The following is a 111,216-nucleotide window of genomic DNA, read 5'->3' on the forward strand; positions in this document are numbered from 1 at the left end:
ATTGCAACCGCATGCCCTTGGCCAGCCGGTTGAGGAAGACGGCAGCCACGCGCGAGCGCTCGTCACCCCTGCCCGTCTCCTTCTCGACGATCGAAGCCAGCGTCACGAAGTCCTCGACGTTGGCGAGCGGCAGGTCGGGCGCGCGCCGCTGCCAGACGTCGTCGACCAGCTTCTTCTGGTCGGCCAGAAGCTTGTCGACCATCTGCTGGCGCGTGGCGCCACGGGTGAAGCGCAACGTGTCGGTAGCGAGGCTGCCCTCCAGCGGCATGGCCGCCGGCATGTCGCCGGTCAACGCTACCTGATCGGCGATGCGCTGCATCGCCTGCTCGACGGTCAGCCCTTCGGGAATGGTCAGCGAATACATCACCGACTTGCCGCTCTTCAAGAGTTCCATGATCTCGCGCATCGAGGCCTTGGGCTTGATCTCGTATTCGCCGGCCTTCAGCGCGGAATCGTTGCCGTAGGCGCGCACGCCAAGGCGGAAGATGCGGGCGTCGCTGATCAGTCCGCGCCGCTCGAGCTGGTCGGCGATATCCTGGACGCCCGAGTTCGACTTGACCAGGAACGTGTCACCATTGGCCGAAGGGCCCGCCTCGTTGAATGCCTGCTTGCCAAAATAAAGCGTGATGCCGGCCGCCAGAACCATCAGCATCACAGAGGAGATGACGAAGTTCATGAACACGACGACCTGGCTGCGCGAGGCGCGCGAACGCCGCGGCGGTGGTGTGCCGGCTTCAGGCCGCAATGCCTCGCTGGCCGTCTTCGGCACGATCGGACCGGGAGCAGCCTGTCGCTGCCCGAATTCTCCGTTGCCTGCCGGATTTGTGTTCATTGTGCCCTGCCGTTTGATCTCTCAACGAATCCCCTCGGGCAGAGTAGGGGCGAATATGGCAAAATTGACGACAGCGTGTTGACGGGCCGGTCAGCCATTGTAGCGCTGGAAGACGAGCGAGGCATTGGTGCCGCCAAAGCCGAAGGAATTGGACAGCGCCACATCGATCTGGCGAGCCCGCGGCGTGTTCGCCACTAGGTCGATCGCCGTCTCGCGCTCCGGGTTGTCGAGATTGATGGTCGCCGGCGCGATGTTGTTGCGAATGGCAAGGATCGAGAAGATCGCCTCGGCCGCACCCGCCGCCCCCAGAAGATGGCCGATCGACGACTTGGTCGACGACATCGAAATCTTCGACGCGGCATTGCCGACCAGCCGCTCGACGGCGCCGAGCTCGATGGTGTCGGCCATGGTCGAGGTGCCGTGGGCGTTGATGTAGTCCAGATCGGACGGGGTGAGCTTGGCCCGGTTCAACGCCGCGGTCATGCAGCGGAAAGCGCCGTCGCCGTCTTCGGCAGGCGCGGTGATATGATAGGCGTCGCCGGTCAGGCCGTAGCCAGTGACCTCGGCATAGATTTTTGCGCCACGCGCCTTGGCGTGTTCGAGTTCTTCCAGCACGACAACGCCGGCGCCCTCACCCATGACGAAGCCGTCGCGGTCGCGGTCATAGGGACGCGAGGCTTTTTCCGGCGTGTCGTTGCGCTCGGTGGACAGCGCCCGGCAAGCGGCGAAGCCGGCAAGCGAAAGCCGCGTCACCGGCGATTCGGCACCGCCGGCCAGCATCACGTCGGCGTCGCCGAAGATGATCAGCCGGGCGGCATCGCCAATGGCGTGCGCGCCGGTCGAACAAGCGGTGACGACGGCGTGGTTGGGGCCTTTCAGCCCGTGCCGGATCGACACTTGCCCGGACACCAGGTTGATGATGTTGCCAGGAATGAAGAATGGGCTGATGCGGCGCGGGCCGCGTTCCTTCAGGATGATGGCGTTTTCGGCGATGCCTTCTAGGCCGCCAATGCCGGAGCCGATCATGACGCCGGTGGCGCAGCGCTCCTGCTCGTTCGCAGGCTCCCAGCCGGAATCCTTCAGCGCTTCGTCGGCGGCCGCGATCCCGTAAAGGATGAAGTCGCCGATCTTGCGCAGTTCCTTGGGCTCGAGCACGGCTTCGGGATTGAGCGTACCGTTGGAGCCGTCACCGCGAGGAATGACGTGGGCGATCTTGCAGGCAAGATCTTCCACTTCAAACTCGGTGACGCGCTTCGCCGCACTGCGGCCGGTCAGAAGTTCCTTCCAGCTGTGCTCGAAGCCCATGCCGAAAGGCGAAACCAGGCCAAGGCCCGTGACGACGACACGCCTCATCGCAGGTCCTCCCCGGTGATGCCTGCGAAAAGCCTCAGGCCGAGGCCTTGTCGATGTACTTCACAGCGTCGCCGACGGTGAGGATGGTCTCGGCCGCATCGTCCGGAATCTCGACGCCGAACTCTTCTTCGAACGCCATGACGAGTTCGACCGTGTCGAGGCTGTCTGCGCCCAGATCATCGATGAAGCTCGCCTGCTCCGTCACCTTGTCGGCTTCGACGCCAAGGTGTTCGATGACGATCTTCTTGACGCGCTCTGCGGTGTCACTCATTTGGGGCATCCTCGTCTTTTGTTTGTCTGTCTTCGTTAGCGGGCAGAATGCCGCTAATCAAGCTGAAAGATGGTCCTGCCGGAAACGCAACGGCGACGGACCGGTTTTTGCCCGAACCGCCGGGTTGCGGGCCGCATTACACGAAAAATAGCGCGCGTCCAAGCCGAAATGGGGTGTTTTCCCGCAACTGTTAGATCATTGCCATGCCGCCATTCACATGAATGGTCTGGCCGGTAACATAGGCCGCCTCGTTGGAAGCGAGATAGGCGACGGCGGAGGCGACTTCGGCGCTGGTGCCCATGCGCCGGGTCGGGATCGCTGCCATGATCGCCTCTTTCTGCTTGTCGTTGAGCTTGTCGGTCATTGCCGATTCGATGAAGCCCGGAGCGACGCAGTTGACGGTGATGTTGCGGGTGGCGATCTCCTGCGCCAACGACTTGGAAAAGCCGATCATGCCGGCCTTGGTGGCGCAATAGTTGGTCTGGCCGGGATTGCCGGTGACACCGACCACTGAGGTGATGTTGATGATGCGGCCGTGCCGGCGCCGCATCATTGGATGGGTGAGTTCGCGGGTCAGCCGGAACACGGCGGTAAGATTGACCTCCATCACACTGTCCCAGTCGGCGTCCGCCATGCGCACGAACAGCCCGTCCTTGGTGATGCCGGCATTGTTGACCAGAATGTCGACGCCTTCGAGATCGGCCTCCGCCTTCTGGCCGAGCGCCTTGACCTCGTCGCGGTTCGACAGGTTGGCCGGAAACAGCTTGACCCGGTCTCCGAGCTCGGCGGCCAGCGTCTCCAGTTTCTCGACGCGCGTGCCATGCAGGCCGACGATGGCGCCTTGCGCATGCAGCACCCGTGCGATCGCCTCGCCAATGCCCCCCGATGCGCCGGTGACGAGCGCCTTGCGGCCGGTCAATTCGAACATTTTTGTCTCCTGATCCAAGCGAGCCCCCTTCACAGGGGTAGGGTCAATCACAGTCAATCACAGTTGATTATGCAAGCCCCGCCAGCGCCGCCTCGACATCGGCCGCCGTGCCGATGGCGCCGGTGGCGATGTCGCGGTTGATGCGCCGCGCCAGCCCCGACAGCACCTTGCCGGCGCCCACTTCGTAGAGTGTGGTAACACCGTTTTGGCCAAACCACTCCACCGTTTCGCGCCAGCGCACGCGGCCAGTCACCTGTTCGACCAGGCGGCTGGCGATGGCGTCCTGATCGCTGGTCGGGGTCACCGACACGTTGGAGACGACAGGCACGACCGGTGCGTTCTTCGTCACGCCGGCCAGCGCCTCGCGCATAACATTGGCCGCGGGCGCCATCAGCGCCGAATGGAAGGGGGCGGAGACCTGCAGCATCAAGGCCCGCTTGGCGCCCTTTTCGGTGCACAGCTTCGCCGCCAGCTCGACCGCGGCTTTGGCGCCGGAAATCACCAGCTGGCCGCCGCCATTGTCGTTGGCAACCTGGCAGACGGAGCCTTGGGCGGCTTCCGCGCAGGCGGCTTCAACATCGGCCTGCTCCAGCCCGATGATCGCCGCCATGGCGCCCTCGCCGGCCGGCACCGCCGCCTGCATGGCGTTGCCGCGAATGCGCAACAGCCGGGCGGCATCGGCGACGGACACAAAACCGGCGGCGGCAAGTGCCGAATATTCGCCGAGCGAATGGCCGGCGACATAGGCGACCTTGTCCTTCAGCGAAAAGCCGCGCGCTTCCAGTGCCCGGATCGCCGCCAGCGACACCGCCATCAGCGCCGGCTGGGCATTGGCGGTCAGCGTCAGCGTCTCCTCCGGCCCTTCCCAGATCAGCTTCGACAGGTTTTCGCCGAGCGCTTCGTCGACCTCCTCGAAGATCCGGCGCGCTTCTGGAAAGGCGTCGGCAAGGTCCTTGCCCATGCCGACAGCCTGGCTGCCCTGTCCCGGAAAGGTGAATGCGACGGCCATGTGAGGCTCCAGAGGCTGGTTTTTCCCTGCCTGTGACGCAAGGCGGGCGGCCAAGTCAAGTCCACCGGGGGCCAATCGCGACCGGTTTCGGCACGGCTTCACTGGGCGAGTGTCTGATCCAAAAGGCTTTTTGGCGATCACTCATGATGAAAACCGAACACGATTCGTTTGCTGGCTCTTCTCATTTTCGCCACAGGCGCTAGCTTTGCGTGACAGTTCGATGACAATTCGATGACGCATTTGTTGCGGGCCGGGGATTTTAAGGTGGCAAACCGTTTGAAGCGCGCTGGCAAGGCCGCGCCGCAGTTTCTGGAAGGCGATCCGTCCACCGGCTATCTGCCGGGCCGGAAATGGCCTGTTATCCGCTATGGCCTGCTCAGCCTGCTCGCGTCCGCGATCCTGGTTTTCGCAATCGAACTGATCGTGCGCGGCGACTTCATGGGCACTGTCGGCTTCTTCCTGCAGCCGTTCAAGCCGGGCTGGACCACCATCATTATCTTCGCGCTGATCCTGATCGGCCTCGATGCCGTGCTCGGCCGCAGCCACCAGAGCCTGATGATCGTCGCGCCGCTGACCCTGGCGCTGGCGTTTGTCGGCCACCAGAAGTCACTCTATCTCGGCGACCCGCTCTATCCCACCGACTTCCTCTACTCCCGCCAGATCGTGGCGCTGATGCCGCTTCTGGTGCGCGATCGCCCGGGAACCGCCATCATGATGGCGGTTGGCATCGTCGGCGGGCTGTCGCTGCTCGTCTATGGCTGGCGCCTATGGCGCCGCCGGGTGCCGGCGCTCAGCCACAAAGGCCGGCTCGCCCGGCTGACGCTGACCGTGCCGCTGCTCGCCTTCGTCGTCTCGATCATGGACTATGCCACCTTCTCGTGGACCCGGGATCGGCTGCAGATCATCCCGATCATGTGGGACCAGAAGGAAAACTACGCCTCAAACGGCTTTGCGCTCGCCTTCGCGCTCAACGTGCCGATGGCCCATGTCTCGGCGCCGGCGGGCTACTCCGAAAAGGCGATCGCGGCGATCGACAGGTCCGATGTGACGGCCTCGGTGCCGGCAGAGAAGCCCGACATCATCATCGTTATGAGCGAATCCTTCTGGGATGCGACCAAACTGCCGGGCGTCACCATCACGCCCGACCCGATCCCCAATGTGCGGGCGCTGCGCTCAGGCTATATGTTTTCGCCCGAATTCGGCGGCATGACCGCCAACATCGAATTCGAGGCGCTGACCGGCTTTTCCAATGCCTTCCTGCCGGCCGGCAGCATCCCTTACCAGCAGTATGTGCGCACGCCGACGCCTTCGCTGGCGACGTTCCTGAAAAGCGAGGGCTACAGGGCGCGCGCCATCCATCCCGGCACCAACTGGTTCTGGAACCGCGGCGCGGTCTATGCCGATTTTGGCTTCAACGACTTCAAGTCGGAAGAAAACCTGCCCTATCTGGAAAAGCGCGGACCCCTGGCCTCGGACGCGGCGATGACCGACGAGATCATCCGCGAGGCCGACGCCAGCGACGATCCGGTGTTCTTCTTCGCCGTCAGCCTGCAGAACCATGGCCCCTACGAGCCGCATCGCTATTACAATCCGACCCACAAGGTCGACGCGCGGATCAGCCCGTGGGCGCGTGAATCGCTGTTGAGCTATGCCGAAGGCTCCGCCGATGCCGACCGCGGCCTCGAGCGGCTGATCGAATGGGCGAAGAAGCGCGACCGGCCGACGGTCATCGCCTTTTTCGGCGACCATCTGCCGCCGCTCGGACCGGTCTATGTCGAGACCGGTTTCCTGAAGGATAATGTCGCGCCGCGCAAGGAACCGTCGGCCGAGGCGGCGCTCGAGCATCACCAGACGCCGCTGATCCTGTGGTCGAACCGGACGGGTCCGGCCGAGGACATGGGCGCGGTCAGCCCGGCCTTCCTGCCCTATCATATCCTGACCATGGCCGGCATCAGCCACCCCTATTACACCGGCTTCCTGGGCGCCTTGCGCGAACACTACCGTGTCGTCGACCGCAATCTGCTTTTGACGCCGGCGGGCGACGCCACGCCCGACTGGGCACGGCAGAAGACGATCGATCCGGCGATCAACGATTTCCGCCTGCTGCAATACGACATGATGTTCGGCAAGCGCCACGCAGCGCCCGACTTCTTCCCCGAAACGGTCGACAAGCTCGTCGCCCATACGAGTTGAACGCCGGCATTTCGGCCCTGCGACGCCAAGGACGCTGTCCGGGATGCGGCTTGCGCTTGCCTTCCAGCCGGATTGCTGTATAGACGCCCGCAATCTGCCGGTCCTTGCTGGGGGCTGAACGGAGGGCCGGCGGTTTTATCCAAAACCTTCGTGTGAAGCCAGAAGCGCTTCCGCCTCCCGTGTCTCCGCTCTCGACCGTCTCGAAATGCTCCTTTCTTCCCCGCCCCCTCAAGGGATCAGCGGGTCAGAGAAGTTGCAGAGGCTTTTGCCGCGAGAACCGGGAGAGAAACGAAGAAAGGCACTGAACCACTATGGCTCTATACGAACATGTGTTTCTTGCCCGGCAGGACCTCTCGCAGCAGCAGGTCGATGCGCTTGTCGAACAGTACAAGGGTGTCATCTCCGCGAATGGCGGGTCCGTCGGCCGGGTCGAGAACTGGGGATTGAAGTCCCTCACCTACCGGGTCAACAAGAACCGGAAGGCATACTACACGCTTATGGACCTCACCTGCCCGCCGGCAGCGCTCAACGAGATGGAGCGCCAGATGGGTCTGTCCGAGGACGTGCTGCGTTTCCTGACCGTCAAGGTCGAGGCGCATGAGGAAGGCCCGTCGGCCATGATGCAGAAGCGCGAAGAGCGCTCGGAACGCGGCGGCTTCGGCGACCGCGACCGTGGCGATCGTGGCCCGCGCTCGTTCGGCGACCGTGATCGCGGCGACCGTGGCGATCGTCCGCCGCGCTCGTTTGGCGACGCTGGTGCCGATCGTGGTCCGCGCCGTCCGCGCGAAGGCTTTGAAGGGGGTGCAGAATAATGGTCGACATCAATCAGATCCCGACCCGGCGCCCGTTCCACCGCCGCCGCAAGACCTGCCCGTTCTCCGGCGCAAACGCGCCCAAGATCGATTACAAGGACGTGCGTCTGCTGCAGCGCTACATTTCCGAGCGCGGCAAGATCGTGCCGTCGCGCATCACCGCCGTCAGCCAGAAGAAGCAGCGCGAGCTCGCCAAGGCGATCAAGCGCGCCCGCTTCCTCGGCCTGCTGCCCTACGTGGTTCGCTAAGACTTTCGAGCGGGCGGTTCGCCGCCCGCTTTTTTCTCCCCACGGCGACGGGCGCCGCAGGGTTTGCTTCAAATCCCGGGTTGAGGTGAAAACCTCTAACTGCCGCGACAGGCAGGACAGCGACACCAGCGCCCAGGGCGCTCAAGCTTCCTGACCTGTTCCAGATAATTCGGAGCCGATCCCATGGATTGGCACCCAAACCAAAGGAACAAAACCATGGAAGTCATTCTTCTCGAACGCGTTTCCCGCCTCGGCCAGATGGGCGACACCGTCAAGGTCAAGGACGGGTTCGCCCGCAATTTCCTGCTGCCGCAGGGCAAGGCGCTGCGCGCCAATGAAGCCAACAAGAAGAAGTTCGAGGGACAGCGCGCCCAGCTCGAAGCCCGCAACCTCGAGCGCAAGTCGGAAGCCTCAGAGGTTGCCGAAAAGCTCGACGGCAAGAGCTTCATCGCCGTGCGTTCGGCTGGTGAAACCGGCCAGCTCTACGGTTCGGTGTCGACCCGCGACATCGCCGATCTGCTGACGGCCGGTGGTTTCTCGGTCAACCGCAACCAGATCCTGCTCAATCAGCCGATCAAGACCATCGGCCTGACCAATGTGGCGATCGCGCTGCATCCGGAAGTCGAGGTCACCATCACCCTCAACATCGCTCGCACGGCCGACGAAGCCGAGCGTCAGGCCAAGGGCGAGACGCTGACCACCGCCGAAGCCATCTATGGCGACGACATCAACGACAACGCTCGCCCGGAAAACTTCTTCGACCCGAACACCGAGTTCGAAGGCGGCGAAGAGAACGCCTGATCAAGCATGAGGGAGCGCCAGAGCGGCGTTCTCATCACTTTGTCAGCATCCAGCCTTTGTGGACCAATGCCCGGGCCTCTTGCCCGGGCATTTTTGTGCCAAGCGGAACTTTTCGAAACCCTATATATTGTTGCAGAATTGGACAGGCTGTCTGACCGAAAGGGGACAATTGGTCATGAATATTCTGCTCAAACGGGTTCTCGACCGCCTAGTGCGCACGGGCAGTCTCAAGGTTACCGGACCCAAGGGCGCGACAGTGGTGTTCGGCGACGGAAGCGGCGAGATGGTGCACATGCACATCAAGACCGCGCATGCCGAGCGCGCCATCACCTTCGACCCGATGCTGGCGGTGCCGGAAGCCTACATGGACGGCGAACTTGACATAATCGAGGGCGGCGCGCTGGGCGTGATGCGCATCGCCTTCCAGAACATGGGCAGCGGCGGCATCGACGCCACCTGGGCGAAGGCGATCGAGGGCCTGCGCCACGCCTTCCGCCGCCTGCAGCAGATCAACACCGCAACGCGTGCGCGCCGCAACGTGCAGCGCCACTATGATCTGTCGGGGGATCTCTACCGGCTCTTCCTCGACGAGGACATGCAGTATTCCTGCGCCTATTTCGAACAGCCTGATATGACGCTGGACGAGGCGCAGGCGGCCAAGAAGCGCCACATCGCCGCCAAGCTGAGACTGAAGGCCGGCCAGACGGTGCTCGACATCGGCTCCGGCTGGGGCGGGCTTGGTCTGTTTCTGGCAAAATCCTTCGACGTCGACGTGCAAGGTGTGACGCTGTCGACCGAGCAGCATGGCGTCGCCACCGACCGTGCGCACGCGCAGGGCCTGGAAAACCGTGTGCATTTCGAACTGAAGGACTACCGCGAGCTCAACGAGCGCTTTGACCGCATCGTTTCGGTCGGCATGTTCGAACATGTCGGCGTCAACCACTACCGCACCTTCTTCGACAAGTCGGCGACGCTCTTGAAGCCGGACGGCGTCATGCTGCTGCACACGATCGGCCGCTCCGGCGTGCCGTGGGCAACCAGTGCCTTCATCCGCAAATACATTTTCCCGGGCGGCTACATCCCCTCGCTCTCCGAAGTGATGCCGGCGATTGAGAAGTCGGGCCTCGTCGTCACCGATGTCGAGATTCTGCGGCTGCACTATGCCGATACGCTGAAGCACTGGAGCCAGCGCTTTGCCGCCAACCGCGACAAGGCCAAGGCGATCTATGACGAGCGCTTCTGCCGCATGTGGGAGTTTTATCTGGCCGCCTCGGAAGCCGCCTTCCGCTGGCAGGATCTGGTGATCTTCCAGATCCAGATCGCGAAGAAGAACGATACGCTGCCGGTGGCCCGCGACTACATCGCCAAATGCGAGAAGGCGCTGGAAATGCGCGAGATCGGGCATCGCCACGAGCAGCCGGCGGCCAAGCCGGCTCGACGCCGCAAGGTGGCGGATTAGGAATAGACCGCCGAAGCTACCAATCGGCCATTGTTCTTGCCATTGCCTGCCCAACCATGAAAAAGGTCTCGTTATCGCGAGACCTTTTTCATGAGTGCCTGAACGATGGAACTGCCTGCCCCACTGCGACAGGGCGTCGAGCGTATCCTCGAAACGGTGCCGCTGCCGGTGCTCAAGCAAGCGGCGAAAACGCTTTCGGACCGCTACCGCGCCGAATTGCGGGACGGCCGCCTGCACATGGCCGAAGATATGGCGGTCAAAGCCTATCTGGCGACGCGGCTGCCGGCGACCTATGCCGCCGTCCGCGCCAGCCTCGACCAACTGAATGCGGCCCGGCCGGACTATGTGCCAAAGACCTTGCTCGACGTCGGCGCCGGCCCCGGCACGGTGCTTTGGGCCACGACCGACCTCTGGCCAGACCTCGAACAGGCGGTGCTGCTGGAAGCCAGTGCCGCAGTGCGCAAGATCGGCCAGTCGCTCGCTGTTGATGCCATCTCCGCCACGACAGACTGGCGCGCCGGCGACGTCACCATCGATCTTGGCGATCTCAAACCGGCCGATCTCGTCACCTGCGCCTATGTGCTTGACGAGATCGCGCCGGCATCGCTGCCAAAACTGGTCGACCGGCTGTGGCAATTGACCGGCGATACGCTGCTGATCGTCGAACCCGGCACGCCAGCCGGCTGGCAGCGCATCCTCGCCGTGCGCCGGCAGTTGATCGAGGCCGGCGCGCATGTGCTTGCCCCATGCCCGCATGACGCGCCTTGCCCTGTCAGCCCGCCCGACTGGTGCCATTTCGCCCGCCGTGTCGCCCGCTCGCGCCTGCACCGGCTGGCCAAGGACGCCGACGTGCCGTGGGAGGACGAGAAGTTCATCTACGTCGCCGCCTCGCGGCAGGCCGCGTCCTCACACCCCGCGCGGGTAATCGCGCCGCCGAAATCGGGTTCCGGCAAGGTGTTGCTGAAACTTTGCGAACCGGACGGCAGCGCCGGCGAGAAGCTGTTCACCAAGCGTGACGGCGAGCTGTTCAAGGCTGCGCGGCGGCTGGACTGGGGCAACACACTCGGCGCTGACGGCTGATCCGGCGGAGAAATCGTGAGCGTGCTGGCAGGGAAACACCGGGCCGGCTATTCTCACGATATGGAACAGGGTCACCCACCGGTTTTGCACCTCCTTTGCGGAAAGATCGCCGCAGGGAAGTCGACGCTTGCGAGACGCATTGCAGCGCGACCGGCGACCTTGCTGATCAGCGAAGATCACTGGACCTCACATCTGTTCTCCGATGAGTTGAAGACAATCGACGATTACGACCGTCTTTCGGCGCGGCTGCGTGCTGCCATGGCACCGCACATTGTCGATATCTTGCAGCAAGGCCTTTCGGTGGTTCTGGACTTTCCGGCGAACACTGTCAGCCATCGCGACTGGATGCGTTCGCTGATCGCCCAGGCCGGTGTGGCCCACGAACTGCATCTGCTCGAGCTGCCCGATACGGTCTGCAAGCAAAGGCTCCTGGAGCGAAACAGACGTGGCGAACATCCGTTCCAGGTCAGTGAAGCGGACTACGATCTGTTCACAAGCTACTTTGTCCGTCCGCAGCCCGACGAAGGCTTCAACATCGTTATCCACACATCCTCAGCGGACAATCGAGCGCGGTCGGATTCACCTATGTGATGAAGCGAACGGCAGGTCACCTTAACCCACGAGGTTCCGTCGATTGTTCTTGCTTCGTTCCTGACGCTCCCTTAGAATCACCAACTGGCGAGTCAACCGGAATCGGAGCACGGGGATTTTGTCCTGTGGACGGCGAGTCGGTCCTGTGAACAGTGGGCATCAAAGCTGGTTGGACAGACACTGTTGCAGATAAGTCAGCACCGGCTTTTGCTCGTTCTGATATCGAGAAGCCGGGATCGAAATCGGGGACATCATGGCTGAGGCAGCGCGCAAATTCGGCGTGGCGGAAACACCGCTCTATCGCGAGGCACCAAACAACATCGAGGCCGAGCAGGCGCTGCTCGGCGCCATCCTCGTCAACAATGATGCCTTCTACCGCGTCTCCGACTTTCTGAAGTCCGGCCATTTCTACGAGCCGCTGCATCGCAAGATCTTCGAGGTCGCGGCCGAGCTCATCCGCATGGGCAAGGTGGCGACGCCGATCACGCTGAAAACCTTCCTGCCGGCCGATGAGAAGGTCGGCGACATGACGGTGGCGCAATATGTCGTGCGGCTGGCGGTCGAAGCCGTCACCGTCGTCAACGCCACCGACTATGGCCGCGCCATCTACGATCTGGCGACGCGGCGCGCGCTGATCACCGTCGGCGAGGACATGGTCAACATCGCCTATGACGCGCCGGTCGACATGTCGCCGTCCGAGCAGATCGAGGATGCCGAGCGGCGCCTGTTCGAACTGGCCGAGACCGGGCGCTACGATGGCGGCTTCGAAAGCTTTACCGATGCGGTCAAGACCGCCGTCGACATGGCCAATGCCGCCTATATGCGCGACGGCCATCTGTCGGGCCTTGCCACCGGCATGCGGGACCTCGACCGCCGCATGGGTGGCCTGCAGTCATCCGATCTGATCATCATCGCCGGACGCCCGGGCATGGGCAAGACATCTTTGGCCACCAACATCGCCTTCAACATTGCCGAGATGTATGAGCCGGCGCAGCAGGCGGATGGCTCGTTCAAGGCGGCCAATGGCGGCGTCGTCGGCTTCTTCTCGCTGGAAATGTCGTCCGAACAGCTCGCCACCCGCATCATTTCCGAACAGACGGAAATCTCGTCCTCGAAAATCCGCCGCGGCGAGATTTCCGAGATGGATTTCGAAAAGCTGGTCGCCTGCTCGCAGACCATGCAGAAGATCCCGCTGTTCATCGACCAGACCGGCGGCATTTCGATCGCCCAGCTGTCGGCCCGCGCGCGCCGCCTGAAGCGCCAGCGCGGCCTCGACCTCATCGTCATCGACTATATCCAGCTGATGCAGGGTTCGTCCGCCAAGTCCTCGCAGAACCGCGTGCAGGAAATCACCGAGATCACCACTGGCCTCAAGGCGTTGGCCAAGGAACTGGCCGTGCCGATCATCGCGCTGTCGCAGCTGTCGCGTCAGGTCGAAAGCCGCGAAGACAAGCGTCCACAGCTCTCCGACCTTCGTGAATCCGGCTCAATCGAGCAGGACGCCGACGTGGTGATGTTCGTCTATCGCGAGGAATACTATCTGAAGAACCGCGAGCCGAAGCCCGGCACCGACGAATACATGAAGTGGCAGAACGAGATGGAAGAGATGCGCGGGAAGGCCGAGGTCATCGTCGCCAAGCAACGCCACGGCCCGACCGGCTCGGTCAGCCTCGCCTTCCACGGCGAGTTCACGCGATTCTCTGACCTGGCCGAAGAGCATCATTTGCCAGATCGGTTTGAGTAGCTTGTCCGAAATCGAAGCAAAGATGGGGGATCTTGGCGCTCTACGGCGCCCCCCTCTGTCCTGCCGGACATCTCCCCCACAAGTGGGGAGATTGGCTGTCGCCCACTGCGGCGCTCTTCGTTGCAACGTTGAAAATTGGCGAAACCTTTCGCGCAATCCGATCTCCCCCCTGGTGGGGGAGATGTCGGGCAGGACAGAGGGGGGCGCGAAGGATCACCACGCTCGCCAATTGGCGGGAAGGTAACAGCGTGGCCAAATCCCGCGTCCAGTTCATCTGCCAGAATTGCGGATCGGTGCATCAGCGCTGGGCCGGCAAATGCGATGCCTGTGGCGAGTGGAACACGCTGGTCGAGGAAGGCACGTCGGGCGGCATCGGTTCGGGTCCGGCCAACACGCGCAACGCCCGCAAGGGCCGCGCCGTGGTGCTGACCACGCTGTCGGGCGACATCGAGGATGCGCCGCGCATCATCTCCGGCATCGGCGAACTCGACCGCGCCACAGGCGGCGGGTTCGTGCGCGGCTCCGCACTTCTGGTCGGCGGCGATCCCGGTATCGGCAAATCGACGCTTTTGACCCAGGCTGCGGCAGCGCTCGCGGCCAAAGGCCACCGCATCGTCTATGTCTCGGGCGAAGAAGCGGTCGCCCAGATCAGGCTGCGCGCGCAGCGGCTTGGCGTCGCCGACACGCCGGTCGAACTTGCGGCCGAGACCAATGTCGAGGACATCCTGGCGACAATCGCCGATGGCAAGCGGCCTGACCTGGTGATCCTCGATTCGATCCAGACGCTGTGGACCGACATGGCCGATTCGGCACCCGGCACCGTCACCCAGGTGCGCGCCTCCGCCCAGGCGATGATCCGCTATGCGAAATCCACAGGGGCGGCGATCGTGCTGGTCGGCCATGTCACCAAGGAAGGCCAGATCGCCGGCCCGCGCGTCGTCGAGCACATGGTCGACGCGGTGCTCTATTTCGAGGGCGAAGGCGGCCACCACTACCGCATCCTGCGCACGGTGAAGAATCGGTTCGGGCCGACCGACGAGATCGGCGTCTTCGAAATGTCGGACAAGGGCCTGCGCGAGGTCGCCAACCCGTCCGAGCTTTTCCTCGGCGAACGCCACGCGAAATCGCCGGGGGCCGCGGTTTTTGCCGGCATGGAAGGCACCAGGCCTGTGCTGGTCGAGATCCAGGCGCTGGTGGCGCCGTCGTCGCTCGGCACGCCGCGCCGCGCCGTCGTCGGCTGGGACGGCGCCCGGCTGTCGATGATCCTGGCGGTGCTCGAGGCCCATTGCGGGGTGCGTTTTGGCACCCATGACGTCTATCTCAACGTCGCCGGCGGCTACCGGATTAGCGAGCCCGCCGCAGATCTCGCGGTCGCGGCAGCGCTGGTTTCCTCGCTCACCGGTCTTGCCCTTCCCGCCGATTGCGTCTATTTCGGCGAAATCAGCCTTTCGGGGGCCGTGAGACCGGTGGCGCATGCGCTGCAGCGCCTCAAGGAAGCCGAAAAGCTGGGTTTTGCAAGTGCGGTTCTGCCCTTGGGCAGCGAGGAACTTGCCGGGGGGATAGGGGCCGGCGCTTTCCAGCCCACCGAGCTTGCCGACCTCGTGGCGCGCATAGCCGGCTCACGGCGCAGTCGCGCCGACGAGGAAGAGTGACGCGGCTCGCCGAGCCGTGAAAAGAAAATCGGAGTGGGGCGAAAAACATGCCGATTACGCTGCTTGACGGAATTCTTGTCGGCTTCACCCTGGTTTCGGCGATGCTCGCCATGGTTCGCGGCTTTTCACGCGAGATCCTGTCCGTCGTCTCCTGGGCAGCGGCGGCAGCGGCGGCGTTCTTCTTCTACAAGCCGGTGCTGCCCTACATCCAGCCCTATGTCGAAAACGACAAGATCGCCATGGCGGCTGCCGCCGGCGTCGTCTTCATCATCGCGCTGATCGTCGTTTCCGTCATCACCATGAAGCTCGCCGACTGGATCATCGATTCCAGGATCGGCGCGCTCGACCGCACGCTCGGCTTCCTTTACGGCGCGGCGCGCGGCATCCTGGTGGTTGCAGTGGCGCTGTTGTTTTTCAATTGGCTGGCTGGCGCCAAGGCACCGGCGTGGATCGCCAACGCCAAGTCGAAGCCGCTTCTGGAATCGATCGGCGCCAAGCTCGAAAGCCTGCTGCCCGAGGATCCGGAAAACGCCATCCTCAAGAAGCTCAATCCGAATCAGCCGGCCGCGCCCGAGGCGCCCCCGGCAGCCGACGCGCCGGCCGCGGATGCGCCTGCAACCGGCGACGATGCCGATGCGCCGGCGCCCGACGACAGCGAGACCGACGCGCCGCCGGCCGACAATGCGCCGGCCACTCCGGCCCCGGCTGCGCCGGCAAACTGACTTTTGGCAGGATGGCGCCCGCCAGACGGCGCCATCTTCGAACTGACGATGATGTGAACGCCGCGCGGCATGCGTTGCTTTCGACGCGCTATCACCTTATATGGCGATTTTAGCGGAGCTTGAGCCCCACATGGCAGACGCAGACGACGTGCTTTCCGCCGAGGCCGACGATCATTTCCACGACGAATGCGGTGTGTTCGGCATTTTTGGCCGGCAGGATGCAGCGGCAATCGTCACGCTCGGCCTGCATGCACTGCAGCATCGCGGCCAGGAAGCCGCCGGCATCGTGTCCTATGACGGCACCCAGTTCCATGTTGAACGCCATGTCGGCCTGATCGGCGACACCTTTACCAAGCAGCGTGTGATCGACAGCCTGCAAGGCAACCGCGCCATCGGCCACACCCGCTACGCCACCACCGGCGGCGCCGGCGTTCGCAACATCCAGCCGTTCTTCGCCGAGCTTGCCGATGGCGGTTTCGCCGTCGCCCATAACGGCAATCTCACCAACGCCATGACCGTGCAGCGTGCGCTGCAGAAACAGGGCGCGATCTTCTCGTCGACCTCCGACACCGAGACGCTGCTGCATCTGGTCGCCACCAGCAAGGAGCGCGATCTGAATTCGCGCTTCATCGATGCGGTGCGGCAGGTCGAAGGCGCCTTCTCGCTGGTGGCGATGACGTCCAAGAAGATGATCGGCTGCCGCGATCCGCTCGGCATCCGCCCGCTGGTGCTCGGCGATCTCGACGGCGCCTGGATCCTGGCCTCCGAAACCTGCGCGCTCGACATCATCGGCGCGCGCTTCGTGCGCGACCTGAAGCCCGGCGAAATGGTCGTCGTCACCAGCAAGGGCATCGAGAGCCTGTTCCCGTTTGAGCCGCAGAAGACCCGCTTCTGCGTCTTCGAATATGTCTATTTCGCCCGACCCGATTCATCGGTCGAAGGCCGCAATGTCTATGAGGTGCGCAAGCGCATCGGCGCCGAACTGGCGCAGGAAAGCCCTGTGGAGGCCGACATCGTCGTGCCGGTGCCGGATTCGGGCACGCCGGCGGCGATCGGTTTTTCCCAGGCCGCGGGCATTCCCTTCGAACTCGGCATCATCCGCAACCACTATGTCGGCCGCACCTTCATCCAGCCGGGCGATTCGATCCGCCATATGGGCGTCAAGCTCAAGCACAACGCCAACCGGCGCATGATCGAGGGCAAGCGCGTGGTGCTGGTCGACGATTCCATCGTGCGCGGCACCACAAGCCAGAAGATCGTGCAGATGGTGCGCGATGCCGGCGCCAAGGAAGTGCATATGCGCATTGCCTCGCCGCCGACACGCGCTTCCTGCTTCTATGGCGTCGACACGCCGGAGAAGTCGAAGCTTCTGGCCTCGCGCATGTCGGTTGAGGAGATGGCCGAGTTCATCCGCGTCGATTCGCTCGGTTTCCTCTCGATCGACGGGCTCTATCGCGCCGTCGGCGAGACGGGCCGCGACAATGAGCAGCCGCAATTCTGCGACGCCTGCTTCACCGGCCAGTACCCGACCCGCCTGCTCGACTTCGAAGGCCACGACAATGTGCGCACGCTGTCGCTGCTGGCGACGAGCGGGGCATAGGGTTTTGCAGTCACCGTGAGTTTCGACGGGTTGCAAATTTCAGAGCGATCGCTTTGTCGCGCCCCCCTCTGTCCTGCCGGACATCTCCCCCACTTGGGGGGAGATCGGCTTTCATTTCCGCTTTCGCCAATCTCCAGCCTTGCAGGTCGAGCGCCATCGGCGCGGCAGGCCAATCTCCCCCCTTGTGGGGGAGATGTCCGGCAGGACAGAGGGGGGCGACATAGAGCGCTAACCTTTGGAGTTGCCCGGTGACCTCTACCCTCGACCTTTCCGGCCGCGTTGCGGTCGTCACCGGCGCCTCGCGCGGCATCGGCTACTTCATCGCCAAGGAGCTTGCCGCTGCCGGTGCGCATGTCATCGCCGTTGCCCGCACGGTTGGCGGGCTGGAGGAGCTCGACGACCAGATCAAGGCCGAACACGCCAAAACCGGCAAGGGCGAAGCGACGCTGGTGCCGCTCGACCTCGCCGACATGGCCGGCATCGACCGGCTGGGCGGCGCCATCCATGAGCGCTGGGGCAAGCTCGACATCCTCGTTGCCAACGCCAGCGTGCTTGGCGTCATTTCACCAATCGGTCACATCGAAGCCAAAACCTTCGAGAAGGTGATGACCATCAACGTCACCTCGACCTGGCGGCTGATCCGCTCGGTCGACCCGCTGCTCAGGCTTTCCGATGCCGGCCGCGCCATCTTGCTGTCCTCCAGCGTCGCGCATTCGGCGCGCGCCTTCTGGGGGCCTTATGCGGCCTCGAAAGCGGCGGTCGAGACCATGATGCGCTCGTGGGCGCATGAGACGCAAAGCCTGCCGCTGAGGATCAATGCCGCCGACCCTGGCGCCACGCGCACCGCCATGCGGGCGCAGGCCCTGCCCGGCGAAGATCCGGAGACGTTGCCGCATCCGTCCGAAATCGCCAAACGCATCGTGCCGCTGGCAAGCCCGGACCTGAAAGAGACCGGGCTGATCTTCCAGGCCAAGCACAACCGTTTCGTCGCCTACCGGCAGCCGGAATAGGCCTGCCTTGGGGAGCCAGACATCACGGGGCTGTGATGTCATCGTGGAAGGCTGCGCGACGGCCACGCTTTCGCCATCGGTGCGAAGTTGATAGGATCACCCGACTCCCACAACAAGCAGAACGAGGAATTCCCATGGCTGCTCCGAGCGTAGCGTTGGTCTGGTATCTGGTGATCGCCGGGCCGCAAGGCGGCATGGTGGTGCTACCCAGCACCTTCGACACCCGCGAACAATGCACCAACGCCGTCACCGAATATCAGAAACAGCCGTCGCCGGCCGGCTGGGCGGTGAACTGTGTTCCGAGCGCCTCGCCGTTCACCGACGAGGGCGATGCGGAAGAGCCGGCGGCGCAATAGAGAGCGTAATCTCCCCACCCGTGGGGGAGATGGCCGGCAGGCCAGAGGGGGGCGCGAAGGATCGCCGACCTTAGCCACTTTGCCTATCCGCTGATTTGAAAGTCACAGAGTTTGATTTGAGAGGACGGCGGGACAGCGCCCCCCTCTGCCCTGCCGGGCATCTCCCCCACGAGGGGGGAGATTGGCAGTTTCAACGCCGTGCAATCACCGTCAGTTCCGGCTTGCTACTGATCGTCTGGAACACTACGCAGTAGCGTTCGGTCAGCTTGATGAGCGCGTCGATGCGCTCCTGCGGCTCGTCGGTGTCGAGGCTGAAACTCAGCCGGATGGCGCGAAAGCCGACCGACGCATCCCTTGCCACGCCCAGCGTGCCGCGAAAGTCGAGATCGCCTTCGGCCTCGACCGTGGCAGCGCCCAGCTTGAATTCCAGCGCCGTCGCCACCGCCTTCAGCGTCACTCCGGCGCAAGCCACGAGCGCCTCCAGCAGCATGTCGCCCGAGCACAGTTCGAGCCCGGAGCCGCCGGTTGCCGGATGCAGGCCGGCCACCGCCAGCGCTCTGCCCGTCTCCACCTTGCAGGCGATCGACTGGTCGTCGATCGAGCCCTTGGCGCGAAGCGTGATCAGCGCCCGCGAGGCATCGTCGCGATAGGCCTCCTTAAGCGGTGCCTGCATGGCCTTCAGTGCGGTGGCGTCCATTTCCGATCCTTTTCGATAGTCCTTTGGCGCCATGGCGCCCGCCAGGGTTTGGAACGAAGTGATTGCGCGCGGTTGCGTCCATGTCTGCCGTTCATGGCGACCACATGCTGATGCAGGTTCGGCCGGCCAAGACCAACGGCCAGGTTCGGGAACAACTACATGCCAGATTTCGCGAGCCTGAGCCGAACGGACCTTCCCCCTTCAAGGCCCAAATACCCCTTGGGCGCATAGCCCAGCGAAGCTGTCTCCGCCGCGGCGCGGTGATGAGTTCAGGAACCGGTTCCACTGCTGGCTGTTGGCGGACGGCGCCCGGAGAGGGCTTCAACCGCCTCTTCGATGCCGACAACCTGCCGCTCGACGTCCTCCAGATACAGGCGCCCGGCCACAATCTGACCCTCGATGATTTCGAACAGCGTGACCCCGCGCACCTCGAAGGTTTGCCCGTCGCTGCGAGTGCCTGACCAATGCCATTCGCTCCACGTCGTGTCACCGTCTTGGACCGAGCGCGTGACCGCCGCATGGAAGTCAGGTATTCCAGAGAACATGGCCTCCCAGTTGGCGCGCATCTGGTCCCGCCCGACGAAGGCCCTGCTCGGGTGCGCCGGCTGAACGCTCCTATAGTTCTCGTGGATGAGAGCCGTGACGGCATCGAGGTGATGCGCGTTCATCGCCATCACCAGTCGATCGATCACCTCGGTCATCGAAACTCCCGGACTTATACAGCGCACGCGCCGGCCAGCCCTCTCCGTGGTCCGGGACGCGCCATGCCATTCGTGGCCTCGAAATTACCTGATTAAGCTGTAGCCGTCCAGCATTGCAACACGCCGAGAACGCGCGTCCGCCGCCTCGCATAACAGCATCAGCGATCACTGCGGAGTGGTTTTGTCAGCGCAAGCATCGGCCGAATGAAAGGCCGCCAGTCCCTGCCCCAACACAAGCCCGAAGTTGGCTTAGCTGCATCAGCCCTTGCCATGGGATCGTAGCTGCTGCTGACAGCAAGGTGTCAGGACAGGAAGCGTAGTCTGGTGACATGGCTGACTCTCTCGATCGACCTGAGACGCAGGTGCAAGGCGCGCCCGACCTCGCCGCCGAGCGCACCCTTGGCATTATCCTGGTTTCGTCGTCGGCGGCCGTCTTTGGCCTGACCGGCGTCTTGACCAAGTCGATCCATACCGACCCGCTGACCATCATCTGCTGGCGCGGCTTTGTCGGCTCGATCCTGGTCGCACTCTACGTGCTGTGGCGACGACACCGTTCCGGCGGCCGCGAAAGCCTGCGGCTGGGATGGCGGGGCTGGCTGCTGGCGGTGGAAGGGGCGCTGGCCAGCATTGCCTTCATCTCGGCGTTCAAATTCACCTTCGTCGCCAATGTCGCCATCATCTACGCCACCGCGCCCTTCGTCACCGCGCTGCTGGCCTGGGTTCTGACGCGTGAACCATTCCGATTGCAGACAATGGTCGCCGCCACCGTGTCGCTTTGCGGCGTGGCAATCATGGTGTGGTCCGGATTCGGCACTGGCCACCTGTTCGGCGACGGGCTGGCGCTGCTGATGACGATCGGCAGTGCGCTCTACATGATCATGGTGCGCGCCTTCCGCGACACGCCGGTGGTGTGGGCGGGTGCGGTGTCGGCATTCCTTTTGTTCGTACTCGGCTGGTTCGTCACCGATCCGCTGGCGGTGTCGGCCAGGGACGCCCTGCTGCTTGCCACGTTTGGCGCCTCCTTCGCGCTGTCCTCGATCCTGTGGACGGAAGGCGCGCGGCTCATCCCGGCGGCCGAATCCGGCCTGCTCGGCTCGGCCGAAGTGCCGTTCGCGATCCTGTTCGCCTTCCTGTTCCTGGGCGAGATCGCGCCTGCTGCCAGCCTGATCGGCGGCGCCATCGTGCTGTGCGCGGTGTTTGCGCATGCCGGCCGCGACTGGCTGGTGGCCAGACAAAGCGTGGTCGACACGCAGAGCGCGCCTGTTGCCTGAAAAAGAATTTTCGATGTCACGGAACCATCATCGGACTCACGCATTGTTGGTGCGACGGGCCACCCCCAAGTCCCCCCAAACCCCTCGGCCCGTCCTACTTAGAAGCCGACCGCAAGGTCGGCTTTTTCTTTGCGTTCAGGCCGGAGCAACCGACAGAGCAAGGTTGCCGCTGAGCAGCGCCGCCAGATCCTGCGCCGGACGGTCAGCGCCCTCACGCAGCCGGATGGCGAATTCGGCAACCGGAACCGGCGGCAGGCCAAGCTCGCGCGGCGCTTCGACAATGCCGGAATGGGCAAAGCGCGTCGTCCGCAACGTCAGCGCAATGCCGGCAACCACCGCGGTGCGCAAGCCGGCCAGGCTCGCGCTGCCGGCGGCGATGCGGTAGCGGCGGCCGGCGGCGTCGAGGGCCGCAATTGCTGCTTCGCGAAAGCCGCAATACGGATCGAGCAGCGCCAGTGGCACCTCGTCCTGGCGCGAGACCAACCCTTTTTGCGAACAGAGCCAGACCATCGGCTCGCGCAGCACGCCGACTTCGTCCGCCGAAGCGGCCTGGCGCATGGCGATCGCCAGATCGAGCGAGCCGGATTGCAGCCCCTGCCCAAGTTCGGCGGAGCGGCCGACGCGCAATTCGACGCGTACGCGCGGATGGCTGACGGCAAAGGCCCTGAGTAGGTCAGGCAGGCCGCTGTCGGCGAAATCCTGCGTCGTGCCGATGGCGACGCGGCCATCGGCACGCGCGCCCTTCAGCGCCAGCCACGCTTCGCTGTGCACGGCAAGGATGCGCCGGGCGTGTCCTACAAGGTCCTCGCCGGCCGGCGTCAGGCCGCGCCCCCGCCCCTGGGCGAGAAGCAGCGGTTCGCCGACTATCTCCTCCAGCCGCTGCATCTGCGTCGTCACCGCCGAGGGTGAACGGCCGACGGTCGATGCCGCCTGCGCCAGCGAGCCGCCGTCAACGAAGGCGAGGAAGGTTTTCAGAAGGTCGGGATCAAGCGTTTGCATAATTCGACATTATCGAATCATAAATTAAAAACAATTCGATTTTTCTGATCTATGGGTTGTGACATGGTCTCCTCAACGGCGAACAGACGCCGCGAGAAACCAAGGAGACGAGAACATGCCGATCATCAATGTGAGCGTCACCGGCAAGCCCAACGCCACCCTTTCCGCAGCAATTGCCAAGGAAGTTACCGAACTGACCGCGACGCATCTGCGCAAGGATCCAACCATCACCGCGGTTGCCATATCCTATCTCGACCCGCAGCACTGGTTCGCCGGCGGCAAGTCGCTGGCCGAGCACGGCGCCAACACGTTCTGGCTCGACATCAAGGTGGTCGACGGCACCAACACCAAGCTTGAGCTGGAAGCCTATCTGAAGGCGATCTTCGCCGCCTTCGGCCGTTTGCTGGGCGCGGTGCACGAGGAGAGCTACGCCTTCGTGCATGAAGTGCCGGCCGCAGCCTATGGCTATGGCGGCAAGACGCAGGAGTTCCGGTTTATCAGCGGGCGGTTGAAGGCGGCTTGAGACATCGGTGCCGCCCCTCATCCGCCCTTCGGGCACCTTCTCCCCGTGAACGGGGAGAAGGAAAAAGCTGCGCATTGACCTTGCCCGCACTTCGGCTAGGCTCTGCCCCGAAGCGGCCGGAAAAGAGCCGCAGCGTGAAAACGCTGGGAGAGATGCGGCATGTTCCTGACACTGGCGCTGCTTGCGGGTCTGGTTGTGGCCTGGCTGCTGATCGGCGTGGTGGAAAAATTCCGCCTCGGCCTGCGCTTCACCCAGGCGCTGCTCTACGTGCCGTTCAAGCTCGCCTACCGGATCGACAACGATCGGATGAAGATCGCGCGCGCGGCACCGGCGCCGGTCATCTATGTCATCTCGCACCAGTCGCGCTTCGAGCCGGCGCTGATGCTGTCGCTGCTGCCGGAGGACACGCTGCACATTCTCGACGAGGTCTCGGCGCGGTCGCCGTGGCTCGAGCCGTGGCGCGAGCTTGGCCGCACGATCGCCTTCAATGCCGAGCATCTCTTCGTCAGCCGCCGGCTGGTGCGGGTGCTGAAGGGCAAAGGCCGGCTCGCCGTCTATCTGCCGGATGCGGTCGAGCCTGACGTCAAAACGTTTCGGCTGTTTCGCGCCGTCACCCGCATCGCCATGCAGGCGGATGCCCGCATTGTGCCGATCTTCGTTGGTGGCGCGCGCAGCCTGCCGGTGTCGCTGACGCCGGCCGACAAGGCACCGCGGCACTGGTTTCCACACCTGTCGATCAGTGTGCTAGAGCCTATGACCATCGCCGAGCTTTTGGCGCAAAACCCCGACCAGTCCTCGAACACCAATGCGCTGTTCGATCGCGTCGCCGAGGCCCGGCTTTTCGGCACGAATCTCGATCGCGGCCTGTTCCTGGCCATGCGCGATGCCGCCGACCGTGTCGGCGCCTCGCATCCGATCATCGAGGACGTCATTTCAGGCGCGCTGAGCTACCGGAAGATGTTTATCGGCGCGCGGGTGCTGGGCCGCCGCTTCGAAGCGGTGACGGCGCCGGGCGAAGCGGTGGGTATCTTGCTGCCCAACGCCAATGGCGTGGTGCTGTCCTTCGTTGGCCTGTTGTCGGCCGGGCGGGTTGCGGCGATGATCAACTACACCGCCGGGCCGGCGAGCGTCACAGCGGCGGTGCGCACGGCCGTCATCCGCACCGTCGTGTCCTCCCGCGCCTTCATCGAGAAGGCCGGCATCGACGATATCGTCGCCGCGGTCGAGGCGGGCGGCGCGAAAATGCTGTGGCTGGAGGATGTGCGCGCCAGCGTGACAACGCTGGACAAGCTTGCGGCAGCGGCGCTCTGGCGTTTCCCGCTGCAGCCGCAGGATGCGGCCAAGCCGGCAGTGATCCTGTTCACCTCGGGTTCGGAAGGCACGCCCAAGGCAGTGGTGCTGTCGCACAAGAACCTTGTGGCCAATGCCATGCAGGCAGAGGCGCGCATCACCATCTCACCGGTCGACATCCTGCTCAACGTGCTGCCGGTGTTCCACTCGTTCGGGCTGACCGGCGGCACCATCCTGCCGCTGGTGACCGGGGTAAAACTGTTCCTCTACCCCTCGCCGCTGCACTACAAGATCATCCCCGAGATCGCCCGCAAGGTGAAGCCGACGATCATGTTCGGCACCGACACGTTCCTCGCCAATTACGCGCGCACCGCCAAGGATGGCGACTTCTCCAGCCTGCGCTTCGTCGTCGCCGGCGCCGAGGCGGTGAAGCCGGAGACGCGCCGCGTCTACCGCGAGCGCTTCCAGGCCGAGATCATCGAAGGGTTCGGGTTGACCGAGGCGGCACCCGTGGTTGCCGTCAACACCGCCATCCATGGCCGCGACGGCACGGTCGGGCGGCTCTTGCCGGCGATGCGCATGAAGCTCGAACCGGTCGAGGGCATCGAGGATGCCGGCCGGCTGTGGCTCGACGGACCCAACCTGATGATGGGCTACATGACATCGGACCGGCCCGGCGAATTGCAGCCGCTCGAGGGCTGGCACGACACCGGCGACATCGTCGCGGTCGACCGCGAAGGCTTCATCACCATTCGCGGCCGCGCCAAGCGCTTTGCCAAAATCGCCGGCGAGATGGTGTCGCTGGGCGCAGTCGAGATGCTGGTGCAGTCGCTGTGGCCGGAAGAGCGCCATGCGGCAGTGGCGGTGCCGGACAAAAGGCGCGGCGAGCGCATCGTGCTGGTCACCACCGCCGACGACGCCAACCCGGAAGAACTGCGCAAGTTCGGCAAGCAGGCGGGTGCGGCAGAGCTGATGGTGCCCAACGACATCGTCAAGGTCGAGGAAATCCCGGTGCTGGGCTCGGGCAAGACCGACTATGTCTCGACGCGGAAGCTGGCGATCGAGAAGCTGGGGCTGGGTGTAGCGGCTTAGCAAGCTCGAAACGTAGAGCGGGCGATGATCCAGCTCACCCTATATCCGAAGGCGGAACCTTCTCGCCCTCGCGCTTGGCGCGTTTCGTGTAGGCGCGGACGCTGAACGGCAGGAACAGCAAATAACCGGCGACCGACGCGGTCAGCGTGTACCAGGGATAGGTCATCAAAAGCAGGATGTAGAGCACGACGGCGAGGATGATCGGCAGAACCTTGTCGCCCGGCACTTTCAGGCTCTTGCCGGAATAGACCGGCAGCCGGCTGACCAGCAGGAAGGCGACCAGGATGGTGAAGCCGGTGGCGACAAAGGCGGCGGGGCGGCTGGGCTCGACGCCAACCCTGAGGAACGACAGATAGAGCGGCAGCATGACCAGCACGGCGCCCGCCGGCGCCGGCACGCCGACGAAATATTCGCTCTGCCAGATCGGGCGATCGTGATCCTCGTCGAGAACGTTGAAGCGGGCAAGCCTCAGCCCGCAGGCGATGGCGAACAGCAGCACCGCGATCCAGCCCGGCGATCCCGCCCGGTCGAGCAGGAAGGCATAGAGCACCAAAGCAGGCGCGACGCCGAAATTGACGATGTCGGCCAGCGAATCCATCTGCGCGCCGAATTTCGAGGTCGCCTTCAGCATCCGCGCCAGGCGCCCGTCAATGCCGTCGAGAAAGGCGGCCAGCAGCACCATCACCACCGCCGGCTCGAAGCGGCCTTCGAAGCCGAAGCGGATGCCGGACAGGCCGGCGCAGATGGCAAGCACGGTGACCAGGTTGGGCAGCACCATGCGCATCGGGATTTCGCGGATGCGCGGGCCGCCGCTGCCATGCGCCTCGAATTTCTTGAATGGCGCGCCCATCGCCTACGAAATCCTGACCAAAGGCGTTGCGGCAACGCCGCCGAATTCGGCGATCACGGTTTCGCCGCCGACAGCCGTCTGGCCGACAGCGACGCGCGGCACGGCGGTCAAGGGCAGGAACACGTCGACGCGCGAGCCGAAGCGGATCAGCCCAAAACGCTCGCCGATCGCGATCGAACCGCCGGTCTCGGCCCAGCAGACGATGCGGCGCGCCACCAGACCGGCAATCTGCACCGCGACAACGGTGCCGTTGGGGCTATCGATGATCAGGCCGTTGCGCTCGTTTTCGGTGCTGGCCTTGTCGAGTTCGGCATTGAGGAATTTGCCCGGCCGATGCTCGATCCGGGAGATACGGCCGCGCACCGGGGCGCGGTTCACATGGCAGGAAAAGACATTCATGAACACCGAGATGCGGGTCATTTCGGTGCCGCCAAGGCCAAGTTCGCGCGGCGGCACGGCCGGACCGACGGCCGAGACGATGCCGTCGGCGGGGCTGACCACCAGCCGGTCGTCGACCGGGGTGACGCGCTCCGGGTCACGGAAGAAATAGACGCACCAGGCCGTCAGGATGAGGCCGATCCAGAACAGGATCGAGGAGAAATAACCAAGGAAAAGCGTGCCCGCGCCAAAGGCGGCGATGAACGGATAGCCCTCGCGATGGATCGGAACGAGCGCATTCTTGACCGCGTCGACGAGGCTCATGGGATCGGGGCAACCCTTGTTTCAGGTTCGGCCTCAATAGCGGAAAGCCCCCGTCGTCGCAACGCAACAATGGGGAGCCCCGGGCATCGGACATATGCGTTCTGGTTGGCCGAGAAAAAACCAACGCTATTGTCGGGGCGAACCTCGCTCGCTCGTCCTTGGGAGATAGCGCTCCTTCGAAGCGCTGCCGAACCAACCATGGAGCCCGCAATGCCGTCGCAGAAATCAGCAGTCCGTAAAGCGCATATCGTGATGACTGGCCTCGCCTTCGGCGAGTCGCCGCGCTGGCATGACGGACGCCTTTGGCTCTGCAACTGGGGCACCGGCGAGATCGTCGCTGTCGATGCCGAAGGCAACAGCGAGATCGTGCTGACCGTGCCGGCCGTCCTGCCCTATTCGATCGACTGGCTGCCGGACGGGCGGCTGCTGGTTGTTTCGGGGCGCGATGGTCTGCTGCTGCGGCAGGAGCCTGACGGGACGTTGGTCACCCATGCCGATCTGAGAGGGCTTTCAAAGAGCCCGTGGAACGAAATCGTCGTCGACGGGCGCGGCAACATCTATGTCGATGGCGGTGGCCCGTCGCCTGCTCCGGGCGAGCATTTCGGACCGGGCACCATCGTGCTGATCACGCCTGACGGGACGATTCGACAGATGGCGGAGGACATCGCCTTCGCCAACGGCATGGCGGTCACGCCTGACAACAAGACGCTGATCGTCGCCGAATCGCACGCCAACCGGCTGACGGCCTTCGATATCGGTGCCGATGGCAGCCTGGCCAACCGGCGGGTCTGGGCCGATCTCGGCGACGGCTTTCCCGATGGCATCTGTATCGATGCCGAGGGCGCTGTCTGGTATGCCGACGTGCCCAACCGGCATTGCGTGCGGGTGCGCGAAGGCGGCGACGTGCTGCAAACCGTCGACGTCGATCGCGGCTGCTTTGCCTGCATGCTCGGCGGTCCCGACGGCAAGACGCTGTTCATCGTCGCCGCCGAGTGGCGCGGCTTCGAACATATGATCAGCGATGCCCGCACCGGCCAGGTGCTCAGCGCCGAGGCGCCGGCACCGGGTGCCGGCTGGCCCTCCTACAGCTCGGGCAAGCGCTGATAATTGGCGATGTCGGCCCGGACACCGAGCCGGGCGATCGTCTCCTGCGGGTTGAAGGCGATGCGCTCATGCGCGGCCTTGACGATCGGCACGTCCTTGTCGACCGCCGCCTGGCTTTCCCATTCGACGATGGTGACGAGGTTGAACTCGCCCGGACCGGAGAACTGCTCAAGCAGGAAATCCTGGACGAAGCCTTGCTGCTGGCGCAGCAATTCATGTGTCGTCCTGACTTTGGTGAGGATCTCCTCGCGGGCGGCGGCCGGCACGACAAACTTGTCGACCCGGAACACGCTGCCATTGCCATGCTGTTGATTTACCTGATCCATTTCTCGTATCTCCAATCGCAAACAGGCGCGTCATGCACCTTCGATCGGCGGTCTACGATCTCAACCTAAGTTGAGGTCAAGCGGAAAATTTGGAGACGCCTTCCGAAATTCTCTCGGGTCCGTCGCAACTGCCCTTAAGCCCATGATCGTTTGTCGATCACCGACATGTGCAAGTGACGATCCTGGCTGTTTGTGCGAATTGTTGTCGGCGGAAAATTCGGGCGGGGACGATGCCTTGATGACGAAGCGACTGTTCGGGAACTCGGCCGGCGCTACCGCCATTGCGGTTCTGATCTTTCTGGTCGCGGCGCACGGCAGCGCCAGCGCGCAAGGCAAGCCCTCCTTCGACTGCGCCCAGGCGAGCAGCGTGGCCGAGAAAGCCATTTGCGCGGATCCTTCCCTTGCGGAGGCCGATGCAGCCGTTGCGCAAAGCTACGCTGCGGCACTGAAGGCGCTCGACCCTCGTGCCGGCAAGGCCTTGCGGGACGACCAGCGCGATTTCACGCAGTATCGCGACGATATCGCCGCGTTCAACGAGAACACGCCCAAGAATAAGCAGACTTTCGACCTCGGCGAATTCCTGCGTGACCGCGCCGCCTTTCTCGCCAGCATCAAGGCGCCAGCGTCCAAGGATTTTGTCGGGACGTGGAGCAACGTCCGCGGCGGGGTCGAGATCAAGACTGCCGGCGCCGTCACGCTTGAGGTGTCGGCGGATACCGTCAACAACCCGGTGTCAGGCAGCGGGTCATGCGAAATCGGCGGCATGGTGCCGGTCCGCAAGCAACTGCAGCTTGTCGACACCGATGACAACGAGAAGCCGACCGGCTTTGTCTTCACCTTCCGCCGCGATGGCGATCAGCTCATCGTCGAGCAGAGCGGGAGCGGCAAGGACGACATGTCGGAGCCGCCGTCCTGCGGCGCCAACGGCCATGTCGACGGAAATTTCTTCCTGACCGAAGAGCAGAAATAACCGTCAGTTCACCTCGGATGTACGTCGGCGCACCACAACACCCAGCTCGTCGCTTTCGCGCGCAATGCGCAGCCGTTCCTCGGCTTCCGTCGCCTCGCGCTGGCGATCCCACATCGAGGCGTAGAGGCCGCGCTTGCGCATCAGGGCGGCATGGGTGCCGCGCTCGGCGATCTGGCCGTCCTGGAGCACGATGATCTCGTCGGCGGTGATCACCGTCGACAAGCGGTGCGCGATGACGATGGTGGTACGGCCCTGGCTGACCAGATCGAGCGCGGCCTGGATCTCCTGTTCGGTGTGGCTGTCCAGCGCCGAGGTCGCCTCGTCGAGCATCAGGATCGGCGGCGCCTTCAAAATGGTGCGGGCGATCGCCACGCGCTGCTTCTCGCCACCCGACAGTTTCAGCCCGCGCTCGCCGACCATCGATTTGTAGCCGTCGGGCAGCCGTTCGATGAACGGTCCGATCTGGGCGAGCTCGGCCGCCTTGCGGACATCCTCCTCGCTGGCGCCGACGCGGCCGTAGCGGATGTTGTAGGCGATGGTGTCGTTGAACAGCACGGTGTCCTGCGGCACCATGCCGATCGCGCCGCGCAGGCTCTCTTGCGTCACGTCGCGCACATCCTGGCCGTCGATCAGCACCTGGCCGCCCTGGATGTCGTAGAAGCGGAACAAAAGCCTGGAAATTGTCGACTTGCCGGCGCCCGAGGGCCCAACGATGGCGACCGTCTTGCCGGCCGGCACCTCGAAGCTGATGCCTTTCAGGATCTTGCGGTTGGGGTCGTAGGAAAAATGCACGTCGCGGAACTCGACCTTGCCGGCGCCGACGGCCAAAGGCCTGGCGCCGGGCTTGTCGAGGATCTCCTGCGGCACATCGAGCAGGTCGAACATCTGCTCGATGTCGGTCAGCCCCTGGCGGATTTCGCGGTAGATGAAGCCGATGAAGTTGAGCGGAACCGAAAGCTGCACCAGCATGGCGTTGATGAAGACGAAATCGCCGACCGTCTGCGTGCCGGCCTGCACTTCCAGCGCCGACATGCACATGACGACGACCGTGCCGAGGCCGAAGATGATGCCCTGGCCAAAATTCAGCCAGCCGAGCGAGGTCCAGATCCTGGTGGCGGCAATCTCGTAGCGCGCCATCGAGCGGTCGAAACGCTCGGCCTCCATGCCTTCATTGTTGAAATACTTGACCGTCTCGTAGTTGAGCAGCGAGTCAATCGCCTTGGTGCTGGCATCGGTGTCGCTGTCGTTCATGTCGCGACGGATGACGATGCGCCAGTCGCTGGCCCGGACGGTGAACCAGATGTAGAGCATCACCGTGACCGCAACGACCGCCACGTATTTCCAGCCATAGGTGACGGCGAAGATGCCGGCAGTCAGCCCGAATTCGAGGATGGTTGGCAAGGTGTTGAGCACGGTGAAGCGCACGATCGTCTCGATGCCCTTGGTGCCGCGCTCGATGATGCGCGACAGGCCGCCGGTGCGGCGTTCAAGATGGAAGCGCAGCGACAGTTCGTGCATGTGGACGAAGGTGCGGAAGGCAAGCTGGCGCACCGCATATTGGCCGACGCGGGCAAACAGCGCGTCGCGCAGCTGGTTGAAACCGAGCTGCACCAGCCGCACGACATTGTAGGCGACGACCAGCATGACCGGCGCCAGCAGGAAGGACGGCAGCGGCGGCACCGATTTGGCGTCGCCGGCCAGCGCATCGGTCGCCCATTTGAAGAAATAGGGGCCGGCGACCAGCGTCAGCTTGGCGACGACCAAAAGCACGGTTGCCCACACCACCCGCGCCCTGAGGTCGGCGCGGTCGGCCGGCCACATATACGGCCACAGATTGCGCAAGGTCTTGAAGGTCGAGCCGGAGTCGGCGGAGACGGTTTTTTCGGCCATTTTTGGTGCCTTCTTCTTATCTCTCTAGCGGCCGGAGCAGCAGGAATTGACGAGCGCGGTCAGCGATGCCGAGACATCGGCGAGCGCCGCACGGTCGACCTCGTAGCGCGAGCGCTGGCGGTCGGGCTCGAAGCGGACCAGCCCGGCTTCGACGAGGATCTTCAGATGTTGGGAAACGGTGGATTGCGCCAGGTCGAGATGGTCGACGACCTCACGGCAGCAGCAGGAATTGCTGGCCGACAGATGCTTCAGGATTTCGATGCGCGCTGGATGCGACAGCGCGGCAAGCCGGGCGGCGACGGCGCGGCTGTCCGGGGCGCAATTGGCCGGGCCGCAGTGTTCCGCGGCGCGGCGTCCGTTCGTCTCAAGGGGGGATAAGGTCATCGTCCATCGGCGATAAACGATGACCGTATCCAGGGCAAGCTGCCCTTATGGGCAGATCGGCTGTTCCATCACGAAACGCGGCTGTCGAACCAATCCAGCACCAGCTGTGGGTTCCTGCCGAAGTAGTTGTAGCCTTCGAACCGCTGGTCCGTGCCTTCGATCCAGAACAGTTTCTTGTCCTTGGAAGAGATGGTGTCGTAGATTTCCTGCACATTGGAGGGCTTGGTCAGGAAATCTTTGTGAACCTGCGCGACGAGTACCGGGATCGTCACTGCCCTGGCATAGTCCATCGGCCAGACGTCTGCGAGGTGAAAGCCCGTCTGCTTGTGAAAGGCCATGTCGAACAGTTCGACACCATTGGCGATTTTCTGGTTCTCCATCGCCGTCTGGACGAACACCGCCGGCGACACCGGCTGCAAGGCGATCATCGCTTTGATGTGGGCGAATTCTTCCGGGTGCTTCTTCATGCCCACGATCGTGGCATTGGCGCCCAGGCAACGGCTGTAAAGGGCCGTCTTCATGTCCTGGGTATCGGGCCGGGATTTTGCGTAGCGCAACGATCCGATCACGTCTCGATATTCCAACACGCCATGGCCATTGATGCCGCCGCTGCCCGTGCCGCTGCGGCCGTGATTGCGCATGTCGTAGGTGATGATGTTGTAGCCGGCATCGTGCAGGATCTTGTATTCCGGCAGGAAATTGACCTCGAAGCCGCCGAAATTCGTCCACGGCTCCAGATGTCCGGGATAACCGTAGCGGTTGCAGGGCATGGGGTGATTGAAGATGAGCAACCGGTCCGAATCGGCAGGAATGAACCAGCCTTCGATCGTCACGCCATCCAGCGCCGGGAAGAAAATCTCCTCGTAGTCCAGGCCGTACTCGTTCGGCCACCGTAGGATCGGCGTGCGGGTCGAATGCGCCATCAAATCGGCCATGCCATTGATGAAGTCTTGGGATTTTGCGTCGGTCATTGTTGCACCCGTTGTCGTTTGGTTGTCCGCAGCCGTTGCAACTGCAGATGAGGCGGCGATGATGGGGAGAGCGGCGAGCGCCGCGCCGGCTTTCAGAAGCTGTCGGCGGCTATTCGAGGGGGCGCCTTCCTGCTGAACGTTGGTGTCGCGCTGGTTGCCCATGTGGGTCTCCTAGGATGTTGTTGAAACGTCGATATCTGCGGGGTCACTGCTTCCGGGGAACAAAGCCTTCGGTGATGATGACCGAGCCTTCGGTCGAGGCGACGCGGAACTTCCGCGCGGCTGTATATTCCGGCGAGTTGTAGAAGCGCTGCGCGTCGGCGAGACTCGGGAACTCGGCGATGGCCATGACCTTTTTCGGCTGGCCTTCCACAGCGGTCGCATTCAGGTTGAAGACGATGATCTTGCCACCGAATTTCGGCGCCAGCGGACCTGCCTCCTGCATGTACTTGTTGTAGCCGGCCTGATCCTTGATCGTGTAGTTGGCGATCATGTAGCCAGGCGGCTGCGTATCCTGGGCAAAGCCGGTTGCGGCAAGAGCGATGGTGAGGGCAGCGGCAGCGGCCACGCCGATGACGAGTTTCTTCATTGTATTGGTCCCTTCAGTTTTGAGTTGGAGTGATCAGAAAGAGCCGTCTGTCGACCTGGACAGGTTCTCGTAAGCGCGCAGTTCCTCGAGGCGTCCTTCGAGGACCGGCTGGTAGGCCGCCAGGGCGTCGCTGCCAGCCAGGAACTGCCGTGGCGGATTTTCCATCCCGGCGAGCTCCACGAAGACCTCGCCGAGCCTGGCGGGATCGCCTTGCTGCTTGCCGTCATAGCCCGACCACATGTCCTCGGCTGCGCCTTCAGCGGCGTAGTCATCGATGGTGCTGGCGCTGTACCTGGCGTTCTGCGCATCGAGGAGGTCCGTGCGGAAGAAGCCCGGTGCAACCACGACGATTTTGATGCCGAACTGTTCGACCTCCTGGGCCACCGAAAGCGAAAGGCCTTCGACCGCGAACTTGGCGGCGCTGTAGGCGCCGCAGTGCTTGAAGCCCATGATGCCGGCAAGCGAACTGATGTTGATGATCCGGCCTGACCGTTGCTTGCGCATCACCGGAAGCACCGCGCGCATGACATGGATCACGCCGTACAGATTGGTCGAGATCAGCCCTTCGATCTGAGCGCTGCTCAACTCCTCGAAATTGCCGAGCAGGCTGTAGCCGGCATTGTTGACCAGGACGTCGATGCGGCCGAACGCCTGCATCGCCTCGTCGACCGCAGCCTTCGCCTGTGCTTCGCTGGCGACGTCCAGCTGGACGAGCCCAAGCCTGTCGCCCCCGACATCGCTCAGGGCATTGTGGACCTTGTCGAGATTGCGGCCAGTCGCGACCACCCGATCGCCTGCCTTCAGGGCCGCCCTGGCAGTGGCGGCGCCGATGCCGCTGCCGGCACCCGTGATGAACCAGACCTTGCTCATGTTTGTCTCCTGTTTCGATGAACAGGAGATAGATCGCGCCAATCAATCTGATTAGACGCTATTATCCGCATGAACTTAGAAATGGGATAGATAAATGGAAGGCCGCCTCTAGAAGCGCCTCACCCGTCGCACTTACCCTTTGTAGCGGAGCGCTTCGAGCAGGAGGGCGAAGGCGGGGGTCTGTTGCCGTCTGCTTGGATAGTAGAGGTGATAGCCGGAGAATGGCGGGCACCAGTCTTCCAGCACACGGATCAGACGTCCTTCAGCAACATGCTGGGTAACCTGAGCTTCGAAGGTGTAGACCAGCCCCAGCCCGCCAAGGGCGGCGCTTACCAGCATCTCGTTGTCGTTGATGACGAGCGGCCCGTTGACCCGGACCTCAAGCTCGACGCCATCGCGCTCGAACTCCCAGGCATAGAGCCCGCCCCCGGCGCTCTGGCGGTAGCTTACGCAACTGTGGTTGCTCAAGTCGCGCGGCGTTAGCGGGGTCTCCCGATTGGCAAAGTAGGATGGGGAGCCGACTACCGCCATGCGGATATCCGAGCTCACCCGAACCGCAATCATATCCTTCTGGACCTGCTCGCCGACGCGGATGCCGGCGTCGAATCGGCCGGCGACTATGTCGGTAAGCCCTTCATCGACATTGATTTCGACAGCGATGTCCGGATAGTCCGGCAGCAGCTTCAACAGGGCAGGCAAGAGCACCATTCGCGCGGCGTGGCGGAAGGTGGTGATGCGGATCGTGCCCGCGGGCTTGTCGCGCAGGGCGGTGAGCTGGGCGATTTCACTGTCGATATGGTCGAATGCCGGACGCAGGCTGTGAAGCAACTTTTCTCCTGCATCGGTGAGCGACAGGCTGCGCGTCGTTCGCGAGATGAGCCTGACTTTGAGCCGCTCCTCGAGCATGCGGACGGCATAGCTGAGTGCCGACTGGGAAAGCCCAAGCTTTGCCGCCGCTCGTGTAAAGCTTCCCTCCTCAGCGACCGCGATGAACATGGCCAGTTCGCTGAAGTCGCCTTTTCTCATTTATAAGCACCGTTTCTAACCAAGCGCCGATTATAGCGCCCAATCAGCATGCCCGTCCTCAGCTATTTGTTCTCCGAGGCCCCTGTTCTGTCGAACGCCTGGCCGAGGCGCCCGGCAGACCGGATAGACTCCCCTTGGAAGAAATAACGCCCGCCTCGTGACGGAGGCGGGCGCTATGGCTTCAAATTGGTATTGGACGTCTAGTTGGTCTTGACGGGCGGCGTCGTCATCTGGTCGCCCATCGCCTTGAGGTCGGCGGCTTCGCCTTCCTTCGACTTTTCCGGCACCTTGAACACCTGCCCCGGCCAGATGCGGTCGGGATCGCTGATCTGGTCCTGGTTGGCGAGATAGATGGTCGAGTAGCGCACGCCATGGCCGTAGACGCGCCGCGAAATCCGCCACAGCGTGTCGTGGCGGCGGATGATGACGGCGCCGTCGGCGTGCTCGAGCTTCGGCGCCACGGTCTCCGGCACTTCGGCCGGAGGCGTCGCTGCCGCCACCACGGCCGGAGCCTCGGCGGCAGGAGCCGGCGTCGTCGCCGGTGCCGTCTCGGCGGGTGCGGCGGCAACGGCCGGCGCCTCGGCGGCGGGTGCTGCGGGCGCGGGCGCGACCACTGCCGGTGCTGGCTGGGCGGCGGGTTCGGTTGCCGCGGGTGCGGCAGGCGCTTCGGCCACCGTCGCCGGCGCGGCGGGCTTGACTTCAGCCGGCTTGACCTCGGCGGGCGCCACGGCGGCAACCGCCTCGCCCGGCTCACGCTCGAACGGCACGGCGGCACGGGCCACCACCTTCACCCCGTCGGCATCGAGGCCGTCGACATGGATGGTGTAGCTGCCGACCGGAATGTCGCGCGTCGCCTCGACCAGGAAGTGGCCATCGGGCGAGGTCAGCGCGTCACCGAGCAGGATGTCGTTGGCATAGGCGCGCACCTTGCGGCCGGCATCGGCGAGGCCGGCGACGAAGATCTTGTTGCCGTCGATCTCGACCGCCTCGACGACGATCTTGGGTTCGCCCACAGCTGCTGCCGGCGGCGTCGCCGGAGCGGCGGGCGCCGGTGCTGCCTCCACCACGGCCGGCGCGGGGGCTGCAGGTTCAGCGGCTGCAGCCGGCGCTGGCGCTGCAGCGGCGGGCGCTTCGGGCGCTGGAGCGGCGGCCTGATCGCCAGCAGCCGGCGCGGCAGGGTTTGTCTCGGGCGCCGGAACGGTCAGCAGCTCGGCCGGTTTGCCCGGCTCCTCGACCATCGCCAGCACCTGGCCGGCGGCATCCTTGGGAACCGAAACGACAGCGGTCTGCACCGATGGGGTGATGACATCGCCGGTCGTCGCGCGCAGCGCGATGGTGTAATCACCGGGCTTCAGCGGATCGTCGAGAACGATGACAAAGGCGCCATCGGGGCCGGCGACTGTCGAGCCTAGTACCGTCGAGCCGTCGAGGATCTCGACCTTGGCGTTGGGCGCCGCATTGCCGGCAACGACGATGGAGCCGTTGCTTTCAACGCGCACGACATCGAAGCTGGGCGCAATCGGACCGGTCGTGGCCGGCGCTGCGGCATGCGGGGTCGCCTCCGCAGCAGGTGCTGCAGGTGCCGCGGCAGCCGGCGCGGGTGCGGGCGCAGCCGGCGCCGTCGCATCGGTGGCTGCGGCGGGTGCTGGCGGCAGCCGTCCCTCGGTGCCCGGATCGGCCGGCTTTTGCGCCGGCGGTGTCAACGCCGCGACTTCCGCCGGCGGCGTGTGATTGAGATACGGGTCAAGTGCACCCGACACATAGGCCGTTCCCGCGACCGCAACGGTCCCACCCGCCGCGAACAAAAACGCCTTCAATGGATTGATTGCCATGTATTTGCTTACCCCTTAGCCACCTAATGCCGGTCTAGCGCGTTTTGTCTGGACCGACAAGAAAAAGCCCGCCCCGGGCTTGACCACGCTTTCAGACCCAATCACCAATCACTTGCATGAACACGATTCGATCCGTCTGTGTCTATTGCGGCTCGTCTCCGGGCCGCGATGAAACCTATGCCAAGGCCGGACACCTGCTTGGCCGTTCAATTGCCAGGTCCGGCCTGCGGCTGATCTATGGCGGCGGCACCAAAGGCATCATGGGCGCCGTCGCCGAAGGCGCATTGCGGGCCGGCGGCAAGGTTACGGGCATCATTCCGCGCTTCCTCATCAACAAGGAAGCAACCGGAACCGCGCTTGACCGGCTCGACGAACTCGTGATCACCGACAACATGCACGAACGCAAACATAAGATGTTCGAGAAATCCGACGCCTTTGTGGCGCTGCCGGGCGGCATCGGCACGGTCGAGGAGATCGTCGAGATCATGACCTGGGGCCAGCTCGGCCATCACCGCAAGCCGATCGTCTTCGCCAACGTCAAGGGCTTCTGGGACCCGATGCTGGCGCTGCTCGACCACATGACGGCGGAAGGCTTCATCCACACCGCGCAGCGGGTCAAGCCGCTGGTGGTCGCCGACCCCGAAGCAATCGTCGCCGCCATCATGGTGGCGGGATCGTCCGTCGACGCGCCGACCGAGGGTGTGCAGTCGGTGATAGACAAGATGTGAGGCAGTAGGGAATAGGCACTAGGCACTAAGGGAACAAGGAAGCTCAGCTGTTCCTACTGCCTACTGCCCTACCGATTCTCGCTGTCAAAAAACCGTCACACGAAACCGGGCTCGCCCGTGCTAGGAAATTTGCAGCCGCCGCCGCGCGGCGCAGTATTCGTGACCCTGGCGCAGCGACCATGAACATCGCCCTCAATCCGGAAAGCCCATCGTCCCTCTTGCCCGACGAGCATGGGCTGTTCTTCATCTATCATTTCACCGCTGAGGGCGCTCGAACCAAGGACGTCGCCGCCGCGCACTGGACATGGCGCAGCTACCAGCTTTCCGACATGCGCGCCCGCCACGAAATCGCCACCGAGCCGGCGCTGCCGCCACCGGTGCGCGAGGCCTTTCTGACCTCGAACCATGGCTGCCACATCGACCTCGAGGACGACTGGCTCTATGGCGACCTGCCGGACCTGCGCCACGACTATTCGGCGGAGGCGCGCGGGCTCGGCCATTTCCGCTTCGCCCTCAACGAGACGATGCTGATCGGCGCTCGCAAGCAGCCGCTGCAATCGGTCGACAATGTGCGCAAGGCAATCGAGAACGGAGCGCGCAAATTCCGCTCGCCGGCCGAATTGATCGAGGCTGTCATAGGCCAATCGTTCGACGGCATGGCGAAAGAGCTCGCCGGCCTTGGCGATACACTCGACGGCATCGAGGACCGCATCGTCTGCGACGCATGGCACAATGAGCGCCAGGCACTGGTCGATGCGCGCCGGCATCTGGTGGTGATCCACCGGCAGATGGCGACGCTGACCAATCTGTTTCGCCATCTCGACCATTCGCACCGCAACGATCTGCCTGACTCGATCAACGACATGGCGGCACGGCTGTCGCACCGGGCGCAGACGCTGCATTATGACGGCGAGCAGCTACAGGCGCGCGCCCGGCTGTTGCAGGACGAGTTGATGGCCAAGCTGACGACCCAGTCGAACCAATTGCTTTACGTGCTGTCGGTGATGACGGCGGTGCTGTTGCCGATGACCATTATCTCGGGCCTGTTCGGCATGAATGTCGGCGGCCTGCCCTTGGTCAACACGCCGATGGGGTTTTGGGTGGTGTCAGCGGTGTCGCTGGTGATCGCGGGGATAACCTATCTCTTCGTCCGCCGGCTCGGAAAAGGCTTTTAGGCCCTGCCCTTCAAGCCGTGGCGCGCAAATCTTCGATGATGGTGCCGCCGGCACGGACTTCCGCCTCATGGTCGGGTTCGCGCCATGTCTCGGCAAGACCCGCTTCATACCAGTCGCGCATCGCCGGCAAGTCGAGCAATTGCGTGGGATAGGCGTTGGCCGCGCCCTCGAAAGACAAGGCATAGGACAACACCCGAAATGCCACCGGAGCAAAGAAGGCATCGACGGCGGTGAAGTGCTCGCCGGCCAGGAACGGTCCGCCGAAGCGGGCAAGACCGTCGTTCCAGAGATCGCCGAGGCGGAACAGGTCGTGCTTGAGCGCATCCGACATTGGAAAGGGTTTCACGCGCAGGCCGCAACTCATCGGGCATGAGCCGCGCAAGGCGGTGAAGCTCGAATGCATTTCGGCGGCGGCCGAGCGTGCCCAGGACCGCGCCTTGGCTTCGACAGGCCAGACACCATGGTGGCGCTCGGCGAGATATTCGGCGATGGCCAGCGAATCCCAAACCGCCCAGCCGTCGTCGATCAGGCACGGCACGCGGCCGCTGGGCGAAAACGAACGAAAGACATCAAAGCTCGATCCGGTCGGAAATGGCGTCAGTTGCTCCTCGAACGGGATGTCGAGCGTGCGCATCAGCACCCATGGCCGCAGCGACCATGAGGAATAGTTCTTGTTGGCGATATGCAGCACGTACATTGGGGATCCCTAGCTTGCGGCCGCCACCGGCGGCCGGATCTCGCGGCCACGGAACATCGACCAGGAATACATCGCCAGCGCCGCCCAGATCAGGCCGAAGGCGATGGCCTGGACGGTGCCAAAAGGCTCATGGAAGATCAGCACGGCGATCAGGAAGACAATGGTTGGGGCGATGTACTGCATGATGCCGATGGTGGACAGCCGCAGCAGCCTGGCGCCGAACGCAAACAGCAGCAGCGGCACCGAAGTGATTGGGCCGCAGCCGATCAGCAAGGCGGTGTCGGTCGCGGTACCGGAAACGAAATGGTCCTGCCCGGTGGCGATCAGGAAGGCGATGTAGCCAAGGGCCGGCACCGACAGCAAAAGCACTTCGAGCAGGAAACCCTGGCTCGGGCCGATCGGCAGCGTCTTGCGGAAGAAGGCGTAGGCCGCGAAGGAGAAGGCCAGCGCCAGCGACACCCAGGGCAGCTTGCCGCCCTCGATTGTCAGCACCGTGACCGCGATCGCCGCCAGCGCCACCGCCGCGATCTGCAGCCGGTCGAGCCGCTCGCCAAGCAGCAGCGCGCCGACGACGACATTGACCAACGGGTTGATGTAATAGCCGAGGGCGGTTTCGACGGTGCGATCCACCGCGATCGCCCAGACATAGATGCCCCAGTTGACCGAGATCAGCGCCGCCGTCAGCGCCGCCATGGCAATTGTGCGCGGCGAGCGAATCGCCGCCTTGAAATCCGCCGTGCGGCCGGCCCAGACCAGGACGGCGGCGGCAATCGGCACCGACCAGACGATGCGATGAGCGATGACTTCCGCCAGCGGCAGATGCGCGACCGCCTTCATGTAGAACGGCAGCAGCCCCCACAAGAGATAGGCGGCGAGCGCCAACAGGAAGCCGCGACGGGCCTTGGCATCTGCTTCCAGGCGAATTGCTTCAGTGACCATGGCCCAACGCTATGGCCCAGCCGCCCTGCCAAGACCATCGCAAATTACTGATGGATCAATGGACTTTTGGTGATGGTTCAAGCGGTGCAAGTTCCTCGCCCCACAAAGTGGGGAGAGGAACCCAAGTCCTGCAAGCTCACTCCGCCGCGATCAGCCCGGCCATGTCGCGGTTCTTCATCAGCTTGTAGACGATCGAATCCATCAGCGCCTGGAACGAGGCGTCGATGATGTTTTCGGAGACGCCGACCGTCCACCAGCGGGCGCCGGTGCCGTCATGCGATTCGATCAAAACCCGGGTGATCGCCTCGGTGCCGCCATTGAGGATACGCACCTTGAAGTCGGCCAGTTCGAGGTCGGCGATCTCGTTCTGGAATTTGCCGAGGTCCTTGCGCAGCGCGATGTCGAGCGCGTTGACCGGGCCATGCCCTTCGGCCACCGACATCTTCTCTTCGCCGTCGACCACCACCTTGACGATCGCCTCGGAGACCGTCTTCAGTTGGCCGTTGGCGTCGAAGCGGCGCTCGACCATGCAGCGGAACGAGGTGACGTTGAAGAATTCCGGCACGCCGTGCAGCATCCTACGCGCCAGCAGCTCGAAGGAGGCGTCGGCACCTTCATAGGCATAGCCCTCGGCTTCGCGTTCCTTGACCACGGAAATCAGCGCGTCGAGCCGATTGTCGTCCTTCGGCATGTCGATGCCGCGTCGCTTCAGCTCGGCGAGGAAATTGGCCTTGCCGCCCTGGTCCGAGACCATGACGCGGCGGCGGTTGCCAACGGCTTGCGGCTCGACATGCTCATAGGTCGCCGGCTCCTTGGCCAGCGCCGAGGCATGGATGCCGGCCTTGGTGGCGAAGGCGGACGCACCGACATAAGGCGCCTGCGCTTCCGGGGCGCGGTTCAAGAGCTCGTCGAAGGCGCGCGAAAGGCGCGATACCCCGGTCAAGGCCTCGGCCGAGATGCCCGTTTCGAAACGCGTGGAAAAGGCCGGTTTCAGCGCCAGCGTCGGCACGACGGAGATCAGATTGGCGTTGCCGCAACGCTCGCCGATGCCGTTCAGCGTGCCCTGGATCTGGCGCACGCCTGCCTCGACTGCGGCCAGCGAATTGGCGACTGCCTGGCCGGTATCGTCGTGGGCATGAATGCCGAGATGGTCGCCGGGGATACCGGAAGTGGTGACCCTTTCGACGATGGCGCGAACCTCAGACGGCTGCGTGCCGCCATTGGTATCGCACAGCACCACCCAGCGCGCGCCGGCATCATAGGCGGTCTTCGCACACGCCAGCGCATAGTCGGGATTGGCCTTGAAGCCGTCGAAGAAATGCTCGCAGTCGACCAGCGCCTCCTTGCCCGAAGCGATCGCCGCCTCAACCGAGGCTTTTATGGAGTCGAGGTTCTCCTCGTTGGTGCAGCCGAGCGCGACGCGCACATGATAGTCCCAGCTCTTGGCGACGAAGCAGATGGCGTCGGACTTCGACTGCACTAGCGCGGCAAGACCAGGATCGTTGGAGGCTGACACCCCTGCCCGCTTGGTCATGCCGAAGGCGACGAATTTGGCATTCGCCGTGCGCTTCTCCTGGAAGAAGGCGGTGTCGGTCGGATTGGCGCCGGGATAGCCGCCTTCGACATAGTCGATGCCAAACTCGTCGAGCAGTTTGGCGATGGCGATCTTGTCCTCGACGGAAAAGTCGATGCCCGGCGTCTGCTGGCCATCGCGCAGTGTGGTGTCGAAGAGGTAGAGGCGCTCGCGAGCCATGGTCATTTCCCCGCAAACCGGTCGGTCGTCCGGATCAGACGGTCGAGGATGCCCGGCTCCGAATAGGCATGGCCGGCGCCCTCGATCAGATGGAAATCGGCTTTCGGCCAAGCCTTGTGCAGCGCCCAGGCATAGCGCGCCGGACACGGCATGTCGTAGCGGCCGTGGACGATGGTGCCAGGGATATCGCTCAGCTTCCCCGCATCGCGCAGCAGCTGTCCTTCCTCCAGCCAGCCGGCATGGACGAAATAATGGTTCTCGATGCGGGCGAAGGCAATGGCGAAGTCGTCCTCGCCGAACTTGTCGCTGGTCTCCGGCTCCGGCAGCAGCGTGATCGTCTCGCCTTCCCACAGGCTCCAGGCAAGGGCGGCTTCTAGCTGCGCCTTGCGGTCGGAGCCGACCAGCCGCTTGCGGTAGGCGGCCATCATGTCGCCGCGCTCAGCCTCAGGGATCGGCGCCTGGAAACGTTCCCACTTGTCGGGGAACATTTCGGAGACGCCGAACTGATAATACCATTCAAGCTCAGCACGGGTCAGCGTGTAGATGCCACGCACGACAAGCTCGCTGACGCGATCGGGATGCGTTTCGGCATAGGCGAGCGCCAACGTCGAGCCCCAGGAGCCGCCGAACACCAGCCATTTGTCGAAGCCGCACATGGTGCGCAAGCGCTCGATGTCGGCGACCAGATGCCAGGTGGTGTTGGCCTCGAGCGCGGCATTCGGCGTCGATTTTCCACAGCCGCGCTGATCGAACAGAATAACGTCGTAGAGCTTCGGGTCGAACAGCCGCCGATGTTTTGGCGAGATGCCGCCGCCGGGGCCGCCATGCAGAAACACCGCCGGCTTGGCGCCTTTGGTGCCCGAGCGCTCCCAGTAGACCTGATGACCATCGCCGACATCGAGCATGCCGGACTCAAAGGCCTCGATCTCGGGATAAAGGGTACGAAGGTCACTGCTCATATTTCAACGCTCACAATTGCAGTCCATGTGCCGGCCAGTCCGTGGTTTCGTGGTCGGGATGCTGGAAGGAAATGATCTGCTCCTGGCGGGTATAAAAATCCGGATCCTGATGCACGGGCTGATCGAAGATCGTCTCCACCCAGGGCAGCCGGACGGCGTAGTTGACCTGAATCTGCGGCGCCAAGTCCGAGCGGTCGTCGAAGGCGCCGATGGCGATCTCGAGCCCGCCGGGCTGGCGGTAGGTCAGCGGCGTGCCGCAACGGGCGCAGAAGCCGCGATCGATGTTGATCGAGGACTGGAAATAGCTCGGCTCCTCACGCACCCATTCGACACCGTCCTTGGGCACCGTCACCAGCGCGCCGAAGAAGGAGCCGAACTGTTTCTGGCACATGCGGCAATGGCAGATGGACGGGCGGCCGAGCGCGCCGTGGATGCGAAAGCGCACGGCGCCGCACTGGCAGCCGCCGGTTCGAACTTCATCGGTCATGATCTTTCCTTCGGCGGCCATTGTTCGGTGTCGTGGTCGGGATGCTGATAGGAGACGAGGTCGGCAAGATAGGGCGCCGACGAGAGATCGGCCTCAGTGTCCTCGCCCGGCAATTGCGGGATAGAGTCGACATAGGGCAGCTTTGCCTCGGTGCCCCACTGGATCAGCGGCACGATTTCCGCCGGCTCGTCGAAAGCACCGATGGCGAGGCCGACGCCGTCCGGCGCGGTAAAAGTCAACGGCGTCCCGCAATCGGCGCAGAAGCCACGTTGGACATGGTTCGACGACTGGAAATACTTCGGCTGGCCGCGTGTCCAGTCGAGTTTGGCGCCGCGGACCGAGACCAGCGGCGCATAGAAGGCGCCGAAGGCCTTCTGGCACATGCGGCAATGGCAGATGGAGGCATCACCCAGCGTGCCTTCGACGCGAAAGCGGACCGCGCCGCACTGGCAGCCGCCGGTATAGATCGGCCGGTTGTCGAGGCTCATCATGCGTCACTCCGGGGCATGGCAGACGGCTTCGACATTGTTGCCGTCGGGATCGAAGACGAAGGCGCCGTAATAGTTCGCGTGATAGTGCGGGCGCAGGCCCGGCCCGCCATTGTCCCAGCCGCCGGCGGCAAGGGCCGCGACATGGAAGGCATCGACCTCGGCGCGGCTGCGCGCGGTGAAGGCGACGTGCTGATGGTCCCGCGGTTTGTCCTTGCCGGTGCTCAGCCAGAACACCGGCCGGTCGCGGCCATAACCGCCGACCTTGGCGCCGCCGGTGTATTCTACTGGCACCATATAGAGCAGCGACGCGCCCAGCGGCGCCATCGCCTTGTCGTAGAAGGCCTTTGACGCGTCGAAATCGGAAACGGTGATGCCGAGATGGTCGATCATCTTTTTACCTCCCAGGTGGTGATGCGTTCGCCGGTGGCGGGGTCCTTGCCGTCCTTCAACTGTACACCTTGCGCCAAAAGCTCGTCGCGGATGCGGTCGGCCTCGGCCCAGTTTTTCGCGGCGATCAGCGCAAGGCGGTTGGCGATCACCTTGGCGACACCGCCCTCATCGACAACAGCCGACGCCACATCGAAGCCGAGGAACAGAAGGGCGGCCTTCAGCGACGCAGCTGCATCATTGCCGTCGGCGGCCTCGCCGGCCAGCTGCGTCAGCACCTGGAACGCGGCATAGGTGGCAAGATCGTCCGACAAGGCTTCGACCACGGGTTCGGGCAGCGGCTTTGCCGCAGGCGCCAGGTCCGCCGCCCGCTTCCATTTGCGCAACGTGTTCTCCGCCTCTTCCAGCTTGCGCACCGAAAAGTCGATCGGCTCGCGGTAATGCGTCATCAGCATCGCCAGCCTGAGCACCTCGCCCGGCCATTTGCGGCCGCCAAAGGTCTCGGTCTCCAGCAATTCGTTGATCGAGTAGAAATTGCCCAGGCTCTTGGACATCTTCTGGCCCTCGACCTGCAGGAAGCCGTTGTGCATCCACACCTTGGCCATGACGTCGGTGCCGTGCGCGCAGCGCGACTGGGCGATCTCGTTTTCGTGGTGCGGGAAGATCAGGTCGAGGCCGCCGCCATGGATGTCGAAGACCTCGCCGAGATAGGCGGCCGACATGGCCGAGCACTCGATGTGCCAGCCCGGCCGGCCCCTTCCCCACGGGCTGTCCCAGCCCGGCTCCTCCGGCGACGACAGTTTCCACAGGACGAAGTCGCCAGGGCTCTTCTTGTGCGCGTCGACGGCGACGCGGGCGCCGGCCTGCTGCTCATCGAGGTTGCGCTTCGACAGCTGGCCATAGTCCGCCATCGAGGCGGTGTCGAACAGCACTTCGCCTGAAGCGACATAGGCATGGCCGCGTTCGATCAGGCGCTCGATCAGGGTGATCATGTCGGCCTTGCCGTCGGCGCGCGGGGCGACGAATTCGGTGGCGCGCGGCTCGACCGTCGGCTCCAAGCAGCCAAGCGTCGCGACATCCCTATGGAACTGGTCGGCGGTCTTTTCGGTGACCCGCCGGATCGCCTCGTTGAGCGACAGTTTTCCCGAAGCAATCTCGCCGCCGAAATCGCGCAGCGCGCGGGCGTTAATCTTGTCGTCGACATCTGTGATGTTGCGCACATACGTGACATGCGCCTCGCCGTAGAGATGGCGCAACAAACGGAACAGCACATCGAAGACGATCACTGGCCGCGCATTGCCGATATGGGCAAAGTCGTAGACGGTCGGGCCGCAGACATACATGCGCACATTCAACGGATCGATCGGGAAGAAATCTTCCTTGCTCCGCGTTAGCGTGTTGTAGAGGCGCAGGCCCTTCGATGCGTCAGACATTCGTGCCGTCCCGGGTCGGTTGCTTCGTTCGAACATGGTTCGGAGCCAGCTTCGCGCCAAGGCGCAAATCAGGCTCCAGCCTGCTGGCCGGGGCGTTTGTCCACTCTAGAAGGAAGATGAGGCGAAAACGTCCGGACCAGCGCGAGGCTAGCCAATAATGCAAATGCCACAAATGGCGAAAAACGTTTTCATGCGCGGCTTTATCGCCTCGCCCAGTGTTGCCGTCAAGTCGCAACTTTCGGCAAAAGAGCCGTTGGACCAGAGGTAATCGAGGGCTGAAACATTTTATTAAACATGTCGGCACAGTCATGAAACATTCGCCGACTAGTTCACCTGACGTCACGATTCGGTCAGATTCGGCCGGCAAACGCAGACACGAAAATGTTACCAGGGAAGAGAAGCATGTCTCGAAGCAAGCAAGATACCAGCCGCGCCCAGCAACCGGCGCTGGCCAATCACTACCGGGCGATCGGCCCGGCCGCGATCGTCGCCGCCCTTTTGCACACCGCGAAAAAGAAGAAGCCGGCACCGAAGATCGTATCGCCGCGCGCTGCCTGAATTGATGCTCAGCCGGCGCAATGCGCCGGCGATGAAGGCTGAGGCGCCAAGCGCGCCTGCACAAGCAGCTTCTGCTAAAACAGCGTCATCTGAGTGTCGTCCGCGCCAGGCTTCTGGCGCTTGACCTTCTCCGGCTCCGGCCCGACGACACCCCTCTCCTGAATCTCCGGTCCGGTGTTTGCGACCTTGTTGACGAGGTCGGAAACCGAAATCGCCTCGAAGAAATCCGGCTGTGCCGGCCGCAGCAGGTCGGCCACGTCACGCGGCTCGAGCGCGCGGCAATCAAGCCAGCGGGCGAAATCCTCAGGCGTGATCACCACCGGCATGCGGTCATGGATGTGGGCGATGTCGGCATTGGCGTTGACGGTCAGGATGGCGCCGGTGTCCATTTCCGAACCGCCCGGCTCGGCATAGGTCTCGATCAGCCCGGCGAAGGCTACCAACCCGCCATGCCTCGGCCGGATCCAATAGGGTTGCCCCTTCTTGCCGCCGGTTTGACGCCATTCATAGAAGCCGGAGGCCGGCACCAGAGCGCGGCGGTGGCGCATGGCGGCTTTGAACGAGGCCTTTTCGGCCGCCCCTTCCGAGCGGGCATTGAACAGCAGCGGAAACTCGCGTGTGTCCTTGACCCAGGTCGGAATCAGGCCCCAACGCACCAGCATCGGTTGCCGGTCGGGCAGGTTCGAAACCGGCGCCTGTGGCAGGCCGGAGAGCGCCATCAGGATCGGCTGCGTCGGCGCGATGTTGTAGCGGGCCGGAAAATCCTCGAGCTCCGCCAGACCGAGAAAGGCGGCGGTCTGGTCCGGCGTGGCGGTCAGGGCAAAGCGTCCGCACATGAGGCTGAACTCGCGAATTGGTCCGATGCGAAAGTGGCGATGGAACCGGCGTTGCGCAACCGCTAAAGCTGTTTGTCACTGGCCGTCCACAACCACAGCAGCCGAACGATCGAGGACCATGGACGAGATGCGAAAGACACTGCCGGCGGTCTCGGTCGCCGTCGTGCGCGGCGACATGGTGCTGCTGGTCAAGCGGGCACGGCAGCCCTCGCAGGGGCTTTATGCCTTTCCGGGCGGCAAGGTCGAAACCGGCGAGACGCTGGAGCAGGCAGTGCAACGCGAATTGCTGGAGGAAACCGGGCTGCGTGCAGCCGCGTATCGCCCGCTGCGCGAAATCCATATCGATGGCAGGAGCGACGGCCATCCTGTCGACTACCTGCTGACGGTGTTTGGCGCCGCCTATGTCGGCGGCGAGGCGGTGGCCAGCGACGACGCCGAGACCGCCGCCTTCTATACGCTCGGTGAAATGACAGCACTGCCCCTCGCCGGTTCGGTGTTTGCCGTGGCCGAAAAATTGCTTGGCTCCAAGAGCACCGGAGCTTGAGCCCCGAGAATCGCCTTGCAGGCGACAAATTGTTTGGCCAGAAAGACTTATGACCCGCGCTTCGCTGTTCCTTGCCGCATGCCTCGCCGCCAGCACGGCTGTCGCAGCACGCCCGGCTCTGGCCGCCGAATCGCCGTTCGAGCCCGGGCTGATGCGGCTGGCGGAGGTTCTGGGATCACTGCATTTCCTGCGCAATCTGTGCGGCGAGAAGGGCGATCAGTGGCGTGGCGAGATGGAAAAGCTGATCGATTCGGAGAATCCGGACCCGGAGCGGCGCGCCCGCTTCATCGCCAGTTTCAACCGCGGCTACCGCTCCTTCGGCGGCACCTACACCCGGTGCACGGCGTCGGCGACCGAAGCTATCAGCCGCTACATGAAGGAAGGCGAGACGCTGTCGCGCGACATCGCCTCGCGCTACGGTAACTGACAGGCGCTTAAGGCGGCTTCCCACCTTGGCGCCATTCGCCTTCGAACCTCCCCGTCTTGTGTCCGATGCCCTCTTGGTGCAAACCTTGTGTTGCACTTCTGCAACGGTATTAACGAAACGTTACCGCGCAGATATGGAATTAACTCAAACTGAAGGTTTTCACCCCGTAGGCCGGCCTAATCGGCTAAGTTTGAATCGGATCGAACGCAGGTTTGCTAAAGACGACGCACGTTTTGGAAATCGACCCCAGAAATGTCGTATTTACAAACACTTACTTGGAACTGCGTATAAAAGGGACAGCCCAAGCCTGATCCGCATCTTTCGGATCGTCGCTTGCAAAGGGTGGACATCGCAATGGAACATGGCGTCAGCGACATCGACGCGTTGGTCAGGGAAGAAAAGCGCCTGACCGCAGTAGAAAGCCACAGCGAGGCCTGGGCGGAAGGATTGTCGGCTGGAATCGAGCCGGAAATCATCGCCGAGGCGGCACTCGAAACCGCATTCGGCGAGATGCTGCGCGCCAATGGCGAAACCTCGGCCCTTGCCCTGCTCGACCGCATGCGTGAAAAGGTAATCGCTGGCGCCTTCGAACCAGGACGATTGCAGCACTAGACCTGGTTCTTCGACGGCGGCGCGCCACTTGGGCACCCGGCCCAAGGCATCTGGACGAGCCTGGGCACCTGAAAAGGCCCGAGGCACCTGTAAGGGCCTGAGAACCAAGGAGAAGCAGTCGGTGAATTTTTCGATGTCAGGCAAGCCGCGTGGCTTGATCCTCAGCATCTGGCTCGCCGCCTGCTGCGCCACTACACCGCTGGCGCTCTGTCTTACCAGCAGCCCCGCTTTTGCCTTGAGCGAGATCAAGCGGGACGACCTTCCCTCGCCGGTCGCGCCACCCGCCGCCGACGACATGTCGCCGCCCGGAACTGCCGTGCCGATGCCCGATCCACTCGGCACGACGCCACCGGCGGCCGGTCAGCCGAAGCCTTCCGACGATCCCGAACAGAGCGAGCCGGAAGGGCCGACCGACGACGGCGGCGTGGCCAACCCGCGTGCCGATCCGGATGCGCCCTTGCCGGAAGTCGTCTACGACCTTTCCAAACTGCCGGAGCCGGTCAGGCGCATGCACGATCTGATCGTCGAAGCCTGTGTCAGCGGCGACATCGAGAAGCTGAGGCCGCTGATCGGCAAGGGCGATACCATGACCCAGTTGTCGCTGGGCGACATCGATGGTGACCCGATCGCCTTCCTCAAGGGCCTTTCCGGCGACACTGAAGGCCAGGAAATCCTCGCCATCATGGAAGAGGTGCTCAATGCCGGTTATGTCCATATCGACGTAGGCACGCCGCAGGAGCTCTATGTCTGGCCGTATTTCTTCGCGCTGCCGCTGGACAAGCTCGACGCGAAACAGCGGGTCGAACTGTTCAAGATCGTCACTGCCGGCGACTATGACGACATGAAGCAGTTCGGCGCCTACATCTTCTACCGCGTCGGCATCACACCCGCCGGACAATGGACGTTCTTCGTCGCCGGGGATTAAGCTCCCCTTGTGGGGCAAGCTGGCGACAGTTTGAATCTCAATGCCTCGCAAAACCCGCCGCCTGCTCGAACCGACTGCTATTGGCGCGGGCTGGCAGGATCGCGGGCGATGCCCGCATCCGGCCAAATGCGAATGCCCTCATTTCGAAGGGTTGAAATCGCACCGACGGCGGCGTCGATATCCATTTGCAAGACCTCGGCTGCGTTTTGCAGCTCTTGCCTGTCCCGAAGCCTGTTCACCACCCATGCGACCTTGTGCTGGATATCCGGGCCGTAGGCGGTTTGCGCCTTGCCAAGGGCATCGATCGGGATTTCCTCATAGGCACCGACCAACATTCCGAGATCGATGGCATCGCGATATGCGGTTGCGCGATCCTGACATCGATCAGCATTGGCCAACAGCTTCTCGGCAAACATGTCTGCGGGAACCAGGGCCGATACATTCAGATCGTTGTCGAAATGGCCTCGCAATTGGATGCGGCCTTCGCGGATGACTTCGAATTTGATCGATTGCCCCTTCAGCCGAACAACCGTCCTCAAGCCATACTGGTCGATCTGGAAATCCCGAACGGCTTCGACAGGTTCCGGAAAGAACGCTCTGACGCCACGTTCGGCGGCGCTTGTTCGCAGTTCGCGATAACCATCCGCGTCGGCACACAGGAAATCGACATCCAGCGACCGGCGATATTCGCCGAGTTTCATGACGATCGCCGTTCCGCCGCCGAACCAGCATTGGTTTGCGGTCAGGAAATCGCGATCCATCAATCCGAGGATTTCGGCAATGATCCGATGTTCGGGCTTTTTGAATTCCTTCATGACTTCTGCTCGCAGTGTGTCCTGTTTGATATTCTGGCTGCGAGAAGGAAGATCAGGAGGAGAGAGCGCACTTCAGACAGTGGTTAAAAGGATGCCATGACCGAATTCGTTGGCCAGATTCTGGATAAGCAGCTTTTCACGCGCCGTCAGGCGCTTCTGATCGACAAAACGCCAGTTGCGCTCGTATAGCGCAAATGCCTCTTCGGCCGGAATTGGGCGCGTAGCGTCGCGGCTCCAGGCGATTGCCTGGAGTTCCGGAAACTCAGCGGGGACGATCATGGGCGCGACATCTGCGTTCATAATTCCCTTAACGTAGTGGATTTTGCTTAAAAAATCCAACGCGCGGAAACACCTAGCCCGGCAACGCCTCGGAAAACTCCACTGCCCTGCCCTGGCCCGGTGTGACGATCTCACCGTCCCACATGACGCGTCGGCCACGCACGACGGTGCCGATTGGCCAACCGGTGACCTCTTTGCCATCATAGGGCGTCCAGCCGGCCTTCGAGCCGGCCTGGGCGTTGGTGATAGTCTGGCGGCGCTTCAGATCGACAATGGTGAAATCGGCATCGTAGCCGGCGGCGATGCGGCCTTTTCTCGCCATGCCGAAGATGCGCTGCGGGCCATGGCTGGACAGGTCGACGAAACGCTGCAAGGTCAGCCGGCCGGCATTGACGTGGTCGAGCATGATCGGAACCAGCGTCTGCACACCGGTCATGCCCGACGGCGAGGCCGGATAGGGCTTTGCCTTTTCAGCGAGCGTGTGCGGGGCGTGGTCGGAGCCCAGCACATCGACGATGCCTTGCCCAATGCCATGCCAGACGCCGTCGCGGTGGCGCGCCTCACGCACCGGCGGATTCATCTGGATCAACGTGCCCAGCCGCGCGTAATCGTCGGCGCTCAGCGTCAAATGGTGCGGCGTCGCCTCGCAGGTGGCGACATCCTTGTGCTGTTCGAGGAACACGATCTCTTCGGCGGTCGAGATGTGCAGCACATGGATACGGGCGCGGGTCTGTCGCGCGATGCGCACGAGCCGCTCGGTGCAGCGCAAGGCCGCGATCTCGTCGCGCCAGACAGGGTGCGATGACGGATCGCCCTCGATGCGCTCGCCAAGCCGCTCGCGCAGCCGGAACTCGTCCTCGGAGTGAAAGGCGGCACGGCGGCGGGTGTTCCTCAGGATCGAGGCGACGCCCTCGTCATCCTCGACCAGCAGGTCGCCGGTGGACGAACCCATGAACACCTTTATGCCGGCCGCACCCGGCAGCCGTTCGAGTTCGCCAACGTCTTTGGCATTCTCGCGGGTGCCGCCGACCCAGAAGGCAAAGTCGCAATGCATGCGGCCGGAAGCGCGCCGCAGCTTGTCGGCGAGCGCCGCCTCGCTGGTGGTCAGCGGGTTGGTGTTGGGCATCTCGAACACGGCGGTGACGCCGCCGAGCACCGCAGCGCGCGAACCGCTCTCCAGATCTTCCTTGTGCTCCAGCCCGGGCTCGCGGAAATGCACCTGGCTGTCGACGACACCCGGAAGGATGTGCAGGCCGCGGCAGTCGATCATCTCGCCGGCCGAGGCCTGGCCGAGATCGCCTATTGCCGCGACGCGGCCGCCGCTGACGCCGATGTCGCGAAAACCCTCGCCGTCATGGTTGACCACCGTGCCGCCTGTCAGGATGAGGTCGTAGGTCGTGGCCATGTGGCTCCGGTCTCTTGCGGGGGGAGTATCAGCGGCTTACGTAAAGGCCGACCGTTTTGCAAGATCAGGCTGCTTTTCACCCATGCCCTTTGCCCTGCTGAGAGACCGCGCCCTCATTTCCGTGTCAGGCCCGGATGCCGAGCATTTTTTGCAGAACATTCTGACCACCGACCTCGACGTGCTCCGCCTCGGCGAGGCAAAGCCGGGCGCACTGCTGACGCCGCAAGGCAAGATCCTGTTCGATTTCCTGATCTCGCGCGCCGGTGACAATGGTTTTCGCCTCGAATGCCGCGCCGAGATATCAGACGATTTCATACGCCGGCTCATGCTCTACAAATTGCGCGCCAAGGTCGAGATTGCCAAAACCGATCAAGGACTTGTCACTGTCGCCTGGGGCGATGATTCAGCTGCCTCACAATCTGATTCAACTGATGTCGCGGACACGCGCTTTGCCGACGCGGCCGTCAGGCGCGTCTACGGCGACGGCGCCGAGAAGGGCGACCTCGCCGCATGGCAGGCCCTGCGCATCGCCCAAGGCATTGCTGAAAGCGGCAGCGACTTCCAGCTAAACGACGCCTTCCCGCACGATGTGCTGCTCGACGAGACCGGCGGCGTCGGCTTCAAGAAGGGCTGCTATGTCGGCCAGGAGGTGGTCTCGCGCATGCAGCATCGCGGCACCGCCAGACGACGGGTGTTGATCGTGCAGGGCCAAAGCCTCTTGCCCGCACCGGGCACCGAACTGACAGTTGCCGGACGGCCGGTCGGCACGCTCGGCTCGACCGCCGGCACGACAGGCCTTGCCATCGCCCGCATCGACCGGGTCAAGGCGGCGCTCGATGCCGGCCAGCCTGTCATGGCCGGTGACGTCACCGTATCGCTTGCCATTCCGGCCTGGGCAAAGTTCGGCTTTCCTCAAGAAGCCGTCGGCGCGGAGGAGGCCTGATGGCGCCCGACCGCGCCGGGGCGCCGCCGCGCGCCTGGCAGCGCATGCTGTCGGGACGGCGGCTCGACCTGCTAGATCCCTCGCCGCTCGACATCGAGATTTCCGATATCGCCCACGGGCTCGCCCGCGTCGCCCGCTGGAACGGCCAGACCCGCGGCGAGCATGCCTTTTCAGTCGCCCAGCATTCGCTGCTGGTCGAGGCGCTGTTTTCCGAGTTGGTGCCCGACGCCACGCCCGATGCCATGCTGGCGGCGCTGCTGCACGACGCACCGGAATATGTCATCGGCGACATGATCTCGCCGTTCAAATCGGTGATGGGCGGCAGCTACAAGGATTGCGAGTTGAGACTGCAGCACGCCATCCATCAGCGCTTTTCGCTGCCGCAGGAACTTGGTGCAGCGCTGCGCAAGGAGATCAAGCGCGCCGACCAGATCGCCGCCTATTTCGAGGCGACGCTGCTTGCCGGTTTTTCAACCGCCGAGGCGACCGAGTTCTTCGGCCGGCCGCGCGGCTTCAGCGCCGAGCGCTTCGATTTCACCCCGCGCTCGGTGACCTGGGCGCAGAAGGCCTTCCTCAAGCGGTTCGCGGCGCTTGAAACCAGGCGCCAGGCGGTCATTGCGGCGCATTCCGGTCCCTGAACACACGGTAAATTAACCGGCGATGGCGACAACTATCCGTGTTGATCACGGTCTGCAGGCTCGCCTCATGCCCGTCGCTCCTATCGAGGTTGATGCGCCTGTCCCAGGACAGGAGGCCGAAGGTGTGGCTACGCCGCGAGCCATCGAAGACGAGCTGCGCGAGCAAAACGAGCGCTTTTCGGCCGCCGTCGAGAACATGTCGCACGGGCTGTGCATGTTCGATGCCGATGAGCGGATGATCATCTGCAACCGCCACTACCTCGACATCTTCTGCCTCGACCCCGCGATCGTGCGGCCCGGCATACGCTTCTTCGATATTCTGCAGCACAGCGTCGACACCGGCGTCGCCTCGCACAGCGCTGGCGAGCTTTATGCCATCCGCAAACCCTATATCGACGGCGCCAGGCCCTCGACCTATGAGGAGAAGCTGTCGGACGGGCGCATCATCGACATTTCGCACCGGCCGCTGGCGCAGGGCGGCTGGGTGTCGATCTATGAGGACATCACCGAGCAGCGGCGCGCCGAGCTGGAGTTGAAGGAGCAGCACCGCCGCTTCGACGCGGCGCTCGGCAACATGTCGCAAGGCCTGTTGATGTATGATGCGGACGGCAAGATGATCGTGCGCAATGAGCGTTTCCTGGAGCTTTACCAAGTCACCGCCGCCGACTTCCCGCTCGGAACGACCCACCGCGACGCACTCGAAAAACTGCTGGAACTTGGCATCTACAGCAAGATCGACGTCGACAGCGAGGTCTCCAAGACCGAAGCCTGCCTGAAGGCGGCCAAAACGCATTCGGCATATCGTCATCTTACGGATGGCAGGACGCTTCTGGTGACGCGCCGGCCCATGAGCGGCAGTGGCTGGGTAGCGACCTTCGACGACGTCACCGAGCGGCAGCTTGTCGAAGAGCGCATGACCCATCTTGCGCATCACGACACGCTGACCAACCTGCCCAATCGTTCGATGTTCCGCGAACGGCTCGATCGGGCCTTGAGCGAAGCCAAAGGCACGCCGCTGGCGATCTTCTCGCTCGATCTCGATCGCTTCAAGGCCGTCAACGACACCTGGGGGCACCCGGCCGGCGACTGGCTGCTCAAATGCGTGGCCGAACGGCTGCAGCGCTGCCTGCGCAACGAGACCGACGTCGTCGCCCGGTTCGGCGGCGACGAGTTCGCCATCATCCAGTTCAATCCCAAAGGCGCTGCCGATGCCGAGAAACTGGCAAAGCGCATCGTCGACATCATCGGCAAACCATTTCGCGACAAAAGCCGCGACATGCATGTCGGCATCAGCCTCGGCATCGCGCTTTACCCCAATGACGGCGAGGATGCCGACACGCTGCTGAAGAACGCCGACATGGCGCTCTATCGGGGCAAGAGCGAAGGCCGCAACGTCTACCGCTTCTTCGAGCCGGGCATGGACGCGATGGTGCGGGCACGGCGGGCGCTGGAAAGCGACCTCGAAGCGGCATTGCCGCGGCGCGAATTCGTGCTGGATTTCCAGCCGATCATGAACATCGCCTCCGGCGACATCGTCGGCGCCGAAGCCTTGATGCGCTGGCATTCGCCGACACGCGGCCTGATAGCCCCTGACGATTTCATTGCGGTCGCCGAAGAGACCGGGCTGATCGTGCAGCTGGGAGACTGGGCGCTGCGCAAAGCCTGCACGGTGGCGGCGGGCTGGCCGCACGGGCTGCGTGTCGCGGTCAATGTTTCGGCGGTGCAGATCAAAAGCGGCGGCTTTGCCCGCAGCGTCATCTCGGCGCTGGCATTTTCCGGCGTGCCGGCCAGCCGGCTCGAACTGGAAATCACCGAGACGGTGCTGATGGACGAAAGCGACACGGTGCTGAAGACGCTCGGGCAGCTGCGCGATCTCGGCATCCGCATCGCGCTCGACGATTTCGGTACCGGCTATTCCTCACTCGGCTATCTCCGGCGCTTCCCCGTTGACAAGATCAAGATCGACCGCTCCTTCATCCGCGACATCGACAGCCACGAGACCGCAGCGATCGTGCGCACCATCATCGGGCTTGGCAAGGAGCTTGGCATCACCGTTACCGCCGAAGGCGTCGAGACCGATGCCCAGTTGGACACGCTGCGCAAATATGGCTGCGTCGAGGCGCAGGGCTACCTTATCGGCGTGCCGTCGAAGGTGGCGGACTTCAATCGTCTGATGAAAACCAGCGTGGTGCTCAGCCAATCCGGCTGAGCGCTAGCCAGCCCGCCTGAACATCCCTGGCGTCATTCCGTGCGCCGCACGGAAAATGCGCGAGAGATGGCTCTGGTCGGAGAAGCCGGCTGCAAAGGCGGCGTCGGCGAGACTTGAACCTTGCTGGATCAGCAGATTGGCGCGGCGCAATTTCCGATCGCGGATGAATGCCGCAGGCGTGAGACCCACCACTTTCCTGAAATCCCTGATGACCTGGAACCGGGTCACGCCGGCGGCTTGGGCGAGCTTTTGCAGGTCGAGTTCGGCGGTGAGGTTGTCCTCGATGACCTGCTCATAGATCGAGAGCCTTGTCCGCGACCCGAAGCTTTCGACCGCCTCGCGCCGCCGGCCGCCCCAATCGCCATAGCGAAGGATGAGTTTGCGCAAGGCGACGAGCATGGATGTCTCGGCGCTCGTCGCGTCACCGGATGTCGAACCCTGATGCGCCAGGGCGACCGCCTGGACCAGATCTCTGTCATCGATGATCGCCTGTGAAAACAGCGGCGGGCGATCTTGCCCCAGTTCCGAGGCGACCTCGCTCATCAGCGGAACCGAGGGATAGAAGGTCCGGTAGGCCCAGCCCTCATCGGCACCCGCCTCGCCGTCATGCCACACCTCGGGATTGACGATCAGCACCGTGCCGGCCGGCGCGACCACGCTCTGGCTGCCGATGCGGACGCGCTCGCATCCTTGCGTGATCAGGGCGATGACATAGGTCGGATGCGTGTGCAGGTCATAGCGATGCCGGGTGAAGCGCGCCTTGAGCATGCCTAGATCGCGAAAGCTCGGGTGGCGCCAGAACTGCGTCGTCTCTGCCTTGGGATCCGGAATTCTCGACACGGTCAATCCTGTTCAAGACGCTGCCGATCCCAGCCTCTATTTCCTTGGCGGCACGAACAAACCGGACAGAGTTTACGTCGACCAGGAAGGAGAGTGCAAATGCTGCACAATGACCCCGTCGCTGCCCTCACCCCGGAGGTAATCGCCTGGCGGCACCATATCCACGCCAATCCCGAACTCGGCTTCAACGAGCAGGAGACCGCGCGCTTCGTTGCCGACCGGCTGCGCGCCTTCGGGCTCGACGAAGTCCATGAAGGGATTGGCGGCACCGGCGTGGTCGGCGTTCTCAGGAGCGGATCAGGCTCGCGTGCGATCGGGCTGAGGGCCGAACTGGATGCCTTGCCTGTCCTGGAGAAGACAGGATTGCCCTATGCTTCCAAGAAGCCAGGCGTGATGCATGCCTGCGGCCATGACGGGCACACGTCGATGCTGCTCGGCGCCGCAAAACTGCTGAGCGACAGTCGCGCGTTTGACGGCACCGTCTATTTCGTCTTCCAGCCTGCGGAGGAGAATGAAGGCGGCAGCATGCGGATGATCGAGGATGGGGTTTTCGAGCGTTTTCCGGTGGAAGGCGTCTACGCCGTCCACAACTGGCCAGGGGTCCCGCTGGGGACGATTGCCACCCGCGTTGGCCCGATGATGGCGGCCGTCGACAATTTCGAACTGAGTTTTGAAGGCACCGGCGCGCATGCCGCCATGCCGCAACTGGGCGATGACCCGATCCTGGCAGCCGGAGCCTTCGTCCAGGCTGTCCAGCGCGTCGTCAGCCGCTCCGTCGATCCGCAGACCGCACTGGTTGTCTCGATCACGCAAATCCATGGCGGCAATGTCGGCAACATCGTGCCGGGCAAGGTCTGGCTGCAAGGAACCTGCCGCTTCTTCGAGCCCGCGCTGTCGGACCATTGTGAAAAGCTCATCGGCGAGATCGCGCAAGGGATCGCCGCCGCCCATTCTCTCGCGAGCAAGCTCACCTACAGGAAAGGCTACCCGCCGGTGATCAACACGTCGGCAGCGACAGCCCGGGCCGTTCGGGCCGCTGCCTCGGTCGTCGGCCGCGAGCAGGTCGCCACCGAATTCAACCCGAGCCTGGGCTGTGAGGACTTCGCCTATATGGTTCGGGAAGCCGGCGGCTGCTATGCGTGGATCGGGGCCGGTAATGTCGGGCCCGGCGAAGGGCTGCACGGCGACCGCTACATCTTCAACGACGCGATCGTTCCGATTGTGCTCAGCTATTACGTCACTCTCGTCGAGCAGACGCTGCCGAGGTGACCGCCGAAGTCAGCGCAGCGTCTCGATGTACTTTTCATGGAAGCTGACATAGCCGGGCTCAACCACTTTGAGATGGCGCTCGATCAGGGCGTGGAACTGCGGCAATTGATGGAAGGGCACGCCCGGATAGGCATGGTGCTCGGCGTGGAACGGCATGTTCCAGGCCAGCTTGCGGACAAGCCAGTTGGTCAGCGTGGTCCTGGTGTTCTCCAGCATGTTGGCGACCAGCGGGCAACGACCATGCTCGGCCAGCAGATAGAGCCGCAGGAATGGCTGCCCCAGCAGCGCCGGCAGGATCCAGATATAGAGCAATACCGTCGCCTTGAACCAGACAGCGAGCACCAGCACGACGACGTAAAAAGCGATCATGGCGCGGGCCTCGGTGCGCACCTTGGGGTGGCCCTTTGGCGGCACGTAGCTGCCGCTGCATTGTCCGGTAGCGTTGATGTAGAGCGTCCTCAAATGCCCCCACCACAGCGGAATGCCGGAGACGTGGATCAGATACTGCCGCCATGTCTGCGGCTTCGGAAAGGCCAGCTCCGGATCGTTTTCTGGATCCTGGGTGAAACGATGGTGCGCGAAATGGAAATAGCGGAACCAGTCGGCCGGCAGTGCGATGGCGAGGCTGGAGGCGCGCGCCACCAGATCGTTCAGCCGCTGCGTTTCGAAGGCGGTGCGATGGATCGTCTCGTGCAGCAGCGTGAACAGGAAGACGATCAGTATGCCTTGCGGCAGCATCAGCAGCGGCCAGAACGGCACTTTGGCGGCGATCAGCACGCCGAGGACGACGATTGCGCCCCAGTGGGCGGCGAGCTGGACCAGTCCAAGGCGATCCGACTTGGCGGTCAGCCGGTCGCGCTGCTGCTGCGTCAGCGACGCGATCACGTCGCGATGATCCCTGGGTTCATTTTGGGCTGATGTGTTCATGGCGCCAAGCTACTCCAACAAGAAACCTTTCGAAAAACGATGATTTCTGCGAAATAGGTAAGCTGAGCTTATCTATTGGACACAATGGCCATGCTTCCATCGCTGAAAGGACTTCAAGCCTTCGAGGTAGCCGCCCGCTCCGGCAGCTTTGCCGCGGCGGCGCAAGAACTCTCGATCTCGGCGGCCGCGGTCAGCCAGCTCATCCGCACCGTCGAAGAGCAGATGGGCCGCAAGCTGTTCCATCGCGTCAACCGGCGCGTCGTGCTGACCGAAGCCGGCGTCGAGATGCTGCCCAGGCTGAGCATGGCCTTCCAGGAGATCGGCAGCGTCTCGCGTGAGCTCGGCGGCGATGCGTTCCGCCCCCGGCTGGTCGTGTCGGTGCCGCCATCCATGGCGATGGGCTGGCTTTCCCGGCGTCTGGCCCGCTTTGTCGCCAGCCATGGCGCCGTCGACATATCGCTCCGAGGCGACGACGACCCGGTGTCGTTCGACCGCGAGCTGATCGACATCAGGCTCTCCTACGGCCCGCATTATCGCGATCAGCCGACGCAGGACATCGTCAGGGACGCCGTCTATCCCGTCTGCGCGCCTGGACTTGTCGGTGAGATCAAGCCCGAAGGCCTCGCCGGACTGCCGCTGATCCACACGGATTGGGGGCCGACCGGCGCGTCCTTTCCATCCTGGCGCAACTGGTTCGAGGCGGGCGGCGTTGCGCCCGGCCGGGCCATACAGCGCGGCCTCTCGGCCAACTCGTCGCGGGCAGCACTCGACCTTGCCATCTCAGGGCTGGGTGTGGCGCTGGCGCAAGGCGTGTTCTGCGCCGAGGCGGTGGAGGATGGCAGGCTGGTCAGGCCGGTCGCCCGGTCGATCGAGCTGCGCCAACCCTATTGCCTGACGATCCGGGAGCGAAGCCTAAGGCGCGATGTGGTGACGGCGTTCCGCACATGGCTGATCGATGAATGCCTGCGCTCGGTGGGCTCGCCGGCGCTCCGTTGATGGCTTGCGGCCACTCAGAGATGGGCGGTCGACCACTCAGAGATGGCTGGCCAATGCCGCTGTCATGTCCTTGCTCGTCGCCACGGGAATGATCTCGAATTCCACCAGATCCGCCCATTCGATGACCCAGCGCTGCAGCAGTGTGACGTCATCGGCTTCGACCAAAAGGAAGCAGCGGCTCATATCCGCCGCGATCCAGGAGTGGTGCACGACAAGCTCGTCCGGCTTCAGGCGGCCACGGTCGCGAAAGCGGCGGTAGATCTCCTTGCGATCGCAGCCGGTGAAATCCTCGATCACGATGAACTGCATCTTTTCCCCCTCGGTGAACTACCGCCCGGGACGGTCGAGCCGTTCCAGGAACCACTGTGTCAACCGCACCCAGACCTCGTCCTTTTCGCCAGAGTCCTCCCAGCCATGGTCGAGATTGGGATTGTCGTTGACTTCGATGACGAAGACACCGTCCTTGGTTTCCTTGAGGTCGACGCCGTAGAGGCCATCGCCGATGCAGCGCGCCGCCTTGACCGCCGTCTCGACGACATGGTGCGGCGTCTCCTTCAGCGTGAAGGTCTTGATGCCGCCCTGGTCGGGCTTGCCATTGGCCTTGTGGTTGACGATCTGCCAATGCTTCTTGGCCATCAGATAATGCACCGCAAACAGCGGCTGGCCACCCAGCACGCCGACGCGCCAGTCGTATTCGGTCGGGATGAATTTCTGCGCGATCAGAAGGTCGGAATCCTCCAGCCATTCGGTGGCGAGCGTCTTCAGCTCTTCCAGGTTCTCGCATTTCTTGACGCCGCGCGAGAAAGAGGAATCCGGGATCTTCAGCACCAGCGGGAAGCCCAGCGTCTGCGCCGCCACTTCGAGGTCGGAAATGCCGGCGATCATCACCGTCGGCGGCACCGGCACCTTGTTGTAGGTCATCAGTTCGTTGAGATAGACCTTGTTGGTGCAGCGGATCATTGACAGCGGGTCGTCGATGACCGGCATGCCTTCCTGCTGGGCGCGGCGGGCGAAGCGGTAGGTGTGGTTGGAGATCGAGGTGGTCTCGCGGATGAACAGCGCGTCGTAGTTGGCGAGCTTGGCCAGATCCTTGCGGGTGATCGGCTCGATTTCGACGCCCATCTTTTCAGCGATCTTGGCCCAGTAGCGCAGCGACGAAATCTCCGACGGCGGCAGTTCTTCGTGCGGATCGACCAGCGTGGCGAAGGTGTAGCGCGCCGGCGTGCGGCCCTTGGTGTCGCGCCACTCGCGGTTGGTGTAGGTCTCCAGGCACTGGATGAAGTGCTTTTCTTCCTCCTCGGTCATCCTGGCCAGCGGATGGAAGCCGATCTTGCGGATCGACGCCCATTCGGCGCTATCCCTAATGTGGACTTCCAGCGCCGGAGCGCGAAACCAGTCGAACAGCAGTTTGGCGAAGCGGTCCCAGATCTTGGACGGGCCGATGCCGAAGAAGATGCAGACTTTTTGCGGAAATGCGCCGCCGAGGTCCTTGCGGCATTTGTTGAGCGCCAGTTCCAGTTCCGGCAGCGCGTGCTCGTAGAGCTTGCGCTCCGACAGGTCGATCATCGTCTCGACTGTCGGGATGACCTTGTGGCCGCGCGAACCGGCAAGCAGCGAGGCATAGTAGCCGCGGCTCTGGTAGCCGTAATTGTTCGACAGGTTGATGACCTTCGGCCGCTGGCCGCGGAACAGCGACGGATGGGCAAGATATTCGCGATTGGTGATGATCTTGTGCGGCGTCGCCACCTGGTCGAGATCGCTCTGCCGGCCGGTTAGGATGACCCAGGTCATTGTTATCAGCGTTTCCCAAGAGTGATGGCGGCGCGCAATCCGTCGCGGCCGAACTGCGCCATGTTCATGAAGATGCCGTAAGGCACGGGAATGTTGGCGGCATCAAGGATGGTCTCCTGCCTCTCGTCCTCGACCCAGGGATCGTGGATCAGGATATGGTCGCCATCGTCGCCAATGGCCAGCACCCAGTGCGGAACCTTCTTGCCGAACATCAGGAAGCCGCTGATCAGCACCAGCACCAGTTTTCCCTCCGCGATCGCGCTGCGGATATCGTCAATGGCGAACGAACGGTAATTCACCGGGATGCCGTATTGTTCCGCCCGGCGGCGAAAGTCTACCTGCGCCAGTTCCATCACCCGGCGCTTGTCTTCGCTGCGCACCGACTGCAGAAACAGCGCGCCGTAGAAGGACACGTAGATTTCCGCCGAAAGCCCGCTTTCATAGCCGGAGACGGCGAGGCCGAACGGCTCACAGCCGCCTGGCCCCGACATCATGAAGACGGTGGTCGATTCGCGCCAGAGGCGAATTTCCATGACCGGATCGGGCACGAAGCCGGTATCGAAATTGGCCATCGCCATCATCAGACAACAAGGACCGCAGGTGAATTCGCAGGTCTGCTGGTAGAACGGCACCCTGGTGGCGACCGGAATGTCGCCGCGCAAGGTCTTTTCGTAGCGCAGCGCCGTGGCGCCGTCCTCGTAATATTCAGGCTCACGGCCGATCTTGCGATAGCCGCTCTGTTCGTAGATGCGAATGGCGCGGCTGTTGTCCTCCCGCACCTCGAGGCGAAGCATCATGCGATCGTGCTCGAAGGCGGCCTCTTCCGCCTTTTCCAGCAGCATGCGGCCAATGCCGCGGCCGCTGAAAAAGGGACTGGTGGCGATGGAATAGAGCCGGGCGACGCCGCTGCCCTTGCGAAACAGCACAACCGCATAACCGGCGACGCGGCCGTCGTCTTCGGCGACCAGCATTTCGGCAGTCTCGCGCTCGATCAACATGCGAAAGGAGCGGCGGGAAATGCGGTCGCTGTCAAAAACGACCTTCTCGATGGCGGCGAGGTCATCGACGTCGGACGCGCGGGCCGTGCGAATCTCGGCAGGCATGCGGGCTCGGAAAACCTCGATTGGGTTGTAGAAAAGGCCCTGGTCGAAAACGTCGCAAACACCAGCCGAAACACCGGCATTCATCAATGCGCTATCGCACCTCGATTAGGGCCGAATTGTGACAGTTTCGCTATAGGTCAGGCGGCGCAAATACTCTGAACAGTATCCGTCTTTCGATACTGGCGCCGACTTCGGAAAACGGCACGGTTCAACTGGCCAGGCCGGCCAGAAGCTGGCCGTAGGCGCTCTTGGCCACGGCGGCCAGCCGCTCGCGCGGCAACGAGCCGACGACGGCGCAGCCATAGCCCTTGTCCAGCCAGTAGACCGCCTCGGGGCCATCGGAGTCGGCCATGTAGGTGCCCTTCGTCTTCTCGGCCGATTCGGCGGTGACGAACAGCGATATGCGCTCGCCCTTGGCGTCCTCGTAAAGCAGCATCGCCGCCTTACCCTGGCCGGCAGGCAACAGCCGGCCGCCGACGAGCTGGAAGCCTTCAGCCACCAGATCCGGCGCGACCAGTTTGAGGCCGACCCGGTTGGACAGCCAGGTCTGCAGGTGATCCTTGTCGCTGGCCGGCACTTCCACCGCATGCCGCTGTTCGGCGGCATAGATGACATGGGCAGCGATTGCCGCCTCGGCCAACTGGTCGTCGGCGCCGTCGTCCCGGCCAATCCCATCGATGCCGGCGAAATAGCCGCCAACACCGCCAATGATGAGAACCGCCGCGGCCGCGGCAGCAAGCCACCAGCGCGAGCGCGGCACAGCCACTCTTGCAGGCGCATCGCCGAGCACGATTTGCCTCAGCCGCGCCGGCACTGGCTCGTCGACTACGCCGGCGAAGGCCGCGTGCATTGCGGCGCGGTCGGCGGTGTAGCGGACGCTCCTTGCCTTCATTTCGGGATTGGCGTCGAGCCAGGCGTCATAGGCCATGCGCTCGTCGCCCGGCAGTTCGCCGTCGAGGGCCATGTGGATGTCGCGCTCGGAAAAATCGCGGCGGGTCATTTCTCAACGATCCTTATCGCGCGGCGGCGCGCCGTGTCGTCCAGCAGCCCGCGCAACTCTTCACGCCCGCGCGCAATGCGCGACATCAGCGTGCCGGCGGGCACGCCAAGAATGTTGGCGGCTTCGGCATAGGAAAAGCCCTCGATGGCGACCATGACAAGTGCGGCACGACGATCGGGGCTGATCGCCTGCAAGGCGTCGATGATTTCGCGCGAGGCGATGCTCTCGACCTGCTCGGCGGGGGCGGCCTGCGCCTCGCCCGCTTCCAGTGGCAGCATCGCGGCCTCGCCGCGTCGGTTCACCTTGCGCATCTGGTCGATGAACAAATGATGCATGATCGTAAACAGCCACCTCCTGGGGCTTTCTCCTGTCTGCCAGTTGTCGAGCCGCATAAGCGCCCGCTCGAGACAGTCCTGAACGAGATCGTCGGCAGAATCGCGGTCGCGCAAAAGCGAGCGTGCGTAGCGGCGCAGTCGCGGTATTTCGCCAAGGATTGCTGCCTTCTTTTCGTCCATGACCGCTGGTTTCTGAGGTCGCCTTTGTTGATCCCGATTGAACGCGCGTTCTAAGCGCGGCGCAAGCGGCCAGCGCGAAGCGGTCTGCCGCCCCGGTCACCCAAGCAATGAGATAACGAAACGATTGGCCAAATTATTCCCGGCAATCAACAAGAAAGCCGAATTATCCCAAATCGGTCAGTGCGAAATCATTGCCCTTGTAGAGCAGCGTAACATCGAGACTTTTGGCACAGGCGTAGGCGAAACAGTCGCCAAAATTCAGATCGGCTCGATGGCCGACAGCCTTGCCAAAGCGCGCGCTGGCATCAATGGCCAGAGACCCGATGTCTTCGCTGATGACCACGCTTTCCGCGCCCGTTTCCACAATGAACCGATCCACCAGATCGCGAGCCTTGAGGAGACCTTCAGCATCAGGCTTGCGGGTTCCGGCGGCCGCACGCGCCACGGCCTGCGTCGCCTCGAAACGCACCAGCGCGGATATGTAGATCGGACCGGTGGAGCTGGAAAGCCGCTTGACCAGTTCCTCCCATCCCGGTTCTTGGTTGAGAATGCCAACGATCACCGATGCGTCGACAAACATCAGTCTTCCCACGCCTCGTCGGTGAATTTCTTCATGTCGAAATCGGGATTAGGCAAGCCAAGCTTCCTGGCTTCGTTCTGAAGTCTGGCAATCCGGTCGCGCAGCGGCACCGTGGCGCGATGGCGTTCAAGTTCGTGCACCAGCGCGATCCTCACCGCCTCCGTTTTGCTCGGAGCGTTCGTCTCGCGCTGCAATCTGGCGGCTAGCGCATCCACTTCGTCGTCACGGATATAGAGCGGCATGGAATATCCTCCAATGGATATTCGTATATCCTATCTTGCATATTCCATCAAGACGCTGCGCTGCCCTCCTTCGCCGCCCGCGTCAGCAGCCGCTGATAGAACAGGCCGATGCCGATCAGCACCGCACCGAGGCCGATGAAGGACAGCGCCCGCAGCACGCCTTCCAGCTCAGACATGTCGAAGATGAAGACCTTCGCCACGGCGACCGAGATCAGCACGGCAGATGCAATGCGCAACACCTGCGACTTCAGCCAGACGCCGGCTGTGAGCAGCGCCACGCCGATGCCCAGCCAGAGAGCCGAATAGGTGTAGGTCTCCAGCTGGCCGAGGCCGCTCCACAGGCCGATGAACTCACCCTTGAACAGCCGCCTGACCGAGAGCGTCGCATAGGCGAAGGCAAGCACGGCCGCCACCAGCGCCAGCATCTGCGCATACCATTTCGGCCGCTTATCCCTGGCGTAGAGCGCCAGTCCCCCGGCCGCGATCGCCGGCAGGAGATAGGCGAGGAACAACAGGTTGAACACCGGGATGCGGCCGGTCGATTCATCCGTGAACAGCGGATTCAGCACCGCGAAATGCCTGATGGCGATGAAGGCGACCGAGACCACGCCGGCGGCCATCGAACCGTAGCGCAGCACCGAGCTTGGCGAGCGCATGTCGATGGCGACCAGGATGGCGCCGGCGCCGATGGCGATCAGCGTGTAGATCGCCTGTTCGGCGAGCGTCATCACACCCGTGTCGATGACGCCGCCATGCATGGCGTGGCGCACCAGCATGGCAACTGTGAGCAGCGCGAAAAGTGCAGCGCCTGCCTCCATGGCAAGGCGCGGCCGGCCATTGGTGGTGCGGGCCAGCTGCCAGGCGGCAAAGCCGAAGGCGAGCGCCGGCACGCCGTAGCCCGGCAGCAGCCAGTTGAACACCGGCGTCGTCGACAGGAATTCGGCGCCGACGACGGTCGGATCGAAGGCGACACGGCCGAGCACGGCGATGACCGCGCCGACCGAAATCCAGCCGAGCATCGGATAGCTGCGCCAGCGTGTGGCCAGCGCCGGCACGATGGCCGCGGCACCAAGCAGAATGGTGGTCCAGCCGGAACCGAAGGCCATGTGCAGCATCAGCAGTCCGGCGATTGCCGCGCCACCGAGGGCAAAGGACACGGCAGGTCCGCCCTGCAGCGGCGGCTCCTCACCGCGAGCGATCCACTCGCCACCGGCGACGAAGACCGCGACCAGAAGTGCGGCGGCCGCTGCATAGCCAAGATCGCGATCGAGATTGCCGAAGGTGAACCACAGCGCCAGCAGGATGACCAGCGGCGCGACCACGCCCCATGCCGCCCAGCATGCCGCGCGGATCCGCGCCGAGGCGACGAAGCGGCGTGCGGCCCAGAAACCTGCGCCGATGAAGACCAGGCCGAGGCCGAGACCGATGTGCAGCGTCCAGGCATTTCCGGCCGTCACCGGCAGGCCGTCAAAGCCCAAATTGCCTTGGGACAAACCGGAGCCGATGGTGGTGGGCGGAATGATGCCGAGATAGATCATCACGCTCACCACGCCGGCGGCATGCAGCAGCGGCAAAGCGCGCGGCCTATAAAGCGCGGTGGCGACAAGGGCGACGAGGACAAACGCGCCCGGCACGGCATCGCCGGCGGCGACAAGGGTGGAGTCGACGGACAGGCCCAGCGCCGAAAACGCAACGAAAACGCCCGGCACGATCGAGGGCCAGTCGAAGCCATTCTTTGCAGTTTCCGCCTCGCCGACACGATTGCCTAGCCAGATGAAGGCAAGCACCGCCAGCGTCACCGCGTCGATGAACAGGATGACGGAGAGGTTCGCACCCGGCGCGTTGGTCATGTAGGCGATGGTCCAGGCGCCGGTGCCGAAGAAGGCGGCCGCCATCAGGAATTTCCAGTCGCGCATGCGGGCGATCACCGCGGTGGCGGCCAGCACGATCGCGAGATAAACGAACAGCGCCCATGGATTTGGCGCCTGCGAGGAGACAAGCGCCGGCGTCGCCATCGAGCCGACAAGGCCGATGCCGGCCAGGGCCTGGCCGTGGACGAGAGCGGCGACAATCGTCGCCACGCCGATGGCGCCAAGCACGGTGAAGGCGAAGGCCGGGCCGACGAAACCGTAAATGGCGTGCGCAGCGTAGACCGTTCCGAACAGGACGAAGGCGCCGGCCGCAGTGAGGATCGCCGGAATATAGGCGCCGGCAGCCCCTTGCACCGGCACCTTGAAGCCGGTTCGCCTGATAAACTCGCCGCCGGCGATCAGCACCAGCCCGAGCACCGCGGCCATGGCCAGCCGCACCTCGGGCCCAAAAATGCCAGCCTCGATGGTGTAGCGGATCAGGAACAGGCCGCCCAACGCCAGCGCGATGCCGCCGACCCAGACCGCCCAGCGGGTGCCAAGCGCCGTTTCGATGTCGGGCTTTTGCGCGGCTTTCGCCGCTGCTGCCGGTTTGGCAGGCTCGGCTACGGCCGCTGCCGCTTCGGCTTCCGGGGTCGACGCTTGCGCCGTGACGGCTTCGCTCACCGATGACGGCGCCATGTCGGCAACGGCGGCAACTGCCGGAGCCGCGTCTGCCGGCTCGCCAGCGGCTGCCGCCGGCTCGGCCGGTTTGATCTCAGGCAGCACGGCATGCGCGCCTGAAAGGACGAGGCTGCGCAGCGCGCCAAGCTCACGTTCGATCAGGCCGATGCGGCTCTGCTGGCGCGAGACGATGACAAACATCGCGATGATGACGACAAGGCCGATCAGGCTCTCAAACATGGCGGTTCCCCCAAACCAGGCCAGTTTTCACTGACATTCAAATGCGGCGGCCAAGCGGCCAGCCAAATTCAACGCGCCGCCAGATTGGCGGCTGGAAAGATCGAGCATGTTTCAGTGCCGAAAGCCAGCAGCTTGCCATTGGCATCCTTCGGGCGAAACTCGGCCGGGATAGAGTTCAACTCGCTCATGCGGCGGTTTCTCCGGCAATCGCCTTGTTGCGCGCGTGGTGCTTGCGCAAGGCGGCGAGGAAGCCGACACGGGCGTCGGGCGGCTCGATGCCGCGCGGCTCATAGACATGGCGGGCAAAGAAGAAGCCGGTCAGCCGAAACGCGTCTTCCACCGCCGCAGGGTCGGCGCGCAGGCCGGAGCCGCGCTGCAGGAAGGCCGGCAGCGCCAGCATCTTGTCGTGCCATGGTGCGCCGGCGGCGCGTGATACGGCACGGCCGGATTTTGGCGAGACATAGGCGAGATCCTGCCTGCTGCCGGTTGCCGCGCACTGGCTGAGATCGAGGCCGAAGCCGAGTTCGTCGAGGATCAACAGCTCGAAGCGCGCCAACAGCTCGCCGGCGGCATCCGGATCGTCGAGATGGACGATCATCACCGCAAGCGTCTCAAACAGGCCGCCATGGGCGTCACGCTCGGGCAACAGGCGCAGATGCTGGGCCATGGTTTGCAGTCCGTAGACGGCAATGGCGCTGTCCATCAGCCGGGCGGCGTTCATCTCGATCGCCTCGGCCTGGAAGGTGCCGAGATGCTCGTCGAGCCGCGCCCGCCACAACAGGTCGACGCGGTTGCCGGGCTGCAGGACCGGCTGCTGCTTGCGCGAACGGCCGCCGCGCACGAGGCCGAGATGGCGGCCATGCGCACGCGTCATCACCTCGAGAATGGCGCTGGTTTCGCCATGCTTGCGGGTGCCGAGAATGATTCCCTCGTCGCGCCATTCCATGGCGAGAGCTTGTCACCGGTTCGGTGGCAAAATCAAGTTTGGCAGAGCTTGGCGCAGGAAATGCAATCGCCGGCGTCGCCGTCAATATCGGAAATTCATCAGAAACCGCTCGGGATTTTGAACAGCGCAGGTGCCAATAGAGACGGGTTGACCGACGCGGTCGACGCGGCCTGCCGAAACCCTTCGGCCGGCTCAGTTCCAGACGAAAGTCGACCGATCGGGCAGCCCGGCGACCTCTCATGACCAATCTGCCCGCTGAGAGGACCTGACATGACTTCCTTCCTGAGCCTGGTGCGAAGGCACCAGCTGACTGCCTTCTTTTCGCTGGCGATGGGCCTGACCTGGCTGGCGTTCATCCCGTTCTGGCTATCGAACGGCGACAGCATTCCCTGGTTTACGTTCGGCCCGATGGTCTCCGCCTTCATCGTCGCGGCGCTTTCCGGCGGCTGGGCTTCGGTCAAGGCCATCCTCGCCTCGATGGTCAAGTGGCGGGTGCACCCACTGTGGTATGCAGTGGCGTTCGGCCTGCCATTTGGAACGCACTTGGCCTCGATCCTGATCAATCCACTGTTTGGCGCCGCAGCTCCCGCCTGGAGCAACATTCCCGCGATGAGCGAGATGCTGCCGATCATCGCGCTCTATGCCGTCTTCAGCGGTCCGCTTGGCGAAGAGCCCGGCTGGCGCGGCTTTGCGGTGCCGCGGCTGCTCGCCAGCCACTCGGCACTGACGGGCAGCCTGATCCTCGGCGTGATCTGGGCCATCTGGCACTTCCCGCTCGGTCTGGTCGGCGACCTCAGCGTCTATGGCACGATCAATGTGCTGCTGGCTGCGGTGGTGTTCACCTGGCTCTACCAGAACACCGGCAGCGTGCTGCTCGCCTTCATCATGCATGTCGCGCATCAGAACAGCGTGCGCTTCCTCGGCAAGGTGTTCGTCGACGCCGACTATACGCAGCAGCAGTGGATCGGTGTTGCGATCTGGGCGGTCATCGCGGTTGCCATCGTCGCCTACTACGGCACCGAGAGTTTTGTCCGCCGGCCGAAGGAGCAACTGGCAATCGCCTGAACCAATCCGCCAAAAGGCGCGGCGCTCCTATCCCGGGCGCTGCGTCAATTCTCAGTGCGGAAACTCGAGCCCCATCTCGCGGTAGCGCTCGGGGTCGTCGCCCCAGTTCTCGCGCACCTTGACGAACAGGAACAGGTGCACCTTCTGTTCCAAAATGCCGGCGATCTCCATCCGAGCGGCCTGCCCGATGGCGCGGATCGTCTCGCCCTTGTGGCCGAGCACGATTTTCTTCTGGCTGTCGCGCTCGACATAGATGGTCTGGTCGATGCGCACCGAGCCGTCCTTCTTCTCTTCCCATTTCTCGGTCTCGATATGCGAGGAATAGGGCAATTCCTGGTGCAGCCTGAGATACAGCTTTTCGCGGGTGATCTCGGCGGCTAGCTGGCGCATCGGCAAGTCGGAGATCTGGTCTTCGGGATAGTACCAGGGGCCGGCCGGAAGCGCTTCGGCAAGATAGTCGAGCAGGTCTTTGCAGCCGGAGCCGGTCAGCGCCGAGACCATGAAGGTACGCTTGAACGGCACTTTCTCATTCGCTGCCGCGGCCAGGGCCAACAGCGCTTCGTGCTTGACCCGGTCGACTTTGTTGAGGATCAGCACCATCGGCTGGCGCACATCCTTCAGCCGCTCGAGGATGGCGTCGGCGTCGCCGCGGATGCCGCGCTCGGCGTCGATCAAAAGCAGCACGATATCGGCGTCCTTGGCACCGCCCCAGGCGGTCGTCACCATCGCCGTGTCCAGCCGGCGCTTCGGCTTGAAGATGCCCGGCGTGTCGACAAAGACGATCTGCGCGTTGTCATGCGTGGCGATGCCGCGCACGATGGCACGGGTGGTCTGCACCTTGTGCGTCACGATCGACACCTTGGCGCCGACCAGCTGGTTGACCAGTGTCGATTTGCCGGCATTCGGCGCGCCGATCAGCGCGACGAAGCCGGAGTGCGTGGCAGCGGCGGGCGTCGCCGGCACAGTGTCTTCGGTGGTGGCGGTCATGCCGCGCTCCCTTGATTGAGCCAGACGCCCTCACGCAGCAGGAGTGCCGCGGCGGCGGCCTGCTCGGCCTCGCGCTTGGAACGTCCGCTGCCGGTGGCCGGGGCGTAGGCGCCGACCTTGACGCTGACGGTGAACAGCGGATCGTGGTCGGGTCCCTCGCGGCTGTCTATCGTGTAGCTCGGCACGGCGGTTGCCGCCTGGTGCGCCCATTCCTGCAGCTCGGTCTTGGCATCGCGGCGGGCAGCGCCGGTGGCCTGCGAGCGCGGTTGCCAGTATTTGTGGATGAAGGCGCGCGCCGCCTCCAGCCCGCCGTCGAGATAGAGCACGGCAATCAGCGATTCCAGCGCGTCGGCACGCATATTGACGCGCTTGCGCCCGTCGAGGCCGCGCACGTCCGAGCCGGCGCGGATCAGGTCCGGCAGGCCGATATCCTCGGCGATCTCCGCCAGGGCCTCGGCGTTGACCAGCGCATTGAGCCGCAGCGACAGTTCGCCCTCGGCAGCATCGGGAAATGCCGCCAAAAGCATGTCGGCAACGACAAGGCCAAGAACACGATCGCCGAGGAATTCGAAACGCTCATAGTCGATGCCGGCATGGCTTGAGCGGGCACTGGCATGGGTCAGCGCGCGCTGCAGGCGCTGGCGGTCGGCAAAAGCGTGGCCGGTGCGCTGCATGAGCGCTTCGGCGAGCGCATCGGCGGTCAGGCGTTTTGTCGCTGCCATCACCCTAATTGACGAAATGGAACAGGCGCGAGGCGCGGATCAGCGACGGCCATTTCCAGATTTCGAGCGGGCTCGCCTTGCCGGCGATCGAGAAGAAAACGAGATTGGCGCGGCCGACCAGGTTCTCGGCCGGCACGTAGCCGACGGTGAAGCGGCTGTCCGAGGAATTGTCGCGGTTGTCGCCCATCATGAAATAGTGGCCGGCCGGCACGTTCCATTCGCGGGTGTTGTCGCCGATCGAATTGGGATTCAGGTCGAGCGTGTCGTAGCTAACGCCGTTCGGCAGTGTTTCCCGGTAGACATCGATCGGCTGATTCTCTTCGGTGATGTCTGGGTTGTCGATCTGACCTGTTTTCACGCGCGGCACGCCGACATCGTTGATGAACAGCTGGCCGTTCTTGACCTGGATCTTATCGCCCGGCAGGCCGACGACGCGCTTGATATAATCGATGGACGGGTCCGGCGGGAACTTGAACACCACAACATCGCCGCGCTTCGGCTCAGAGGCCCAGATGCGTCCCGAAAACAGATCCGGCCCAAACGGCAGCGAATAGCGGGAGAAGCCGTAAGACCATTTGGTGACGAACAGGTAATCGCCTTCAAGCAAGGTCGGCCGCATCGACCCCGACGGGATCGAGAACGGCTGGAACAGCAGCGTGCGGATGACCAGCGCAAGCAGCAACGCCTGGATGATGACGTTGACGGTTTCGCCAAGTCCGCCGGTTTTCTTCTCAGTTTTTTCAGCCACGCTCATGTCGTCCTCGATTGTGCGTTGGTTGGTATAGAGTCTCGGCGCGCGCTGGGCAACGTCATGCCAGCGTTAGTTATTATCGCCGGTCGTCAGATGCAATCAATGTGGCGCTTCTTCGACGGGCAGCGCCTCGATGATCACAAAGGCTTGAGCGAGCGGAAAATCGTCGGTGATTGTCAGGTGAATCGCCGCGCGGTGCCCTTTCGGCAGGATCTTGTCCAGCCGTACTGCGGCACCACCCGTCAGCGCCATGGTCGGCTTGCCGCTGGCCAGGTTGACGACACCCATGTCGCGCCAGAACACGCCTTGCGCCAGACCGGTACCAAGCGCCTTGGCACAGGCCTCCTTGGCGGCGAAGCGTTTGGCGTAGGAGGCCGCGCGCGCCCTGCGGTTCTCGGAGCGGGCTTGCTCGACCTCGGTGTAGATGCGCTGGATGAAGCGCTGGCCATGACGCTCCAGCGACTTCTCGATGCGCCTGATATCGATCAGGTCGCTGCCGATGCCGATGATCATTCCGCGGGAACTTCCCGTCCGGTCTGGGCGGCCTTTTCGGCCTTTGCGGCCAGCCGCTTGCGCCTTTGTTCGCGGAAGGTGGTCATGCCCCAACGGGTGATGCCGTAGAAAATGAGCCCGAAGATCAGTCCGAGCGGCACCGCGCCGATCAGCATCGGCTCCAGCACTGGATGCCACAACTTGGCGAAGGATAGCGTGTGCATCATTTCGCCAAGATGCTCGGGCGGTCCGTGCTTGGGCAGGCGCTCATGCAGGATCAGCTTGCCGGTCTCCCAGGACGCGCCCCACAGCAGCGGGAAGGTCAGCGGATTGCCGAAGAACACGGCGCCGAGGGCTGCCGCCACCAGGTTTCCTGCGATAATCCAGCAAAGCACGAATGCAATGGCAAAATGGAAACCCACCGGAAAGAACGAGGCGAACACGCCGGCCGCGACACCGGCCGCCACGGCGTGCGGCGTGGCCTTCAGCCGTAGGATGCGCTTGGAAAAATACTGCAGCGAGCGCGAAAACGAGCGGCGCGGCCACAGATAGGTACGCACCCGCTCGAAAAGACCATCAGGCTTGCGGCGTCGAAAAAGCACTCTGTTCCCGTTCCCGGTTTACCAACACCACCATACCCAGCCATTTCGGGCTAGGCGCAACGGCAGCCATATCTTGCGCTTTGCTGTCGCCAGAAGGCAACAACGACTTTGATATAGCTATGCGCAGACCGAAGAACAACGGCGGACCATGGCGCGACAGGCGCTGCCGCTGCCTTCAAAAGCCGGGCGTTGCCGTCTCCAAAGCGACGCAATCGCGGCGGATTTGAGGTGGGCATCACTCTCGCCATCGGCGATTGGAACGTTCACCTCTTGCCAGGTTGGTACTCGCCGACCTCGACAAGGTTGCCGTCGGGGTCGCGAAAATAGACCGACATCATCGGGCCTCGCGCACCGATCCGCTCGACCGGGCCGACTTCAACGGCGACGCCATTGACCGCCAGGCTGGCGCAGATTTCGGAGAGCGGCCGGGCGGCGACGAGGCAGAAATCCCCGGAGCCGGGCGTCGGTGCCTTGGCCTTTGGCTCGAAGGTGCGCCCGACCTCATGCAAATTGATCTTCTGCGCTCCAAACAGCAACGCTGTCGGTCGGTTCGGCTCGTCGAGGCGCTTGAGGCCGAGCACACGCCGGTAGAAGTCGCAGCTGTCATCGACGGAGCGGACCGTCAGCACGAAATGGTCGATGCCGGCGATCATGTTGGTCAGATGTTGCGGCTGCCGGGCTTGATGGCCGGTATGGCGGCGAGTTCCGGCGGCAGCCTGTCGGCCGGATAGGCCGGAACCTCGTATTCGGCAAGCGCGATCAGCGGCACGCCGACATTGGTCTTGCCAGCCGAGCGGTCGATGATGCAAGCGGCGGCCACAACCTCGGCGCCAAGCTCGCGCAGACATTCGATGGTCTCGCGGATCGACAGGCCGGTGGTGACGATGTCCTCGACGATGACGACGCGCGCGCCCCTGGCGATCTCGAAGCGGCGGAGCCTGAACTCGCCCCCTTCCCGCTCGACCCAGATCGCCGGTACGCCGAGATGGCGTGAGGTTTCGTAAGCCGGGATCAGCCCGCCGATCGCCGGGCCGACGACATAGTCGATCTTGCCGGGCACGGTGGCGCTGATCTTTGCGGCAAGCGCCTTGCAGAGGCGCTCGGTCTTGTCGGCATGCATGAATACCCGCGCCTTCTGCAGGAAGACCGGGCTGCGCAGACCAGACGTCAAGATGAAATGTCCCTCGAGAACGGCGCCGGCCTCGCGGAAAATACCCAGCACTTCATCGGTGTTCATCGCTGCCTTGTCCCCCAAGCCGTTAGTCTCGTTTGACCATGATCTTGTCCAAAAACCGGTTCCCACTTTTTGGGATCATGGTCTAGCCGTTGACGCGCCGCGCATCGCTGACGCTCGAATTGTCCTTGAGCTGCGACAGCAGCCGGTTCAGGTGCTTCAGATCCCAAACTTCGAGATCGATCAGCATTTCGGTGAAATCGGGCGCGGTGCGCACCATCGACAATGTATGGATGTTGGCGTCGTTGGAGGCAACGACCTGGGCGATGTCGGCCAGCGAACCCGGCGCATTGATGGCGGTGACCGAGACGCGCGCCGGAAACCGCTCCTTGGTGCGCTCGTCAATGTCCCAGCGCACGTCGATCCAGCGCTCGGGCTGGTCGTCAAAGGCCTGCAGGGCCGGCGACTGGATCGGATAGATGGTGATGCCGGTTCCCGGCTGCACGATGCCGACGATGCGGTCGCCGGGCACGGCTCCTTCCGGCGCGAAGCGCACCGGCAGGTCGCCGCGCACGCCGCGAATCGGCACGGCGCCGTCCTTCGGCTGGTCCTTATCCTTGCGCGCGGCACGGCCCGGAATCTGGAACAGCATGCCGGCGGCGTTGCGGATCTTCGACCAGCCCTCCTCGCGCTGCTTGGGCGCGGCCAGCGTCACGCGCTCGTCCTTGAAGTCTGGGAAGACCGCCTTCATCACATCGGTGGAGGCAAGTTCGCCGCGGCCGACCGAGGCCAGCACATCCTCGATATCCTTGCGCGCCAGCCGATGCAGCACAGGCTTTAGGTTTTCCTTGGTGAAGGTCTTGCCGGCCCGCTCGAAGGCGCGCTCCAGAATGCGGGCGCCGAGGCCCGAATACTGCTTGCGGATGGCATTCTTGGTGGCGCGGCGGATGGCCGAGCGCGCCTTGCCGGTGACGACGACCGATTCCCACGCCGCCGGCGGCACCTGTGCCTTGGAGCGGATGATCTCGACCTCGTCGCCGTTCTTCAGTTCGGTCATCAGTGGCATGATGCGGCCATTGACCTTAGCGCCGACGCAGGTGTCGCCGACATCGGTGTGCACGGCATAGGCAAAGTCGATTGGGGTGGCGCCGCGCGGCAGCGCGATCAGCAGGCCCTTGGGCGTAAAACAGAACACCTGGTCCTGGAACAGTTCCAGCTTGGTGTTTTCGAGGAAATCCTCGGGATTGTCGCCTTCGGCGAGCTGTTCGATGGTGCGCCGCAGCCATGCATAGGCGTTGGTCTCCTTCGAGATCGCGTGCGCAGTGCCATTGGTCTTACCGCCGGTGTCCTTGTAGATCGAATGCGCGGCGACGCCGTATTCGGCGATCTTGTTCATCTGGTGGGTGCGGATCTGCAGTTCGACGCGCTGGCGCGACGGGCCGACGATGGTGGTGTGGATCGAGCGGTAGTCGTTCTGCTTCGGCGTCGAGATGTAGTCCTTGAAGCGGCCTGGCACCATCGACCAGGTGGTGTGGATGGCGCCGAGCGCGCGGTAGCAGTCCTCGGTCGACTCGACGACGACGCGGAAGCCAAAGATGTCGGACAGCTGCTCGAAGGACAGCGCCTTGGCCTCCATCTTGCGGAACACCGACCACGGCTTCTTCTGGCGGCTTTTCACGCCGGCCTTGATCGCATGCTTTTCAAACAGCGTGGACAGTGACTTCTCGATCTCGGACAGCACGTCCTTGTTGCGCTCGAAGATTTCGGCCAGCCGCGCAGTGACGGCGCGGTAGGCTTCCGGATTGATGAAGCGGAAGGCGATCTCCTCCAGCTCCTCGCGCATGCCTTGCATGCCCATGCGCCCCGCCAGCGGCGCATAGATATCCATTGTCTCCTCGGCGATGCGCAGGCGCTTGGCCTCGGGCATGTGGTCGAGGGTGCGCATGTTGTGCAGGCGGTCGGCGAGCTTGACCAACAGCACGCGGACATCCTCAGAGATCGCCAGCAACAGCTTGCGCAGGTTCTCCGCCTGCTCGGCCTTCTTAGAGACAAGGTCGAGCTTCTTCAGCTTGGTCAGGCCTTCGACCAGCTTGCCCATTTCCGGGCCGAACAGATCGTCGATCTCGGCTCGCGTCGCCGTGGTGTCCTCGATCGTGTCGTGCAGCAAGGCAACGGCGATCGTCGCCTCGTCCATGTGCATTTCGGTGAGGATGGCGGCGACTTCGAGCGGATGCGAGAAATAGGGGTCGCCGGAGGCGCGTTTCTGGTGGCCATGCTTCTGCATGGCATAGACATAGGCCTTGTTGAGCAGCGCCTCGTTGACGTCAGGCTTGTAGCGCTGGACGCGCTCGACAAGCTCATACTGACGCATCATGGGCAGGATCTCTCAGGGCTGAAATGGAACATGCGCCGCACTTGTGTACGGCGCATGTCATAGATAGCCACGAAACGGACGATACGGAAGTGCCGGAGATTGTTCCAGCGACCAGATCGAAAGCTCTTAGTAGTCGTCGCTCTTTTCCGGGGGGACGAGGCCCTCGATGCCGGCCAGCAAATCCTCTTCGGTCATGCGATCGAAGGTGACGTTGTCCTCGGCGTCGTCGGCGTCGGTTGCCGCAACAGCGCCGCCGGTCTGGTCGGCAATCGCCTCGCCGTCGGCTTCCGGCTCGTCGACCTCGACATGCTTCTGCAGCGAGTGGATCAGGTCTTCCTTGAGGTCGTCCGGCGACAGTGTCTCGTCGGCGATCTCGCGCAGCGCCACGACCGGGTTCTTGTCGTTGTCACGCGGCACGGTGATCGGCGCGCCCTGGCTGATCTGACGGGCGCGATGACCGGCCAAAAGCACCAGTTCGAAGCGGTTGTCGACCTTGTCGATGCAATCTTCAACGGTTACGCGGGCCATGGATTGCCCCTTTCATGCGATGGATTTGATGGAAAACAGGCGCGGTCCTTAACCTGAACGCCGCCAAAATACAAGCTTCATGGCGAGGAGGGCTCTGGAGCCGGTCAATGCCGGCTCCGCTGCCGGGTCGATAGCTCACCGGCAGTGCGGTCTCCTGCGACGATACGGCGTCGATCACAATTGCTTGCAGTGCGGCAACACACCTTGGATTGCCGTAAAACTGGCGCTATCTCGGATGAAGAAAGCTCAGCCGGTTTATTAAAAGCCGAGCGATAGTCACTCACGCATTTTCGTTTAGACGGCCGCTTATTGCGAAAAAGGGATATTTTCCATGTTCGACCCCCGTGAAAAAATCGCTCTTTTCATCGACGGCGCCAATCTTTACGCGACCTCGCGAGCGCTCGGCTTCGACATCGATTACCGCAAGCTGCTGTCGAGCTTCCAGAAGCGCGGCTATCTGCTGCGCGCCTACTACTACACGGCGCTGGTCGAGGATCAGGAATACTCCTCGATCCGGCCGCTGATCGACTGGCTCGACTATAACGGCTTCAAGGTGGTGACCAAGCCGGCCAAGGAATTCACCGACTCGACCGGCCGCCGCAAGATCAAGGGCAATATGGACATCGAGCTGACCGTCGATGCGCTGGAGCTTGCCGATGTCGTCGACCACTATGTCATCTTCTCCGGCGATGGCGATTTCCGCACGCTGGTCGAGGCGCTGCAGCGGCGCGGGCGCAAGGTTTCGGTGGTTTCGACCATGGCCTCGCAGCCGCCAATGATCTCCGACGATCTGCGCCGCCAGGCCGACCATTTCATCGACCTGATGACGCTGAAGAACGAGGTTGGCCGCGATCCGTCCGAACGGCCGGTGCGCCGGCCCGAGCCGGCCGAGGCCGAAGAGGACGATTATTGACGGCGGCGGCGTTGACCGCCCCTGCCGCCTCCGAACCCGGCCGCGACTGCCCGCTCTGCCCGCGGCTGCATGATTTCATCGCCGATTGGCGGCTGCGCGAACCGTCCTGGTTCAATGCGCCGGTACCGACCTTCCTGCCGCCCCAGGGCGAGGATGCCGTCAAGCTTTTGATCGTCGGGCTGGCGCCCGGCCTGCGCGGTGCGAACCGGACCGGGCGCCCGTTCACCGGCGACTATGCCGGCGACCTGCTCTACTCCACATTGATCGCGCACGGTTTTGCGCGCGGCGAGTTCAAGGCGCGGCCGGATGACGGGCTTGAGCTTGTCGGCACGGCGATCACCAATGCGGTGCGCTGCGTGCCGCCGGAGAACAAGCCGGTTGGTGCGGAGATTGCCACCTGCCGAACGTTCCTGGTGCCGACGATCGCACGCTTTCCCAATCTGCGCGCCGTGCTGGCGCTGGGCTCCATCGCTCACCAGTCGACGGTCAGGGCGCTGGGTGGGCGCGTCGCCGCCTACCCGTTCAAGCATGGCGGACAGCTGCAAGCCGGCGGCATCACGCTGTTTTCCAGCTATCACTGCTCCCGCTACAACACCAACACCGGCGTGCTGACGGAAGCGATGTTCGTCAATGTTTTTAGCCAGATAGAAGCTTTCCTGCAGAGCTAAGTCGGGCTGGCGACCTCGCGTCAGAAGCCTTCGAGGACAATCTTACCCTTGGCCTTGCCGGTCTCGATCAGTGCATGGGCGCGCTTCAGATTGGCGGCGTTGATTGGGCCGAATGTCTCGCCCAAGGTGGTGCGGATGGTACCGGCGTCGACAAGCCGTGCCAGTTCGTTCAGATGCTCACCCTGCGCGGCCATATCCTGCGTCTCGAACAGCGAGCGGGTGAACATCAGTTCCCAATGGACCGAAACGCTCTTGCGCTTGAACGGATTGATATCGAGCGTCTGGGGATCGTCGATCAAGCCGAAACGGCCCTGCGGCGCGATCAGTTCGACGATCGCGGCCAGGTGCTTGTCGGTGTTCGTGGTCGAGAACACAAAGGCCGGTGCGCCGATGCCGAGGGCAGCGATTTCTGCAGCCAGCGGTCTGGAATGGTCGATGACATGATGGGCGCCAAGCCCGAGCACCCAGTCGCGCGTCTCCGGCCGTGAAGCCGTGGCAATCACCGTCAGATCGGCCAGCTGGCGCGCAAGCTGGACCGCAATCGAACCGACGCCGCCGGCGCCGCCGATGATCAGGATGGCGTTTGTGGCGCCCGGAACAGGCTTCTTCACATCAAGGCGGTCGAACAGCGCCTCGAAGGCAGTGATCGCCGTCAGCGGCAGTGCTGCCGCCTGCGCATAGTCGAGCGAGCCGGGCTTGCGGCCGACAAGGCGCTCGTCGACAAGGTGGAATTCGGCATTGGTGCCTTGCGGCGTGAGCGCACCGGAATAGAAGACATCGTCGTCGCGCTTGAACAGGCTGGCGTCCGGACCGGTGCCGACGACCTGGCCGGCAGCGTCCCAACCGAGCACGCGCCAGCTCCCGGCTTCGGGTCTGGCGCTTCGCCGGATCTTGGTGTCGACCGGATTGACCGAGATCGCCTTCACCTCGACCAGCAGTTGACGGCCCTTCGGCTCCGGCTTGGGCAGGTCGATATCGACAAGGGAGGCCTCATCGGTGATGGGGGCTGGGTTTTGATAGCCGACGGCGCGCATCTTCTTCTCCATGTTGTCTGGGATAGAGATGCCGTCTACGATCACCATGCGCAAGAATGCACATATAAAGCACATAGTGTCGAAAAGGATACCGTCATGCCGCGCATTCGCCATGAGCGATTTGATTGCAGCCCCGGCTGCACCGTGGAGGGAACGCTGCGCTATATCGACGGAAAGTGGAAAGGCGTCGTGCTTTACCATCTGTTCGAGGGCACGATGCGCTTCAACGAAATTCGCCGGCGCATCCCGAACTGCACGCAGCGCATGCTGACCAACCAGCTTCGCGAACTGGAGACGGATGGGCTCATCGGCCGCAAGGTTTATGCACAGGTGCCGCCGAAGGTGGAATACAGCCTGACGCCGCGTGGCAGGAGCCTGGAGCCGGTGATCACTGCCCTGAAGGTCTGGGGCGACGCGAATGTGACGCTGGCGCCGGAGGTTTCTCAAGCCGCCTGACTTCAGTCGACCCGTCTCACACCGGCAGCAGCGCGTCGGGCTTCACGTCCGATATCGACGCATAGGTGTGCGTTTCCCTGACACCTGGCAGCGGCAGGATCACGCGCTTCAAAAAATCCTGATAGGCGGCCATCTCGGAAATGCGCGCCTTGACCAGATAGTCAAAACCGCCAACGACCATATGGCATTCCAGCACTTCAGGGGCTTTCGCCACCGCCTCAGCGAAACGGTCAAACACATGCGGCGCCGCCTGGTCGAGCCTGACTTCGATGAAGACGAGCGTGCCGCGGCCGATCTTTTGCGGATTGAGCACAGCTCTGACCGCGGTGATGAAACCGTCCCGGAACAGGCGCTTCACCCGCTGGCTGGTGCCGGTCGGCGACAGGCCGACGCGGGCTGCGAGATCGAGCGTGGTGCGACGCCCGTCCTCCTGCAGCAGCCGCAGCAAGCTACGGTCGATGGCATCTAGTTGATCGGATTCATGATTCACGCTCGCGGTGCCTCTGTTGTGTGAATTTCACTTTCCTATCGCGAAAACAGCATATTTTGTCACACCATTTTCAACAATAGGGTGCGCTTCCAACGAAAGCCGTCCGGAGAAAAAGCCTCCGCTGGCAGGATCGAGCGGGATGAGCATGCGCGCGACAGAGAACCGAAACACGAAGCCGGCAATCCTTGCCGGCATGGCCATGATCGGCATCTACGCCGTGCAGTTCGTCGCAGCCCGCTTCAGCCTGCGGGAGCATCTGACGGCGACGGATCTCGCGACCTTGCGCTTTGTCGGGGCCGGCATGGTCATGCTGCCCGTGGTCTGGCGCATTGGCCTGGCTGATATCAAGGCGTTGGGCTGGCGGCGCGCGCTGACGCTGGCGGCACTGGCAGGGCTGCCCTACCCGATCATCATCAACTGGGGCCTGACCTATGCGCCTGCCGCGCATGGCGCAGCACTATGCCCGGCGTCAATCGTTTTCTTCTCATTCGTGCTGTCACACATCGCCACGACGGACAAGGCCTCACGCCAGCGAACCATCGGCGTCGCCGCCATCATCGCCGGGCTGATCCTGTTCATTGCGCCGGCACGCACCGACAGCGCCATGAAGGATGTCCTCTTCGGCGATCTTCTGTTCATCGGATCAGGCATGATGTTTGCAGCCTATGCCGTTCTTGTACGGCGCTGGCGCGTCGATCCGGTCACAGCGACCACAACGGTCGTGCTCTTGTCATGCGTGCCGCTGCCTCTGCTCTATATCTTTGCCCCAAGCGGCCTCCGCGAAGCGTCAGTGGCCGAAATCGCCAGCCAGATCGTCATTCAAGGGTTTTTGGCCGGTGCGGCCGCCATGTTCCTCTATACCTATGTCGTCCGACAGCTGGGATCGCAGACGGCATCGCTGTTCATGCCATGCGTGCCGATCGCAACGGTCATCATTGCCGTGACGGTACTTGGCGAAACGCCGACCGCGACCCAGTTCGCCGCCATCCTGATCATGGCTGCGGGGATGGCCTTTTCGGCTGTTTCCAGACCTGCGGCCAAAGCAGCCTGATTCAGGGCGAAGGAGGCGTTTGCGGAGAGACCTGTCCGGGCGCGGCAAACAGCTCGGCCAGCGTTTGCTGGCCTCCCTGCAGGACATTGAGATCGACATCACCCTCGATGCCGTCGACGCGGCCCATATTATGGTACTGCCAGTAGATCCAGCCGTCCTCGCTCGGTTTGATCGCCAGCGAGCGCAGCCAGCGCTGACGCACAGCTATCTGTCCAAGATACGCCTCCTCGGCCTCGTCGGTCAGGTAGATGATCGCCGGCTTGCCGAACGCAGCTTCAACCGGCCCGAGGAAGGCCTGCAGTTCGGCGCTCAGCTGTTGCGGCGACGGCCGTTGCGGGCAGTTGCCGCCGAATTCAATGTCGACCACCGGCGGCAGCAGTGGCTGATCATGCGGCACGACCGCGATGAAATTGCGCGCCTGGTCGGCGCCCGGCCGGCAGAAGGTGAAGAAGTGGTAGGCGCCGACCGCAAGGCCGGCGGCGCGCGCCTCACGTAGGTTTTTGGCGAAGGCATCGTCGACATGGTCGCCGCCCTCGGTCGCCTTGATGACGGCGAAGGCGACATCGTCGGCGGCGACGCGCCGCCAGTCGATCTCGCCCTGATGGTGGGAAACGTCGATGCCCCTGATCGGATATCTGTAGCGGTCCGGAGAAAAGGAGTGGAAGTAAAGAAGGCCGCCTGCGGCGACGAGACCCGCGAAAACCAGGCTGGCCGCAGCCCAGAGGACCAACCGTTTCTTCAAGATTATCCCTTTAGGGCTCCCGGCCCTTCGCTATGGCTCCGGGCGTTCGTCGCTCGAAAAGCCAAATCGTTGGCTTTTCGTCCGCTTCGCGGACCACTCCTCACCCGCGTTCCTTCATAAGCCGGCCCTTCTCACGCGACCAGTCGCGCTGCTTTTCGGACTCGCGCTTGTCGTGCAGTTTCTTGCCGCGGCCGACGGCGAGCAGCAGCTTGGCGCGGCCCTGGTCGTTGAAATAGATCTTTAGTGGCACCAGCGTCATGCCTTCGCGCTCGATGCTCTGCGCCAATTTTGCCATTTCGCGCTTGTTGAGCAGCAGCTTGCGCCGCCGCCTAGGCTCATGGTTGAAGCGGTTGGCCTGCAGATATTCCGGCAGATAGGAATTGATCAGCCAGATCTCGCCGCCCTCAACCGAGGCGTAGCTGTCCTGGATGTTGGCCTGGCCCTGGCGCAGCGACTTGACCTCGGTGCCGGTCAGCACCAGGCCGGTCTCGATCGTGTCGAGCACCTCATAGGAAAACCGCGCCTTGCGGTTTTCCGCAACGGTCTTGTTGTTGGGATCGGCTTTTCTGACTTGATTCATGATGTGGAGAGGTGGCGCCTCATCCCTAATTTATCAAGCCGGCGTGCTTCAAAGCCGCATCGATCTTCTCGGCAGTCGATGCCTCGATCGTCACCAGCGGGGAGCGCACCACGTTCTCGACCTTGCCCAGCTTCGACAGCGCATATTTGGCGCCACACAGGCCCGGCTCGATGAAAATCGCCTTGTGCAGCGGCAGCAGACGGTCCTGCAACTCCAGCGCCTTGACGCTGTCGCCGGACAGCGTCGCCTCCTGGAATTCGGCGCAGAGCCGCGGCGCGACATTCGATGTCACCGAGATGCAGCCGACGCCGCCATGGGCGTTGAAGCCGAGCGCCGAAGCATCCTCGCCCGAAAGCTGGATGAAATCCTTGCCGCAAGTGGCGCGCTGTTCGGACACACGCTCGACCTTGCCGGTGGCATCCTTGACACCGACGATGTTCTTGAAGTCGTGCGCCAGCTGGCCCATCGTCTCCGGGCTCATGTCGATCACCGAGCGCGGCGGGATGTTGTAGATGATGATCGGCAGGCTGGTCGCCTTGGCGACCGCGGCGAAATGCGCATAGAGGCCACGCTGCGTCGGCTTGTTGTAGTAGGGCGTGACGACGAGTGCGGCGTCGGCGCCTGCCTTTTCGGCATACTGGACCAGCCCTACCGCCTCTTCGGTGTTGTTGGAGCCGGCGCCGGCGACGACCGGAACCCGGCCCTTGGCCACCTCGATGCAGACCTTGACGACCTGGCGATGCTCGTCATGCGACAGCGTCGGCGACTCGCCGGTGGTGCCAACCGGAACAAGACCGGTCGTGCCTTCGGCGAGTTGCCATTCGACAAACGCGCGAAAGGCTTTCTCGTCGAAACGCCCGCTCTTTTCGAACGGTGTCACGAGCGCAGTAAGCGAGCCTCTCAGCATGTCGTCCAACTCCTTGGGACTTCTTGGTTTCTTGCATGTCGTTGTCCCAAAACCGGTATCCACTTTTTGGGCGACATGCATCGGTGTTTTGTCGTGCGCCTTCTAGCCGAAAGCGAAGCGGCGCACCATAGTCTCGACATGGTTGCGCGGCAAGCATTGCAATGATGCCAGCAAGCGCAATTCGAACGGCCTCGATAACCTTTTGTTTACGAGCCCTTCACGACCTAAGTTTAGGCTTCGAGGCATCTCGGCCTGCTGGTAAAATGGCAGCATAGGGAAGACGTCAAGATCATGCCGGTCAATCGGCCTCACCTTTTCGCGCTGCTTGGCGCCACGCTCGCGCTGATGCCGGGCATGGCGGACGGCGGCGGCGTCGATGTGCAGGTGACGTCGGCCATTCCGATGCCAGGCCTGCAGGATAGCGGCCCGCAGGACGCGGCGGCCTCGCCTTCCCCCAGCGTCGGGATACTAAAGAGTGGTCTCGACGCGCTGGCGGCAAACGACATTCCCGCCGCGCGTGCGGTGCGCGAGGCCTTGCCCGCCAATTCGCTCGACCGCCACATCCTGGCCTGGGCGATCGCGCTCTATGGCGGCAACCAGGTGCCGAGCGGCGATATTGCGGACGCCGCAAAGATGCTGCCCAACTGGCCAGGCACGATCGCCTTGCGCAAGAACAGCGAGCGCGCGCTCTACCGCGAGAATCCCTCGCCGCAGACCGTAGTGCAGGCCTTCGACGGCAGCCAGCCGCTGACTTTAGAGGGTGTGGTGATCCTCGCCCGCTCCTATGTGGCACTCGGCAACGCCAAGGCGGCGCGCTCGGTGCTGTCGCCGTTCTGGCGCACCGAGCTGCTGGAGGCCAGTGATGAAACGGCGGTCATCAAGGAATTCGGCAAGCTGATCCCGGTTGCCGACCACCGTTTCCGCATGGAGCGCATGTTCTATGCCGACCGGGTGAATTCGGCGCTGCGCGTCGCGGGCCTCGCCGGCGCCCAGCCGTTGGCCGATGCCTGGGCGGCGGCGGACAAAGGCGACAAGAACGCGGCCAAATTGCTGAAGGCGGTGCCGGCCGCACAGCGTTCGGCCGGCTATTTCTTCGCGCAGGCCGAATATCTGCGCAAGCAGGACAAGTTTTCCGACGCCGCCGCGGTGGTGATGAAGGCGCCTACGGACCGTGAAGCGCTGGTCGATCCGGACGCCTGGTGGGTGGAACGCCGGGTGCTTTCGCGCGAACTGGTCGACCAGGGCGACATGAAGACCGCCTACAGAATAGTCGCCGCGCACGCCGCTGAAAGTGCCGCCAATGCCGCGGAGGCGGAGTTCCATGCCGGCTGGTATGCGCTGCGCGGGCTGAACGACGCCAACACCGCTGCCACGCATTTCGCGCGGATCGCCGATCTCGCCCAGGGACCGATGACACTGTCGCGCGCCTACTACTGGCTTGGCCGCGCGGCCGAAGTCGGCGGTCCCGGCAATGCGAAGGCGTATTTCACCCGTGCCGCCGCCTACGGCACGACCTTTTATGGTCAGCTCTCAGCCGAGCGTGTTGGCCTGCGCACCCTCAATATCGCCTATCCCTCGCCCAGTGCCGCCGATCGCCAGAATTTCGACAACCGTGAGGCCGTCAGCGCCATCAAACGGCTGCAGGAGGCAGGCTACGACCGCTATGCCGATACGCTCTACCGCGACCTCGCCGCGCAATTGACCAGTCCCGGAGAACTGGCGTTGCTCGCCGTTCTGGCGGAAAAGCAGGGCAATCATTTCCTGGCGCTGAAAGTCGGCAAGATCGCCGGCGCGCGCGGCATCGATGTCGGCGCGCTGTCGCATCCGTTGGGCGTCATTCCCGATTCGGCCAATATTTCCGGCTCGGGCAAGGCGCTGGCCTATGCGATCGCCCGCCAGGAAAGCGAGTTCAACATCGGCGCGGTCTCCAGCGCCGGCGCGCGCGGGCTGTTGCAACTGATGCCGGGGACCGCCAGGCAATTGGCCAAGCAGGCCGGAATGACCTTTTCGCAGACACGGCTGACCACCGACGCCGGCTACAACGCGACTTTGGGCGCCGCCTTCCTCGGCGAGCAGCTCGATCGCTTCAATGGCTCCTATGTGCTGACCTTCGCCGGCTACAATGCCGGCCCCAACCGCGCCAGCCAGTGGGTGGCGAAATATGGCGACCCGCGCGGCAAGGACATCGACGCGGTCGTCGACTGGATCGAGCGGATTCCCTACACGGAAACAAGAAGTTACGTGCAGCGCGTTATGGAGAATTACGAGGTCTACAAGATGCGTATTTCAGGCAAATACGACATCGTCGGGGATCTGGTGAACGGCCGGAGCTGAGGCTTTCCCTTCCTTTACCCCTTGCGGGTGAAGGCAAAACCTCGCCCATTTGACGATCCCACCCTCACCCGCTAGCTGTCTGCGTCAATCCAGCGAGGGACGGCAATCTGATGGCGGGCGACGAAGGTTTCTCCGACTTCTTCTATGCTGCGCCCGATGGGCTTAGGCTCCATGCGCGCGTCTACGGCGAAGCGAACTCCGGACATTGGCCGGTCGTCTGCCTGCCTGGCCTGACGCGCAACGCTCGCGACTTTCACGAACTGGCGCTGTACCTCTCGACGCAATCGGAAAGACCGCGAAAGATCGTTGCCTTCGATTACCGCGGCCGCGGCCAATCCGCCTACGACCCGGATACCAGCCATTACAATGTCGGTGTCGAAGCGGGCGATATCCTCGCCGGGCTGGCGGCGCTCAACATCGCGGAAGCGGCCTTCATCGGCACGTCGCGCGGCGGGCTGATCATCCATGTGCTCGGCGCGATGCAGCCGGCCGTGCTGAAGGCCATCGTTCTCAACGACATCGGCCCGGTGATCGAGGCGGATGGACTTGCCCATATCCGTTCCTATCTCGATCCGGCGCCAAAGCCGAAAACGCGTGCCGAGGCGGTCAGCGCCCAGCGCGGCGCGCATGGCAGCGATTTTCCCGCGCTGACCGAGGCGGATTGGGAGCGGATGGTGTCGGCGCTTTACCGCGAGACGGATCATGGGCTGATGCCGGATTTCGACCCGCGGCTGCTCGAGACACTGGCGGGCCTTGACCTCAGCAAGCCATTGCCGGATCTGTGGCCGCAGTTCGAGGCGCTGGCGGCCGTACCACTGCTTGCCATACGCGGCGCCAATTCGAGACTGCTGTCGGCCGAAACGATCCGGGAGATGGGCAGGCGCCATTCCGGTATGGAAGCGATCACCGTCTACGGCCAGGGCCACGCGCCATTCCTGGAGACAGACAGCCTGCCCGGCGCCATCGCGGCTTTTCTGGACCGTGCGGAAAACGCAGCTCAAACAAAGTAAACCCCAAGATCAAAACCGATCCCGGGGTCGCCATTACAGTATAAGAAGGCCTGCCGAACTATTTGGCTTTCGAGCTTTTCCTGGGCGCCTTCGCAGCCTTGGCTTCGGCCGCTTCGCCCTTTTGCGCAGGCGCCGAAGGCGTGGTCAGCGGGGATGAGAAGGCCGAGCTTTTTGCGTCGCAGGTCAGCCCTTCGCCGCGCGGCGTCTCCAGCACGACGACGCAGCCGTCGAGATCGTTGGTGGCCAGGTGCGCGTAGCGCATGGTCATCGACAGCGTCTGGTGGCCGAGCCACATCTGCACGCGCCTGATGTCGATGCCGCCCTGGACAAGACGCGAGGCGCAAGTGTGGCGCAAAATATGCGGCACCACCTGATCGTCGGCGCCAAGGCCGACTTCGGCTTTCGCATCGTTCCAGATGGCTCGGAACTGCGCCTGGCTGAGTTTGGTGAACGGACCTTTGGGCCGGCGGCCTTCGGCGACCGGCAGCTTGATGACCTCTTTTACCCGTTCGGTCATCGGAATGGTGCGGCTGCGGCCGGACTTGGTGATCCAGAAGGAGACGCGATGTTCCTGGATGTCGTTCCAGATCAGTCCGAGCGCCTCGCCGAGGCGGCAGCCGGTGTCGACGAGGAAGACGGAGAGACGGTAAGCATCCTCGCTGCGGTTTTTGATGGCAGCGAACAACCGCGCCTCTTCGTCCCTTTCCAGGAAACGAATCCGTCCCGCCCGCTCCTTCTGGCGGCGGAACTCGGGCAGGCTGTGGATATCTCCCATCTTGTGAGCCTTGCGCAGCAGTTTGCTGAGGGCAGCCATCTTCCGGTTGATGGTTGCGTTGCTGTTACCGCGCTGGCGCAAGGTTCCGATAAGGTTATCGAGGGTGCTTTGGTCAAAGGCGCTGAAACGCTCGCCGAGGAGAATCTCGTCTATTTCGCCGATGAAAGAACTGACATTGTATTTATGCCGCCCATCATCCCAAAGTATGTCACGGTACGCTGAAAATAATTCTCCGACCCTATGCGACTTAACTTCTCGTATCTTGTTGTAGCTGTATCTTATCTTCGAATTTTGAGAAGAAAACATCGAAAACTGATCGGAGGGTTCTCCCTCTTGAATCGCTTCGTTCGTCATTAATCGCCACACCCCCGAGTGGATAGATCAGACCTATCCGCTTGGAAGCGTCCTTTCAAGAGATTTGATCACGCAGTCGTGATTTCATCCACCATCGGTGGATCCCACGAAATCAGCCTGCGGACTGTTCAGCTACCCGAACCCCCTTCTCCTTCTCACTGCCATGGCCAAGCCACGAAAACAAAACAGCCCGGGCGTTGATGCGCCCGGGCTGAATTTCACCTGTAAGGAACCAGCCCTTAGAACGAGCGCTGGAAGCGGAGGATGCCGCCGACGCCATCTTCGCTGGCATGCCAGTCGCTGTCGGCCTTGTTGAAGTAGTCAACTTCGGCCGTGACAGTGAAGCCCGGGACAACATCGTAAGCAATGTTGGCAGCCAGACCAAAGGTCTTGCCGTCGTCATACGATGCCTGGACATTGAACGAGGTCTTTTCGTTGATGGTGTAAGTGCCACCACCCCAGATTGCCCAGCTGCCGTCCCAATTCTTGAAGAAGTTGTGGCCGTTATTCGGATCGGCAAAGTCGGAGTCACTGCCGTAGCCGCCGATGATGAACAGCGACAGGTTCTGCATCGGAGTCACGTCCAAGCGAGCCTTGCCGGCCCACGCTTCGTAGTTGCTGTCATAGGCGGCAACTGCGGTGATTGCACCCCAGCCCTGCGTGTACTTCACGCCGCCGACGACATGCGGAACGTAGCTGTCGATGGAGTAGTCGCCTTCGCCCTCTTCGAGCGAAACCACGGCCGAGAAGCCGTTGCCAGCGTCGAAGTAGTACTGGATGACGTTGGTGTCGAAATCGCCGTAGGGGACGAGCGTATCGTCGATGACGTTGCCGGCATAGCCGATGAACGTATTGAAGGCCGATTCGTCCTTACCGACGCGCAGGCCACCGAGCTGGATCCAGGCAAAGTTCAGCGAGGGTGTCTTGTTGACCGCCCGCCATGCACCATTGTCGACCAGCACATCAGGCGTGAGCGGATCGTTGTCGGTATCCGAAAGCGACTGCGAGCTGCCCGAGCTGTTGCCGAAGTTGAAGCGGGTCTCGGTGAAGGTCTTCAAGGTGCCGAGTTCGGTTTCCTGGCCGGTCCAGGTCTTCAGCGTGAAGCGGGCATTCTTGTGATAGGTGTCGTGGAAACCATCGCCCAGGTGATCCGGAACGTCCTGGATGCCTTCGCGGTCACCCACGCCGATGTCGTAACGGACAAAGCCGCCGATGCGCAGGCAGGTCTCGGTGCCGGGGATGTAGAAGTAGCCCGAGCCGTAGACGTCGCAGATCTTGACGTATTCAGCGGGTTCCGGCTCGGCGACGACGACGGCGTCGGCGGCGCGCGCACCGGAAACTGCGATCAGGGCCGCAGCGGAGCCGAGAAGAAGGCTCTTGATGTTCATTTTCTGACCTCCAGTCAAAAGTTAAAAAACGGGTCTGGGTATTCTTTGCTGAAGGACAGCGTTCCCTGCCCCATCCCCACTACTGAAAAAGATGCGCACCGCGCCGCTCCTTCGAACTCGACATTACCCATGAGGCGGCGGCGTTCAACCACGATCGTACCGGCGAAAGGTCTGTGCGGGCGCTATCCCCATGCGTTGTTGCACAAATGACACGATTTGGCCTCAGTCAGAAAGCTCTCATTAACCTTCAGGCCCCTTGCAGCCCTTGCTTTCAGGCCGAATCCGGCGATGGGCCGCCAAAATTACGGCCAGGTTCCGAGTCGCCGGCCAGGGAATTGCCGCAGAATCGCCGCATGGCGAAGGCGGGGTTTCGGCAGACGCCGGTTTTTTCAATGATAATGGCGCCGGCTTGTTGATTGTGCCGACGCTTTTCTTTATCCAGCGGCGCAACGGAGAGGTGGCCGAGTGGTCGAAGGCGCTCCCCTGCTAAGGGAGTAGAGGTCAAAAGCTTCTCGTGGGTTCGAATCCCATCCTCTCCGCCACCCTACGCCTGCGGGCTTCGGGTGGCAGGCCACCCGAAACCRCAAGCGGGCGTAGGGTGTCGCCCGAAGCTACGATGTAGCGTAGGGGGACCATGTGGTACGTCTATTTCCTGCAACTCCATAACGGCGATGTCTATGTCGGATCGACAAATGACCTTCGACGCCGTTTCGAATCGCACCGATCGGGCCATGTGACGTCGACGAAGGCTTATCTGCCTGTCACCTTGAAGGCCTACATTGGGATTGAAACCAAGGCCAACGCACGGCAACTCGAGCGATATTTCAAGACCGGATCAGGCAAGGCCTTCGCGAGCAAGCGGTTTTGGCCGACAGAGCCAGCTGGCCGCTCATAAGGCTTATCTATTTGAAATAAAACAGCAAAGCAGAACAGTGGACTGTTTTTCATCGACCTCCGCCTCCGATTCTGACTGGAGGTCAGAAAATGAACATCAAGAGCCTTCTTCTCGGCTCCGCTGCGGCCCTGATCGCAGTTTCCGGTGCGCGCGCCGCCGACGCCGTCGTCGTCGCCGAGCCGGAACCCGCTGAATACGTCAAGATCTGCGACGTCTACGGCTCGGGCTACTTCTACATCCCCGGCACCGAAACCTGCCTGCGCATCGGCGGCTATATCCGTTACGACATCGGCGGTGGCGACGTCGGCTCGTTCGACGGTGCGAAGTCCGGCGACCACGAGGACGGCGACGAGCAGAGCACATGGTACAAGCATGCACGCTTCACGCTGAAGACCTGGACCGGCCAGGAAACCGAACTCGGCACCTTGAAGACCTACACCGAGACCCGCTTCAACTACGGCAACAGCCAAAACTACGCCACCGTCAATAACAATGGTACTCCGCTTGATGCCACTGACGATTTCTTCAACCCCAATGCAGCCGGCAACAGCGGCGTTTCGCTGAACTTCGCCTGGATCCAGCTCGGTGGTCTGCGCGTCGGTAAGGACGAATCGGCCTTCAATACGTTCATCGGCTACGCCGGCAACGTCATCAACGATACGCTGGTTCCCTACGGCGACTTCGACACCAACGTCATCCAGTACTATTTCGACGCTGGCAACGGCTTCTCGGCCGTTCTCTCGCTCGAAGAAGGCTCGGGCGTCGTCGGCACGATCGACAGCTACGTTCCGCATGTCGTCGGCGGCGTGAAGTACACGCAGGGCTGGGGCGCCATCACCGGCGTCATCGCTTATGACAGCAACTACGAGGAAGTGGCCGGCAAGGTTCGCCTGGACATCACCCCGATGCAGAACCTGTCGCTGTTCATCATGGGCGGCTACGGCACCGACGACAATCTGACGGATCCGACCTGGGCAACCCCGGCCGGCGGCCGCGGCTTCTACAAGCAGTGGAGCGGCAACTGGGCAGTCTGGGGTGGTGGCACCTACACCATCAACCAGAAGACCTCGTTCAACACCCAGCTCTCCTATGACGAAGGCAAGAACTTCGGCGCCGCGGCGAACATTGCCTACGACATCGTTCCCGGCTTCACGGTCACGGCGGAAGTCGACTACCTGCACCTTGGCGACGATACCGTCTCCAACTGGACCAATGCCGACAAGAAAAACAGCGTCGGAGGCCTCCTCCGCTTCCAGCGCTCGTTCTGATCAGCGCCTGATCTGAGCACCATAGAACCCGGCGGGCAACCGCCGGGTTTTTGTCGAAGGTGGTATGACTGCCACTTCATGCGCTATGCCGCGATGCCGCGATGCCGCGCATCCTTCCACCGCGAAACAGGGATCGCCGACAGTTTGATTCTTCGTCGCCCAGGCCCTACAAAACTGGTTTGGCACTGGCGCCATGATTTATCCGGCTGGACCGCCACACTTCCAGCTTCCTAGCATCGCTGTAAGGGCAAAAGGCCGCGATCGAGCTACCTCTGCAGGCTTATGACGCCGCACCATTCGACATTGGCCACACGCAGCGTGGATACCTGTTCAAAGCTCAGCCAGATCGCCCAAGGCATCGATCAACGGCTGCAGTCTAGTTTCATAATTCTTCCAGTGCTTGACAGCCGATTTATAGATCGGCTGTCGAACTTGCCAGCGGCTGAGCGTTCTCACAGACCCGGCCCTGTCGAAGAAACGAAGGCAGGCATCGTCCCAGGTCAAGCCGAGGTGGTCTATCAAGCGGCGTGATTGCCCTTCCTGGTCCGAAACGAGATCCTCGTAGCGATTTTCGAAAATGCGGCCTGGGAAAATAGCCTGCCAATGACGCATGAGACGATCATATTCACGATAGTACAACCCAAGGTGCCTAAGATCAGAGGAATAATTGTGGCCTTTTTTGAGATTTGCAGTGAAGCACGAGAAGCAATTATCGATCGCGTCGCGCCTGCAATGAATAATTCGAGCGTTGGGGAAGAGAATTGCGATAAGGCCGACCAGCTCGAAATTGTGCGGCATCTTGTCGACAATATGCGATTCCGCAGACGCATACAGGTGCAGGTTAGCAAGATATTCTTCGGCCAACGCTTGCGATTGCTGCGCCGTCATCGACTTGATCGACTGTCCAAAGCCTTGTACCGGCTCCCCCTTCAGATCGTTTGCGTCCGCTATGCGTCCCAGTTTGGTAAGTTCTCCAGCTCCGTGAACGCTGGGATGGCTTGCACAAATCTGTTCTGTCAGGGTCGTACCCGAACGGGGCATTCCCAGCACGAATACGGGGACCTCGGACGGGCTTCCATAATCCGCCCTGGCCGCCAGAAACTCCGCATCGAACAGGCTGATGATGGAATCGACCCGCTTGCGATAGGTATCGATGTCGAAGTCATAAGGCTTGAGTTTCTTGGCCTGCGTGAAATGATCCATCGCGTCATCGTAGCGCCCAAGATCATTCAGGACCTTGCCTGCCGCAAGGTGAAGCTCGGGCGGCGGCTTGTTGGCGGAACCCGCCAGGTTATGGAGTTCGTCCAGGATGGATTTAAGTTCAGGCGGCTCGGCGGAAAATTTTCGGATGTGCACAAAGGCATAGTAGGCCCCAGGCACATCCACACGCCGGGCGATGGTTTCTTTTAGGTAGGCTGTTGCCTCGTCCATCCGTCCGAGGCTCACAAGCGTATTCGCCAAGCCCATCCGAGCGAGCGGATGATCGGGACTGATCTCCAGCCCTTTCTCGTAGATAGCCAAAGCCATGTCGGCCTTGTCAAATTTGGCATAGGCCTTTCCAAGTCCGCAAAGAGCCTCCATCAGATCGGGCTTTAGGTCGCAAGTGCGCTGCAAATGCTTGATCGCCAGCGGGTAATCACCGACCGTCAGATAGGCGTCGCCCAGACTGAGCTGATAGTATGGATTTTCTGGCTCTTGGGCGGCCGCGCGCGCGAAATATCTGATAGCCAGTTCATCGTCGAAACCGAGCCCCAGCGTGCCGAGAATATACAGAGCAAGTGGGTAATTTGGCGTTCTCGCCAGAACGCGATGGCACAGTTCCTCCGCTTCGGGGAAGCGGTCGGCTTTCTGCAGCTCGAGTGCCTGCCTCAGCACCATGTCGTCGGCTTGCGCGCGCGACGGTTGCATTTTCGGCTGTACTGCTGGTGCAGGTGCGGCCTTTATCGGCACAGGCTTAGCCCGTATCGGCGCAGGCGTAGCCTTTAGATGCTTGGCCCAGGCGGGCGGCAGACGATTGTTCATCGGGCCTCGCTAGCAAAAAGAACAAGCAGAATCCAGCACAAGCCGGGCCGCCGTCGATCGGAACTCGCGCCAACTTGCGCAGCCTCAAAGGGCACGCTAGCAAGAAGGCCCGTTTCAACCGAGCCCTTTTGCCATGCGCCAGCGCCCTCCCCTCACGCCACTCATCGCTGCGCTCCCTTCGACGGTGCCGTTTGTCGGCCCGGAGGCGCAGGAGCGCGATCGCGGTCGTGCGTTTCGCGCCCGCATCGGCGCCAATGAGAGCAGTTTTGGGCCTTCGCCGCGCGTCATTGCCCGCATGGAAAGCGTCGCGCGCGACCAGTGGATGTATTGCGACCCCGACAATTTCGACCTGAAGGTTGCGGCCGCCGCCCATCTCGGCGTCGGCGTCGAAAACGTCGTTGTCGGCGAAGGCATAGACGGGCTGCTCAGCCTGGTGGCGCGTATGTATGTGGCGCCCGGCGACGCGGTGGTGACCTCGCTCGGCGCCTATCCGACCTTCAATTTCCACATTGCCGGCGTCGGCGGCCGGCTGGTCACTGTCCCCTATGAAAGCGACCGGGAGAGCCTGGACAGCCTGCTGGCAGCAGTCGTCAAGGACAAGGCGCCGTTGGTCTACCTCTCCAACCCCGACAATCCGATGGGCAGCTGGTGGGAAGCGGCCGAGCTTATCCGCTTCATCGAAGCGCTGCCCGAAACCACCATGCTGGTGCTCGACGAGGCCTATGGCGAGTTGGGGCCCGCTACCGCGCTGCCGCCAATCGATATTTCGCGGCCGAACGTCATTCGCATGCGCACTTTCTCGAAGGCCTACGGGCTGGCCGGCATACGCTGCGGCTATGCGGTGGCCGAGGCCCAGGTGATCCGCGATTTCGAAAAAATCCGCAACCACTATGGCGTCAGCCGCATGGCGCAGATCGCCGGAGTCGAAGCGCTTGCCGACCAGGATTATCTTGGGACCGTGGTGGCGCGGGTCGCGGCCGGGCGCAGGCGCATTGCCGGGATCGCTGAGGCGAATGGGCTAAAGCCGCTGCAATCAGCAACCAATTTCGTCACCATCGATTGCGGCCATGATGGCGCCTTCGCGCTGAAAGTGCTGCAGGGCTTGCTGTCGCGCGACGTGTTCATCCGCAAGCCGATGGTGCCGGTGCTCGACCGCTGCATCCGCGTCAGCGTCGGCCTCGACCACGAGCTCGATATTTTTGCCGAGGAACTGCCCGGCGCGCTCGCCGCCGCGCGCGGCAACTGAAGCGACTTCGCTCAAATCACGACTCTAGGCGCCGCCGCCGGCAGGTGCATGGCCCGTTTCAAGGCGCCTGAAAGCTTCGCAGCCTCATCATCAGCCAGGCTGGCCGTCAGCCGAGTGAGATCGCGGTCCGCCGCCGCTTATCTATCGGAGAACAGTCACCCATTCTTCAGAGCCTGATCGGCAATCACAACAAGTCTGTTGCATTCATTGGATCAGGCGTCAGACTCGAAACGAGAATATGTTGGGAGGGTCCGATGGATGACCAGCAAAGGGCAGTGCAGGCGCGCGTACACGGCAAGGTGCAGGGTGTCGGCTACAGGATCTGGGTGCGAGGCGAGGCGACGGAGCTGGGCCTTGCTGGTTGGGTGCGCAACGAGAGGGACGGCTCGGTCACGGCATGGTTTGCCGGCGACGAGGCGGCGGTCTCGACAATGATCGAACGTCTGCGAAAGGGCCCGCCGGGTGCCTCGGTTTCGCGGATCGATGTCGAGTTACTCGAGGGCTGGAGCGCACCTGTTGGTTTCCGGATCGTCGCATAGACATGCCCGGATTGGCCGCCTCTTGAATTAATTGAACGTTCGTTTTATTATTGCACCTTCTCGCGAGGCGATCATGGCGCGCACCACCGGTTCCGATGGCGAAAGGACTGAAGCCGCTGTCCGCGAGGCAGCGGTCAGCCTGATCGCACGCTTTGGCTACGAGGCGATGTCGATGCGCCAGCTCGCTGCCGAGGTGGGCGTGCAGGCGGCAGCGCTCTATCGCTATTTTCCCACCAAGGAAGACCTTTTGTTCACGCTGATGCGTGAACACATGGAGGGGCTGAGCGAGGCGTGGGACGCGGCACGGCCCGACACGGCCGATCCGACAGCGCGGCTTGCCGCCTATGTCGAGAACCACATCGCCTTCCATATCGGGCGCCGCCATTCCACCCATGTCTCGAATATGGAATTGCGCAGCCTGTCGCATGACCGCCTGACGCAAATCCTGCGGATGCGCACGACCTATGAAAAGGAATTGCGCGCCATATTGCGCGACGGCGCAGAGATAGGCGCCTTCAACATCGACGACACCGGCCTGACCGCCATGGCGCTGATCCAGATGATGACGGGCGTCATCGTCTGGTTCCGGCCGGGCGAGCGGCTGTCGATCGCGGAAGTGACGGCGACATATCTTTCGATGACAATGCGTCTGGTGGGCGCAACAATGACCGGGGAGGAACCGCATGTACACGAACACGCTCAGCTTCGGGCATGACGAAGACATCGAGGCGCTGCGCGACCTGGTGCGCCGCTTTGCCCAGGACAGAATCGCGCCGATTGCTGCCGAGATCGACCGCTCGAACGAATTCCCGGCGCATTTGTGGGCGGAGCTGGGCGCACTCGGCCTGCTCGGCATCACCGCCGACCCGGATTTTGGCGGCACCGGCATGGGCTATCTCGCCCATGTGATCGCGGTCGAAGAAATTTCGCGCGCCTCGGCTTCGGTTGGTCTCTCCTACGGCGCCCATTCCAATCTCTGCGTCAACCAGATCAATCGCTGGGCGACGCCGGCGCAAAAGGAAAAGTATCTCCCTGCTCTGTGCTCGGGCGAGAAGGTCGGTGCGCTGGCGATGTCGGAATCCGGCGCCGGCTCCGACGTGGTGTCGCTCAAGCTGCGCGCCGAAAAGCGCAACGATCGTTATGTGCTGAACGGCACCAAGATGTGGATCACCAACGGACCGGACGCCGAGACACTGGTCGTCTACGCCAAGACCGACCCAGAACGCCATTCGCGCGGCATCACCGCCTTCATCATCGAAAAAGCTTTTGCCGGCTTTTCCGTGGCGCAAAAGCTCGACAAGCTCGGCATGCGCGGCTCCAACACCGGCGAGCTGGTTTTCGACAATGTCGAAGTGCCGTTCGACAATGTGCTGCATGAGGAAGGGCGCGGCGTCGAGGTGCTGATGTCGGGCCTCGACTATGAGCGCACAGTGCTGGCCGGCGGTCCGATCGGGCTGATGGCGGCCTGCCTCGACGTGGCGATCCCTTACGTGCACGAGCGCAAGCAATTCGGCCAGCCGATCGGCGAATTCCAGCTGGTGCAAGGCAAGCTGGCCGACATGTATACGGTGATGAACGCCGCGCGTGCCTACGTCTATGCCGTCGCCGCCGCTTGCGATCGCGGCCAGACGACGCGCAAGGACGCCGCCGGCTGTGTGCTGTTTGCCGCCGAGAAAGCAACGCAGATGGCGCTCGACGCGCTGCAGCTCTTGGGCGGCAATGGCTACATCAACGACTATCCGACCGGCCGGCTTTTGCGCGACGCCAAGCTCTACGAGATCGGTGCCGGCACCAGCGAAATCCGCCGCTGGCTGATCGGCCGGGAAATCATGGCGGAGAGCCTCTGAGATGCCGGTCCTCACCTCTCAGATCTCTCCCTCCTCCGAGACCTTCCGCGCCAATGCCGAGCGCATGCGGGCGCTGGTCGCCGACATTGCGGAGAAGGCCGCCACCGTCGAGCGCGGCGGCTCGGATGAGGCGCGCGAGCGCCATCAGGGCCGCGGCAAGCTGTTGCCGCGCGAGCGGCTGGCACAATTGCTCGACACCGGCTCGCCCTTCCTCGAGATCGGCCAGTTCGCGGCATGGTCGATGTATGGTGAGGACATCGCCGCGGCCGGCCTCATCGCCGGAGTCGGCCGCGTCGAAGGCACCGAAGTCATGGTCGTCGTCAACGACGCCACGGTGAAGGGCGGCACCTATTATCCACTGACGGTGAAAAAGCATTTGCGGGCGCAGGAGATCGCGCTGCAGAACAATCTGCCTTGCGTCTATCTGGTCGACAGCGGTGGCGCCAATCTGCCCAACCAGGACGAGGTGTTTCCCGACCGCGAGCATTTCGGCCGCATCTTCTACAACCAGGCCAACATGTCGGCGGCGGGCATTCCGCAGATCGCCTGCGTCATGGGTTCGTGCACGGCGGGCGGCGCCTATGTGCCGGCGATGTCGGACGAGACGATCATGGTGCGCAACCAGGCGACCATCTTCCTTGGCGGCCCACCGCTGGTGAAAGCGGCGACGGGTGAGGATGTCAGCGCCGAGGATCTGGGTGGCGCGGATGTGCACACAAGGCTATCCGGCGTCGCCGACCATTATGCGCTGGACGACGAGCATGCGCTGGCGATCGCACGCCGCATCGTCAGGAACCTCAATCGGAGAAAAGCGGTAAGTCTGGCTTTACAGAAGCCCGCGCCGCCGCTTCATGACCCGCAGGAGATCTACGGCATCGTGCCGACGGACCTGCGCCAGCCGTATGACGTGCGCGAGGTGATCGCGCGCGTCGTCGACGGCTCCGAGTTCGACGAGTTCAAGCAGAATTACGGCACCACGCTGGTCACCGGCTTTGCCCATCTGCAAGGCATGCCGGTCGGCATCATCGCCAACAATGGCGTGCTGTTTTCGGAAAGCGCGCTTAAGGGCGCGCATTTCATCGAGCTGTGCTGCCAGCGCAAGATCCCGCTGATTTTCCTGCAGAACATCACCGGCTTCATGGTCGGGCGAAAATACGAGGCCGGCGGCATCGCCAAGGACGGCGCCAAGCTGGTGATGGCAGTTGCCACGGCACGCGTGCCGAAGGTGACGATGATCATCGGCGGCTCGTTCGGCGCCGGCAATTACGGCATGTGCGGACGCGCCTATTCGCCACGTTTCCTGTGGATGTGGCCGAACGCGCGCATTTCAGTGATGGGCGGCGAACAGGCGGCAACGGTGCTGGCGGTGGTCAAGCGCGAGGGCATCGAGCGCAAGGGCGGTGAATGGTCGTCAGAAGAGGAAGCAAAGTTCAAGAAGCCGATCCTGATGAAGTACGAGCATGAAGGCCATCCGCTCTATTCCTCGGCACGGCTGTGGGATGACGGCATCGTCGATCCGGCGCGGACGCGCGAGGTGCTGGCGCTCAGCCTGTCGGCCGCGCTCAATGCTGAAATCGAGGAAACACGCTTCGGCGTGTTCAGGATGTGAGATGAGCGAGATCGGCGACCGGATTCGCGTCCACACCGGTGACATCACCAAGCTTTCGGTCGATGCCATCGTCAATGCCGCCAATTCCTCGCTGCTGGGCGGCGGCGGCGTCGACGGCGCCATTCACCGGGCGGCCGGCCCGGAGCTTGAATTCGAATGCCGGATGCTGAATGGCTGCAAGGTCGGCGAAGCAAAACTCACCAAGGGCTACAGGCTGCCGGCACGCTACATCATCCACACGGTCGGGCCGGTCTGGCAAGGCGGCGGCAAAGGCGAGGCAGAACTGCTCGCCTCCTGCTATATCAGGTCGCTTGAAATCGCAGTTGCCAAAGATTGCCGGACGGTGGCCTTTCCGGCGATTTCGACCGGCATCTACCGCTATCCGAAGAATGAGGCGACGCAGATTGCCGTTGGCATCGCGAGTACCTTCGTCGGACGGAACACAACGCCGGAAACAGTCATTTTCTGCTGCTTCGACGAGCAAACAGCTGAACTATACCGACAGGCTGTTGCTGTTGTTGATAGAGCTTAATCTACATGGACAAGTCGAGACATCCACTCCCACAAAAGCAATTTTTGGTGATCGGGCTGGCGGCGCCAGAGATTAGACGCTATTGCTCATCCCGCATTCGACAACGGGGATGGGGTAAAGATGAGACCGAAATATTCGGGGAAAACGACTGCGTCGGTACTTGCATGTTTTCTTATATTTTCGGTGCCCGGCATCGGCGCCGCGGCATCGTTGGCGGGAAGCAAGGGCGACACACAATTTTATCCGTATTTGCCGAGAAACCGGAAAGACCAGTGCACCAGGGCTTACAATGCCTATGTGGCCGCAGGCGGTCATTCGGCCTACGCGACCACCCCCTATGCCCGGATCCGTTCATTGTACATCATCTGCGGCTCGGGCCTGAATGCGCCGTCACAGAAGGCTGCCGAAGAACGGGCGATGAAATCCTGCGAGGCCGCCCGCAGCCATTACAAGGTCATTACAGGGGCGGGTTGCGAAGTCGCCGCTTCCAAGTAGGGCACCTTCCTTCCCGACGCTTTGACAACGGCCGGGCAGCATCGCAGGGTGCGGCGATGAGAAAGCTTGCACGGATAGGCCGGCTGGACAGCGCCCAATCTCTGCTCCGGGAGCATCCATGTTCGCCAAGATCCTGATTGCCAATCGCGGCGAAATCGCCTGCCGGGTGATCCGCACGGCGCGCAAGATGGGCGTGCGCACCGTCGCGGTCTATTCCGACGCCGACGCCAGGGCGCTGCATGTCGCTATGGCCGACGAAGCCGTGCATATCGGTCCCTCGCCGGTCGGTGAAAGTTATCTGCGCGGCGACAAGATCATAGCGGCGGCGAAAGCAACCGGCGCCGAGGCCATCCATCCCGGCTACGGCTTTCTCTCGGAAAATCCTGACTTCGTCGACCAGGTGGTTGCAGCGGAGCTGATCTTCATTGGTCCGTCGGCGGCATCGATCCGCGCCATGGGGCTGAAGGATGCGGCCAAGCGGCTGATGGAGAAGGCCGGCGTGCCGGTGGTGCCGGGCTACCATGGCGAGGCGCAGGAGATCGTGCTGCTCGCCTCGAAGGCGCGCGAGATCGGCTATCCTGTATTGATCAAGGCGCGCGCCGGCGGCGGCGGCAAGGGCATGCGGCGGGTCGACCATCCCGACGATTTTTCCGAAGCGCTGTCGGGGGCGCGGCGCGAAGCGAAAGCCGCCTTCGGCGACGACCGCGTGCTGGTCGAGAAGTATGTCGACAAGCCGCGCCACATCGAGGTGCAGGTGTTCGGCGACAATTTCGGCAATGCCGTGCATCTTTTCGAGCGCGACTGCTCGGCGCAGCGCCGTCACCAGAAGGTGATCGAGGAAGCGCCGGCGCCTGATATGACGCCGGCCTTGCGCAAGGCGATGACGGACGCGGCGGTCAAGGCCGCCAAGGCGATCAACTATTCCGGCGCCGGCACCATCGAGTTCATCGTCGATGCTTCGCAAGGGCTGAAGGCGGACCGCTTCTGGTTCATGGAAATGAACACCCGCCTGCAGGTCGAACACCCGGTCACCGAAATGGTCACCAGCACCGATCTGGTCGAGTGGCAATTGCGCGTGGCCGCCGGCGAAAAGCTGCCGAAGACGCAGGGCGAGATCGCGCTCTCCGGCCACGCCTTCGAGGCGCGCATCTATGCTGAGGACGCGGCAAAGGGTTTTTTGCCGGCGACCGGCACGCTGCACCATCTGAAGTTTCCCGACACCGCACCCGAAGGCGCCACCATGCGCATCGAAACCGGCGTGCGGGCCGGCGATGCCATCTCACCCTTCTACGATCCGATGATCGCCAAGCTGGTCGTCCACGCAAGGGACAGGCAGGCCGCTCTCGACGCGCTTGGCACAGCGTTGGCGCAAACCGAGATCGCCGGCTCGACCGTCAACACCGCCTTTTTGGCGGCGCTTGCTGCCGACGCGGATTTTTCCGCCGGCGATGTCGATACCGGCCTGATCGTCAGGCATCAGCAGCCGTTGACCGCCATTCCGCCACCAACGGCCGAGACCATTGCGGCTGCCGCGCTTGCCGCCTCCGGCGCGGGCGAGCAGGCGCGGTCCGACGATCCGTGGTCGTCATTTGCCGGCTACGCGCATTTCCACGCGATAGCGCGGCGCACGCGACTGAGATTCGGCGAGGACGATATCGTGGCAAAGGTTTCGGTGCGGCCGGACGGACGCTTCGAGGTGGCGCTGGATGCGCCCTATGAAAGCGTCAATTCGCATGAACTCCGCGCCGCCCCTCGCCTCGCCCGCTGGCCCGGCCACGTCACCGTGTTCGAAGGCGCGGTCGGCTACAGCTTCACCGTGCCCGATCCGCTGGCGCGAACCGACGAGGCGGCTGCCAGTTCCGGCAGCCTGCGGGCACCGATGCCAGGCCTGGTCAAGCTGGTGCGTGCGGCAAAGGGCGATGCCGTGACCAAGGGACAGCCGCTGCTGATCCTGGAAGCGATGAAGATGGAGCACACGATTTCAGCCAGCCATGACGGAGTGATCGCCGAGATCGCCGCGGAAGGTGCGCAAGTCACAGACGGCACGGTGCTGGTGCGCTTCGCCGAAGAGCCGAACGCCTAGAGCTTGTTCCCTCCCGATGCGAGATGGGCTCTGTCGCAGCGTTTGAGCGCAATCTTTCTGAGAAAACTGGCTTCCGCTTTTCGCTGCGCGAACCCTTTGGTTCGCGGATCATGTCCTGGACTACGGCAGGCTTTGGCGCGGCATTTCACGGCGCATCGGATGTACCCAACCAAATAGGCAAGATCACGACAAGCCGGCGGTTGGCTGCCGATAATATGCAAAATGCAAATCTTGCGGGTAATATCGATTTTATCGATTATTATCGACGATACGATAATATATCGATAGCAAATACACATATAAACTTTTACTCTAAGGCCTTCCTTCTGCGCATCGTTCTGCTATTTGCTTAAGAATTATTAATACCTTATGCTCTATTAAGGGTTTGATAACTGCAAACTAGGGCTCATCGTTAACGGAATCAGGCGGATTTCCTTGCGCAGCCTTACGAGGGAGAACCCATGAAGACTTCAATCAAAGCGCTCGCTTTGACTGTCGCATTGCCGCTGCTCTGGTTCAGCCCGGCGCAGGGAGCGACGGCCACCGGCAACATGACGGTCCGGATCACCATCCAGGCGGAGTGCAAGGTTCAGACCGCGACCGATATGGATTTCGGCACGACAGGTGTCATTGACGCCAATGTCGACCAGACCAGCACCATTTCAGTGCAATGCACCAACAGCACGCCCTACAATGTCGGCCTGGGCGTCGGAGGCGGCTCCGGAGCGACGCTCGCCGTCCGCAAGATGACCGGCCCGGCGTCCGCGGTCATCAATTACTCGCTTTATCGCGACGTGGGGCGAACCCAGGTATGGGGCACGACCATCGGCACCGATACGGTATCCGGCACCGGCAATGGCGCCCTGCAACCGTTGACGGTCTATGGGCGGGTGCCGCCGCAAACAACGCCTGGCGCAGGTGTCTACACAGACTCGGTTGCGATCACTGTCACCTACTAGCGTTCTGTCAGACTTGTGTGCTGTCAAACAAGGAGGACGCTATGCGTTCCATGCTCAAAGGCATTGGCGCGATCGCGCTTTTGCTCCTCGCGCCTGGTCTGGCGCAGGCAGCGTCGCTTCGGGTGGCGCCGACCAACATCGAACTGATCGCGCCGGACAGCGCGGCGAGCCTGACCCTGCGCAATGAGGCCAAAAAGCCCATCAACGTCCAGATGAGAGTGTTTCGCTGGACGCAACAGGATGGCATCGAACGGCTCGAACCGACCAGCGATGTTGTTGCCAGCCCCCCGGCTGCCAAGCTTGGCCCCGGCGCCAACTATCTGGTGCGGGTTGTCAGGGTATCGAAAGCACCCGTTGCCAGCGAGGAAAGCTACCGGGTGATCATCGACGAATTGCCCGATCCGTCGCGGAAGAAGGCGGGCACCGTCAGTCTGGTGTTGCGCTATTCGGTTCCCGTGTTCTTTCGCAATGCCGAGGCGGCTGCGCCAAATGTTTCCTGGAGCCTTTCGGGCAAAGGCCGCGGGCTGCTCCTGACAGCAAGAAACACCGGCCAGAGCCGCTTGAGGTTGTCCGATTTGACGCTGACGCAAGGTGGCCGGAAGCTCGGCAGCCGCATCGGTCTTGTCGGCTACGTGCTTGGCGGTGCGACCATGCAATGGCCGATCGCGGGGAAGGCGCTTTCAGGCGGGGCGGTTTCGCTGTCGGCCCAAAGCGATTTTGGACCCTTCGATGCCAAAGTTGCGATCAAAGGCCAATAGGGTCGCTATCACCATTGTCGTGGCCGCATTTTCAACCATGCAGGTCAAAGCCCAAGATGTGTCGCCGGCGCCCGCGATAGCGGACGCCGCGGCGGTTTCAACCGAAGGCCGCGATCTCTATCTGGAGGTCTTCGTCAACGACGTCTCGACCGGATTGATCGGCGCTTTCAAGCAGCTGCCGGATGGCGGCCTGGCTTCCACGCCGGACGAATTGCGGCAGGTTGGACTGGAACCGGTCGAAAGTGCGATGGGTGGAGATCACCTGGTGCGGGTCGATCGGCTCCCGGACGTCTCCTATCGTATCGATGAAGCGACGCAACGTCTTTACGTGACGGCCAGCAATGCGGCACGCTCCGCCCGCATCATCGATATCGGCCAGCAGGGAAAGCAGGACAGGCTGAAGCCGCAATCCGGCTTTGGCGGCGTGCTGAATTACTCCTTGTTCGCCAGCACCAACGATCTGAAGGACCATACCGCGCAGCTCTTTCGCGGCGTCTCGGGCGGTTTCGACGCGCGGCTTTTCAGCCCTTACGGAACGTTGAGCCAGGGCTTCATCGCCAGCCTGTCCGACGGCGATCTTGCCGGCTTCACCCGGCTGAACACGACCTGGAGCTATTCCGATCCCGAGCGGCTGCTGACCTACAAAGCGGGCGACTTCGTCTCGGGCGGGCTGGCGTGGACAAGGCCTGTGTATCTCGGCGGCTTTCAGGTGCAGCGCAATTTTTCGCTGCGTTCCGACCTTGTCACCTTGCCGCTTCCGAGCTTCTCGGGAACCGCTGCCGTCCCCTCCACGCTCGAGGTCTACACACAGAATGTGCGAACCTATAGCAGCGATGTCCCGGCGGGGCCGTTCCAGGTGACGAACCTGCCAATCTTCACCGGATCGGGCCAAGCCCAGATTGTCCTGCGCGACAGCCTCGGCCGCGAAACCACGGTGACGTTGCCGTTCTACAACTCCAGCATGCTGCTGCGGCGGGGCCTGCTCGATTTCTCCGCCGAGGTCGGCACTCCGCGGCGCAATTTCGGTGTCGAATCCAATGACTATGACGGTGGCGTCTACGGTTCGGCAAGCGCGCGCTATGGGCTGACCAACTGGCTAACGCTGGAAGGCCATGCCGAAGGCGGCGAGGATCTTGTGAATGGCGGCGCCGGCGTGGCGTTTCCGCTCAGCTATTTCGGCGCAGCCTCGATTGCCGCGGCAGGCAGCCGTCACGACGGCCAGACCGGCGCGCTCGTCAACGCTTCGCTTGAACTGAGCTACAAGGGATGGTCGCTCTATGGCCGCATCCAGCGCGCGTTCGGCGACTATGCCGACATTGCCTCGGTCACCGCCGACCCGACACCAGACCCGGAGTTCCCGACCTTCAGCGCCGGCGTTCCCCGCGCGCTCGAGCAGGTGACACTGAGCGTGCCGATGCCGCTAGATTTTTCAAACCTCAACCTCTCCTACGCGCACATAAAGGGCACCGAGGGAGACAGCAGCCAGATCGTCGGCGTTTCCTACAGCCAGACGGTGTTCAAGGACAGCAGCTTCTATGCCACTGCATTCACCGACCTTGACGACAAAAACAGCTTTGGCGTGTTTGCGGGTATCTCGGTGCCGCTCGGGGGCGATGTCACCGCCTCGACCGGAGTCGCCGACGGTCCCGATGGCGTGTCGGTGGTCGCCGACATCGCCAAGTCCGAACGGCTGGAAAACGGCAGCATCGGCTGGCGTGCGCGGACCTCCGAGGGCGGCACGCCAACCCGCTCGGCTGCGGTCAGCTACCGTTCGCCATGGGCGCGCGCGGAGGCCGGTATCCAGCAATTCGACAAGAGCTTCCGTGGAACCCTGGGGGTCGACGGGGCAATTGCCGTCGCCGGCGGCGGCGTTTTTGCCACCAACCACATCAACGACGCTTTCGCGGTTGTCGATGTCGGTGTCGCCGGCGTGGAAGTCCAGCACCAGAACAGGCCGGTCGGCGTCAGCAACCGGCAGGGAAAGATCCTTGTTCCCGATCTGAACTCCTACGAAGACAACACCATTTCCATCGACCCAACGAACCTGCCGGTCGATGCCGACGTGCCGGAGACGCGCAAGATCGTGATGCCGGCCGATCGCAGCGGCGTCGTGCTTGATTTCGGCGTTTCAAAAGCCGCCGATGCGGCACTTGTCTCCCTGGTCGACAGCAAAGGCATGCCGATCGCCGTCGGCGCCAAGGGCCGTGTCGAGGGCGCCGACGAGGAATTTGTGATCGGTTATGATGGCGAAGCCTATATCCGCACCCTGCACCGACAAAACGCCGTGGCCATTGAATTGCCGGATGGCGGCTCATGCCGAGCCGAATTCCCCTATCGAGCAGCACCCGGCCAACAGGTGGTCATCAAGGACGTCATCTGTTTTTGAGGCGAGGACAAACAATGCGCCGTTTCGTTATGCTGTTGGCCATCTTGCTCTTGCCCACCGTTGCCTGGGCTCAAACCTGCAACTTTGGCGTATCGGCGATGAATTTCGGCTCGGTCGATACTCTTTCCGGTTCGCCAAACAATTCAACGGCCACACTCAACGTATCCTGCACTGGATTGTTGTTGACCCGCATCCTCATCTGTCCAAATCTGGGGACCGGCAGCGGCGGCGCGACGGGGGCGACCCGTCATATGCTGAGCGGCGCCAATCTTCTCGACTACCAGCTTTATTCGGATCCCCCGACCTCGTCGGTGGTGTGGGGCTCCTATGCGTGGCCGGCTGCGCCGACTGTACCGGGCTTTGCGCTGGTGCTGAACGCACTCGGCAGCGGTTCCGCCAGCCGGACTATCTATGGCACGGTATTGGGCGGACAGGCGACCGCGGTGCCGGGGACCTATCTCTCAACATTTTCGGGAATCCCCCACGTCGAGTTCCGCTATCGCGCCAGCGTCCTCAGCAACGATTGCAGCACCAGCGCAGGCTCCGTCGACAGCCCCACATTCACGATCAACGCGACCGTGTCGGCCAATTGTCTGCTGGCAATCCAGAACATCGATTTCGGATCGACCGGCATTCTGGGCGCCAATGTCGATGCGACCGGCGGGGTTACCATCACCTGCACCCCGGGCACACCCTACACGGTATCGCTCAACAACGGAGCAAACGGTTCGGCCCCGGCCGCGCGCAAGATGAGAAAGGGCACGGAAACCGTAACCTACGGCCTCTATAAGGATAACGCACGCAGCCAGATATGGGGCGACGCAGCGACGCCCGGCAGTACGGTTGCGGGAACCGGCAACGGTGCGGCGCAGAATCTGACCGTCTACGGCCGTGTGCCCGCGCAAACGACACCCTCGGCCGGCCTCTACACCGACACCGTCGTCGTGACCGTGACGTACTAAATTACCTCCGCATATAAAAACGCCGCGCGCCCGAGAGGACGCGCGGCGTTTCAGGCAACGGCTTCTATCAGGGCTGGATCGGCGCGTATTTGCCGTCGTGCCACTGGTTGATGTCGTAGCTGGCGTTCTTCAAGTCGCCCTTCTCGTCGAAGGTGACCGAGCCGACGACGGTGCTGATCGGCGTGCCGTTCTTCAGCGCCTCGGCGACCTTTGCCGGGTCGTCGCTGCCGGCACGCTTGATGCCCTCGGCGAAAGCCTGGACCACGGCATAGGAGAACAGGGTGAAGCCCTCGGGCACGAAGCCGCCGGCCTTGATCTTGGCAATGGCTTCCTTGGCTTCGGGTTTCGCCTGCGGATCCGACGGGAAGACGAACAGCGTGCCTTCACCGGCTGGGCCGGCAACCTGCCAGAATTCCGGCGAAGCGATCGAGTCCGGCATGATCAGCTGGAACTTGACGCTCTGCTCCGCCGACTGGCGCAGGATCAGGCCGGCCTCTGGGTGATAGCCGCCGAAATAGACGACATCGGCCTTCAGGTCCTTCAGCTTGGTGACGAGAGCCGAATAGTCCTTGTCGCCGGCATTGATGCCTTCGTAGAGAACCTCGTTGAGGCCACCGGCATTCATCGTTGCCTTGACGGCATCGGCCACGCCCTGGCCGTAGGCGCTCTTGTCATGCAGGATGACGACGTTTTTGCCGGCATATTTCTTGGCGATCCACGGGCCGATGAAAGCGCCCTGCGCATCGTCACGCGTATAGAGGCGCATGATGGTCGGCCAGCCGGCTTTCGCGGCCGCATCGGTAAGCACCGGGTTGGAAGAGGCCGGGCTCATCATCAGCGCGCCGGCTTCGGCGTAGACGGCGGAAGCCGGAATGCTCGAGCCGGAGCAGGCGTGACCGTCGATGAACTTGGTGCCGTTGGCGACGATGCGGTTGGCCACCGACACCGCCTGCTTGGGATCGCACTGGTCGTCCTGGACGTCGAGCTTGATCTGCCGGCCTTCGACACCGCCGGCGGCGTTGATTGCGTCGACGGCGGCTTGCGCGCCTTGCTTGAACTGGTCGCCGATGGTGGCCAGCTGACCGGTCATCGGACCGACCACCGAAACGGTGATGTCATCGGCGAAGGCAACCGGTGTGCTCATCATCAGGCCGACTATGGCGGCGTTCAAAATACTCAATTTTTTCATGGTGATCCTCCCACTCTCGCGCAGCCGTTCCGGCCGCGCTTCTTTCAGAAGGCGGGACAATTTCATCCTTCACCGGATATGTCTTGGCGCATCGGCGGCGCTCGATTGGGCCTGCAATGAGACGGCTGGACCGTGCTCCGGGATTTGTAACGGCCTGGAAAGTCAAAAGCCGCGCCAGCCTTGTTCCGGCCGGTCGCGGCTTTTGACCATCGAGCTGTCCCCAAACGCCCCCGCGCCCGAAACCCGATCGCTTCCCTGTTTTTTCGCGCGGCTTGGCCTTACGGAACCTGCCTCGTTCTTGGTCTTGATAGAGCGGCTGTCTTGTCGCGGCCTTGTCCCTGGCGGGCGGCCGTCTTATCGCGGCCTTGACCCTAAGTGTTCCTGCCCCCGATCCCAGTCCCCCTTGGAGGAGGGACCCAGAAATTCAGTGCATGGTCATCCATTCGCGGGCTTCGCGCAGCGCCCTGGCGATCTCGACCTTCGACATGGCGGCCGACAGTTCCGAGCGCAGTTCCGCGGCGCGGGCCGAGCCCTTGATGGCGGCGATGTTGAACCATTTGTGGGCGGCGACGACGTCGGTCTCGCAATCGCGGCCGGTCGCATACATCATGCCCAGTTCGAAAAGAATGTCGGCCTGGGCAGTTGCCCCCATGGCGCCGAAGCCGGCTTCAAGCATTTCAAAACGTGCCATTTTAGTCCCCTGTTCTGGCTCCCGAGAGCTGCTTCCTTGTGTCCCTCGGTATCCCTTGGGGCGGCTGCTCTTCCGATGCTTCCGAGAATGCAGCGGAGGCTTGAATCCGTCGTTAAATGGCGTGCTTAATTTGAGGAAAACAAAGCTAAAACAAGAGGTAAACGCGGAAATTCGTTAAGGATACAAAGCCAGCAATCGCGCCGCTTCGTGCCAAATTTGAAGAAAATTTGCGAGGCGCCGGTCAAGACTCCGCTAACCACGGCAGACAAAGGCAGCGGGCCGAACGTTTCATTTCCTCACTGGGATGGCCGGTCGGGCCAGCCAGAAAATCCTGAAACCTTCCGTGGCGGCACCGCTTTTGTTTTGCCCGGAGGTGGATTAGCTTACGTTTGCGTAAGGGGCGGAGGAGCACCCCCGGACCCAACAGGGAGGACATATATGTTTCGAAGAGTGAGCTTGGCCCTCGCGGCCACAGTGATGATGGCCGGGGCGGCATGGGCCGACCCGATCGAAGGCAACTGGAAGACGCAGGCCGGCTCGACGGCGGAGATCGCCGGCAGCAGTACGTTTTCCATCACGCTCAAGTCCGGCAAACATGCCGGCAAGAACATCGGCTCGTTCAAGGCGGCAGGCGCCAACAAATACACCGGCACCATAACCGACCCGGACACCGACAAGACCTATTCCGGCAAGGCGACCCTTTCAGGCACCTCGCTCAAGATGAGCGGCTGCGTGCTCGGTGGCCTGATCTGCAAGAGCCAGACCTGGCACAAGCTCTGATCGTCTGCATTTCGACGAGATGAGGACGGGGCCTTCGGGGGCCCCGTTTTCGTTTCCACAGGCGACTGTCCCCATGGGCGGGGCTTCGTCGCTCGCGGCATCGAAACCAAAACCGATGCGCCGCCAAAACACCGTCAATCAATTTGAACCGCAGATGAACGCCGGCATCAGGGCCGGTTCAGTTGCATCGGGGCATTCTCATGCGTGTTGAAGGAGACACCACGCAAATGCTCGCCCGCCGCTTCACCATCGTCTGCCTGCTGATGAGCCTGTTCGGAATGTTCTTCGCCATCCTCGTCGCCGAGGCCGGCCGTCCGGCTCGCTCCTGGGATGTAGCCAGTTCCAATTCCTGCCGGTTCGGCTGCCCGAGCCACCTACGCAACTGAACCATTTTCGTCGCTGAAACGACAAAGACCTAGAGAGAAAAAAGCAAAAGCCATGAACCGGATCGCCGCCAACGCCATCAAGACCCTTCGGCTCCTGCCGCGGGCGGCGCTCATCCTGACGGTGCTTTCAGCCCCGGTTCTGGCCGTGCCGACGATGCGCTCCGATGCGAACACCACAATCGAAGCGCCGGCGCAGAGGAACCA

The 111,216-nt window shown here is 63.0% G+C and carries 115 protein-coding genes and 1 tRNA gene (2 of these 116 running past the window's edge); 56 read left to right on the forward strand and 60 right to left on the reverse strand.

The annotated features are described in order from the left end of the window. The 5 genes from mltG to fabD form a co-directional block, all read right to left on the reverse strand. Positions 1-832: the 5' portion of an endolytic transglycosylase MltG gene (gene mltG, locus AC1DXU_RS09790; RefSeq protein ID WP_477367539.1), read on the reverse strand. Its footprint begins 425 nt before the window's first position; the window shows 832 of its 1,257 coding nt (coding positions 1-832); its start codon is at positions 830-832; its stop codon lies off the left edge, out of view. Positions 833-922: 90 nt separating this feature from the next. Further along, complete coding sequence (gene fabF / locus AC1DXU_RS09795) at positions 923-2,185, reverse strand: beta-ketoacyl-ACP synthase II (RefSeq protein WP_477367542.1); 1,263 nt, start codon at positions 2,183-2,185, stop codon at positions 923-925. A 34-nt stretch (positions 2,186-2,219) separates the two neighbouring features. Continuing rightward, the gene (locus AC1DXU_RS09800) at positions 2,220-2,456 is read right to left on the reverse strand and encodes an acyl carrier protein (RefSeq protein ID WP_056109445.1); all 237 of its coding nucleotides are present in this window, start codon (positions 2,454-2,456) and stop codon (positions 2,220-2,222) included. 190 nt (positions 2,457-2,646) lie between these two features. Beyond that, positions 2,647-3,384: a 3-oxoacyl-[acyl-carrier-protein] reductase gene (fabG, locus tag AC1DXU_RS09805; protein WP_477272227.1), complete on the reverse strand. Its 738-nt coding sequence runs from the start codon at positions 3,382-3,384 to the stop codon at positions 2,647-2,649. A gap of 67 nt (positions 3,385-3,451) precedes the next feature. Next, a complete protein-coding gene (gene fabD / locus AC1DXU_RS09810; protein WP_477367545.1) occupies positions 3,452-4,393 on the reverse strand; it encodes an ACP S-malonyltransferase in 942 nt (313 codons plus the stop codon). Between the two features lie 231 nt (positions 4,394-4,624). On the opposite strand from fabD, the gene AC1DXU_RS09815 reads away from it, so the two are divergent. The 13 genes from AC1DXU_RS09815 (at position 4,625) to AC1DXU_RS09875 (ending at position 18,661) form a co-directional block, all read left to right on the forward strand. Then, positions 4,625-6,586, forward strand: a complete 1,962-nt coding sequence (locus tag AC1DXU_RS09815; protein WP_477367548.1) for an LTA synthase family protein — start codon at positions 4,625-4,627, stop codon at positions 6,584-6,586. A 311-nt stretch (positions 6,587-6,897) separates the two neighbouring features. Further along, positions 6,898-7,398, forward strand: coding sequence for a 30S ribosomal protein S6 (rpsF, locus tag AC1DXU_RS09820; protein ID WP_477272221.1), 501 nt, complete (start codon positions 6,898-6,900; stop codon positions 7,396-7,398). Continuing rightward, positions 7,398-7,646 (forward strand): 30S ribosomal protein S18, encoded by a 249-nt coding sequence (rpsR, locus tag AC1DXU_RS09825; protein WP_006203718.1) that lies wholly within the window; start codon positions 7,398-7,400, stop codon positions 7,644-7,646. The genes rpsF and rpsR overlap by 1 nt, the downstream gene beginning before the upstream one ends. 216 nt (positions 7,647-7,862) lie before the next feature. Continuing rightward, entirely contained in the window at positions 7,863-8,447 is a 585-nt protein-coding gene (rplI, locus tag AC1DXU_RS09830) for a 50S ribosomal protein L9 (protein ID WP_477319478.1), read from the forward strand. A 175-nt stretch (positions 8,448-8,622) separates the two neighbouring features. Beyond that, the gene (locus tag AC1DXU_RS09835; RefSeq protein WP_477367551.1) at positions 8,623-9,906 is read left to right on the forward strand and encodes a class I SAM-dependent methyltransferase; all 1,284 of its coding nucleotides are present in this window, start codon (positions 8,623-8,625) and stop codon (positions 9,904-9,906) included. 105 nt (positions 9,907-10,011) lie between these two features. After that, entirely contained in the window at positions 10,012-10,986 is a 975-nt protein-coding gene (locus tag AC1DXU_RS09840) for a small ribosomal subunit Rsm22 family protein (RefSeq protein ID WP_477367554.1), read from the forward strand. Positions 10,987-11,001: 15 nt separating this feature from the next. Next, positions 11,002-11,577, forward strand: a complete 576-nt coding sequence (locus AC1DXU_RS09845; RefSeq protein ID WP_477367557.1) for a P-loop nucleotide/nucleoside kinase family protein — start codon at positions 11,002-11,004, stop codon at positions 11,575-11,577. A 253-nt stretch (positions 11,578-11,830) separates the two neighbouring features. Next, complete coding sequence (locus AC1DXU_RS09850) at positions 11,831-13,321, forward strand: replicative DNA helicase (RefSeq protein ID WP_477319486.1); 1,491 nt, start codon at positions 11,831-11,833, stop codon at positions 13,319-13,321. Positions 13,322-13,569: 248 nt separating this feature from the next. Further along, the gene (gene radA, locus AC1DXU_RS09855; RefSeq protein WP_477367560.1) at positions 13,570-14,973 is read left to right on the forward strand and encodes a DNA repair protein RadA; all 1,404 of its coding nucleotides are present in this window, start codon (positions 13,570-13,572) and stop codon (positions 14,971-14,973) included. Between the two features lie 47 nt (positions 14,974-15,020). After that, a complete protein-coding gene (locus tag AC1DXU_RS09860; RefSeq protein WP_477367563.1) occupies positions 15,021-15,695 on the forward strand; it encodes a CvpA family protein in 675 nt (224 codons plus the stop codon). A gap of 130 nt (positions 15,696-15,825) precedes the next feature. Continuing rightward, entirely contained in the window at positions 15,826-17,295 is a 1,470-nt protein-coding gene (gene purF, locus AC1DXU_RS09865) for an amidophosphoribosyltransferase (RefSeq protein WP_477319492.1), read from the forward strand. A 248-nt stretch (positions 17,296-17,543) separates the two neighbouring features. Continuing rightward, on the forward strand, positions 17,544-18,305 hold the full coding sequence (locus AC1DXU_RS09870) for an SDR family NAD(P)-dependent oxidoreductase (RefSeq protein ID WP_477367566.1): 762 nt from the start codon (positions 17,544-17,546) through the stop codon (positions 18,303-18,305). A gap of 134 nt (positions 18,306-18,439) precedes the next feature. After that, positions 18,440-18,661 (forward strand): hypothetical protein, encoded by a 222-nt coding sequence (locus AC1DXU_RS09875; RefSeq protein WP_477319496.1) that lies wholly within the window; start codon positions 18,440-18,442, stop codon positions 18,659-18,661. Between the two features lie 190 nt (positions 18,662-18,851). Here AC1DXU_RS09875 and AC1DXU_RS09880 read toward each other — a convergent pair whose 3' ends face one another. Next, complete coding sequence (locus AC1DXU_RS09880; RefSeq protein WP_477367569.1) at positions 18,852-19,358, reverse strand: OsmC family protein; 507 nt, start codon at positions 19,356-19,358, stop codon at positions 18,852-18,854. Positions 19,359-19,627: 269 nt separating this feature from the next. Continuing rightward, positions 19,628-20,059 carry a nuclear transport factor 2 family protein gene (locus AC1DXU_RS09885; protein WP_477367572.1) on the reverse strand — a complete coding sequence of 144 codons (432 nt, stop codon included), beginning with the start codon at positions 20,057-20,059 and terminating at the stop codon, positions 19,628-19,630. Between the two features lie 329 nt (positions 20,060-20,388). On the opposite strand from AC1DXU_RS09885, the gene AC1DXU_RS09890 reads away from it, so the two are divergent. Continuing rightward, positions 20,389-21,330 (forward strand): DMT family transporter, encoded by a 942-nt coding sequence (locus AC1DXU_RS09890; RefSeq protein WP_477367575.1) that lies wholly within the window; start codon positions 20,389-20,391, stop codon positions 21,328-21,330. A 135-nt stretch (positions 21,331-21,465) separates the two neighbouring features. Here the strand turns inward: AC1DXU_RS09890 and AC1DXU_RS09895 are convergent, their stop codons facing one another. Then, the gene (locus tag AC1DXU_RS09895; protein ID WP_477367578.1) at positions 21,466-22,329 is read right to left on the reverse strand and encodes a LysR substrate-binding domain-containing protein; all 864 of its coding nucleotides are present in this window, start codon (positions 22,327-22,329) and stop codon (positions 21,466-21,468) included. A gap of 115 nt (positions 22,330-22,444) precedes the next feature. On the opposite strand from AC1DXU_RS09895, the gene AC1DXU_RS09900 reads away from it, so the two are divergent. Both AC1DXU_RS09900 and AC1DXU_RS09905 read left to right on the forward strand, forming a co-directional pair. Then, positions 22,445-22,852 carry a tautomerase family protein gene (locus AC1DXU_RS09900; protein ID WP_477319506.1) on the forward strand — a complete coding sequence of 136 codons (408 nt, stop codon included), beginning with the start codon at positions 22,445-22,447 and terminating at the stop codon, positions 22,850-22,852. Between the two features lie 159 nt (positions 22,853-23,011). Further along, on the forward strand, positions 23,012-25,234 hold the full coding sequence (locus AC1DXU_RS09905; protein WP_477367581.1) for an AMP-binding protein: 2,223 nt from the start codon (positions 23,012-23,014) through the stop codon (positions 25,232-25,234). 34 nt (positions 25,235-25,268) lie between these two features. Here AC1DXU_RS09905 and AC1DXU_RS09910 read toward each other — a convergent pair whose 3' ends face one another. Next, the gene (locus AC1DXU_RS09910) at positions 25,269-26,084 is read right to left on the reverse strand and encodes a CDP-alcohol phosphatidyltransferase family protein (RefSeq protein ID WP_477319510.1); all 816 of its coding nucleotides are present in this window, start codon (positions 26,082-26,084) and stop codon (positions 25,269-25,271) included. Positions 26,085-26,087: 3 nt separating this feature from the next. Continuing rightward, positions 26,088-26,786, reverse strand: coding sequence for a phosphatidylserine decarboxylase (locus AC1DXU_RS09915; protein ID WP_477367584.1), 699 nt, complete (start codon positions 26,784-26,786; stop codon positions 26,088-26,090). 210 nt (positions 26,787-26,996) lie between these two features. On the opposite strand from AC1DXU_RS09915, the gene AC1DXU_RS09920 reads away from it, so the two are divergent. After that, positions 26,997-27,890 carry an SMP-30/gluconolactonase/LRE family protein gene (locus tag AC1DXU_RS09920; RefSeq protein WP_477367586.1) on the forward strand — a complete coding sequence of 298 codons (894 nt, stop codon included), beginning with the start codon at positions 26,997-26,999 and terminating at the stop codon, positions 27,888-27,890. Here AC1DXU_RS09920 and AC1DXU_RS09925 read toward each other — a convergent pair. Then, positions 27,869-28,216 (reverse strand): antibiotic biosynthesis monooxygenase, encoded by a 348-nt coding sequence (locus AC1DXU_RS09925; RefSeq protein WP_477367589.1) that lies wholly within the window; start codon positions 28,214-28,216, stop codon positions 27,869-27,871. The genes AC1DXU_RS09920 and AC1DXU_RS09925 overlap by 22 nt on opposite strands. A 238-nt stretch (positions 28,217-28,454) precedes the next feature. Between AC1DXU_RS09925 and AC1DXU_RS09930 the strand changes: the two genes are divergently transcribed. Further along, positions 28,455-29,186 carry a lysozyme inhibitor LprI family protein gene (locus AC1DXU_RS09930; protein WP_477367592.1) on the forward strand — a complete coding sequence of 244 codons (732 nt, stop codon included), beginning with the start codon at positions 28,455-28,457 and terminating at the stop codon, positions 29,184-29,186. Between the two features lie 3 nt (positions 29,187-29,189). Here AC1DXU_RS09930 and AC1DXU_RS09935 read toward each other — a convergent pair whose 3' ends face one another. From AC1DXU_RS09935 to AC1DXU_RS09965, 7 genes are all read right to left on the reverse strand, one after another. Beyond that, on the reverse strand, positions 29,190-31,076 hold the full coding sequence (locus AC1DXU_RS09935) for an ABCB family ABC transporter ATP-binding protein/permease (protein WP_477367595.1): 1,887 nt from the start codon (positions 31,074-31,076) through the stop codon (positions 29,190-29,192). A gap of 24 nt (positions 31,077-31,100) precedes the next feature. Then, on the reverse strand, positions 31,101-31,460 hold the full coding sequence (locus AC1DXU_RS09940) for an ArsR/SmtB family transcription factor (protein WP_477367598.1): 360 nt from the start codon (positions 31,458-31,460) through the stop codon (positions 31,101-31,103). A gap of 68 nt (positions 31,461-31,528) precedes the next feature. After that, complete coding sequence (locus tag AC1DXU_RS09945; protein WP_477367601.1) at positions 31,529-32,593, reverse strand: alpha/beta hydrolase family protein; 1,065 nt, start codon at positions 32,591-32,593, stop codon at positions 31,529-31,531. Positions 32,594-32,636: 43 nt separating this feature from the next. Then, entirely contained in the window at positions 32,637-33,020 is a 384-nt protein-coding gene (locus AC1DXU_RS09950; RefSeq protein WP_477367604.1) for a DUF1330 domain-containing protein, read from the reverse strand. Positions 33,021-33,053: 33 nt separating this feature from the next. Next, positions 33,054-33,890 carry an SDR family oxidoreductase gene (locus tag AC1DXU_RS09955; protein WP_477367607.1) on the reverse strand — a complete coding sequence of 279 codons (837 nt, stop codon included), beginning with the start codon at positions 33,888-33,890 and terminating at the stop codon, positions 33,054-33,056. A gap of 132 nt (positions 33,891-34,022) precedes the next feature. Further along, positions 34,023-34,916 (reverse strand): LysR family transcriptional regulator, encoded by an 894-nt coding sequence (locus tag AC1DXU_RS09960; RefSeq protein ID WP_477367610.1) that lies wholly within the window; start codon positions 34,914-34,916, stop codon positions 34,023-34,025. Positions 34,917-35,116: 200 nt separating this feature from the next. Beyond that, entirely contained in the window at positions 35,117-36,748 is a 1,632-nt protein-coding gene (locus AC1DXU_RS09965) for a LysM peptidoglycan-binding domain-containing protein (RefSeq protein WP_477367613.1), read from the reverse strand. A 116-nt stretch (positions 36,749-36,864) separates the two neighbouring features. On the opposite strand from AC1DXU_RS09965, the gene AC1DXU_RS09970 reads away from it, so the two are divergent. Together AC1DXU_RS09970 and AC1DXU_RS09975 are read left to right on the forward strand one after the other, a co-directional pair. Further along, positions 36,865-37,476, forward strand: a complete 612-nt coding sequence (locus AC1DXU_RS09970) for an LOG family protein (RefSeq protein ID WP_477316436.1) — start codon at positions 36,865-36,867, stop codon at positions 37,474-37,476. 179 nt (positions 37,477-37,655) lie between these two features. Next, positions 37,656-38,651 (forward strand): transporter, encoded by a 996-nt coding sequence (locus AC1DXU_RS09975; protein ID WP_477367616.1) that lies wholly within the window; start codon positions 37,656-37,658, stop codon positions 38,649-38,651. Between the two features lie 10 nt (positions 38,652-38,661). Here the strand turns inward: AC1DXU_RS09975 and AC1DXU_RS09980 are convergent, their stop codons facing one another. From AC1DXU_RS09980 to cysS, 8 genes are all read right to left on the reverse strand, one after another. Further along, positions 38,662-39,348, reverse strand: a complete 687-nt coding sequence (locus AC1DXU_RS09980; RefSeq protein WP_477367619.1) for a glutathione S-transferase family protein — start codon at positions 39,346-39,348, stop codon at positions 38,662-38,664. Positions 39,349-39,357: 9 nt separating this feature from the next. Then, the gene (rarD, locus tag AC1DXU_RS09985; protein ID WP_477367622.1) at positions 39,358-40,287 is read right to left on the reverse strand and encodes an EamA family transporter RarD; all 930 of its coding nucleotides are present in this window, start codon (positions 40,285-40,287) and stop codon (positions 39,358-39,360) included. 136 nt (positions 40,288-40,423) lie between these two features. Further along, positions 40,424-42,046 (reverse strand): citramalate synthase, encoded by a 1,623-nt coding sequence (cimA, locus tag AC1DXU_RS09990; RefSeq protein WP_477367625.1) that lies wholly within the window; start codon positions 42,044-42,046, stop codon positions 40,424-40,426. Continuing rightward, the gene (pip, locus tag AC1DXU_RS09995) at positions 42,043-42,999 is read right to left on the reverse strand and encodes a prolyl aminopeptidase (protein ID WP_477367628.1); all 957 of its coding nucleotides are present in this window, start codon (positions 42,997-42,999) and stop codon (positions 42,043-42,045) included. The genes cimA and pip overlap by 4 nt, the downstream gene beginning before the upstream one ends. Positions 43,000-43,009: 10 nt before the next feature. After that, entirely contained in the window at positions 43,010-43,486 is a 477-nt protein-coding gene (locus tag AC1DXU_RS10000; RefSeq protein WP_477367631.1) for a GFA family protein, read from the reverse strand. Continuing rightward, positions 43,483-43,974, reverse strand: a complete 492-nt coding sequence (locus tag AC1DXU_RS10005) for a GFA family protein (RefSeq protein WP_477316492.1) — start codon at positions 43,972-43,974, stop codon at positions 43,483-43,485. Before AC1DXU_RS10005 ends, AC1DXU_RS10000 begins: the two co-directional genes overlap by 4 nt. 6 nt (positions 43,975-43,980) lie before the next feature. Further along, positions 43,981-44,367: a VOC family protein gene (locus AC1DXU_RS10010; RefSeq protein WP_477367634.1), complete on the reverse strand. Its 387-nt coding sequence runs from the start codon at positions 44,365-44,367 to the stop codon at positions 43,981-43,983. Next, positions 44,364-45,797 carry a cysteine--tRNA ligase gene (cysS, locus tag AC1DXU_RS10015; protein ID WP_477367637.1) on the reverse strand — a complete coding sequence of 478 codons (1,434 nt, stop codon included), beginning with the start codon at positions 45,795-45,797 and terminating at the stop codon, positions 44,364-44,366. The genes AC1DXU_RS10010 and cysS overlap by 4 nt, the downstream gene beginning before the upstream one ends. 402 nt (positions 45,798-46,199) lie before the next feature. Between cysS and AC1DXU_RS10020 the strand changes: the two genes are divergently transcribed. Continuing rightward, positions 46,200-46,355, forward strand: coding sequence for a hypothetical protein (locus AC1DXU_RS10020; protein WP_477243960.1), 156 nt, complete (start codon positions 46,200-46,202; stop codon positions 46,353-46,355). Between the two features lie 74 nt (positions 46,356-46,429). Here AC1DXU_RS10020 and AC1DXU_RS10025 read toward each other — a convergent pair whose 3' ends face one another. Further along, the gene (locus tag AC1DXU_RS10025) at positions 46,430-47,191 is read right to left on the reverse strand and encodes an SOS response-associated peptidase (protein ID WP_477367640.1); all 762 of its coding nucleotides are present in this window, start codon (positions 47,189-47,191) and stop codon (positions 46,430-46,432) included. A gap of 118 nt (positions 47,192-47,309) precedes the next feature. On the opposite strand from AC1DXU_RS10025, the gene AC1DXU_RS10030 reads away from it, so the two are divergent. The 4 genes from AC1DXU_RS10030 (at position 47,310) to AC1DXU_RS10045 (ending at position 49,699) form a co-directional block, all read left to right on the forward strand. Further along, positions 47,310-47,735 (forward strand): NUDIX hydrolase, encoded by a 426-nt coding sequence (locus tag AC1DXU_RS10030; RefSeq protein WP_477367643.1) that lies wholly within the window; start codon positions 47,310-47,312, stop codon positions 47,733-47,735. 49 nt (positions 47,736-47,784) lie between these two features. Then, positions 47,785-48,162, forward strand: coding sequence for a TIGR02301 family protein (locus AC1DXU_RS10035; protein ID WP_477367646.1), 378 nt, complete (start codon positions 47,785-47,787; stop codon positions 48,160-48,162). A gap of 354 nt (positions 48,163-48,516) precedes the next feature. Further along, positions 48,517-48,774: a hypothetical protein gene (locus tag AC1DXU_RS10040; protein ID WP_258603005.1), complete on the forward strand. Its 258-nt coding sequence runs from the start codon at positions 48,517-48,519 to the stop codon at positions 48,772-48,774. Between the two features lie 121 nt (positions 48,775-48,895). Further along, the gene (locus AC1DXU_RS10045) at positions 48,896-49,699 is read left to right on the forward strand and encodes a hypothetical protein (RefSeq protein ID WP_477367649.1); all 804 of its coding nucleotides are present in this window, start codon (positions 48,896-48,898) and stop codon (positions 49,697-49,699) included. Between the two features lie 77 nt (positions 49,700-49,776). Here AC1DXU_RS10045 and AC1DXU_RS10050 read toward each other — a convergent pair whose 3' ends face one another. The 3 genes from AC1DXU_RS10050 to AC1DXU_RS10060 form a co-directional block, all read right to left on the reverse strand. Beyond that, positions 49,777-50,514, reverse strand: a complete 738-nt coding sequence (locus AC1DXU_RS10050; protein WP_477367651.1) for a nucleotidyl transferase AbiEii/AbiGii toxin family protein — start codon at positions 50,512-50,514, stop codon at positions 49,777-49,779. A 72-nt stretch (positions 50,515-50,586) separates the two neighbouring features. Then, the gene (locus AC1DXU_RS10055; RefSeq protein WP_477316404.1) at positions 50,587-50,814 is read right to left on the reverse strand and encodes a hypothetical protein; all 228 of its coding nucleotides are present in this window, start codon (positions 50,812-50,814) and stop codon (positions 50,587-50,589) included. A gap of 52 nt (positions 50,815-50,866) precedes the next feature. Further along, positions 50,867-52,198: a dihydroorotase gene (locus tag AC1DXU_RS10060; protein ID WP_477367654.1), complete on the reverse strand. Its 1,332-nt coding sequence runs from the start codon at positions 52,196-52,198 to the stop codon at positions 50,867-50,869. 82 nt (positions 52,199-52,280) lie between these two features. On the opposite strand from AC1DXU_RS10060, the gene ygfZ reads away from it, so the two are divergent. The 3 genes from ygfZ (at position 52,281) to AC1DXU_RS10075 (ending at position 55,988) form a co-directional block, all read left to right on the forward strand. Continuing rightward, complete coding sequence (ygfZ, locus tag AC1DXU_RS10065; protein ID WP_477367657.1) at positions 52,281-53,141, forward strand: CAF17-like 4Fe-4S cluster assembly/insertion protein YgfZ; 861 nt, start codon at positions 52,281-52,283, stop codon at positions 53,139-53,141. Next, on the forward strand, positions 53,141-53,779 hold the full coding sequence (locus tag AC1DXU_RS10070; RefSeq protein ID WP_477367660.1) for a YfbR-like 5'-deoxynucleotidase: 639 nt from the start codon (positions 53,141-53,143) through the stop codon (positions 53,777-53,779). The genes ygfZ and AC1DXU_RS10070 overlap by 1 nt, the downstream gene beginning before the upstream one ends. A 67-nt stretch (positions 53,780-53,846) precedes the next feature. Further along, complete coding sequence (locus AC1DXU_RS10075) at positions 53,847-55,988, forward strand: putative bifunctional diguanylate cyclase/phosphodiesterase (RefSeq protein ID WP_477367663.1); 2,142 nt, start codon at positions 53,847-53,849, stop codon at positions 55,986-55,988. A 3-nt stretch (positions 55,989-55,991) separates the two neighbouring features. On the opposite strand, the gene AC1DXU_RS10080 is transcribed toward AC1DXU_RS10075, so the two are convergent. Then, positions 55,992-56,828 carry a helix-turn-helix transcriptional regulator gene (locus AC1DXU_RS10080; RefSeq protein ID WP_477367666.1) on the reverse strand — a complete coding sequence of 279 codons (837 nt, stop codon included), beginning with the start codon at positions 56,826-56,828 and terminating at the stop codon, positions 55,992-55,994. 99 nt (positions 56,829-56,927) lie between these two features. Between AC1DXU_RS10080 and AC1DXU_RS10085 the strand changes: the two genes are divergently transcribed. Beyond that, positions 56,928-58,097 carry an amidohydrolase gene (locus tag AC1DXU_RS10085; RefSeq protein ID WP_477367669.1) on the forward strand — a complete coding sequence of 390 codons (1,170 nt, stop codon included), beginning with the start codon at positions 56,928-56,930 and terminating at the stop codon, positions 58,095-58,097. A 9-nt stretch (positions 58,098-58,106) separates the two neighbouring features. On the opposite strand, the gene AC1DXU_RS10090 is transcribed toward AC1DXU_RS10085, so the two are convergent. Continuing rightward, complete coding sequence (locus AC1DXU_RS10090; protein ID WP_477367672.1) at positions 58,107-59,024, reverse strand: fatty acid desaturase family protein; 918 nt, start codon at positions 59,022-59,024, stop codon at positions 58,107-58,109. Between the two features lie 84 nt (positions 59,025-59,108). Here AC1DXU_RS10090 and AC1DXU_RS10095 point away from each other — a divergent pair, with 84 nt between their 5' ends. Further along, positions 59,109-60,020, forward strand: a complete 912-nt coding sequence (locus tag AC1DXU_RS10095) for a LysR substrate-binding domain-containing protein (protein WP_477367675.1) — start codon at positions 59,109-59,111, stop codon at positions 60,018-60,020. A gap of 36 nt (positions 60,021-60,056) precedes the next feature. On the opposite strand, the gene AC1DXU_RS10100 is transcribed toward AC1DXU_RS10095, so the two are convergent. From AC1DXU_RS10100 to recO, 9 genes are all read right to left on the reverse strand, one after another. Continuing rightward, on the reverse strand, positions 60,057-60,329 hold the full coding sequence (locus AC1DXU_RS10100) for a DUF3303 domain-containing protein (protein WP_477316386.1): 273 nt from the start codon (positions 60,327-60,329) through the stop codon (positions 60,057-60,059). Between the two features lie 18 nt (positions 60,330-60,347). Then, on the reverse strand, positions 60,348-61,811 hold the full coding sequence (locus tag AC1DXU_RS10105) for a RimK family protein (protein ID WP_477316384.1): 1,464 nt from the start codon (positions 61,809-61,811) through the stop codon (positions 60,348-60,350). Between the two features lie 5 nt (positions 61,812-61,816). Next, the gene (locus AC1DXU_RS10110) at positions 61,817-62,914 is read right to left on the reverse strand and encodes a peptidase C39 family protein (protein WP_477367678.1); all 1,098 of its coding nucleotides are present in this window, start codon (positions 62,912-62,914) and stop codon (positions 61,817-61,819) included. Between the two features lie 208 nt (positions 62,915-63,122). Continuing rightward, complete coding sequence (locus AC1DXU_RS10115; protein ID WP_477367680.1) at positions 63,123-63,914, reverse strand: anti-sigma factor family protein; 792 nt, start codon at positions 63,912-63,914, stop codon at positions 63,123-63,125. Continuing rightward, a complete protein-coding gene (locus AC1DXU_RS10120; RefSeq protein ID WP_477367682.1) occupies positions 63,911-64,429 on the reverse strand; it encodes a sigma-70 family RNA polymerase sigma factor in 519 nt (172 codons plus the stop codon). The genes AC1DXU_RS10115 and AC1DXU_RS10120 overlap by 4 nt, the downstream gene beginning before the upstream one ends. Before the next feature lie 163 nt (positions 64,430-64,592). After that, a complete protein-coding gene (locus tag AC1DXU_RS10125) occupies positions 64,593-65,009 on the reverse strand; it encodes a type II toxin-antitoxin system VapC family toxin (protein ID WP_477367685.1) in 417 nt (138 codons plus the stop codon). Continuing rightward, positions 65,009-65,251: a type II toxin-antitoxin system VapB family antitoxin gene (locus AC1DXU_RS10130; protein WP_477367688.1), complete on the reverse strand. Its 243-nt coding sequence runs from the start codon at positions 65,249-65,251 to the stop codon at positions 65,009-65,011. The genes AC1DXU_RS10125 and AC1DXU_RS10130 overlap by 1 nt, the downstream gene beginning before the upstream one ends. A 47-nt stretch (positions 65,252-65,298) precedes the next feature. Next, complete coding sequence (locus tag AC1DXU_RS10135; protein WP_477367691.1) at positions 65,299-68,022, reverse strand: DUF2339 domain-containing protein; 2,724 nt, start codon at positions 68,020-68,022, stop codon at positions 65,299-65,301. A gap of 184 nt (positions 68,023-68,206) precedes the next feature. Further along, a complete protein-coding gene (gene recO, locus AC1DXU_RS10140) occupies positions 68,207-68,968 on the reverse strand; it encodes a DNA repair protein RecO (protein WP_477367694.1) in 762 nt (253 codons plus the stop codon). Between the two features lie 270 nt (positions 68,969-69,238). Here recO and AC1DXU_RS10145 point away from each other — a divergent pair, with 270 nt between their 5' ends. Next, complete coding sequence (locus AC1DXU_RS10145; RefSeq protein ID WP_477367696.1) at positions 69,239-70,033, forward strand: CPBP family intramembrane glutamic endopeptidase; 795 nt, start codon at positions 69,239-69,241, stop codon at positions 70,031-70,033. A gap of 51 nt (positions 70,034-70,084) precedes the next feature. Here AC1DXU_RS10145 and era read toward each other — a convergent pair whose 3' ends face one another. The 9 genes from era to rpoZ all read right to left on the reverse strand — a co-directional run bounded on the left by era (position 70,085) and on the right by rpoZ (position 77,663). Further along, positions 70,085-71,020, reverse strand: coding sequence for a GTPase Era (gene era, locus AC1DXU_RS10150; protein ID WP_477316370.1), 936 nt, complete (start codon positions 71,018-71,020; stop codon positions 70,085-70,087). Next, the gene (rnc, locus tag AC1DXU_RS10155) at positions 71,017-71,742 is read right to left on the reverse strand and encodes a ribonuclease III (protein ID WP_477316368.1); all 726 of its coding nucleotides are present in this window, start codon (positions 71,740-71,742) and stop codon (positions 71,017-71,019) included. Before rnc ends, era begins: the two co-directional genes overlap by 4 nt. A gap of 4 nt (positions 71,743-71,746) precedes the next feature. Continuing rightward, entirely contained in the window at positions 71,747-72,496 is a 750-nt protein-coding gene (gene lepB, locus AC1DXU_RS10160; protein ID WP_477316366.1) for a signal peptidase I, read from the reverse strand. A gap of 96 nt (positions 72,497-72,592) precedes the next feature. Further along, entirely contained in the window at positions 72,593-73,006 is a 414-nt protein-coding gene (acpS, locus tag AC1DXU_RS10165) for a holo-ACP synthase (protein WP_477316364.1), read from the reverse strand. After that, positions 73,003-73,587, reverse strand: coding sequence for a DUF2062 domain-containing protein (locus AC1DXU_RS10170; protein WP_477316362.1), 585 nt, complete (start codon positions 73,585-73,587; stop codon positions 73,003-73,005). The genes acpS and AC1DXU_RS10170 overlap by 4 nt, the downstream gene beginning before the upstream one ends. Before the next feature lie 263 nt (positions 73,588-73,850). Continuing rightward, positions 73,851-74,240 (reverse strand): VOC family protein, encoded by a 390-nt coding sequence (locus tag AC1DXU_RS10175; protein ID WP_477316360.1) that lies wholly within the window; start codon positions 74,238-74,240, stop codon positions 73,851-73,853. 5 nt (positions 74,241-74,245) lie between these two features. Further along, the gene (gene pyrE, locus AC1DXU_RS10180; protein ID WP_477316358.1) at positions 74,246-74,824 is read right to left on the reverse strand and encodes an orotate phosphoribosyltransferase; all 579 of its coding nucleotides are present in this window, start codon (positions 74,822-74,824) and stop codon (positions 74,246-74,248) included. 82 nt (positions 74,825-74,906) lie between these two features. Next, complete coding sequence (locus AC1DXU_RS10185; protein WP_477316356.1) at positions 74,907-77,135, reverse strand: RelA/SpoT family protein; 2,229 nt, start codon at positions 77,133-77,135, stop codon at positions 74,907-74,909. 126 nt (positions 77,136-77,261) lie between these two features. Continuing rightward, positions 77,262-77,663 (reverse strand): DNA-directed RNA polymerase subunit omega, encoded by a 402-nt coding sequence (rpoZ, locus tag AC1DXU_RS10190; RefSeq protein ID WP_454588394.1) that lies wholly within the window; start codon positions 77,661-77,663, stop codon positions 77,262-77,264. A 331-nt stretch (positions 77,664-77,994) separates the two neighbouring features. Here rpoZ and AC1DXU_RS10195 point away from each other — a divergent pair, with 331 nt between their 5' ends. Then, positions 77,995-78,576, forward strand: coding sequence for a LabA-like NYN domain-containing protein (locus AC1DXU_RS10195; RefSeq protein WP_477316354.1), 582 nt, complete (start codon positions 77,995-77,997; stop codon positions 78,574-78,576). Between the two features lie 11 nt (positions 78,577-78,587). Then, positions 78,588-79,244 (forward strand): uracil-DNA glycosylase, encoded by a 657-nt coding sequence (locus tag AC1DXU_RS10200; protein ID WP_477367699.1) that lies wholly within the window; start codon positions 78,588-78,590, stop codon positions 79,242-79,244. Between the two features lie 20 nt (positions 79,245-79,264). On the opposite strand, the gene AC1DXU_RS10205 is transcribed toward AC1DXU_RS10200, so the two are convergent. After that, positions 79,265-80,278: a zinc-binding alcohol dehydrogenase family protein gene (locus tag AC1DXU_RS10205; RefSeq protein WP_477368926.1), complete on the reverse strand. Its 1,014-nt coding sequence runs from the start codon at positions 80,276-80,278 to the stop codon at positions 79,265-79,267. Between the two features lie 96 nt (positions 80,279-80,374). On the opposite strand from AC1DXU_RS10205, the gene AC1DXU_RS10210 reads away from it, so the two are divergent. Continuing rightward, complete coding sequence (locus AC1DXU_RS10210) at positions 80,375-80,734, forward strand: winged helix-turn-helix transcriptional regulator (protein ID WP_477367702.1); 360 nt, start codon at positions 80,375-80,377, stop codon at positions 80,732-80,734. Between the two features lie 16 nt (positions 80,735-80,750). Here AC1DXU_RS10210 and AC1DXU_RS10215 read toward each other — a convergent pair whose 3' ends face one another. Then, positions 80,751-81,224 carry an Lrp/AsnC family transcriptional regulator gene (locus tag AC1DXU_RS10215; protein ID WP_023727560.1) on the reverse strand — a complete coding sequence of 158 codons (474 nt, stop codon included), beginning with the start codon at positions 81,222-81,224 and terminating at the stop codon, positions 80,751-80,753. 139 nt (positions 81,225-81,363) lie between these two features. On the opposite strand from AC1DXU_RS10215, the gene AC1DXU_RS10220 reads away from it, so the two are divergent. Further along, positions 81,364-82,275, forward strand: a complete 912-nt coding sequence (locus AC1DXU_RS10220) for a DMT family transporter (RefSeq protein ID WP_477367705.1) — start codon at positions 81,364-81,366, stop codon at positions 82,273-82,275. A 1-nt stretch (position 82,276) separates the two neighbouring features. Here AC1DXU_RS10220 and AC1DXU_RS10225 read toward each other — a convergent pair whose 3' ends face one another. The 3 genes from AC1DXU_RS10225 to dapA form a co-directional block, all read right to left on the reverse strand. Further along, a complete protein-coding gene (locus AC1DXU_RS10225) occupies positions 82,277-83,017 on the reverse strand; it encodes a glycoside hydrolase family 25 protein (RefSeq protein WP_477367708.1) in 741 nt (246 codons plus the stop codon). Positions 83,018-83,117: 100 nt separating this feature from the next. Then, entirely contained in the window at positions 83,118-83,597 is a 480-nt protein-coding gene (gene smpB, locus AC1DXU_RS10230; protein WP_477367711.1) for an SsrA-binding protein SmpB, read from the reverse strand. A 25-nt stretch (positions 83,598-83,622) separates the two neighbouring features. Next, positions 83,623-84,504, reverse strand: coding sequence for a 4-hydroxy-tetrahydrodipicolinate synthase (dapA, locus tag AC1DXU_RS10235; RefSeq protein WP_477367714.1), 882 nt, complete (start codon positions 84,502-84,504; stop codon positions 83,623-83,625). A gap of 291 nt (positions 84,505-84,795) precedes the next feature. Here dapA and AC1DXU_RS10240 point away from each other — a divergent pair, with 291 nt between their 5' ends. Next, positions 84,796-86,838 carry a lytic transglycosylase domain-containing protein gene (locus tag AC1DXU_RS10240; protein ID WP_477367716.1) on the forward strand — a complete coding sequence of 681 codons (2,043 nt, stop codon included), beginning with the start codon at positions 84,796-84,798 and terminating at the stop codon, positions 86,836-86,838. Positions 86,839-86,948: 110 nt separating this feature from the next. Further along, positions 86,949-87,848 (forward strand): alpha/beta fold hydrolase, encoded by a 900-nt coding sequence (locus AC1DXU_RS10245; protein WP_477367719.1) that lies wholly within the window; start codon positions 86,949-86,951, stop codon positions 87,846-87,848. A 58-nt stretch (positions 87,849-87,906) separates the two neighbouring features. On the opposite strand, the gene AC1DXU_RS10250 is transcribed toward AC1DXU_RS10245, so the two are convergent. Further along, positions 87,907-88,929, reverse strand: coding sequence for a tyrosine-type recombinase/integrase (locus AC1DXU_RS10250; RefSeq protein ID WP_477368928.1), 1,023 nt, complete (start codon positions 88,927-88,929; stop codon positions 87,907-87,909). 287 nt (positions 88,930-89,216) lie between these two features. Next, positions 89,217-90,365, reverse strand: a complete 1,149-nt coding sequence (locus tag AC1DXU_RS10255) for a porin (RefSeq protein WP_477367722.1) — start codon at positions 90,363-90,365, stop codon at positions 89,217-89,219. A 451-nt stretch (positions 90,366-90,816) separates the two neighbouring features. Here AC1DXU_RS10255 and AC1DXU_RS10260 point away from each other — a divergent pair. The 3 genes from AC1DXU_RS10260 (at position 90,817) to AC1DXU_RS10270 (ending at position 92,528) form a co-directional block, all read left to right on the forward strand. Continuing rightward, positions 90,817-90,907: transfer RNA gene (locus AC1DXU_RS10260), tRNA-Ser, on the forward strand. A gap of 92 nt (positions 90,908-90,999) precedes the next feature. Next, positions 91,000-91,260, forward strand: coding sequence for a GIY-YIG nuclease family protein (locus tag AC1DXU_RS10265; protein ID WP_477367725.1), 261 nt, complete (start codon positions 91,000-91,002; stop codon positions 91,258-91,260). Between the two features lie 89 nt (positions 91,261-91,349). After that, complete coding sequence (locus AC1DXU_RS10270) at positions 91,350-92,528, forward strand: porin (RefSeq protein ID WP_477367728.1); 1,179 nt, start codon at positions 91,350-91,352, stop codon at positions 92,526-92,528. Between the two features lie 330 nt (positions 92,529-92,858). Here the strand turns inward: AC1DXU_RS10270 and AC1DXU_RS10275 are convergent, their stop codons facing one another. After that, positions 92,859-94,550, reverse strand: coding sequence for a tetratricopeptide repeat-containing sulfotransferase family protein (locus AC1DXU_RS10275; protein ID WP_477367731.1), 1,692 nt, complete (start codon positions 94,548-94,550; stop codon positions 92,859-92,861). Positions 94,551-94,683: 133 nt separating this feature from the next. Here AC1DXU_RS10275 and AC1DXU_RS10280 point away from each other — a divergent pair, with 133 nt between their 5' ends. The 13 genes from AC1DXU_RS10280 (at position 94,684) to AC1DXU_RS10340 (ending at position 107,966) form a co-directional block, all read left to right on the forward strand. Then, on the forward strand, positions 94,684-95,796 hold the full coding sequence (locus AC1DXU_RS10280; protein ID WP_477367735.1) for a pyridoxal phosphate-dependent aminotransferase: 1,113 nt from the start codon (positions 94,684-94,686) through the stop codon (positions 95,794-95,796). A gap of 254 nt (positions 95,797-96,050) precedes the next feature. Further along, complete coding sequence (locus AC1DXU_RS10285) at positions 96,051-96,335, forward strand: acylphosphatase (protein WP_477367738.1); 285 nt, start codon at positions 96,051-96,053, stop codon at positions 96,333-96,335. A gap of 73 nt (positions 96,336-96,408) precedes the next feature. Further along, positions 96,409-97,050, forward strand: coding sequence for a TetR/AcrR family transcriptional regulator (locus AC1DXU_RS10290; protein ID WP_477367741.1), 642 nt, complete (start codon positions 96,409-96,411; stop codon positions 97,048-97,050). After that, complete coding sequence (locus tag AC1DXU_RS10295; protein WP_477367744.1) at positions 97,019-98,182, forward strand: isovaleryl-CoA dehydrogenase; 1,164 nt, start codon at positions 97,019-97,021, stop codon at positions 98,180-98,182. Before AC1DXU_RS10290 ends, AC1DXU_RS10295 begins: the two co-directional genes overlap by 32 nt. Position 98,183: 1 nt before the next feature. After that, complete coding sequence (locus AC1DXU_RS10300) at positions 98,184-99,791, forward strand: carboxyl transferase domain-containing protein (protein WP_477367747.1); 1,608 nt, start codon at positions 98,184-98,186, stop codon at positions 99,789-99,791. Between the two features lies 1 nt (position 99,792). Beyond that, the gene (locus AC1DXU_RS10305) at positions 99,793-100,323 is read left to right on the forward strand and encodes an O-acetyl-ADP-ribose deacetylase (RefSeq protein ID WP_477367750.1); all 531 of its coding nucleotides are present in this window, start codon (positions 99,793-99,795) and stop codon (positions 100,321-100,323) included. 120 nt (positions 100,324-100,443) lie between these two features. Then, positions 100,444-100,818 carry a hypothetical protein gene (locus tag AC1DXU_RS10310; protein ID WP_477367753.1) on the forward strand — a complete coding sequence of 125 codons (375 nt, stop codon included), beginning with the start codon at positions 100,444-100,446 and terminating at the stop codon, positions 100,816-100,818. A gap of 118 nt (positions 100,819-100,936) precedes the next feature. Next, positions 100,937-102,901, forward strand: a complete 1,965-nt coding sequence (locus tag AC1DXU_RS10315; protein ID WP_477367756.1) for an acetyl/propionyl/methylcrotonyl-CoA carboxylase subunit alpha — start codon at positions 100,937-100,939, stop codon at positions 102,899-102,901. Positions 102,902-102,924: 23 nt separating this feature from the next. Beyond that, positions 102,925-103,254 carry a hypothetical protein gene (locus AC1DXU_RS10320; RefSeq protein WP_477367759.1) on the forward strand — a complete coding sequence of 110 codons (330 nt, stop codon included), beginning with the start codon at positions 102,925-102,927 and terminating at the stop codon, positions 103,252-103,254. Positions 103,255-103,362: 108 nt separating this feature from the next. After that, complete coding sequence (locus tag AC1DXU_RS10325; RefSeq protein ID WP_477367762.1) at positions 103,363-103,860, forward strand: Csu type fimbrial protein; 498 nt, start codon at positions 103,363-103,365, stop codon at positions 103,858-103,860. 41 nt (positions 103,861-103,901) lie between these two features. Beyond that, a complete protein-coding gene (locus AC1DXU_RS10330) occupies positions 103,902-104,618 on the forward strand; it encodes a fimbrial biogenesis chaperone (RefSeq protein WP_477367764.1) in 717 nt (238 codons plus the stop codon). Continuing rightward, positions 104,590-107,004, forward strand: a complete 2,415-nt coding sequence (locus AC1DXU_RS10335; RefSeq protein WP_477367767.1) for a fimbria/pilus outer membrane usher protein — start codon at positions 104,590-104,592, stop codon at positions 107,002-107,004. Before AC1DXU_RS10330 ends, AC1DXU_RS10335 begins: the two co-directional genes overlap by 29 nt. 14 nt (positions 107,005-107,018) lie before the next feature. Next, positions 107,019-107,966, forward strand: coding sequence for a Csu type fimbrial protein (locus AC1DXU_RS10340; protein WP_477367770.1), 948 nt, complete (start codon positions 107,019-107,021; stop codon positions 107,964-107,966). 67 nt (positions 107,967-108,033) lie between these two features. Here AC1DXU_RS10340 and AC1DXU_RS10345 read toward each other — a convergent pair whose 3' ends face one another. After that, positions 108,034-109,155 carry a branched-chain amino acid ABC transporter substrate-binding protein gene (locus AC1DXU_RS10345; RefSeq protein WP_477316302.1) on the reverse strand — a complete coding sequence of 374 codons (1,122 nt, stop codon included), beginning with the start codon at positions 109,153-109,155 and terminating at the stop codon, positions 108,034-108,036. Positions 109,156-109,579: 424 nt separating this feature from the next. Beyond that, positions 109,580-109,846: an SEL1-like repeat protein gene (locus AC1DXU_RS10350; protein ID WP_115145099.1), complete on the reverse strand. Its 267-nt coding sequence runs from the start codon at positions 109,844-109,846 to the stop codon at positions 109,580-109,582. A 438-nt stretch (positions 109,847-110,284) separates the two neighbouring features. On the opposite strand from AC1DXU_RS10350, the gene AC1DXU_RS10355 reads away from it, so the two are divergent. From AC1DXU_RS10355 to AC1DXU_RS10365, 3 genes are all read left to right on the forward strand, one after another. Further along, a complete protein-coding gene (locus tag AC1DXU_RS10355) occupies positions 110,285-110,626 on the forward strand; it encodes a DUF2147 domain-containing protein (RefSeq protein ID WP_477367773.1) in 342 nt (113 codons plus the stop codon). 200 nt (positions 110,627-110,826) lie between these two features. Continuing rightward, positions 110,827-111,012, forward strand: a complete 186-nt coding sequence (locus AC1DXU_RS10360; protein ID WP_477368966.1) for a hypothetical protein — start codon at positions 110,827-110,829, stop codon at positions 111,010-111,012. 52 nt (positions 111,013-111,064) lie between these two features. Then, positions 111,065-111,216, forward strand: the 5' portion of a protein-coding gene (locus tag AC1DXU_RS10365; RefSeq protein WP_477367776.1) for a hypothetical protein. Its footprint extends 43 nt past the window's final position; only the first 152 of its 195 coding nucleotides appear in the window; the start codon lies at positions 111,065-111,067; its stop codon lies beyond the right edge, outside the window.

The organism is Mesorhizobium sp. P3_A10, assembly GCF_056403175.1.

Coding starts and splice junctions, on each gene's coding strand:
- fabF (WP_477367542.1), bottom strand. CDS start 2,185: ATGAGGCGTGTCGTCGTCACGGGCCTTGGCCTGGTTTCGCCTTTCGGC.
- AC1DXU_RS09800 (WP_056109445.1), bottom strand. CDS start 2,456: ATGAGTGACACCGCAGAGCGCGTCAAGAAGATCGTCATCGAACACCTT.
- fabG (WP_477272227.1), bottom strand. CDS start 3,384: ATGTTCGAATTGACCGGCCGCAAGGCGCTCGTCACCGGCGCATCGGGG.
- fabD (WP_477367545.1), bottom strand. CDS start 4,393: ATGGCCGTCGCATTCACCTTTCCGGGACAGGGCAGCCAGGCTGTCGGC.
- AC1DXU_RS09815 (WP_477367548.1), top strand. CDS start 4,625: ATGACGCATTTGTTGCGGGCCGGGGATTTTAAGGTGGCAAACCGTTTG.
- rpsF (WP_477272221.1), top strand. CDS start 6,898: ATGGCTCTATACGAACATGTGTTTCTTGCCCGGCAGGACCTCTCGCAG.
- rpsR (WP_006203718.1), top strand. CDS start 7,398: ATGGTCGACATCAATCAGATCCCGACCCGGCGCCCGTTCCACCGCCGC.
- rplI (WP_477319478.1), top strand. CDS start 7,863: ATGGAAGTCATTCTTCTCGAACGCGTTTCCCGCCTCGGCCAGATGGGC.
- AC1DXU_RS09835 (WP_477367551.1), top strand. CDS start 8,623: ATGAATATTCTGCTCAAACGGGTTCTCGACCGCCTAGTGCGCACGGGC.
- AC1DXU_RS09840 (WP_477367554.1), top strand. CDS start 10,012: ATGGAACTGCCTGCCCCACTGCGACAGGGCGTCGAGCGTATCCTCGAA.
- AC1DXU_RS09850 (WP_477319486.1), top strand. CDS start 11,831: ATGGCTGAGGCAGCGCGCAAATTCGGCGTGGCGGAAACACCGCTCTAT.
- AC1DXU_RS09860 (WP_477367563.1), top strand. CDS start 15,021: ATGCCGATTACGCTGCTTGACGGAATTCTTGTCGGCTTCACCCTGGTT.
- purF (WP_477319492.1), top strand. CDS start 15,826: ATGGCAGACGCAGACGACGTGCTTTCCGCCGAGGCCGACGATCATTTC.
- AC1DXU_RS09875 (WP_477319496.1), top strand. CDS start 18,440: ATGGCTGCTCCGAGCGTAGCGTTGGTCTGGTATCTGGTGATCGCCGGG.
- AC1DXU_RS09880 (WP_477367569.1), bottom strand. CDS start 19,358: ATGGACGCCACCGCACTGAAGGCCATGCAGGCACCGCTTAAGGAGGCC.
- AC1DXU_RS09885 (WP_477367572.1), bottom strand. CDS start 20,059: ATGACCGAGGTGATCGATCGACTGGTGATGGCGATGAACGCGCATCAC.
- AC1DXU_RS09890 (WP_477367575.1), top strand. CDS start 20,389: ATGGCTGACTCTCTCGATCGACCTGAGACGCAGGTGCAAGGCGCGCCC.
- AC1DXU_RS09895 (WP_477367578.1), bottom strand. CDS start 22,329: ATGCAAACGCTTGATCCCGACCTTCTGAAAACCTTCCTCGCCTTCGTT.
- AC1DXU_RS09900 (WP_477319506.1), top strand. CDS start 22,445: ATGCCGATCATCAATGTGAGCGTCACCGGCAAGCCCAACGCCACCCTT.
- AC1DXU_RS09905 (WP_477367581.1), top strand. CDS start 23,012: ATGTTCCTGACACTGGCGCTGCTTGCGGGTCTGGTTGTGGCCTGGCTG.
- AC1DXU_RS09910 (WP_477319510.1), bottom strand. CDS start 26,084: ATGGGCGCGCCATTCAAGAAATTCGAGGCGCATGGCAGCGGCGGCCCG.
- AC1DXU_RS09915 (WP_477367584.1), bottom strand. CDS start 26,786: ATGAGCCTCGTCGACGCGGTCAAGAATGCGCTCGTTCCGATCCATCGC.
- AC1DXU_RS09920 (WP_477367586.1), top strand. CDS start 26,997: ATGCCGTCGCAGAAATCAGCAGTCCGTAAAGCGCATATCGTGATGACT.
- AC1DXU_RS09925 (WP_477367589.1), bottom strand. CDS start 28,216: ATGGATCAGGTAAATCAACAGCATGGCAATGGCAGCGTGTTCCGGGTC.
- AC1DXU_RS09930 (WP_477367592.1), top strand. CDS start 28,455: ATGACGAAGCGACTGTTCGGGAACTCGGCCGGCGCTACCGCCATTGCG.
- AC1DXU_RS09935 (WP_477367595.1), bottom strand. CDS start 31,076: ATGGCCGAAAAAACCGTCTCCGCCGACTCCGGCTCGACCTTCAAGACC.
- AC1DXU_RS09940 (WP_477367598.1), bottom strand. CDS start 31,460: ATGACCTTATCCCCCCTTGAGACGAACGGACGCCGCGCCGCGGAACAC.
- AC1DXU_RS09945 (WP_477367601.1), bottom strand. CDS start 32,593: ATGGGCAACCAGCGCGACACCAACGTTCAGCAGGAAGGCGCCCCCTCG.
- AC1DXU_RS09950 (WP_477367604.1), bottom strand. CDS start 33,020: ATGAAGAAACTCGTCATCGGCGTGGCCGCTGCCGCTGCCCTCACCATC.
- AC1DXU_RS09955 (WP_477367607.1), bottom strand. CDS start 33,890: ATGAGCAAGGTCTGGTTCATCACGGGTGCCGGCAGCGGCATCGGCGCC.
- AC1DXU_RS09960 (WP_477367610.1), bottom strand. CDS start 34,916: ATGAGAAAAGGCGACTTCAGCGAACTGGCCATGTTCATCGCGGTCGCT.
- AC1DXU_RS09965 (WP_477367613.1), bottom strand. CDS start 36,748: ATGGCAATCAATCCATTGAAGGCGTTTTTGTTCGCGGCGGGTGGGACC.
- AC1DXU_RS09970 (WP_477316436.1), top strand. CDS start 36,865: ATGAACACGATTCGATCCGTCTGTGTCTATTGCGGCTCGTCTCCGGGC.
- AC1DXU_RS09975 (WP_477367616.1), top strand. CDS start 37,656: ATGAACATCGCCCTCAATCCGGAAAGCCCATCGTCCCTCTTGCCCGAC.
- AC1DXU_RS09980 (WP_477367619.1), bottom strand. CDS start 39,348: ATGTACGTGCTGCATATCGCCAACAAGAACTATTCCTCATGGTCGCTG.
- rarD (WP_477367622.1), bottom strand. CDS start 40,287: ATGGTCACTGAAGCAATTCGCCTGGAAGCAGATGCCAAGGCCCGTCGC.
- cimA (WP_477367625.1), bottom strand. CDS start 42,046: ATGACCATGGCTCGCGAGCGCCTCTACCTCTTCGACACCACACTGCGC.
- pip (WP_477367628.1), bottom strand. CDS start 42,999: ATGAGCAGTGACCTTCGTACCCTTTATCCCGAGATCGAGGCCTTTGAG.
- AC1DXU_RS10000 (WP_477367631.1), bottom strand. CDS start 43,486: ATGACCGATGAAGTTCGAACCGGCGGCTGCCAGTGCGGCGCCGTGCGC.
- AC1DXU_RS10005 (WP_477316492.1), bottom strand. CDS start 43,974: ATGAGCCTCGACAACCGGCCGATCTATACCGGCGGCTGCCAGTGCGGC.
- AC1DXU_RS10010 (WP_477367634.1), bottom strand. CDS start 44,367: ATGATCGACCATCTCGGCATCACCGTTTCCGATTTCGACGCGTCAAAG.
- cysS (WP_477367637.1), bottom strand. CDS start 45,797: ATGTCTGACGCATCGAAGGGCCTGCGCCTCTACAACACGCTAACGCGG.
- AC1DXU_RS10020 (WP_477243960.1), top strand. CDS start 46,200: ATGTCTCGAAGCAAGCAAGATACCAGCCGCGCCCAGCAACCGGCGCTG.
- AC1DXU_RS10025 (WP_477367640.1), bottom strand. CDS start 47,191: ATGTGCGGACGCTTTGCCCTGACCGCCACGCCGGACCAGACCGCCGCC.
- AC1DXU_RS10030 (WP_477367643.1), top strand. CDS start 47,310: ATGGACGAGATGCGAAAGACACTGCCGGCGGTCTCGGTCGCCGTCGTG.
- AC1DXU_RS10035 (WP_477367646.1), top strand. CDS start 47,785: ATGACCCGCGCTTCGCTGTTCCTTGCCGCATGCCTCGCCGCCAGCACG.
- AC1DXU_RS10040 (WP_258603005.1), top strand. CDS start 48,517: ATGGAACATGGCGTCAGCGACATCGACGCGTTGGTCAGGGAAGAAAAG.
- AC1DXU_RS10050 (WP_477367651.1), bottom strand. CDS start 50,514: ATGAAGGAATTCAAAAAGCCCGAACATCGGATCATTGCCGAAATCCTC.
- AC1DXU_RS10055 (WP_477316404.1), bottom strand. CDS start 50,814: ATGAACGCAGATGTCGCGCCCATGATCGTCCCCGCTGAGTTTCCGGAA.
- AC1DXU_RS10060 (WP_477367654.1), bottom strand. CDS start 52,198: ATGGCCACGACCTACGACCTCATCCTGACAGGCGGCACGGTGGTCAAC.
- ygfZ (WP_477367657.1), top strand. CDS start 52,281: ATGCCCTTTGCCCTGCTGAGAGACCGCGCCCTCATTTCCGTGTCAGGC.
- AC1DXU_RS10070 (WP_477367660.1), top strand. CDS start 53,141: ATGGCGCCCGACCGCGCCGGGGCGCCGCCGCGCGCCTGGCAGCGCATG.
- AC1DXU_RS10075 (WP_477367663.1), top strand. CDS start 53,847: ATGCCCGTCGCTCCTATCGAGGTTGATGCGCCTGTCCCAGGACAGGAG.
- AC1DXU_RS10085 (WP_477367669.1), top strand. CDS start 56,928: ATGCTGCACAATGACCCCGTCGCTGCCCTCACCCCGGAGGTAATCGCC.
- AC1DXU_RS10090 (WP_477367672.1), bottom strand. CDS start 59,024: ATGAACACATCAGCCCAAAATGAACCCAGGGATCATCGCGACGTGATC.
- AC1DXU_RS10095 (WP_477367675.1), top strand. CDS start 59,109: ATGGCCATGCTTCCATCGCTGAAAGGACTTCAAGCCTTCGAGGTAGCC.
- AC1DXU_RS10100 (WP_477316386.1), bottom strand. CDS start 60,329: ATGCAGTTCATCGTGATCGAGGATTTCACCGGCTGCGATCGCAAGGAG.
- AC1DXU_RS10105 (WP_477316384.1), bottom strand. CDS start 61,811: ATGACCTGGGTCATCCTAACCGGCCGGCAGAGCGATCTCGACCAGGTG.
- AC1DXU_RS10110 (WP_477367678.1), bottom strand. CDS start 62,914: ATGCCTGCCGAGATTCGCACGGCCCGCGCGTCCGACGTCGATGACCTC.
- AC1DXU_RS10115 (WP_477367680.1), bottom strand. CDS start 63,914: ATGACCCGCCGCGATTTTTCCGAGCGCGACATCCACATGGCCCTCGAC.
- AC1DXU_RS10120 (WP_477367682.1), bottom strand. CDS start 64,429: ATGGACGAAAAGAAGGCAGCAATCCTTGGCGAAATACCGCGACTGCGC.
- AC1DXU_RS10125 (WP_477367685.1), bottom strand. CDS start 65,009: ATGTTTGTCGACGCATCGGTGATCGTTGGCATTCTCAACCAAGAACCG.
- AC1DXU_RS10130 (WP_477367688.1), bottom strand. CDS start 65,251: ATGCCGCTCTATATCCGTGACGACGAAGTGGATGCGCTAGCCGCCAGA.
- AC1DXU_RS10135 (WP_477367691.1), bottom strand. CDS start 68,022: ATGTTTGAGAGCCTGATCGGCCTTGTCGTCATCATCGCGATGTTTGTC.
- recO (WP_477367694.1), bottom strand. CDS start 68,968: ATGGAATGGCGCGACGAGGGAATCATTCTCGGCACCCGCAAGCATGGC.
- AC1DXU_RS10145 (WP_477367696.1), top strand. CDS start 69,239: ATGACTTCCTTCCTGAGCCTGGTGCGAAGGCACCAGCTGACTGCCTTC.
- era (WP_477316370.1), bottom strand. CDS start 71,020: ATGACCGCCACCACCGAAGACACTGTGCCGGCGACGCCCGCCGCTGCC.
- rnc (WP_477316368.1), bottom strand. CDS start 71,742: ATGGCAGCGACAAAACGCCTGACCGCCGATGCGCTCGCCGAAGCGCTC.
- lepB (WP_477316366.1), bottom strand. CDS start 72,496: ATGAGCGTGGCTGAAAAAACTGAGAAGAAAACCGGCGGACTTGGCGAA.
- acpS (WP_477316364.1), bottom strand. CDS start 73,006: ATGATCATCGGCATCGGCAGCGACCTGATCGATATCAGGCGCATCGAG.
- AC1DXU_RS10175 (WP_477316360.1), bottom strand. CDS start 74,240: ATGATCGCCGGCATCGACCATTTCGTGCTGACGGTCCGCTCCGTCGAT.
- pyrE (WP_477316358.1), bottom strand. CDS start 74,824: ATGAACACCGATGAAGTGCTGGGTATTTTCCGCGAGGCCGGCGCCGTT.
- AC1DXU_RS10185 (WP_477316356.1), bottom strand. CDS start 77,135: ATGATGCGTCAGTATGAGCTTGTCGAGCGCGTCCAGCGCTACAAGCCT.
- rpoZ (WP_454588394.1), bottom strand. CDS start 77,663: ATGGCCCGCGTAACCGTTGAAGATTGCATCGACAAGGTCGACAACCGC.
- AC1DXU_RS10195 (WP_477316354.1), top strand. CDS start 77,995: ATGTTCGACCCCCGTGAAAAAATCGCTCTTTTCATCGACGGCGCCAAT.
- AC1DXU_RS10205 (WP_477368926.1), bottom strand. CDS start 80,278: ATGCGCGCCGTCGGCTATCAAAACCCAGCCCCCATCACCGATGAGGCC.
- AC1DXU_RS10210 (WP_477367702.1), top strand. CDS start 80,375: ATGCCGCGCATTCGCCATGAGCGATTTGATTGCAGCCCCGGCTGCACC.
- AC1DXU_RS10220 (WP_477367705.1), top strand. CDS start 81,364: ATGAGCATGCGCGCGACAGAGAACCGAAACACGAAGCCGGCAATCCTT.
- smpB (WP_477367711.1), bottom strand. CDS start 83,597: ATGAATCAAGTCAGAAAAGCCGATCCCAACAACAAGACCGTTGCGGAA.
- dapA (WP_477367714.1), bottom strand. CDS start 84,504: ATGCTGAGAGGCTCGCTTACTGCGCTCGTGACACCGTTCGAAAAGAGC.
- AC1DXU_RS10240 (WP_477367716.1), top strand. CDS start 84,796: ATGCCGGTCAATCGGCCTCACCTTTTCGCGCTGCTTGGCGCCACGCTC.
- AC1DXU_RS10245 (WP_477367719.1), top strand. CDS start 86,949: ATGGCGGGCGACGAAGGTTTCTCCGACTTCTTCTATGCTGCGCCCGAT.
- AC1DXU_RS10250 (WP_477368928.1), bottom strand. CDS start 88,929: ATGTTTTCTTCTCAAAATTCGAAGATAAGATACAGCTACAACAAGATA.
- AC1DXU_RS10255 (WP_477367722.1), bottom strand. CDS start 90,365: ATGAACATCAAGAGCCTTCTTCTCGGCTCCGCTGCGGCCCTGATCGCA.
- AC1DXU_RS10265 (WP_477367725.1), top strand. CDS start 91,000: ATGTGGTACGTCTATTTCCTGCAACTCCATAACGGCGATGTCTATGTC.
- AC1DXU_RS10270 (WP_477367728.1), top strand. CDS start 91,350: ATGAACATCAAGAGCCTTCTTCTCGGCTCCGCTGCGGCCCTGATCGCA.
- AC1DXU_RS10275 (WP_477367731.1), bottom strand. CDS start 94,550: ATGAACAATCGTCTGCCGCCCGCCTGGGCCAAGCATCTAAAGGCTACG.
- AC1DXU_RS10280 (WP_477367735.1), top strand. CDS start 94,684: ATGCGCCAGCGCCCTCCCCTCACGCCACTCATCGCTGCGCTCCCTTCG.
- AC1DXU_RS10285 (WP_477367738.1), top strand. CDS start 96,051: ATGGATGACCAGCAAAGGGCAGTGCAGGCGCGCGTACACGGCAAGGTG.
- AC1DXU_RS10290 (WP_477367741.1), top strand. CDS start 96,409: ATGGCGCGCACCACCGGTTCCGATGGCGAAAGGACTGAAGCCGCTGTC.
- AC1DXU_RS10295 (WP_477367744.1), top strand. CDS start 97,019: ATGTACACGAACACGCTCAGCTTCGGGCATGACGAAGACATCGAGGCG.
- AC1DXU_RS10300 (WP_477367747.1), top strand. CDS start 98,184: ATGCCGGTCCTCACCTCTCAGATCTCTCCCTCCTCCGAGACCTTCCGC.
- AC1DXU_RS10305 (WP_477367750.1), top strand. CDS start 99,793: ATGAGCGAGATCGGCGACCGGATTCGCGTCCACACCGGTGACATCACC.
- AC1DXU_RS10310 (WP_477367753.1), top strand. CDS start 100,444: ATGAGACCGAAATATTCGGGGAAAACGACTGCGTCGGTACTTGCATGT.
- AC1DXU_RS10315 (WP_477367756.1), top strand. CDS start 100,937: ATGTTCGCCAAGATCCTGATTGCCAATCGCGGCGAAATCGCCTGCCGG.
- AC1DXU_RS10320 (WP_477367759.1), top strand. CDS start 102,925: ATGGGCTCTGTCGCAGCGTTTGAGCGCAATCTTTCTGAGAAAACTGGC.
- AC1DXU_RS10325 (WP_477367762.1), top strand. CDS start 103,363: ATGAAGACTTCAATCAAAGCGCTCGCTTTGACTGTCGCATTGCCGCTG.
- AC1DXU_RS10330 (WP_477367764.1), top strand. CDS start 103,902: ATGCGTTCCATGCTCAAAGGCATTGGCGCGATCGCGCTTTTGCTCCTC.
- AC1DXU_RS10335 (WP_477367767.1), top strand. CDS start 104,590: ATGCCAAAGTTGCGATCAAAGGCCAATAGGGTCGCTATCACCATTGTC.
- AC1DXU_RS10340 (WP_477367770.1), top strand. CDS start 107,019: ATGCGCCGTTTCGTTATGCTGTTGGCCATCTTGCTCTTGCCCACCGTT.
- AC1DXU_RS10345 (WP_477316302.1), bottom strand. CDS start 109,155: ATGAAAAAATTGAGTATTTTGAACGCCGCCATAGTCGGCCTGATGATG.
- AC1DXU_RS10350 (WP_115145099.1), bottom strand. CDS start 109,846: ATGGCACGTTTTGAAATGCTTGAAGCCGGCTTCGGCGCCATGGGGGCA.
- AC1DXU_RS10355 (WP_477367773.1), top strand. CDS start 110,285: ATGTTTCGAAGAGTGAGCTTGGCCCTCGCGGCCACAGTGATGATGGCC.
- AC1DXU_RS10360 (WP_477368966.1), top strand. CDS start 110,827: ATGCGTGTTGAAGGAGACACCACGCAAATGCTCGCCCGCCGCTTCACC.